This window comes from Streptomyces sp. NPDC101151 (assembly GCF_044768335.1).
Classification (GTDB): domain Bacteria; phylum Actinomycetota; class Actinomycetes; order Streptomycetales; family Streptomycetaceae; genus Streptomyces.
On record NZ_JBIWPP010000019.1, the window covers coordinates 55159 to 156234 of the forward strand.

Here is a 101076-nt window from a genome sequence, read left to right on the forward strand (position 1 = left end):
CCGCCGCCGAGGAGCATGGCAAGGACCTCTACTACGAGGCCGCCGTCGCCGGCGCCATCCCGCTGATCCGGCCGCTGCGCGAGTCCCTCGCCGGCGACAAGATCAACCGGGTGATGGGCATCGTCAACGGGACGACCAACTTCATTCTCGACAAGATGGACTCCACCGGGGCGGGCTATCAGGAGGCCCTCGACGAGGCCACCGCCCTCGGGTACGCGGAAGCCGACCCCACCGCCGACGTCGAGGGGTTCGACGCCGCCGCCAAGGCCGCCATCCTCGCCGGCATCGCCTTCCACACACGGGTGCGCCTGGACGACGTCTACCGCGAGGGCATGACCGAGGTCACCGCCGCCGACTTCCGCTCGGCCAAGGAGATGGGCTGCACCATCAAGCTGCTCGCCATCTGCGAGCGCTCGAAGGACGGGGCGTCCGTCACCGCGCGCGTGCATCCCGCGATGATTCCGCTGAGCCATCCGCTCGCCTCCGTGCGCGGCGCGTACAACGCCGTCTTCGTGGAGTCCGACGCGGCCGGACAGCTCATGTTCTACGGCCCCGGCGCCGGCGGTTCCCCGACCGCCTCCGCCGTGCTCGGCGACCTCGTCGCCGTCTGCCGCAACCGGCTCAACGGCGCAACGGGGCCCGGTGAGTCGGCGTATGCCGCCCTGCCCGTCTCATCCATGGGCGAGGTCGTCACCCGCTACCACATCAGTCTCGACGTCGCGGACAAACCGGGTGTACTCGCCCAGGTCGCCACCGTGTTCGCCGAGCACGGGGTGTCGATCGATACGGTTCGCCAGCAGGGCAAGGACGGCGAGGCCTCCCTCGTCGTCGTCACCCACCGCGCGTCCGACGCCTCCCTCACCGGGACCGTCGAGGCGCTGCGCAAGCTCGACACCGTGCGGGGTGTCGCCAGCATCATGCGGGTTGAAGGAGAGTAACCAGCAATGACCCACCAGTGGCGCGGAATCATCGAGGAGTACCGGGACAGGCTGCCGGTATCCGACACCACGCCGGTCGTGACGCTCCGCGAGGGCGGTACGCCCCTCGTGCCCGCGCAGGTGCTCTCCGAGCGCACGGGCTGTGAGGTTCACCTGAAGGTGGAGGGGGCCAACCCCACCGGCTCCTTCAAGGACCGCGGCATGACCATGGCCATCTCCAAGGCCAAGGAGGAGGGTGCGAAGGCGGTGATCTGCGCCTCCACCGGCAACACGTCCGCCTCCGCCGCCGCCTACGCCGTGCGTGCGGGCATGGTCTCCGCCGTCCTCGTGCCGCAGGGCAAGATCGCGCTCGGCAAGATGGGCCAGGCCCTCGTGCACGGCGCGAAGATCCTCCAGGTCGACGGCAACTTCGACGACTGCCTCACGCTCGCCCGCGCGCTGAGCGAGAACTACCCGGTGGCGCTGGTCAATTCGGTGAACCCGGTGCGCATCGAGGGCCAGAAGACCGCCGCCTTCGAGATCGTGGACATGCTCGGCGACGCGCCCGACATCCACGTCCTCCCGGTCGGCAACGCGGGCAACATCACCGCCTACTGGAGGGGCTACCGGGAGTACGCCGCCGACGGCATCTCCACGAAGACCCCCCGGATGTGGGGATTCCAGGCCTCCGGCAGCGCCCCGATCGTGCGCGGCGAGGTCGTCAAGGACCCCTCGACCATCGCCACCGCGATCCGCATCGGCAACCCCGCCTCCTGGCAGTACGCACTCGCCGCGCGGGACGAGTCCGGCGGTGCCATCGACGAGGTGACGGACCGTGAAATCCTGCGCGCCTACCGGCTGTTGGCCGCCCAGGAGGGCGTCTTCGTGGAGCCCGCCTCCGCCGCCTCCGTGGCGGGCCTGCTGAAGGCCGCCGAGCAGGGCAAGGTCGACCCGGGGCAGCGCATCGTGTGCACCGTCACCGGCAACGGTCTGAAGGACCCCGACTGGGCCGTCGCCGGCGCCCCGCAGCCGGTCACCGTCCCGGTCGACGCGACCACCGCCGCCCAGCGCCTCGGCCTGGCCTGACCAGGGGCGATCCGTGGCAGGGTGCACAGGGGGCTGCCGACACGCATCGTGCGCCTCCTGTGCGCCCTATGTCGCCACAGAACCTTCCTTCGATAGGCTGTACTGAACCCGCCTACCGCATATGCCCCCGCGTGTGGGCACGGGGCCGCGCCGTCTCCGCGACCCGACGGGTCTTCGTACGTCTTCGAGTGTCCATCGAACTCATCGCATGACATTCGATTCCATCGGATGTCATGCGACAGTCACGCAGCTCAAGGAGAGTCTTCGAGCGATGGCCGGTCCAGCGTTCCGCGCCGCCGCCGTACGGGTGCGCGTTCCCGCCACCAGCGCCAACCTCGGTCCGGGCTTCGACGCCCTGGGCCTCGCGCTGGGGCTGTACGACGACGTCGTCGTCCGGGTGGCCGACTCCGGGCTGCACATCGACATCGCGGGTGAGGGCAGTGAGACCCTGCCGCGGGACGAGAGTCACCTGCTCGTCCGCTCCCTGCGCACCGCCTTCGATCTGCTGGGCGGACAGCCCCGCGGCCTGGAAATCGTCTGTGCCAACCGCATTCCGCACGGCCGTGGCCTGGGCTCCTCGTCCGCCGCCATCTGCGCCGGCATCGTCGCCGCCCGCGCGGTGACCATAGGCGGCGAGGCCCGGCTCGACGACGCCGCGCTGCTGGAGCTGGCCACCGAGATCGAGGGCCACCCGGACAACGTGGCGGCCTGTCTCCTCGGCGGTTTCACCCTGTCCTGGATGGAGGCCGGCGCCGCCCGGGCGATCAGGATGGAGCCGAACGATTCCATCGTTCCGGTGGTTTTCGTGCCCGGAAAGCCGGTCCTGACCGAGACCGCGCGCGGTCTGCTCCCGCGCAGCGTGCCGCACGTCGACGCCGCCACCAACGCGGGCCGTGCGGCCCTGCTCGTCGAGGCCCTCACCCGGCGCCCCGAGCTGCTGCTGCCCGCCACCGAGGACCGTCTCCACCAGGAGTACCGCGCCCCCGCCATGCCGGAGAGCGCCGCGCTGGTGGAGCGGCTGCGGGCCGACGGGATCCCGGCCGTCATCTCGGGCGCCGGGCCCACCGTCATGGCCCTGGCCGACACCGACACCGCCGACAAGGTGGAGGCTCTGGCCGGCACCGAATGGGCCGCCAACCGGCTGAGCCTGGACGTACAGGGAGCGAGCGTGCTGCCGCTTGCGACCTGACACACGGTTGCCGGATTTGGAGAGGGGGAATGTTTGTTGGATCCGGTAGTGTTAACCTCAAGTCTGCACCCGACCCCACCATGGCGAGGTGCTTCGTGTCCCCGTCCGGGACAGACCTTCTTCCGGGAGCCTCCCAAGCCACTCCGTGTTCCGTGCGCCGTACCTGGGCAGTACGTCGCACGCGGGCACTGAGCAGGCCGCCGGGCACGCTTCGGAATCGGTGCTACCACGCCACGTGACACTGGATGCCACGGGTTCGCGGAAGCGCCATCACCAGCAAATCTCTCTTCCGCCGCTTTGGCGGACCACCGCCCCGGCACGGTTCTACAGAGACAGGACCGTCGCCGGACAGCACAACCGGTCGCCGAGCCAGACAGGCCGACGTCCGCTCCAGGGAAGGACCCTTCGTGAGCGACACCACCGATCTGATGGGCGCACGTGTCGAGGAGACCGCTGCCGCGCCCGCCACGGACGCCTCCGCGCCTGCCACCGGTGCCGGCTCCCGGCGGCGCCGCGGTACCGGCCTCGAGGGCATGGTGCTGGCCGAGCTGCAGCAGGTCGCCTCGGGCCTCGGAATCAGGGGCACGGCGCGTATGCGCAAGAGCCAGCTGATCGAGGTCATCAAGGAGGCCCAGGCCGGGGGAGGGGGCGCCGCCCCCAAGGCCGAGGCTGCCACCGAGACCAAGCCCAAGCGCCGGGCCACCTCGAAGGCCCGTACGACGGGCGAGGACGCCGCCGAGAAGAAGGCGGAGAAGGCCGTGGAGGCCCCCGCCGAGAAGGCCGTGGCCCAGCAGCAGATCGAGATCCCCGGCCAGCCCGCCAGCGACGACGCCCCGACCGAGCGCCGTCGTCGCCGCGCCACCGCCGAGGCGGGCAGCCCGTCCGCGAACGGCACCGAGACGGTTGCCGCCGAGGCGAAGAGCGAGCCCAAGGCCGAGACGCCCGCACAGCAGCAGGGCGAGGCCAAGGGCGACGCCGGTGACGGCGACGGCCGTGGCCGTCGCGACCGCCGTGAGCGCGGGCGTGACCGGGACCGCGACCGTGAGCGCGACCGTGACCGCCGTGGCAAGGGCGACGAGCAGCAGCAGGGCGGCCAGCAGCGCCAGCAGCCGGGCCAGCAGGGCGGCGGCCGTCAGGACCGCCAGGACCGTCAGGACCGCCAGGACGACGACGACTTCGAGGGCGGCCGCCGGGGCCGTCGCGGCCGCTACCGCGACCGCCGTGGCCGCCGTGGCCGCGACGAGATCGCCGAGCCGCAGCTGGCCGAGGACGACGTCCTGATCCCCGTCGCGGGCATCCTGGACATCCTCGACAACTACGCCTTCATCCGGACCTCCGGCTACCTGCCGGGCCCGAACGACGTGTACGTCTCCCTCGCCCAGGTCCGCAAGAACGGCCTGCGCAAGGGTGACCACGTCACCGGTGCGGTCCGCCAGCCGAAGGACGGCGAGCGCCGCGAGAAGTTCAACGCGCTGGTCCGCCTCGACTCCGTCAACGGCATGGCGCCCGAACACGGCCGCGGCCGCCCGGAGTTCAACAAGCTGACCCCGCTGTACCCGCAGGACCGGCTCCGTCTGGAGACGGACCCGGGCGTGCTGACCACCCGCATCATCGACCTCGTGTCGCCGATCGGTAAGGGCCAGCGCGGTCTGATCGTGGCCCCGCCGAAGACCGGCAAGACCATGATCATGCAGGCGATCGCCAACGCGATCACGCACAACAACCCCGAGTGCCACCTGATGGTCGTCCTGGTCGACGAGCGTCCGGAAGAGGTCACCGACATGCAGCGGTCGGTCAAGGGCGAGGTCATCTCCTCGACCTTCGACCGCCCGGCCGAGGACCACACCACGGTCGCCGAGCTCGCCATCGAGCGCGCGAAGCGTCTGGTGGAGCTGGGCCACGACGTCGTCGTGCTGCTCGACTCGATCACGCGTCTGGGCCGTGCGTACAACCTGGCCGCGCCGGCCTCCGGCCGCATCCTGTCCGGTGGTGTCGACTCCACCGCCCTGTACCCGCCGAAGCGCTTCTTCGGTGCGGCCCGCAACATCGAGGACGGCGGCTCGCTGACCATCCTCGCCACCGCCCTGGTGGACACCGGGTCCCGCATGGACGAGGTGATCTTCGAGGAGTTCAAGGGCACCGGCAACGCGGAGCTCAAGCTCGACCGGAAGCTCGCCGACAAGCGCATCTTCCCGGCGGTGGACGTCGACGCGTCCGGTACCCGTAAGGAAGAGATTCTGCTCGCCAGCGACGAGCTCGCCATCGTCTGGAAGCTGCGCCGGGTGCTGCACGCCCTCGACCAGCAGCAGGCGGTCGAGCTGCTCCTCGACAAGATGAAGCAGACGAAGTCGAACGCCGAGTTCCTGATGCAGATTCAGAAGACGACGCCGACTCCCGGTAACGGCGACTAGTCGCTCGGGACTGCGGTCCCGCGCCTCCAGGAACCAGGGCCGCCCCCCGTCAGCACGTGACGGGGGGCGGCCTTTTGGCGCTGCGAGGGAGAGAGCGCACAGGGAAGGCGGCCGGCGAGACCTTTGCCACAGGTGTCCAGGCCGGCAACGGTTTCCAGGGGTACGACCTGTTCGGCTGAAAACGCAGGTGAGCGGGGTTTCATCCGTTTCGACCGGCTACGCACTGTGCCCATCGCCGTACGCGATGGGCACAGTGCGTTGTGCAACCCTGTCCCGAGTTTCCCCGCCCGACCCGGCGGGGCGACGATGGTGCGGTGATGACCGCAGCCGACCCTGAACGCAGGGGGTAACCAACCGGACGAGATCTAGGAGTGACGTGTCCGCCGAGAGCACCCCGGACCCCGGCATACCGGACCCGGTCGAGATCGGCCCCGGCCGCCGATGCAAGGGCCGCCGCCGCAAGGCCCGCAGCACGCGCCACAAGGCCCTGCTCGCCACGGCCTGGACGGCCGCGGGCGTGGTCGTCCTCGGCGGTACCGGCGCCGGATGGGTCTACTTCAAGCTCAACGGCAACATCAAGAGCGTCGACATCAACCAGGCGCTCGGCGCCGACCGCCCGCACAAGGTCGACAACGGCTCCGAGAACATCCTGGTCCTCGGCTCGGACTCGCGTTCCGGCAGCAACAAGAAGATCGGCGGCGGCGCCGACGACGGCAGCGCCCGCTCCGACACGGCGATGATCGTCCACATCTACGAGGGCCACAAGAAGGCCAGCGTGGTCTCCGTGCCGCGCGACACCCTCATCGACCGCCCCGCGTGCACCGACACCAAGGGCGCCACGTATCCGGCCGCGTCCGACGTCATGTTCAACTCCGCCTACTCCACCGGCGGCGCGGCCTGCGCGGTGAAGACGGTCGAGTCCATCAGCGGTCTCCGCATGGACCACTATCTGGAGGTCGACTTCGCCGGCTTCCAGAAGCTCATCGACGACCTCGGCGGGGTCCCGGTCACCACGACCGAGAACATCGACGACCCGCAGAGCCATCTGAAGCTCAAGGCCGGCACCCACACCCTCGACGGCGAACAGTCCCTCGGACTGGTCCGCACCCGGCACGCCGTCGGCGACGGCTCCGACCTGGGCCGCATCCAGCTCCAGCAGGCCTTCGTGAAGGCGCTGATCGACCGGGTCGAGCACGTCGGCGTGCTCAGCAGCCCCAAGAAGCTGTACGACCTCGCGGTCACGGCCACCAAGACCGTCACCACCGACTCCGACCTCGGCTCGGTCAACGCCCTGGCGGACTTCGCGAACGGCCTCAAGGGCATCGGCTCGTCCCACATGAAGATGGTCACGATGCCGGTGCGGTACGACCCGTCCGACCTCAACCGCGTCCTGGTCGAGAAGCCGAAGGCCCAGCTGGTCTGGAAGGCCCTCAAGAACGACCGGCCGATCCCGTCCTCGGCCGTCAGCGGGACGGCGGCCGGCGGGGCCAAGGGTGTGGTGGCGCCCTGAGGGGCCCGGCCGCCACCCTCGGGGAATAGATGACCCCCGCCCCCGGTTTTGGGGGATGGCCCCAGTCCTGGCAGACTGGTACGTCGGCTCCGGTTCACGCATGCGCAGCCCGCGGGTGCGACCCGGCGCCCTCCCGAAATCTAGGAGACACCTTGAAGCGCGACATCCACCCCTCGTACGTCGAGACGCAGGTCAGCTGCACCTGTGGCGCGTCGTTCACCACCCGTAGCACCATCGAGTCCGGCACCATCCGGGCCGAGGTCTGCTCCGAGTGCCACCCGTTCTACACGGGCAAGCAGAAGATCCTCGACACCGGTGGCCGTGTGGCCCGCTTCGAGGCCCGCTTCGGCAAGGCTTCCGCCGGCTCCAAGAAGTAGCGAGCCCCATTTCGCCGGTCCACGGTCGCGCCCCCGCCGGGGTGTGCCCGGGACCGGCGTTTTTGGTCGCCCGCCAGCCCTCCCCCCGCAGTACAGGAGCCGAAAGATGTTCGAGGCCGTCGAGGAACTCGTCGCCGAGCACGCCGATCTGGAGAAGAAGCTCGCCGATCCGTCGGTCCACGCCGACCAGGCGAACGCGCGCAAGCTGAACAAGCGCTATGCCGAGCTGACCCCGATCGTCGCCACGTACCGCTCCTGGAAGCAGACCGGCGACGACATCGAGACCGCCCGCGAGTTCGCCGCGGACGACCCTGACTTCGCCGCAGAGGTCAAGGATCTCGAGAAGCAGCGCGAGGAGCTGACCGAGAAGCTGCGCCTCCTGCTGGTCCCGCGCGACCCGAGTGACGACAAGGACGTCATTCTGGAGATCAAGGCGGGTGCCGGCGGCGACGAGTCCGCGCTGTTCGCCGGTGACCTGCTGCGCATGTACCTGCGGTACGCCGAGCGGGTCGGCTGGAAGACCGAGATCATCGACGCCACCGAATCGGAGCTGGGCGGCTACAAGGACGTCCAGGTCGCGGTGAAGACCAAGGGCGGCCAGGGCGCCACCGAGCCCGGCCAGGGCGTGTGGGCCCGGATGAAGTACGAGGGCGGCGTGCACCGCGTGCAGCGGGTGCCGGCCACCGAGTCGCAGGGCCGTATCCACACCTCCGCGGCCGGTGTGCTGGTCACGCCGGAGGCCGAGGAGGTCGACGTCGAGATCAACCCGAACGACCTGAGGATCGACGTGTACCGGTCCTCCGGTCCCGGTGGCCAGTCCGTCAACACCACCGACTCCGCGGTGCGCATCACGCACATCCCGACCGGAGTCGTCGCCTCCTGCCAGAACGAGAAGAGCCAGCTGCAGAACAAGGAGCAGGCGCTGCGTATCCTGCGCTCCAGGCTGCTTGCGGCGGCGCAGGAGGAGGCCGAGCGGGAGGCCGCCGACGCCCGCCGCAGCCAGGTCCGCACCGTCGACCGCTCCGAGAAGATCCGCACCTACAACTTCCCGGAGAACCGAATTTCGGACCACCGGGTCGGCTTCAAGGCGTACAACCTGGACCAGGTCCTGGACGGCGAACTCGACGCGGTGATCCAGGCCTGCGTCGACGCGGACTCGGCGGCGAAGCTGGCGGCCGCGTAAAAGGCACGTACGAGTTACCACGGAGGACTTGCGTGAACCTGCTGCTCGCGGAGGTGGCCCAGGCCACCCAGCGGCTGGCCGACGCCGGCGTGCCCTCGCCGCGCAACGACGCGGAGGAGCTCGCCGCGTTCGTGCACGGCGTGAAGCGGGGCGCGCTGCACTCCGTGAAGGACTCCGACTTCGACGCCCGCTACTGGGAGGTCATCGCCCGGCGTGAACAGCGCGAGCCGCTGCAGCACATCACCGGGCGGGCCTACTTCCGGTACCTGGAACTCCAGGTCGGCCCGGGCGTCTTCGTGCCACGGCCGGAGACCGAGTCCGTGGTCGGCTGGGCCATAGACGCCGTGCGCGCCATGGACGTCGTCGAGCCCTGCATCGTCGATCTGTGCACCGGCTCCGGCGCCATCGCGCTCGCCCTCGCTCAGGAGGTCCCGCGCTCGCGCGTGCACGCCGTGGAGCTGTCCGACGACGCCCTGGTGTGGACCCGCAAGAACGTGGCGGGGTCCCGGGTCGACCTGCGTCAGGGCAACGCCCTGGAGGCCTTCCCCGACCTCGACGGCCAGGTCGACCTGGTCATCTCCAACCCGCCGTACATCCCGCTCACCGAATGGGAGTACGTCGCCCCGGAGGCCCGCGACTACGACCCGGAGATGGCGTTGTTCTCCGGTGAGGACGGCCTCGACCTGATCCGGGGCATCGAGCGCACCGCACACCGGCTGCTGCGCCCCGGCGGGGTCGTCGTCATCGAGCACGCCGACACCCAGGGCGGTCAGGTGCCGTGGATCTTCACCGAGGAGCGGGGCTGGGCCGACGCGGCCGACCATCCGGACCTCAACAACCGCCCCCGGTTCGCGACGGCCCGCAAGGCGCTGCCGTGAGCATCCCGACGACTTCCAGCCCGCAGTACGTGTACGAGGAGGCCCGCTAGACATGGCACGGCGATACGACACCAACGACGCGACCGACCGTGTGACGGGTCTGCGCGAGGCCTCCTCCGCCGTCCGCCGGGGCGAGCTGGTGGTGCTGCCGACCGACACGGTGTACGGCATCGGCGCCGACGCGTTCTCCTCGGAGGCCGTCGCCGACCTGCTCGCCGCCAAGGGCCGGGGCCGCAATATGCCCACCCCTGTGCTCATCGGCTCCCCGAACACCCTGCACGGCCTTGTCACGGACTTCTCGGAGCTGGCCTGGGAACTCGTCGACGCGTTCTGGCCCGGCGCCCTCACGCTGGTCGCCCGGCACCAGCCCTCCCTGCAGTGGGACCTCGGCGACACCCGCGGCACGGTCGCCGTCCGCATGCCGCTGCACCCGGTCGCCATCGAGCTGCTCACCGAGGTCGGCCCCATGGCCGTGTCCTCCGCGAACCTCACCGGCCACCCGGCGCCGGAGAACTGCGACGCCGCCCAGGAGATGCTCGGCGACTCCGTCTCCGTCTACCTCGACGGCGGCCCCACCCCCGGCAATGTGCCGTCGTCCATCGTGGACGTCTCCGGCGCGGTGCCGGTGCTGCTGCGCGAGGGCGCGATCTCCCCGGACGAGCTGCGGAAGGTCGTACCCGACCTCGAGGTGGCGAATTGACGGCCCCTGAGGCGGGGCGTGGCATAGGCAACGGGGACCGTGAGGCGGAACGGACGACGACGTTCGGGTTTCCGCGCGACAGCTTCCGCATCCTCCACGTCAGTACCGGCAACGTGTGCCGCTCACCCATCACCGAGCGGCTGACCCGCCATTTCGTGGCGGAGCGGCTCGGCGTGCTCGGCGGCGGGCTGATCGTGGAGAGCGCGGGCACCTGGGGCCACGAGGGTGCGCCCATGGAGGCCAACGCGGAGGCCGTGCTGGCCGAGTTCGGCGCGGACACCTCCGGCTTCGTCGGCCGGGAACTGCTGGACGAGCACGTCATCATGGCCGATCTCGTCCTGACGGCCACCCGCGACCACCGCGCCCAGGTCATCTCCATGGGCCACTCGGCAGGGCTGCGCACCTTCACCCTGAAGGAGTTCACCCGCCTGGTGCGCGCCATAGACCCGGCCACGCTGCCGCCCCTGGAGGACGGCGTGGTCGCGCGGGCGCGAGCCCTGGTGCGTGCGGCCGCCGCTCTACGCGGGTGGCTGCTCGCGCCCACGGCGGAGGCGGACGAGGTGTTCGACCCCTACGGGGCGCCCTTGCCGTTCTTCCGTTCCATCGGGGACGAGATACATGAGGCATTGGACCCGGTGGTGACTGCGCTGACCGGTGTACCGACCCGCATGTAAACGGACGTAAACGGACGCAACGGTCGCGCGGCCCCCCGACCCCGGGCCTACATTGGACCTACGTCACCGTCGACCGCCCGGAGCCCGTCATGTCGGTCACACCCGCTCTCGAGACCGATGTCCTGCGGCGGCAGGACCTGGAGCTGGCCGAGATCCTGCAGGGGGAGCTGGAGCGGCAGTCGACGACGCTCCAGCTGATCGCAGCCGAGAACTTCACCTCACCCGCCGTGCTGGCCGCCCTCGGCTCGGCCCTCGCCAACAAGTACGCCGAGGGATATCCCGGCGCCCGGCACCACGGCGGCTGCGAGCTGGTCGACGTCGCCGAACGCCTCGCGGTCGACCGGGCCAAGGCGCTCTTCGGCGCCGAACACGCCAACGTCCAGTCGCACTCGGGCTCCTCGGCCGTCCTGGCCGCCTACGCCGCGCTGCTGCGCCCCGGCGACACCGTCCTCGCCCTCGGGCTGCCCTACGGCGGCCATCTCACCCACGGCTCGCCCGCGAACTTCTCCGGCCGCTGGTTCGACTTCGTCGGGTACGGCGTCGACGCCGAGACCGGGCTCGTCGACCACGACCAGGTACGCCACCTGGCCCGCAACCACCGGCCCAAGGCCATCGTGTGCGGCTCGATCGCCTACCCCCGCCACCTCGACTACGGCTTCTTCCGCGAGGTCGCCGACGAGGTCGGGGCGTATCTGATCGCGGACGCCGCGCACCCGATCGGCCTGGTCGCCGGGGGAGCGGCGCCCAACCCGGTGCCGTACGCCGACATCGTGTGCGCCACCACCCACAAGGTGCTGCGCGGCCCGCGCGGCGGAATGATCCTGTGCGGCGGCGAGCTGGCCGAGCGCGTCGACCGGGCGGTGTTCCCCTTCACCCAGGGCGGCGCCCAGATGCACACGATCGCCGCCAAGGCCGTCGCGTTCGGCGAGGCGGCAACACCGGCGTTCGCCGTGTACGCCCATCAGGTGGTCGCCAACGCGCGGGTTCTCGCGGGTCACCTGGCCGCCGAGGGTCTCGCGGTCACCACCGGCGGCACGGACACCCATCTGATCACCGCCGACCCGGCCCCGCTCGGCGTGGACGGGCGCACCGCACGCGGCCGGCTGGCCGCCTCCGGGATCGTCCTCGACTGCTGTGCCCTGCCTCACGGCGACGGCCGCGGGCTGCGCCTGGGCACGGCCGCGGTGACCACACAGGGCATGGGGGAGCCGGAGATGGTCCGGATCGCCGCGCTGCTGGCGGCCGTCCTGCGGGGCGCGAAGGAACCGGCCGGGGTGCGGGAGGAGGTGCGCGAACTCACCGGCGGATTTCCGCCGTATCCCCGTTGAGCGGGGGTAGACGCAGATCGGTACACCCTGGTGCACACCGCCGTGCACAGCCACACGTGCAACCATCGTCGCTACCCGGCAGTCCTCATCCATATGCGTCCGTCGCTAGGGTGGGGGGCTGTGATGGCCAGCGAGACCTGTGGGGAAGCCTGTGCGTGAATACCTGCTGACGCTCTGCATCACGGCCGCGGTGACGTATCTGCTGACAGGGCCGGTACGGAAGTTCGCGATCGTGGCGGGAGCCATGCCGGAGATCCGGGCGCGCGACGTGCACCGGGAGCCCACTCCGCGCCTCGGCGGTATCGCCATGTTCTTCGGCCTGTGCGCGGGCCTGCTGGTCGCGGACCACCTCAACAACCTCAACGAGGTCTTCGCGAAGTCGAACGAGCCGAGAGCGCTGCTCTCCGGGGCCGCCCTGATCTGGCTGATCGGCGTCCTGGACGACAAGTTCGAGATCGACGCGCTGATCAAGCTGGGCGGCCAGATGATCGCCGCGGGCGTCATGGTCATGCAGGGTCTGACGATCCTGTGGCTGCCCATCCCGTTCGTCGGCAACGTGGCGCTGACCCAGTGGCAGGGCACCCTGCTGACGGTCGCGCTCGTGGTCATCACGATCAACGCGGTGAACTTCGTGGACGGCCTCGACGGCCTCGCGGCCGGCATGGTGTGCATCGCGGCGGCGGCGTTCTTCCTGTACGCGTACCGGATCTGGTACTCGTACGGCATCGAGGCGGCCGCTCCGGCGACGCTCTTCTCGGCGATCCTGATGGGCATGTGCCTGGGCTTCCTGCCGCACAACATGCACCCGGCGCGGATCTTCATGGGCGACTCGGGCTCGATGCTGATCGGCCTGGTGCTGGCGGCGGGTGCGATCTCCATCACGGGGCAGGTCGACCCGGACGCGCTGGCCCTCTTCACGGGTTCGGAGAAGGCCGCGGTCCACCAGACGGTCCCGGTCTACATCCCGCTCCTGCTGCCGCTGACGATCATCGCCGTACCGGCGGCGGACCTGGTCCTGGCGATCGTCCGCCGGACCTGGCGCGGCCAGTCCCCGTTCGCCGCGGACCGCGGCCATCTGCACCACCGTCTGCTGGAGATCGGCCACTCGCACAGCCGGGCCGTGCTGATCATGTACTTCTGGTCGGCCCTGATCGCCTTCGGGGCACTGGCGTACTCCGTCAACTCCGCCTCGATGTGGATCGTGCTCGGCGTGGTCTTCCTGAGCGCGGTGGGCCTGGTGCTCCTGCTGCTGCCGCGCTTCACGCCGCGCACCCCCGTCTGGGCGGAGCGGTTCGTACCGCCGCGCTACAGGCGCCGGTCCGCGCAGGCCGAAGCGGCGTCGACCCCGGCCGGTGCCGCCGCCGACGGGGCCGCTGCCCCTTCCGCTGCCGCGCGCGAGCTGACCGCGCACGGCAGCACAGCGCTGTCGGAGCTTTCGCCTGGCTCCTCGCGCTTCCGTACCCAGCAGAAGGAACGGGCGTAGCGGCTGGTCGGGCTCAACGGGCCCAGGCCGCGCTCAGCGTGCCGCGGACCTCGCCCGGGGTGGCTCTGGCCGCCGGCGCCTCGCGCAGCGGGAGCGGGACGTTTCCGGCGCCCTGCGCGGCCTTGCCCAGGCGGCGCGGGGGGTCGTCGAGGGCCGGTTGAGCCCGGCACCCGCGCAGTTCGGCCGGACGCTCGGTCCGGCGGGCCGGACAGGGGTGGGCCGCCTGCCGGAACCGCGGGTGCCGAACAGCTCGGGCCCGGGTGCCTCCTCCAGCACCGCGAGCGCTCCGCCGAGCCCGGCGACACGGTCCAGCACGGCGGCCGCCTCGGTCTCCGGGGTTGCGGCGTGCCCCCGGTGGCCCTCGCGGGGGCTGGGATTCGTGTGGCGAGGAACTTGGTGCCGGCGGCCATGGTGAAGGCGATCCCGCGGGCGGGGTCCGCCCCGGCGCGGGCGAGGTGGCGTCCGCCGACGCACAGAAACCGCCACCCGGGCGGCTCGGCCGGGCCGTACGCGAACACGTCCGCACGAAGAGCGGGACGACGACGGAGGGGCCGCCCTCGCCGAGCCGGACGGCCAGGGGCCCTCCGGGGTGACGACGCCCGACCGGCGACGAGCAGCCGGTCGTCGGGGGAGCCGGGGCGCAGTGCACGCACCACGTTCCGGTTCCGCTCCTGGCGTACGCGCAGGTCGCCGACCGTCGGCAGCCGCCCGGCAGGGGGCGGCGGGAGTGCCGGTGGAACCCCTCACTCGCCCCCCGGCAGCGCGTGGTCACCCACCCCGCACGGACGAGGCTCCCTCCCAACTGCCGGATCCCGGGCGGGTATTGTGCCGGGAGACGTGGCCCATCTGTGCATGTCGTGTGTGTGCAAGGACTGCTAGGGGGGTGGCGGGAATAGGGGGTTGTGGCGTGACAGGACCGCCCCGAAGCATGGTGATCAGTGACGGTGACCGACGGACCCTCGAGTCGGGTCACCTGTATTGCGAAAGGTTCTAGGGTGAGTGCCAACCGCGTTGACGGGAACCTGTGGATCCGCCGGTACCACCCGGCGCCGACCGCGGCCGTGAGGCTGGTCTGCCTGCCCCACGCCGGCGGCTCGGCCTCCTACTTCTTCTCCGTCTCCAAGGAGTTGTCGCCGGACTTCGACGTACTGGCCGTGCAGTACCCCGGCCGGCAGGACCGGCGGGGCGAGCGGTGCATCGACTCGATCGCCGAGCTGGCGGACGAGGTGACGGCCGAGCTGCTGCCGGAGACCGACCTGCCGCTGGTGCTGTTCGGCCACAGCATGGGCGCGACGCTCGCGTTCGAGGTGGCCCGGCGGCTGGAGCGGCGTGGCATCGTGCCGGTGGCGCTGTTCGCCTCGGGGCGGCGGGCGCCCTCGCACAACCGTGACGAAGGGGTGCACCGGGGCAGCGACGAAGAGATCATCGCCGAACTCAAGAAGCTGAGCGGCACACAGGCGGCGCTGCTCGGCGACGAGGAGATCCTGCGCATGGTGCTTCCGGCCATCCGCAGCGACTACAAGGCCGCCGAGACGTACCGCTATGTCGACGGTCCGCCGCTCAGCACGCCGATCCAGGCGCACTTCGGTGTGGACGATCCTCGGGTCAGCCGCGAGGAGGCGGCGGCCTGGGCCGATCACACGACCGGTCCCTTCCAGCTGCACAGCTACCCCGGCGGCCACTTCTACCTCAACGACGAGGCGCCGCGCCTCATCGAGGCCATCGCCAAGGTGGGCGCGTCGGTCGGCCCGTAACGGTCTCGGCCTCAACCTCCTCCGCGAGCCTCCGCCCCCTGCGCCGTAGCCCACGGCCCGCACGGGGTGGGGGCCCTGCCGAGCCACTCACATCACGCCCGGCCCGGGCACACACCTCGGCGGGGCCGGCGCCCGTCATCCCGCAGCCGACGCCTCCGATCCGGCCGATCGCCTGCGGCCGCAGCGGCGTACTCGGTTTCCGCGCCGTCGCCTCGGGCCCCGACGGCCTGCCCCGGGCCCATGGCCGGCTGGAGCGTTCCCTCATCGCCTTGTCGATGCCCTCGGCCGCAGCGAAGCCCGATTCGAACATCCTGACGGCCGACAGCGGCTACGGGATCGGGCGGGCGCCGCACCGGTTGCCGGCCGCCCGCCGGCCCGCACGGACCTCATAGGCCTGGACGCGGCCGTCGCCGACGCCCTCTGCAAGGAGTCCGGGGAGCCCGCCCACGCCGTCCTGCCGCTGCTCTCGCGCGGGGTCGACGGCGGTCCGCCGGCCGGAGAACGGGCCAGGACAGCCACCCGTGATGACGGTCTGTTGAGCGCGCCAAGGTAAGAGTCTGACTAGAGCATTGCCAAGTCGTGGGGGAACGAAGAGGTCCAATACCACACAAAAGGGCGCCCTTTCTGCACGAACGCGCGGCATCACTCTCATGTGTGACGGTCAGCACACCCTCCAGGTAAAGACCTCATCAAATAGTTTGTGATACGGTTCACGAGAACCCCCGGGATAGTCGGGCGGCCTCGATCAGTGGGCCGCTCGGATGAGGTGCGCCTCGCGATTCTCGGGCTAGGGTCGTCCCTCGACGACCGCACCATCCCCCACTCAGACTTCGCCGGAGGAGCTGCCGCCATGCAGTCCCACGACGTTCGAACGCTCCTGCACTGTTCACTGCCCACCGCCGCCGCCGGTGGCGTGGGAGTCGCAGTCAGTGCCGCCGTGGCCGGCGGCAAAGGTGCGCTTGGCGCCACCTTCGGCACTCTTCTTGTGGTGCTGTTCATGACCAGTGGTCTGGTGGTGCTGCAACGGACCGCTCGCGCGCTGCCCCATCTGTTCCAGATGATGGGCCTGCTGGTCTACACCACGCAGATCCTGCTGTTGATGGTCGTCCTGACCCTGCTGCGGAACACGTCCGCGTTCAACCCCAGGTGCTTCGCCCTCACCCTGCTCGCCGCCACCCTTGTCTGGATCGCGGCGCAGGTGCGTGCCCATATGAAGGCCAAAGTTCTGTACGTGGAGCCGGATTCCGCGCGGACGTCGTCGTGACCTGTAGGGCCGGTGTAAAGGGGCTCTCGCTCATTTGCTATGGTCTCGCCACAACTGCGGCAGAGCTGGCGTGGGCGGCAGCCGTGCCTGTGACGCCTCACGGCTCGGAGCCCAGACGCCGCCCCCAAATCCGTAAGTCCAGTCCAGTGCCGTTCCGCGGTCGCACACCGCGCCGACACATCGAGGTTGCCGTACCCATGCGCCACGCTGAAGGAGCTCGCGGTGAGTAACGCCAAGACGCTCGCCTTCGAGACAGATTGTCACATTTTCTCAGGGTGCGGTTTCCCGACCCCCGGACTGCACTCCTTCCTCTTCGAGCCGATGTTCACCGTCGGCGGCATCGAGTTCAACAAGCCGATGCTGCTGTCGCTGGTGAGCACGGTGGTCGTCATCGGTTTCTTCTGGGCCGCCTTCCGTAACCCGAAGCTGGTGCCGGGCAAGCTCCAGATGGTCGGTGAGGCCGGCTACGACTTCGTCCGGCGCGGCGTCGTCTACGAGACGATCGGCAAGCGCGAGGGCGAGAAGTACGTCCCGCTCATGGTCTCGCTGTTCTTCTTCATCTGGATCATGAACCTCTGGTCGATCATCCCGATCGCCCAGTTCCCGGCCACCGCGGTCATCGCCTTCCCGGCCGGGCTCGCGGCCCTGGTCTACATCCTCTGGATGAGCCTGACCTTCAAGCGCCACGGCTTCATCGGCGGCTTCAAGAACATCACGGGCTACGACAAGTCGCTCGGCCCGGTGTTCCCGATGGTCATGTTCTTCGAGTTCCTGTCGAACGTCTTCATCCGGCCGTTCACCCACGCGGTGCGACTCTTCGCCAACATGTTCGCCGGGCACGTGCTGCTGCTGATCTTCACCATCGGCACCTGGTACCTGCTCAACGGCATCGGCATCGCGTACTCGGCCGTCTCGTTCGTCATGGTTCTCGTGATGACGGTCTTCGAGCTGTTCATCCAGGCGCTCCAGGCTTACGTCTTCATCCTCCTGTCCTGCGCTTACATCCAGGGCGCGCTCGCCGAGCACCACTGAGCCACACCGAACCATCCCCCGTTACGTCCGGTGGCCAACCCCCACCGGCCCGTGAATATAGAAGGAAGAAACGGCATGTCCGCTCTCCAGACCCTCGCCGCGACCAACATCCAGGGCAACTTCGCCGCGATCGGCTACGGCCTGGCCGCCATCGGCCCGGGCATCGGCGTGGGTGTCATCTTCGGTAACGGTACGCAGGCCCTCGCCCGGCAGCCCGAGGCCGCCGGTCTGATCCGTCAGAACCAGATCCTGGGCTTCGTGCTCTGTGAGGCCCTGGCCCTGATCGGTCTGGTCATGGGCTTCGTCTACCCGGTTCCTTCCTGATCCGGTCCTGGCGGACGAGAAACTTCGACGGAAGGAACTGATGTGATCGCGCCCCTGGTACAGCTGGCGGCCGAGGAAGAGGCGCAGAACCCTCTCATCCCCGAGATCCCCGAGCTTGTCATCGGCCTGATCGCCTTCGCGATCGTCTTCTTCGTCCTGGGCAAGAAGCTCCTTCCGAACATCAACAAGGTTCTGGAGCAGCGTCGCGAGGCCATCGAGGGCGGTATCGAGCGGGCCGAGGCAGCGCAGACCGAGGCTCAGAGCGTTCTCGAGCAGTACAAGGCCCAGCTGGCCGAGGCCCGGCACGAGGCCGCGCGCCTGCGCCAGGAGGCTCAGGAGCAGGGCGCCACGCTCATCGCCGAGATGCGGGCCGAAGGCCAGCGGCAGCGCGAGGAGATCGTCGCCGCCGGTCACGCCCAGATCGACGCCGACCGCAAGACGGCCGCGTCCGCGCTGCGTCAGGACGTCGGCAAGCTGGCCACCGAACTGGCCGGCAAGCTCGTCGGTGAGTCCCTCGACGACCACGCCCGTCAGAGCCGTGTGATCGACCGCTTCCTCGACGAGCTCGAGGAGAAGGCCGAGGCCACGCGATGAACGGAGCGAGCCGCGAGGCCCTGGCGGCCGCACGTGAGCGTCTCGACGCGCTGACGGACTCCACGTCCGTGGATCCCGCGCAGCTCGCCGACGAGCTGGCGGCCGTCACCGCGCTGCTCGACCGCGAGGCCGGCCTGCGACGGGTCCTCACCGACCCGGCACAGCCCGGAGAGGCCAAGGCCGAACTGGTCCGACGCCTGATCGGCGCCCAGGTCAGCGGGGAGACCGCCGACCTGGTGTCCGGCACCGCCCGCGCCCGCTGGTCGCAGACCCGCGACCTGGTCGACGTGCTGGAGGAGCTGGCGAACGTCGCCGACCTCACCGCCGCGGAGAAGACGGGCACGCTGGACGACGTGGAGGACGAGCTGTTCCGGTTCGCCCGGATCGTCGCCTCCAACACCGAGCTGCGCGCGGCGCTGACCGACCGGGCCGCGAGCGCCTCGGCCAAGGTCGAGCTGCTGCACCGGCTCCTCGGCGGCCGGGCCAAGCCGGCCACCGAGCGTCTGGTGACGCGACTCGTCACCGCGCCGCGTGGACGTAGCCTGGAAGCGGGACTGGAGTCCCTGTCCAAGCTGGCCGCCGAGCGCAGGGACCGTCTGGTGGCGATCGTCACCTCGGCGGTGCCGCTGAGCGACGCGCAGAGGCAGCGCCTGGGCGACGCCCTGGCGAAGCTCTACGGCCGTCGGATGCACCTCAACCTGGACGTGGACCCCGACGTGATCGGCGGCATCCGGGTGCAGGTCGGTGACGAGGTCATCAACGGCTCCATCGCGGACCGGCTGGACGACGCCGCCCGCCGTATGGCGAGCTAGCAGCAACTCAAGAAGCAAGTAGTACCTAACGGCCCTGGTTGGGCCGTGCAGAGGATTCCTGGGGGTCGCCCCCAGACCCCCATAGAAACTTCGGGCCCAACAAGGAGAGCAGGGAACCCAGATGGCGGAGCTCACGATCCGGCCGGAGGAGATCCGGGACGCGCTGGAGAACTTTGTCCAGTCGTACAAGCCGGACGCGGCCTCGCGCGAGGAGGTCGGTACGGTCACCCTTGCCGGCGACGGCATCGCGAAGGTCGAGGGCCTGCCCTCGGCCATGGCCAACGAACTGCTGAAGTTCGAGGACGGCACCCTCGGCCTCGCCCTCAACCTCGAGGAGCGCGAGATCGGTGCCATCGTCCTCGGCGAGTTCAGCGGTATCGAGGAGGGTCAGCCGGTCACGCGCACCGGTGAGGTTCTCTCGGTCGCGGTCGGCGAGGGCTACCTCGGCCGTGTCGTCGACCCGCTCGGCAACCCGATCGACGGCCTCGGCGAGATCGAGACGTCCGGCCGCCGCGCCCTCGAGCTGCAGGCCCCCACGGTCATGCAGCGCAAGTCGGTGCACGAGCCGATGGAGACCGGCTACAAGGCCGTCGACGCGATGACCCCGATCGGCCGTGGTCAGCGTCAGCTGATCATCGGTGACCGCCAGACCGGCAAGACCGCCCTGGCCGTCGACACGATCATCAACCAGCGCGACAACTGGCGCTCGGGCGACCCGAAGAAGCAGGTCCGCTGCATCTACGTCGCCATCGGCCAGAAGGGCTCCACCATCGCCGGCGTGCGCCGCGCGCTGGAGGAGAACGGCGCTCTGGAGTACACGACCATCGTCGCCGCCCCGGCGTCCGACCCGGCCGGCTTCAAGTACCTGGCGCCGTACACCGGTTCGGCCATCGGCCAGCAGTGGATGTACGAGGGCAAGCATGTCCTCATCATCTTCGACGACCTCTCGAAGCAGGCCGACGCCTACCGCGCCGTGTCCCTGCTGCTGCGCCGCCCGCCGGGCCGTGAGGCCTACCCGGGTGACGTCTTCTACCTGCACTCCCGTCTGCTGGAGCGCTGCGCCAAGCTCTCCGACGACATGGGCGCCGGCTCGATGACCGGTCTGCCGATCGTCGAGACCAAGGCCAACGACGTCTCGGCGTTCATCCCGACCAACGTCATCTCCATCACCGACGGCCAGTGCTTCCTGGAGTCGGACCTGTTCAACGCCGGTCAGCGCCCCGCGCTGAACGTCGGTATCTCCGTCTCCCGAGTCGGTGGTTCCGCGCAGCACAAGGCGATGCGCCAGGTCTCCGGCCGTCTCCGTGTCGACCTCGCCCAGTTCCGTGAGCTGGAGGCGTTCGCCGCCTTCGGTTCCGACCTGGACGCGGCCTCGAAGGCCCAGCTGGAGCGCGGTTCGCGCATGGTCGAGCTGCTGAAGCAGAACCAGTACCAGCCGATGTCCACCGAGGACCAGGTCGTCTCCGTCTGGGCCGGTACCAACGGCCGTATGGACGAGGTCCCGGTCGTCGACATCCGCCGCTTCGAGAAGGAGCTGCTGGAGTACCTGCACCGCAAGGAGCAGGGCCTGCTCACCTCCATCCGCGAGGGCGCCAAGATGTCGAACGACACGATCCAGGCGATCGACGACGCCGTGGCGGAGTTCAAGAAGCAGTTCGAGACCTCGGACGGCAAGCTGCTCGGCGAGGACACTCCTGCCGCTGCCGCCAAGTGACGTAGGAAGGGACCTGACTCATGGGAGCCCAGCTCCGGGTCTACAAGCGTCGCATCCGATCCGTCAGCGCGACCAAGAAGATCACCAAGGCGATGGAGATGATCGCCGCCTCGCGCGTCGTCAAGGCGCAGCGCAAGGTGGCGGCCTCCACGCCGTACGCGACCGAGCTGACGCGCGCGGTCACGGCGGTCGGTACGGGTTCGAACACCAAGCACCCGCTCACCACGGAGACGGAGAACCCGACCCGTGCCGCGGTCCTGCTCCTCACGAGCGACCGCGGTCTGGCCGGCGCCTTCAACTCCAACGCCATCAAGGCGGCGGAGCAGCTGACCGAGCGCCTGGAGCGCGAGGGCAAGCAGGTCGACACGTTCATCGTCGGCCGGCGTGGTGTCGCCCACTACAACTTCCGTGAGCGCAAGATCTCGGAGTCGTGGACGGGCTTCACGGACGAGCCGTCGTACGCGGACGCCAAGAAGGTGGCCGAGCCCCTGATCGAGGCCATCGAGAAGGACACGGCGGACGGTGGTGTGGACGAGCTCCACATCGTCTACACCGAGTTCGTCTCGATGATGACGCAGACCGCGCTCGACGCCCGGCTGCTGCCGCTGCGCCTCGAAGAGGTCGTGGAAGAGTCCGCCCCCAAGGGCGAGATCCTTCCGCTGTACGACTTCGAGCCCTCGGCGGAGGACGTCCTCGACGCCCTGCTGCCGCGGTACGTCGAGAGCCGCATCTACAACGCGCTGCTCCAGTCGGCCGCTTCGAAGCACGCCGCCACGCGGCGCGCGATGAAGTCGGCCACCGACAACGCGGGCGAGCTGATCAACACGCTCTCCCGTCTTGCCAACGCGGCCCGCCAGGCCGAAATCACCCAGGAAATCAGCGAGATCGTCGGTGGCGCCAGCGCCTTGGCCGACGCGACCGCGGGGAGTGACCGATAAATGACCACCACTGTTGAGACCGCGACGGCTACGGGCCGCGTCGCCCGGGTCATCGGCCCGGTCGTCGACGTGGAGTTCCCCGTCGACGCGATGCCGGACATCTACAACGCTCTTCACGTCGAGGTGGCCGACCCGGCCAAGGCCGGCGAGAAGAAGATCCTGACCCTGGAAGTCGCCCAGCACCTGGGTGACGGCCTGGTTCGCACGATCTCCATGCAGCCCACCGACGGTCTGGTCCGCCAGGCCGCGGTCACCGACACCGGCGACGGCATCACCGTCCCGGTCGGTGACTTCACCAAGGGCAAGGTGTTCAACACCCTCGGTGAGGTGCTGAACGTCGACGAGCAGTACGAGGGCGAGCGCTGGTCCATCCACCGCAAGGCCCCGCGCTTCGACGAGCTCGAGTCGAAGACCGAGATGTTCGAGACCGGCGTCAAGGTCATCGACCTTCTCACCCCGTACGTCAAGGGTGGAAAGATCGGTCTGTTCGGTGGTGCCGGTGTCGGCAAGACGGTGCTCATCCAGGAGATGATCTACCGCGTCGCCAACAACCACGACGGTGTCTCCGTGTTCGCCGGTGTCGGCGAGCGCACCCGTGAGGGCAACGACCTCATCGAGGAGATGTCGGACTCGGGCGTCATCGACAAGACCGCGCTGGTCTTCGGTCAGATGGACGAGCCCCCGGGCACCCGTCTGCGCGTCGCGCTGGCCGGCCTCACCATGGCCGAGTACTTCCGTGACGTCCAGAAGCAGGACGTGCTGTTCTTCATCGACAACATCTTCCGCTTCACGCAGGCCGGTTCCGAGGTGTCGACCCTGCTCGGCCGTATGCCCTCCGCGGTGGGCTACCAGCCGAACCTGGCCGACGAGATGGGTCTCCTCCAGGAGCGCATCACCTCGACCCGTGGTCACTCGATCACCTCGATGCAGGCGATCTACGTCCCCGCGGACGACCTGACCGACCCGGCCCCGGCCACCACCTTCGCCCACCTCGACGCGACGACGGTTCTGTCCCGTCCGATCTCCGAGAAGGGCATCTACCCGGCCGTGGACCCGCTGGACTCCACGTCCCGGATCCTGGACCCGCGCTACATCGCGGCGGATCACTACAACGCGGCCATGCGCGTGAAGACGATCCTGCAGAAGTACAAGGACCTCCAGGACATCATCGCGATCCTCGGTATCGACGAGCTGGGCGAGGAGGACAAGCTGGTCGTCCACCGTGCCCGTCGTGTCGAGCGCTTCCTGTCCCAGAACACCCACGTCGCCAAGCAGTTCACCGGCGTGGACGGTTCGGACGTGCCGCTGGACGAGTCGATTGCCGCGTTCAACGCGATCTGCGACGGTGAGTACGACCACTTCCCGGAGCAGGCGTTCTTCATGTGCGGTGGCATCGAGGACCTCAAGGCCAACGCCAAGGAGCTGGGCGTCTCCTGAGCCCCGTGCTCATCTGAGAGGGGCGGGGACGCACCCCTTCCGGGGTGTGTCCAGCCCCTCTCTCCACGCCCATTAGAATTGACCCCAACACCCGGCACTACCGCCGGGTGGTGACCCGAGGAGCCAACCTTGGCTGCTGAGCTGCACGTCGAGCTGGTCGCCGCCGACCGCCAGGTCTGGTCCGGCGAGGCCACCCTGGTCGTCGCGCGCACCACGTCCGGCGACATCGGCGTCATGCCCGGTCACCAGCCGCTGCTCGGTGTGCTGGAGTCGGGCCCGGTGACCATCCGTACGAGTGATGGTGGAACGGTCGTCGCTGCGGTGCACGGCGGTTTCATCTCGTTCGCGGACAACAAGCTGTCGCTGCTGGCCGAGATCGCCGAGCTGTCGGACGAGATCGATGTCCACCGCGTGGAGCGCGAGCTCGAGCGCGCGAAGGCGGAGGACGACGCGGAGGCGGAGCGCCGCGCCGACGTCCGTCTGCGGGCGGCGACGGCGGCGCGTTGATCCACAGCGCCGTGTGATGACGTCACTCAGCCGCGGTCGGTCCGGAGTAATCCGGTGCCGACCGCGGCTGAGGCAGATGTGGGTGTTTTTTCCGTTCCATTACCTAGTTCGAGCCTAGTTCCAGTACCTGGGAGACGAGGAGGTCGGTGCCGATGGTCCTCGCTCTGACTGTGTGCGGGATCGTGATCGCGCTAGTGGTGGTGGGACTGTTCCTGTTCGGTCTGCGCCGCAGACTGATCCAGCGCTCCGGCGGCACCTTCGACTGTTCCCTGCGCTGGGACCTGCCCGAGAAGGCGGACATCAGCGGCAAGGGCTGGAGCTACGGCGTCGCCCGCTACAACGGCGACCGCATCGAGTGGTACCGCGTCTTCTCCTATGCCCCCCGCCCGCGCCGCACCCTGGAACGCGCGGCGATCGAGGTGGCCGGCCGCCGGCTGCCCGAGGGCGAGGAGGAGCTGGCGCTGCTCTCCGACGCGGTGATCCTGGCCTGTACCCACCGAGGTATCCGCCTCGAACTCGCGATGAGCGAAGACGCGCTGACCGGCTTCCTGGCGTGGCTGGAGGCAGCCCCGCCCGGTCAGCGAGTGAATGTGGCGTAGCCACATCCACTCGCCGGATGGGGCCCCCGGGACGAAATCCGGGGGAGCGTCAATCTCGCTCAGGGCCCTGTCAGGCCCCGAACCTTCTTACGACAGTCCGCTGTTGATGGCGCTCACCAGCTCACCGTTGCCGGTGTCGCCGCTGAACTCCCAGAAGAACGCGCCGCCGAGGCCCTGCGACTTGGCCCACGCCATCTTCGTACCGATGGTGGCGGGAGTGTCGTACGACCACCAGTTGCTGCCGCAGTGCGCGTACGCCGTACCCGCCACGGTGCCGGTCGCCGGGCAGGACGTCTTGAGCACCTTGTAGTCCTCGATGCCCTGCTCGTACGTACCCGCCGCCGGACCCGTGGCCGTGCCGCCCGGGGCGTCCTGCGTCACCCCGGTCCAGCCGCGGCCGTAGAAGCCGATGCCGATGAGCAGCTTGCTCGCGGGGACGCCGGCAGCCCGGTACTTGGCCATCGCGTCCGCCGTGGTGAACCCGGCCTTCGGGATGCCGCTGTACGAGGTGAGCGGAGAGTGCGGAGCCGTGGGGCCCTGGGCGTCCCAGGCACCGAAGAAGTCGTACGTCATCACGTTGTACCAGTCGACGTACTGGGCGGCGCCCGCGTAGTCAGCGGCCTCGATCTTGCCGCCGGAGGAACCGTCCGCCGTCACCGCCGCCGTGACCAGGGCGCTGGAGCCGAACTTGGCGCGCAGCGCGGCCATCACGTTCTTGAAGGCGGCCGCGCCACTGGTGTCACAGCTGAGACCGCAGGCGTTCGGGTATTCCCAGTCGATGTCGATGCCGTCGAAGACATCGGCCCAGCGCGGGTCCTTCACCAGGTTGTAGCAGGACTGCGCGAAGGCGGTCGGGTTGGCCGCCGCCTGCCCGAAGCCGCCGGACCAGGTCCAGCCGCCGAAGGACCAGATCACCTTGATGTTCGGGTACTTGGCCTTCAGCTCGCGCAGCTGGTTGAAGTTGCCCCGCAGTGGCTGGTCCCAGGTGTCGGCGACACCGCTGACCGACTGGTCGGCCGTGAACGCCTTGTCGTAGTCGGCGTAGGAGTCGCCGATGGCGCACTGGCCGCCCGTGACGTTGCCGAAGGCGTAGTTGATGTGGGTGATCTTGGCGGCCGAGCCGGACGTCACCAGGTTCTTGACGTTGTAGTTGCGGCCGTAGATGCCCCACTCGGTGAAGTAGCCGAGCTTGACCTTGTCGCCGGTGGTCGGGGGAGTGGTGCCGCCGCCGGTGGTGTGCACGGCGACCGCGCCGCTGGCCGGGCCGGTCTGGTCCGCGGTGTCGCGGGCCCGCACGGTGTAGGAGTAGTCGCTGCCTGCGGTCAGTCCGGTGTCGGTGTACGAGGTCGTCGTCACCGTGGCGACCTTGGCGCCGTCGCGCAGGACGTCGTAGTTCTTGATGCCCTTGTCGTCGGTGGCCGCGCTCCAGCCGAGCTTCACCGAGGTGTCCGTGATGCCCGACGCGGACGGGGTGCCGGGGGCGGAGGGTGCCGCGTCACCGGGGACCGTGGTGCCGTCGCAGCTGTCACCGTTGAGCTTGCAGTTGGACGGGGAGCCGGAGCCGGAGCCGTTGAAGCCGAAGGAGACGGAGGCACCGGGGGCGATCGAGCCGTTGTAGGACTTGTTCTTGGCGGTCCAGTGGGTGCCGGAGGACGTGACGTCGGCGTCCCAGGCCGAGGTGACCGACGTACCGGAGGGGAAGTCCCACTCGATCGTCCACGAACTGATGGCGGTGGTACCGGTGTTCTTGACGGTCCACTTGCCTTCGAAGCCGCTGCCCCAGTCCTGGGTCTTGGCGTAGGTGGCGGTGGCGTTGCTCGCGGCCTGGGCGGGGCTCGCGAGACCGACCAGGCCGGCCAGCGGGAGCAACAGTGTCACGAACCCTGCCGCGGCTCTGTGTCTGAAGCGCATGCTGCGCCTCCCTCTTATATGGGGGCTCTGTTAGGGGTGTCAGGGGCATGACTGAGCCTTCACGCCCACGGTGCCGCGAGAATAGAAAGGTCTGGACCACAGGTCAATAGGTCTGGACCACTTGTCCGTGCGACCGGCTAGATCCCCAACTCCTGCGCCAGCACGGCCGCTTGGACCCGGCTGCGCAGCTCCAGCTTCGCCAGCAGACGGCTGACATGGGTCTTCACGGTGCCCTCGGCCATTTCCAGCCGCCCGGCGATCTCGGCGTTGGACAGCCCCTCGCCGATGCACGACAACACCTCGCGCTCCCGCCGGGTGAGCGCGTCCAGCACGGCCGGGTCGGCCGTCGGCTCGCGCACCGGCTTCGCGGCGAACTCGGCGATCAGCCGCCGGGTCACCGCCGGCGCGACGATCCCCTCCCCGCGCGCCACCGTCCGCACCGCCTCCAGCAGATCCCTGGCCTCGGTGTTCTTCAGCAGGAACCCGGAGGCTCCCGCCCGCAGCGCCCCGAACACGTACTCGTCGAGGTCGAAGGTGGTCAGCACCAGGACGTCCGCCGTCCGCTCCGCCACGATCTTCCGGGTCGCCGAGACCCCGTCCAGCCGCGGCATCTGCACGTCCATCAGCACCACATCGGGCCGCAGCTCCCGGGCCAGTTCCACCGCCTGTTCCCCGTCCGCCGCCTCCCCGACCACCTCGATGTCGGGCGCGCTGCCCAGGATGAGGACCAGCCCCGCCCGGACGGCGGACTGGTCCTCGGCGACGAGGACCCGGATGGCGGGGTTCATGCGGAGTCACCTTCGGTGAGCGGAAGAGCGGCGCGTACGGCCCACCGGCCGCCCTCGGGCCCGGCCTCGAAGCTGCCGCCGAGCAGGGCGGCCCGCTCCCGCATCCCGGTGAGCCCGGAGCCGGAGCCGGGGGCGCGGGGGGTGTCGCCGGACCGGTAGGGGCTGGTCACCCGGATGTGCAGGGCGCCGTTCTCCTGCCGGAGGGCGATGTGGACCCGCCCCCGCGCCGCATGCTTCAGCGCGTTGGTCAGGGACTCCTGAACGATCCGGTAGGCGGCCAGCTCGACGGGCGCGGGCACCTTGTCCTGCGTGGCGTCGAGGGTGACGTCGAGGCCGTTGGCGCGGGCGCCCTCGACGAGGCCGGCGAGGCCGTCGAGAGTGGGCGTGGCGGAGGGTTCGAGGTCACCTGTGCTGTCCCGCAGGATGCCGATCAGCCGGCGCATCTCGGCCAGCCCCTCGACGCTGTTCTCCCGGATGACGCCCAGGGCGTCCCTGGACGTCCGCGGGTCGTCGAGGGAGAGCGCGGCCGTGGAATGGATGGCGATCGCCGACAGATGGTTGGCCACCATGTCGTGCAACTCCCGCGCGAACCGGGCCCGTTCGGACGTCACGGCCTGTCTGCGGTCCATCTCGGCCAGCAGTGCGGTCTGTTCGGCGCGCAGCCGGGCACCCTCGGCGGCATCCCGGTGGTCGCGCACCACCCAGCCGGTGGCGGCGGGCGCGAACGCGACCACCCCGACGCCGACCCCGATCAGCAGGCCCTGCGGATCGCGCCAGAGTGCCGCGGGTACGATCCCGCCGACGACCGTCAGCAGCCCGGTGACCCAGGGGATGCGCCGGGCGGCGGACGGGCTGCCGTACAGGACGGCCGCGTACATCAGGTCGGTGTACATCACGACGGTCACGACACTGCCCCGCGTCACCGTGTCCGCGATCACCGCGGCCGTGCCGATCAGCAGCGCGACGCGGGGGCGGGTGCGGCGCAGCAGCTCGCAGCAGGCCACCGCGGCGAGCGGCAGCAGCGTCGCCCAGCGCGGCTGCCACAGGACCAGCGAGTCGCCGGCGGTCCGGGGCTCGAGGCCGAGCGCCCACATCAGCAGCCCCCCGAGCAGGCCGCCGACGGCGATGCGCACGTCGTCGCGGTGCGGGCGGGGGAGTGCGAGGGCCATGACTCCATCCAACACGGCCCCCGGCCGGTCCGCCTGCTCCTCGGGAAGGGTGCCGAACTGCATCTTTCGCTTACGGCGAGTTCGCCCGCGACGACGATGATCCGCGCGCCGGCCGACGCGAGCCTGGAAGGGTGAGCGAAGGGAGCGAACTGTGATCGTCGGGTTGATCGTCGCCTGTGAGGTGGCCTTCTGGGTGCTGCTGGCCGCCGGGCTGGCCTTCCGCTACCTGTGGCGCATGCCCCGTACGGGCCTCGCCCTGCTGCTGTGCGAGCCGCTGCTCGAGGTGGTGCTGTTCACGGTCACCGCGATCGACCTCAAGAACGGCGCCGAACCCGACTGGCGGCACGGGCTGGCCGCCGTCTACATCGGCTTCACCGTCGGCCTCGGCCACTCCACGATCAAGTGGGCGGACGCCCGCGTCGCGCACCGCTTCGCGGGCGGCCCGCCCCCCGTGAAGCCCCCGAAGTACGGCACGGCCCGCGCCGTCCACGAGTGGAAGGTCGCGGCCCGCTGGGTGCTGGCCTCGGTCGTCGCCATGGCCCTGTTGCAGGGGGCGGTCTGGTACGTCGGCGGTGACGGCGACACCGGCTCGCTGCGCGCGTGGCAGCTGCGGATGGTGTGGCTCATCGGCATCAACCTGGTCATCGCCACCAGCTACAGCCTCTTCCCGAAGCGGGAGTCCTAGGGGGCAGGGGTCAACGCTCCCCGCCGGGCACCCACAGCACGTCCCCGGTCTCCTTGTTCGCGATCCTGGCCAGGATGAACAGCAGGTCGGAGAGCCGGTTGAGGTAGGTCGCGGTCAGCGGGTTCATGTGCTCGCCGTGCACCTCCAGGGCGGCCCAGGTGGAGCGCTCGGCCCGGCGGACGACCGTGCACGCCTGGTGCAGCAGGGCCGCGCCGGGCGTGCCGCCGGGCAGGATGAAGGAGCGCAGCTTCTCCAGCCGCTCGTTGAAGCGGTCGCAGTCCGTCTCCAGCCTGTCGATGTAGAACTGCTCGACCCTGAGGGGCGGGAACTCCGGGTTCTCCACCACCGGCGTCGACAGGTCCGCGCCCACGTCGAACAGGTCGTTCTGGACGCGGGTGAGGACCTGGACGACCTGCTCGTCCAGGCCGCCCAGCGCGATCGCGGTGCCGAGCACCGCGTTGGCCTCGTTGGCATCGGCGTACGCCGAGATCCTGAGGTCGGTCTTGGCGACCCGGCTCATGTCGCCGAGGGCGGTGCTGCCCTTGTCGCCGGTCCTGGTGTAGATGCGCGTCAGATTGACCATACGGCCAGCGTAGTTATGCGCCCGCCGTCCGGAACACACGTGTGCCCACTGTCACGGCGCCGGCCGCGAAGCCGACCGCGACGAGGACCCCGTACAGCATGGGCGCGCCGGTGTACTGGCCGACGTACGCGTCGCGCACCGCGTCCACCAGATAGCGGAACGGGACGAAGTGCGAGAGCACGTCCAGCCAGGCGGGCGCGAGGGTCATCGGGAGCATCAGGCCGGACAGCAGCATCGACGGCATCGAGACCGCGTTGATCATCGGGCCGAACTCCTGCGGAGTGCGGACCTTCATCGCCAGGGCGTACGACAGCGAGCCGAGCGCGACGGTGAGCAGCGCGACGAACGCGAAGCCGATGAGGATGCCCGGCAGGGGCGCCCGCAGGCCCATCGCCGTCGCCGCGAGCACCAGCAGCACCGCCTGGAAGACGAAGACCGTGGCGTCCCGCAGCACCCGGCCGAGGAGCAGGGCGAGCCGGCTGACGGGGGTCACCCGCATCCGCTCCACCACCCCCTGGGCGTTCTCCATGATGATCGTGAAGCCCGCGAACAGCGCTCCGAACAAGCCGAGTTGGAGCAGCAGCCCGGGGACCAGGACCTGCCATGAGCTGCCGCGCGCGCCCAGCGGAAGGTGGGTCAGGAGCGGTCCGAAGAAGAGGAGATACAGGAGCGGCATCAGCACGCCGAACAGCAGCGCGAAGCGGGAGCGCAGCGACTGCCGGAGGTAGCGGCCGTAGATGAGCGAGGTGTCGTGAAGGAGCATGGGGCGGGTCCTATACGGCTACGGGGGCGGTGTCGGCCGATGGGTCCCCCGGCCGCCGAGTCTGTTCGAGACCGGGGCAGGGACCACGGCCGGTGATGGCGAGGAAGGTGTCCTGGAGGGTGGCGTCGATCGAGCCGCCGTGCTGCAGCTTCAGCGCGCTCGGCGTGCCCTCGGCCACGACCACGCCCCGGTCGACGACGACCAGCCGGTCGGCGAGGGCGTCGGCCTCGTCCAGGTAGTGGGTGGTCAGGAAGACCGTGGTGCCGTGCTCGTCGCGCAGCCGGCGGACCAGGTGCCACAGGTCCGTGCGGCTGCCCGGGTCGAGGCCGGTCGTCGGCTCGTCCAGGAACAGCACCTTCGGGCGGTGGGTGAGCGCCATCGCGATGTCCAGGCGGCGCCGCTGGCCGCCGGAGAGTGTGGCCGTCTTCCGGTCGAGCAGCCCGGTGAGGTCCAGGTCCCGGGCGAGCTCCGCGGTGCGTGCGACCGCCTCGGCCTTCGGCAGGCGGTACATCCGGCCCTGGGTGACCAGCTCCTCCCGGACGGTGATCTGCGGGTCCACCCCGCCGGACTGGGCGACATAGCCGGAGACCCGGCGCACCCCGGCGGGGTCGGTCGCCAGGTCGTGGCCGGCGACGGTGGCCGCGCCTCCGGTGGGCTTCAGCAAGGTGGTGAGCATCCGCAGGGTGGTCGTCTTGCCGGCTCCGTTCGGGCCGAGGAAGCCGAGGATCTCGCCCTCGCGGGCGGTGAGATCGACGCTGCGCACGGCCTCGACGGGGCCCTGTCTGGTCTGGAAGGTGCGGGCCAGGCCGGCCGCGCTGATGACTGCTGCCATGCACACAGAAAAACAGAGTCTCTGAAATTTTGCAATGACTCCAAGTTTTCAGTGGGCCCAGCGAAGTTAGGATGTGAACATGGCTGAGGGGCTCAGGGAGCGGAAGAAGCGGCAGACCAGGCAGTACATCTCGGATGTCGCCACGGGGCTGTTCATCGAGCGCGGATTCGACGCGGTCACGGTCGCCGAGATCGCCGACGCCGCCAACGTCTCCGTCAACACCGTCTACAACTACTTCCCGGCCAAGGAGGACCTCTTCTTCGACCGGTCCGCCGGCGTGGTCGACCGGCTCGCCCGCTGGGTCCGCGGCCGGGACGTGGGGGAGTCCGCCGTGGGCGCCGTCCTGCGCGAGCTGCGCGGCGAGGTCGAGGCCGTCTCGCCCCGGATGGGCCTGATGCCCGGGTATGCGAGCTTCATGCGAGTCATCGAGGAGGCGCCGGCCCTGCGCTCCCGGCTGTGGGCCCTCGGCCAGGAGGTGCAGGCCAACCTGGAGCAGGCGCTGCGCGAGGAGACCGGAGCGGCCGACGACGACGAGCTGCCCAATCTGATGGCCGGTCAGATCGGTTGGGTGCACAGTACGGTCATCGCGGTCATCTCGCGCGAGATGGTCAAGGGGTGCGAACCGCGCGAAGTGTCACGAGAGGTGCTCGTCCTCCTCGACGACATCGAGGACCTGTTGAGCGAAAAGGTCCTCAACTACGCCGTCCGGGGCCCGGCCTGACCCCTCCCGGTGTGATGTCCGTCAATTGAGACGTGACGCGCGTTACTTACCGGTCACACAGCGGCTCCGGAGCGCTATGGTCCGCCGAAGAGGCAACCATAAGCAGCGTGTAAGGGGAGTCGGAGTGGCACGGAAGCTCGCCGTCATCGGGGCCGGTCTCATGGGTTCCGGCATCGCTCAGGTCGCCGCGCAGGCGGGCTGGGACGTCGTCCTGCGCGACGTCACCGACGAGGCACTCAAGCGTGGCACCGACGGCATCAAGGCCTCGTACGACAAGTTCGTCGGCAAGGGCAAGATGGAGGCGCACGACGCCGACACCGCCCTCGGCCGTATCACCGCGACCACCGACCTGGACGCCGCCGCCGACGCCGACATCGTCGTGGAGGCCGTCTTCGAGAAGCTGGAGGTCAAGCACGAGATCTTCCGCGCGCTCGACAAGATCGTGCGTGCGGACACCGTGCTCGCCTCCAACACCTCCGCCATCCCGATCACCAAGATCGCGGCGGCCACCGCGCACCCCGAGCGCGTGGTGGGCGTGCACTTCTTCTCCCCGGTGCCGATGATGCAGCTCGTCGAGCTCGTCCGCGGGTACAAGACCAGCGACGAAACCCTCGCCACCGCACGGGAGTTCGCCGAGTCCGTCGGCAAGACCTGCATCGTCGTCAACCGGGACGTGGCGGGCTTCGTCACGACGCGTCTCATCTCGGCCCTGGTGGTCGAGGCGACCAAGCTGTACGAGTCCGGCGTCGCCACGGCCGAGGACATCGACCTCGCCTGCAAGCTGGGCTTCGGCCACGCGATGGGCCCGCTGGCCACCGCGGACCTGACCGGCGTGGACATCCTGCTGCACGCCACCGGAAACATCTACACCGAGTGCCAGGACGAGAAGTTCGCCCCGCCGGAGCTGATGCGCCGGATGGTGGATGCCGGTGACATCGGACGCAAGAGCGGGCAGGGCTTCTACAAGTACTGACCCGTGCACGACCGGACGCACTCCCCGAGAGCATCACTCTCACGGGTGAATTCGGTATCGGTTCGCTTACAAGCAGCAACCGCTCTGCCGTTCAGGCAGTCAGACGTTGCACAGCACCAGACACCGTCACGGAGTACGCCACACCGCACTCAACGGGGAGCGCATATGTACATCAGGGGCGACCACGCCGAGCTGGTCGTCGGGGGCCGCCTCGACGTCCGCAGCGCGGCGGACGCCCGTACGGCCCTGCACTCGGCCGTCGACGACGGAGTCGGCGACCTGGTGCTCGACCTGTCCGAACTGGACTCCTGGGACGCCACCGGACTCGGGGTGATCATGGGTGCCCACCGGCGGGCCGGCCGCTGCGGTCGCCGCCTGGTGCTGCGCGGTGTCCCGCCGCAGATGCAGCGCCTGCTGGTGGCCACCCGGCTGCACCGCATCCTCGCCATCGAGGGCGGTATCGGAGTGGAGTCGCTGCCCCGGGTGTGACACCCGGGGCCGGTCTCCTCGACCGGGTGGGAACAGGGCGACCGGACGACCCGGACGCAGCCGCCGAACCGCACGTCGAGGGCAATCCTCACCGGACTGTGACGTCTCGGACCGCACGGCACCCCGCTCTGTCGTAGATACTGTGCGAAGGTTTAGGGTTCGGTCGCCCGCTGCCTCGCAACCCTACGAGCGGGCCCGGACCAGAAGCGACAGCGCGGTGTGCAGCGGCCGGAAGGGGCCGGTATGTCAGGGCACACGACGCTTTTGGGGGGCTTGAACCAATGGACCCGATCACTCCGGGACCCGAGGAGCACGGCCAGGCTCCGAGCCGCCGCCCGCCCCGGGAATCCCTCACCTCCGACTTCGGCCAGAGCGCACCCGCGCTCGCCCGGACGGCGCAGCTCGTCTCCGGCGACTTCCTGCTGACCGTCAACCCCGTGGACGGCAGCGAGATAGAACACTGCCCGCCGCTCGAACGGCCCGACCGGCCGCGCAAGCGCACCGTTGCCGAGCGCTCCGAGACCGAGCGCGCCGCCCGGCCGCCCGTACCCCCTGGCCCGGCGCAGCCGACGCTCGCCCTCCTCGAACGCCAGGACGAGCGCGAACGCCTGGTCCGCCTCCTCGCCCGCGGCCGCTCGGTGCGCCTCACCGGCCCCGGCGGCTCCGGCCGCACCGCCCTGCTCGACCTGGTCGCCGAGGACTGCCTGGACCTCGCCCCCGACGGCGTGGTCCGGCTCACCGGCTTCCACCGCACGGCCACCGACCTCCTGTACGACCTCTTCCACGCCGTCTACGACGCCCCCCTGTACCGGCCCGACCGGGAGCAAGCGCTCGAACTGGTCGGGGCGATCGGCGCGGTCGTCGTCGTGGACGACCTGGAGTTCGGCGGCGCCGCCCTCGACGAACTGCTCGACGCCACCCCCGAGTGCGCCTTCCTGCTCGGCACCACCCCGGACGTCCCCGCGCCCACCGCCGAGTCCGAGGTCGAGGAGGTCTTCCTCACCGGCCTGGACCGCGCGGCAGGCGTGGAGATCCTGGAGCGCGCCGTCGGCCGTGTGCTCACCGAGGAGGAGGCCAACTGGGCCGGCGACCTGTGGTTCGAGTCCGAGGGCCTGCCCCTGCGGTTCGTCCAGGCCGGCGCCCTGCTCCGGCAGCGCGACCAGCTGCGCGCCAGCAGCGGGGCGGTGGACGAGTACGGCGTCTTCGAGGACGTACGCATTCCCGTCGAGGCGCCCCTGGACGTGGCGGGGCCGGAGGTCGTTCCGCTGCCGTCGCTCGGCGAGGCGGCCGCGCCCGCCCCGCTGCTCGCCTCCCGGCTCAGCACCTCCGCCCGCGCCACCCTCCGCTTCGCCGTCGCCCTCGGCGGCGAGGTGCCGCACCAGGCGCATCTGCCCGCACTGGTCGGCGACACCCATGCGGACGCAGCGCTCGGCGAACTCACGAGCTGCGGCCTCGTCTCCCCGGTCGGCTCCCGCTACCGCCTCGCGGCCGGTGTACAGACCCAGCTGGAGGCCGCCGGTTACGCCGCCGACGCCCCCGGCCAGGCCTTCGCCGCCGCCGAGCACTACGCCTGGTGGGCCGGGCACCCCTCGGTCACCCCCGAGCGGGTGTGCGCCGAGGCCGACGCGGTCCTCGCCGCGCTCGCGGTCGTGGTGCCCGCCACGCTGCCTCCCGTCGAGGGTGAGGAGACCGTCGCGGTACGGCTCGCCCGCACGGCCGCGCCCGCCTTCGCCACCGGCCTGCACTGGAGCGCCTGGCAGCGCGCCCTGCGCTCCGGCGCGGAGGCCTCCCGGCTGTCCGGCGAGGTCACCGAACAGGCCTACTTCCACCACGAGTTGGGCGTCCTCGCGCTCTGTGGCGGACAGCTCGACCGGGCCCGCACCGAGCTGGAGACCTCCAACGGGCTGCGCGGGGCGCTCGCGGACAAGCGGGGCGCGGTGGCCGGACGCCGCGCGCTGGCGCTGGTCGCCGACCGATCGGGTGAGGTGCCCGGGCCTGCCGCGATGGCGGGCGAGGAGGTGCCGGACGCCCGTCACGAGGAGTCCGCCTCGCCGCCGGGCGGGGTAACGGCGGCCTATCCGCCCTACGGGCCCGCCGACGACGTCCTGGTCACCCATCGGCCCCCGGCCGCCAAGCCCCTGGGCGGCATCCGCCGTCTGGCCCGGCGCAACATGGTCGCGGCCGGCTCCGGGGCGTTGCTCGCCGCCGTCCTCGGCACGGTCGTCACCCTCGGCATGACGTCCCAGGAGAACGCCGACCGGAACCCGGCCGGCAAGGTCGACGTCAACCCGTCCGCGAGCCAGGGCCTGGACGACGGCAGCCTGGGCGCGGACCCGAAGAAGGACGAGGGCCCGGGCGGCAGCACCGGCCGCCCCACCGCCACCCCGACGGACCCGGGCCCCGACGGCACCTACGGCACGTCGGACGACCCGACCCCGCCCCCGACCACACCGTCGACCCGTCCGACCGGCACCCAGGGTTCCGGCGGCGGGCACACGACTCCCACACCGTCCAGGTCGCACACGACGAAGCCGGGCACCCCGACACCGACGAAGAGCACCCCGTCGAGTCCGTCGAGCAGCCCGTCGACGAGCCCGTCGGTCACACCCACGCCGACCCCTACCCCGACGGCATCCACCCCCTCGACCAGCGACTCGGCCAGCGGTCCGGCGGCATCGAGCAGCTCGGCGAGCGCCCCGGAGAGCGGCGGCCCGGATTCCCTGATCTGACGTTCCCCGTACACAGCGGGAGGGCCGGACCATGAGCGGTCCGGCCCTCCCGCTGTGTACGGGGAACGCTGTTCAGAACAGCCGCAGCTTGTCGTCCTCGATGCCGCGCATGGCGTCGTAGTCCAGGATCTGGCAGTTGATGTCGCGGTCGGTGGCCAGGACGCGCGCCTGGGGCTTGATCTCCTGGGCGGCGAAGATGCCGCGGACCGGGGCGAGATGCGGGTCGCGGTTCAACAGATCCAGGTAGCGCGTGAGTTGCTCCACGCCGTCGATCTCGCCGCGGCGCTTGATCTCGACCGCGACCGTCTGCCCGTCCGCGTCCCGGCACAGGATGTCCACCGGGCCGATCGCGGTCATGTACTCGCGGCGGATGAGGGTGTAGCCCTCGCCCAGCGTCTCGATGCGGTCGGCGAGCAGCTCCTGCAGGTGCGCCTCCACGCCGTCCTTGATCAGGCCGGGGTCCACACCGAGTTCGTGCGAGGAGTCATGGAGGATTTCCTCCATTGTGATGATCAGTTTCTCGCCCGCTTTGTTGACGACGGTCCACACGCCCTCGTCCTCGCCCGCGCCCTCCTTCAGGGTGCAGGGCGGCGACATCCAGTTGAGGGGTTTGTAGGCCCGGTCGTCCGCGTGGATGGAGACGCTGCCGTCCGCCTTGACCAGGATCAGGCGGGGCGCCGAGGGCAGGTGGGCGGTGAGCCGGCCGGCGTAGTCGACCGAGCATCGGGCAATGACGAGACGCATGGTCGGCAACGCTACTCGACACACACGGGTGCACGCGATTCGCCCTCCGCCCCGTCCGTCTCCACCGTCAACCGGGACCCAGTGGCCACCCCATTCATCCTGGAAACTCTTGTTCATCCCTGGCCGATTGTGCGCCTAAAGGGACTGTCCCATATACGCATTCTGCTGGTGTCGTCACCTACCGTTGCCTACCGTAGAGAACGGGAGGTCGCCATGTGTGTACTGAGCGTGTTCGATATCGCGAACTCCCCTATCTGTCCGGCAACCCCTGCTCTTCGGGGGTGCGAGAGGAGAACCCATGTCGCTCGACGTCTCACCGGCCCTACTCGAACAGGCCGAGCGAGGCGAGGTCGACGAAGCAGCATTCGTCGACTGCGTCCGGACCTCCCTGCCCTATGCGTGGGAGATGATCAGCTCCCTGGTGGCCCAGCTGAAGGTGGACGGCGGACCCTTCGCCGACAACCAGACGCCTCCGCCGGACGAGCAGGCACGCGGTCAGCTGCTGCGTGCGCTCGCGAGTGACGCCATACGCGGCGCTCTGCAGCGGCACTTCGGTGTGCGGCTGGCCTTCCAGAACTGCCATCGGGTGGCGGTGTTCCCGCCGGACGCCTCGGTGGACGAGACGTTGGCCCGCTTCACCTCGGTGCGCAGCCAGTTGCTCAACCAGTCGCCGGAGTTTCGGGACTGCTGACGCGTGGCTCCCGGGCTGCCGCTCCCGGGCTGCTGACACAGCGAGCCGCTTGCTTGCCGCTCCACCCGCGGGAGGTGCATTCGTACTGGGGCGGCAAGCCCCCTTGGAACAAGGGAGTCGGCGGCGGTCAGCGCAGCTGGGGCAGTACCTCGGCGCCCAGCCGCCGTAGGTTCTCCTCCGTCGCGGCGAGGTCGCCCGAGCCCTCGACGAGCAGGGCGAAGCGGGAGATGCCGGTGCGCTCCGAGGTGGCCGCGAGCCGGTCGGCGGCCAGCCGGGGGGTGCCCACCGGGTGCAGGCCGCAGAGCAGTTCGGTGTAGGCGAGCGGGTCGCGCATCGTGCGCGCCCGGCCGTCGACCGTCACATGGGCCTCCAGGCCCTGCTTGAGCCACCCGGGCAACGCCTTCAGCAGCGTCTCCGCCGCGTCCGTGCGCCGGTCCGCGATCTGGCAGACGCCGGCGGAGACATGGGCCGCACCCACGATCTCCTCGGCCGGCCGGCCCGCGGCCCGCGCGAACTGCCGCCACAGGGCTACCATCTCGGCCTTTTCCTCGTCCCCGACGTGCATCCCGAGCAGCATCGGCAGCCCGCGCTCGGCGGCCAGCCGTACGCTCGCCGGCGAGGTGCAGGCGACGACGACCTCGGGGCCGGGCGTCTCCGTCAGCGCCTCCGACGGGCGGGGCACGACGGGCACCTCACGGAAGGAGAACCGTTCACCCGAAGCCGAGACCGACGGCTCGCGCAGCCAGCGCACCAGCAGATCGAGTGATTCGGGGAACCCGTGCTCGTACGCGTCCAGGCCCGCCCCGAACACCTCCAGATCCACCCACGGTCCGCCGCGCCCCACGCCCAGCGTGAACCGTCCGCCGCTCGTCAGATGCAGCAGCGCGGCCTGTTCGCCGAGCGCGACCGGGTGCGCCGTGGGCAGTACGCTGACCGCCGTGCCGACACGGATGCGCCGGGTGCGGCCGAGCAGTAAGGCGGCCAGGGTGACCGCGGACGGGCATGTGCCGTACGGCACGAAGTGGTGCTCGGCCAGCCATACCGCGTCCAGCCCGGCCTCCTCGGCCACCTCCGCCGAGCGGACCGCCCGGTGCAGGGCCTCCCCGGGGCCCTGGCCCGGGAACTGGGCCGCCAGCACAAAACTTCCTACGTACATCGCAATTCCTGCTTCCTTGGCTCCGACTGGAGCTCCCCCGACCGGCATAACCGTCTGACACGTGCCGAGGACACGGCCTGGCGGGGAGATTTGCGGATTGTCTGCAGAATGGGCCGTCTCGGAGGGGGACTTGTACGGGTTGGAGCGCTACGCGTACCCCGGCAGGGGCCGCGTAGTCTGGATGCAGCCCGTGCTTCCTGTATAGCTCCGAGAGGTGTCCCGTGTCCCCGCGTCGCAACCGACCGAAGGTGGCCGGCCCGTCCGGCCGGAGCGCCGAGGACGACCGGACAGGCCGATACGGCGGCTGGGAGTCCACGGAGAGCTGGCAGGGCGAGGAGTGGACCGTGCGCCATGTCGCCGGGGCGAGCACGCAGGGCAAGACCTACCGCTGCCCGGGCTGCGACCAGCTGATCCCCTCCGGTGTCCCGCACGTGGTGGCCTGGCCGGAGCACGCGGGCGTCGACGACCGCCGTCACTGGCACAAGGCGTGCTGGAACGCGAAGGACCGCCGCACCACGAGGGTGCAGCGGTCCCGTAACGCGCCGAGGTTCTGAGCTACACGTCCCGGCTCTGCAGCAGCGCGTAGGCGCCGGCGAACGCGGCAGCCGTCACGCCCAGCATGATCCACAGCGGGTCCCAGCCCGACGGGCCGGACTGGCTCAGGGTGTTGTCGTAGAAGACGCCCATCTGGCTCGGGATCGAGTACTCGAGCAGCGCCTTCTGTACCTTCTCCAGCGACGACGCGTTCATGAACAGCGCGATCACCAGCGGGGCGAGCACCGCGCCGATCATGATGGTGATGGCGCCGGCCGAGTGCCTGATGATCGAGCCGACCAGGAGCGAGAGCAGGCCGAGCAGCGCGATGTACAGGCTGATGCCCAACGTCGCCTTCAGCCATTCCCCGCCGGTCGGGCTGCCCGCGCCCTGGCCCTCCAGCATGGCCGTCTGCACCATCGCCACGAAGGACACGGTGGCCAGCGTCACCACGAAGGCGATGACGAAGAACACGATCGACTTGGCGGCCAGCACCCGGCCCCGGCTGGGGCACGCGGTCATCGTCGTACGGATCATGCCCGTGCCGTACTCGGACGCCGTGGTCAGCACGCCGAGCGTCATGATGCACATCATGCCGATCAGCAGACCGAAGAAGCCGAGGGTCAGCGGGCTCTCGCCGGACAGATCACCCGAGCCCTGGACCGCGAGGCCGGCCATGAGGCCGATGCCGACCACGAGCAGGATGAACACGCCGAGCGTCCACATCGTGGAACGCACCGACCTGATCTTCGTCCACTCGGAGGCCAGTGCGTGGCCGAGGTTGGTGCGCACGATCGGGATGGGCGAGCTGTAGCCGGGGTACGGCCCGCCGGGCGCCGCCTGCCATTCGGGCGCGGACGGAGGGGAGGGTGCCGGCGGCATCGGGGGCTGGTGGGTGCTCATCGGGCGTCCTCGGGCTGGGTCGGGTCGGCGGCCGGAGCCGCGGGAGCGGGCTGGGACGGAGCGACGGCCGGAGCCGCGGGAGCGGCCACCGCAGGCTGCGCCACGGGGGCCTGCGGGGCCGGTGCGGCGTACGGGTTGGGCGCTCCCGCGCCGGGAGCGCCGTACGCACCCGCGGGCGGCGTCGGCATCGCGAACGGCTGGCCGCCCTGCTGGGGCGGCGGCGGGGCGTACCAGCCCGGCTGGCCCTGGCCGGGCACCGGCATGGGCGGCTGGGCACCGGGCGGCAGCGGCTGCTGCAGGCCCGCCCTCTGGTCGATGGTCGAGCGGTAGTCGACAGCGCCCTGCGTCATCCGCATGTACGCCTCCTCCAGCGAGGCCTGGTGCGGCGACAGCTCCCACAGCCGTACGTCGGCCTCGTGCGCGAGGTCGCTGATCCGGGGCAGCGGCAGCCCGGTCACGCGCAGCGCGCCGTCCTGCTCCGGCAGCACATGGCCGCCCGCCTCGGTGAGCGCGGAGGACAGCTTCTCGCGCAGCTGGGGCTCGGTGTCCGGGGTGCGGACGCGGGCGAAGTCGGCGGAGTTGGCCGAGATGAAGTCCTTCACGCTCATGTCGGCGAGCAGCTGGCCGCGCCCGATCACGATGAGGTGGTCGGCGGTCAGCGCCATCTCGCTCATCAGGTGAGAGGAGACGAAGACCGTGCGGCCCTCGGCGGCGAGTGCCTTCATCAGGTTGCGCACCCAGAGGATGCCCTCGGGGTCGAGGCCGTTGACGGGCTCGTCGAAGAGCAGCACCTGGGGGTCGCCGAGCAGCGCGGCGGCGATGCCGAGGCGCTGGCCCATGCCGAGCGAGAAGCCCTTGGAGCGCTTCCTCGCCACCTCCTGGAGGCCGACGACCCCGAGCACCTCGTCCACCCGCCGGGCCGGGATGCCCGACAGCTGGGCGAGGCTCAGCAGGTGGTTGCGTGCGGCCCGGCCGCCGTGCACCGCCTTGGCGTCGAGCAGCGCGCCCACCTGGCGGGGGGCGTTGGGCAGCTTGCGGTACGGGTAACCGCCGATGGTCACCGTGCCGGACGTCGGGTTGTCCAGCCCGAGGATCATCCGCATGGTCGTCGACTTGCCCGAGCCGTTCGGCCCGAGGAAGCCGGTCACGGCTCCCGGCCGTACCTGGAAGGAAAGGTTGTACACGGCGGTCTTGTCGCCGTAGCGCTTGGTAAGGCCTACAGCCTCGATCATGCTCCGCACCCATCGAAAGGTTCAGGACAGCGGGGCACACGCCCCCGTAAGGGTTAGGAGGATATCCGGGCGCTGACGGTTCCGCTCAAGAGAATGTAAAGCCTGAGCATCACAGAACGTCAACGATGGGCCTCACTGGGCGTCGCGCCGCTTCAGCAGAACGTAACCGCCCGCGATCGCCGCGATCACCCACAGCGCCATGATCCCGAGCCCGCCCCAGGGCCCGTAGGGGGTGTCGTCGTCGAGCCCCGGCACCACCTGCATGATCCGGCTGCCGGCCTGGTCGGGCAGGAAGCGGCCGACCTTCTTCGTGGCGTCGACGTTGCCGAGGATGTTGGAGATCAGGAAGAAGAACGGCATCAGGATGCCGAGCGAGAGCATCGGCGAGCGCAGCATCGCGGCGACGCCCATGGAGAACATCGCGATGAGGGCCATGTAGAGCCCGCCGCCGAGCACCGCGCGCAGCACACCGGGGGCGTCGATCGTGGTCCCGAGGGAGCCGAGCATCGCCTGTCCGAGGAAGAAGGCGGCGAAGCTGGTGACCAGGCCGACGGCCAGGGCGAGTGCGGCGGCCACGGCGATCTTGCTGAACAGGAAGGTGGCGCGCTGCGGCACCGCGGCCAGCGAGACTCGGATCATGCCCGTGCTGTACTCGTTGGAGACGACGAGCACCCCGAAGACGATCATGGCGAGCTGGCCGAGGGTCATGCCCGCGAAGCTCACCACCGTGGCGTCGAAGGAGAGCCGCTCACGCAGCGGCAGGTCGTCGTACTGGCTCTTCGACAGTGCGGAAATGAGCATCCCCAGAGCGAGAGTGACCACCACGGCCAGCGACAGTGTCCACACGGTGGACGCGACTGACCGGATCTTTGTCCACTCGGACCGGATCACCTGGACGGCCGCCATCCCTCACGCTCCCTTCCAGCCGGTGCCCCAGTCCCGCGGCACCGGAGCGGGCCCGGCGTGTGCGTGGTACTCCACCGAATCCGCCGTCAGCTGCATGAACGCCTCCTCCAGCGAGGCCTGCTGCGGGCTCAGCTCGTGCAGCACGATCCCGTTCCGTGCGGCCAGTTCCCCGATCCGCTCGGCCTTGCCGCCCTCCACCTCCAGCACGCCGCCTCCCGCTTGCACGACGGTGATGCCGTCCTCGTGCAGGACGTCCAGGAGCCGCTCGCGTTGCGGAGACCGGATCCGGACGAAACTGCGCGAGTTCTGCCGGATGAAGTCCGCCATCGAGGTGTCGGCGAGCAGCCGCCCCTGCCCGATGACCACGAGATGATCGGCGGTCAGCGCCATCTCGCTCATGAGATGACTGGACACGAACACCGTCCGGCCCTGCGCGGCCAGCGATTTCATCAGGTTCCGGATCCAGTGGATCCCCTCGGGATCGAGCCCGTTGACCGGCTCGTCGAACATCAGGATCCGCGGATCACCGAGCAGCGCGGCCGCGATCCCGAGCCGCTGGCCCATGCCGTACGAGAATCCCTTGGCCTTCTTCCTCGCCACGGCGGTGAGCCCCACGGTGTCGAGCACCTCGTCCACCCGTTGCCGGGGGATCCCGTTGCTCTGCGCGAGACAGAGCAGATGGTTGAAGGCGGTGCGCCCACCGTGCACGGCCTTCGCGTCCAGCAGGGCACCGATGTACGTGAGCGGGTCCTTCAACTGGGCGTAGTGCCTGCCGTCGATCCGGACGTCCCCGGCGGTGGGCCGGTCCAGGCCGAGGATCATCCGCATGGTCGTGGACTTCCCGGCGCCGTTGGGCCCGAGAAACCCGGTCACGATGCCGGGCCTGACCATGAAGGTGAGGCCGTCGACCGCCACCTTGTCGCCGTACCGCTTGGTCAGCCCAGCCAACTCGATCATGCGGCCACGCTAAGACGGGTGTTGGACGGCTGCCACTTGAGCGGCGCCCCGCGCGACCTTGGCCCGCAGCCGTGAACCCGGCCCCGCCAAGGAGCCGCCCGGGCACACGAAAGGGGCGGTGGGAGCGAGTCCCACCGCCCCTCACGGCGTCGGTCGACTACCGGGACTGCTGCGCCGGAACGCCCCGGGAGATCGGCTCGTCCTCGGCAGGGGTGCCGGCGGCGGCGACCGCGGCGCCGGTCAGCGTGGCGAGCATCTCGCGGACGTTCGTCAGCTGGGCGTTGATGCTGTCGCGGCGGTTGGTGAGAGCGGCCAGCTCGCGCTCGGATTCCGAACGGATCCGGTCGGCCTTGGCGTTGGCGTCGGCCACGATGTCCTCGGCCTGGCGCTGGGCCGTCTCCACCGTCTGGCGGGCGCGGCGCTCGGCGTCCGTGCGCAGCTTCTCCGCCTCCAGACGGAGCTGCTCGGCGCGGTGCTCGATCTCGGCGAGGCGCTTCTCGGCCTTCTGCTGGCGGGAGGCCAGGTCGCGCTCGGACTGCTCGCGGCGCTTGGCCAGGTTCGTCTCGAAGTCGGCGGCGGCCTGCGCGGCCTTGGCGCGGGTCTCCTCGAAGAGGGCGTCCGCCTCCTCGCGCTTGGACTGCGCGTCCTTCTGCGCCTCGGAGCGCAGCTGGGAGGCGTCGCTCTTGGCCTTCTCGACGATCCGGACGCCCTCGTCCTCGGCCTTGGTCTTGCGCTCCGCGGCGAACGACTCGGCGTCGTTGCGGACCTGCTGGGCCGCCGACTCGGCGAGCTCGCGGTGCTGCTCGGCCGCGCGCCGGGCCTCATCACGCAGATCCTTCGCCTCTTCCTCGGCGAGGCGCAGGATCTTCTCGACCCGTGCACCGAGACCCGCGTACGACGGCTCGGCGTCGGTGATCTGCGCCTGGGCGTTCTGCGTCTCGAGGTGGAGCTCCTCGATGCGCTTCTCCAGAGCGGTGATGCGGGCGAGAGCGCTGTCACGGTCGGAGACGAGCTTGGAGATACGTTCGTCCACCTGAGCGCGGTCGTACCCACGCCGCACAAGCTCGAAGCCGTAGGGGGAAGTGTCGCTCATGGGATTCCTGTCGAATGAGACCGGTGAGGTGATAGGTGGAATCCTAGGGGCCGAAGCGGTGTGTCATCGAGCGGATACGTGTTTGATCTGGAGAATGACACCTCTTTTGGGTGGCTGACCGCGGGACGGCTTGCCAAAGACCAGGGCAAAGCCCCCAGAAGACCCCGGAATCCGTCCCGCCCGCTAGCCGTCCGACTGCTTGCCACCCGATCGGGGGGCGCCCACGCTGGCGCCCGCCTTGACTCCGCCGTCCTTGCCGGACGCCGGGGTCTCGAAGGACTCCAGCGCCTCCAGGACGTCCTGGACCCGCGAGATCTCGGCGTTGATGTCCTCGCGCCGGCGCACCAGGATCTCCAGCTCGCGCTTTCCTTCCTCGACCGTGCGCCGGGCCTCGCGGATCGCCTCGGCCTTCAGCTCCTCGGCCTCCCTGACCAGGGTGGCCTTCTTCTGCTCGGCCTCCTTGAGCAGGCCCTCCGCCTTCTTGACGGCGGCGATCCTGACCTTGCCCGCCTCGGAGCTGGCCTCCGACACCAGCTCCTTGGCCTTCGCCTGCGCCTTGGCCAGCTGCTCCTCGGCCGCTTTGATCAGCGCGTCGCAGCGGTCGCCGGTGGACTTCATCGTCTCGGCGGCCTCGCGGCGGGCCCGCTCGTGCAGCTCCTCGATCTCGGTGGTGATGCGGTCGCGCAGCTCCTCCGCGCGCTCCCTGATGGCGGTCGCGTCCCGGCGGGCGCCGACCAGCAGCTCGTCCGCGTCCGTGCGAGCCTTCTCGACCCGCGAGTTGCCCTCGACGGTCGCCTCGGACACGAGCCGCTCGGCCTCGTTGCGGGCCGCGCCCACCATCGTGTCCGCCTGCGACTCCGCGTCCGTGGTGGCCTGCAGTGCCTGCTGCTGGGCCTCGGTGAGCAGCTTGTCGGCCTCGGCCGTGGTCTCCGTGATCAGCGTGTCGACCTGCTCGGCCGCCTCCGAACGCCGCTTGTTGGCGTCCTTGCGGGCCTCGTCGAGGGTCCGCTCGGCCTGCTCGCGCGCGGAGTTGACGAGCCGCTCGGACTCGACCTCCGCGTCCGCCCGGAGCCGCTCGGACTCACTGCGCAGCCGCTCCGCGTGCTGCTGGGCCGAGCCGACCGTCTCGGCGGCCTCGGCGCGCAGCCGCTCGGAGTCGCCGGTGGCGTCCGAGATGAGCTGCTCGGCACCCGCGACGGCCTCGGCACGGACCCGGTCCGCCTCGGCGACCGTCTCCGACTGCAGCCGCTCCGCCTCGTTGCGGGCCTCGGTGATGAGCGTGTCCGCCTGGGTCGCCGCGTCCGAGCGCATGCGGTTGGCGTCCTCGCGGGCGTCCGCCCGGGTGCGTGAGGCGGCCTGGTCGGCCTCGGCGAGCGCGTCCGACGCTTCCGTGCGCACCCGCTGGGCGTGCCCGGACGCGTCCGAGCGCAGCTGCTCCGACTCCGCGATCGCCTCCGCGACCGTACGCTCGGCGAGCGCCTTGGCGGCCTCGGTCTCCTCGTTCGCCTCGCGCCGCACCCGCGATGCGTCCTCGCTCGCCCGCTCCCGCTCGGCGTAGGCGTCTGCGCGGACCCGGTCCGCCTCCTCCTCGGCCTCCCTGCGGGTACGGTCCGCCGCGTGCTCGGCGGCCGAGCGCAGCCCGGTGATCTCCTCCTGCGCCTGCTCGTGCAGCCCGGTGACGGAGTCCCGCACCTGCTGGGCGTGCTGCTCGGCGGCGGACACCATCTCGGTGGCACGCCGGTCGGCCTCCTCGACCAGCCGGGTCGCCTCGGTCTGCGCGTCCTCCACGCGCCTGCGCGCCGAGGCCAGCAGCTCCTCGCTCTGCTCGCGGGCCCGCTCGCGCTCCTGGTCGGCCTCGCCCCGCGCGGCACCCAGCAGCTCCTCGGCCTCGCGGCGGCGCCGCGCTGCCTCCTCCTGCGCGGCGGCCAGCGTCTCGGACGCCTCGGTGCCGAGCCGCTCGGCGGCGGCCTGCGCCTCCGCGCGGACCCGGTCGGCCGTGTCCTGGGCCTCGGCCTTCAGCCGTTCGGCCTCGGCCGCGGCCTCCGCACGCAGTCGTACGGCGACGGCCTCGCCCTCGGCACGCGAGGCGGACGCGTCGGACGCGGCCTCCGTGCGCAGCCGTTCGGCCTCGGCCTCGGCCTGCTGCTGGAGCGTACGGATCCGCTCGGCGGCCTCGGCGCGCAGCCGCTCGCTCTCCTCGGCGGCCTCCCGGCGGATCCGGGCCGCCTCCTCGCGGGCGTCGACGAGCGCCTGCTCGGCCGCCGTCAGCCGCTCCTGGGTCTCCGTCTGCAGCCGGGTCAGGTCCTCGGCGGCCTCGGCACGACGGGCCTCGACCGCGCGCTCGGTCTCCTCGCGCAGCTCACGGGCGGCCTTCTCGGCGTCCGCCTTGACCGTCTCCGCCTGCTCGTCGGTCTCCGCACGGAGCCGCTCGGCCTCCTTGCGGGTGCGCTCCAGGGTCTCCTCGGCCTGCCGGCGCAGCGTGGTGGCCCGCTCGATGGCCTCGGTACGGACCTTCTCGCTGTCCGTGGTCGCCTTCTGCCGCAGCTCGTCGGCGTCCGCCTTGGCCTTGGACAGCAGCTCCTCGGCGGACTTGGCCGCCTCCTCGATCTGCGCCACGGCCTCCCGGCGGGCCTCGGCGCGGATCGACTCGCCCTCGGCGACCGCGTCGGCGCGCAGCTGCTCGGCCTCGCCGCGCAGCCGGCGGGCCTCCTCCTGCAGCTCGACCGTCTTGGCGCGGTACTCCTTGGTGTCGTCCTTCGCCGCGCCCTTGAGCTGCTCGGCGATGTCGTGTGCCTCGGCGCGCAGCCGGTCGGCCTCGGACTCGGCCTCCGTGCGGATCCGCTCGGCCTCCTCGGCCGCGGACTTGGTGGTGTTCCTGGCTTCCTCCGCCGCCTTGTTGAGGACGTCCTCGGCGGTCTTGGCGGCCTTGGACAGCTGGGTCGCGCTCTCCTCGGCGGTGATCGTACGGGCCTTCTCGGAGGCCTCCGCGACGATCTTCTCGGCCTCGGCACGCGCGTCGGCCACCTGCTGCTCGGCCTCGGCCCTGGTGGTCTCGGCCTCCTTGGTGGCCTCGCTGACCAGCCGGGCGACCTGCTCCTTCGCCGTACGCGTACGGGTCTCGTTGGCGGCCTCGGCGCTGGACAGGGTCTTGGCGGCGGCCTCCTTGGCCTCCGCGACCAGCTTCTCGGCCTCGGACGACGCCTTGCGCAGGGACTCCTCGGCCTGCGCCATGCGCTCCTCGGCGGCCCGGCTCAGCTCGGCGGACTGCCGGCGGGCGGTGTCCGACTCGCTGACGGTGGAGCTGCGCAGCTGCTCGGCGTGGTCGGTGGCCTCCTGGGCCTGCGTGGAGGCGGCGTTCAGCAGCCGCTCGGCGTCCGTGCGGGCGCGGCGCAGGATCTGCTCGGCCTCCGCGCGGGCCGTCTCGGCGTCGGTCTGCAGCCGCTCCCGGGCCTCCCGGGTCAGCCGCTCGGTCTCCGTGCGGGCGGCGGCCATCGCCTGCTCGGCCTCGCCGCGGGACTCGTCGAGGAGCCGACGGGCCTGCGACTCGGTCCGGGCGCGCAGCTGCTCGGCCCACGCCACGTTCTCGTTGACGTGCGATTCGACCGTCTGCCGGCGCTCGGCCAGCTCCTGGTCCAGCTGCTGCCGGCGGGTGACCGCCTCCTGGTGCAGCTCGGCCTGCAGCCGGGCAGCCTGCTCGGCGTGCTCCTGCAGGATGCGCTGGGTCTGCGCACGGGCCTGGCTCAGCTCCCGCTCGGCGTCCTGGCGCAGCTGGTCCGCCTGGATCTGGGCATTGCGGAGCAACTGCTCGGCCTGATAGCCGATGTCACCGCCGTCATAGGCGGGCCGGGTCATCAGGGTGCGTCGCGCCTCGTGCAGCTTGGCGCGCAGCACCTCGACCTGGTAGCCGAGGTCCTCGGCGTGCTGGATCGCCTTTTCCCGCTCGGTCTTCAGCCGCTTCATCTCGGCCTCGAACCGAGAGAGGTGGTCGACGTCAGCCGCCGGCTCTCGCTCCTGGCTCTCGTAGCCCCGCACTGCGCGGTCCCATCCGTCCCCTGGTCAGCTTCTCCAACGAGCTCCGTCCAACCGCCGAACGGGGCCCCCGGGGAATGGTGTCAGATCAACGGCGGAGCACGGGCTGCTGCCCCGACGCTCGTCCCCCGAAACCCGGACCCCGGCGTGCGGTCGCCCCGGTTGTGGCGACGACCGCCCCCAACCCTACCGGCCCATATGTACGGGGGTCAGTGCTCGGGCGACTCAACAGGGGCCGAAGTGACCAGTTCCGTCAGGACACCATGGCAATCCTTGGGGTGCAGGAAGGTGATCCGCGACCCCATGGAGCCGCGTCGTGGCTCGTCGTACAGAACGCGTACGCCCTTGCCGCGGATCTCCTCGGAGTCCCCGTCCACATCCGCCGTACCGAAGGCGATGTGGTGCACGCCCTCCCCGTTCTTGGCCAGCCACTTGCCCACCGCCGAGTCCTCCCGGGTCGGCTCCAGCAGCTGGAGGTAGGAGGCGCCGCCGTCGGACGTCTCGTTGATCTTGAGCATGGCCTCCCGCACGCCCTGTTCCTCGTTGACCTCGGTGTGGAACACCTCGAAGCCGTACGTGGCCCGGTAGAACTCGACGGTCGCGTCGAGGTCGTGGCAGGCGATCCCGATGTGGTCGATTCGCGTCAGCATGGAATCAGTGCAGCGCTACGGAGGTGGTTACGCAACGTGCGCGCGATCACACCGGCGGCCCGATGACGGCGTGGACTACCCCTCAGTACATTCGAAGTAAACCCTCGTTCACTCCTCGGCTGTGCAGGCCGGTAAGGGGATCGCAGCTCATGTCTTCTGGTACTTCTGGGACGAACAGCTCGGTGATCGTCGCGGGCGCGCGCACGCCCATGGGACGACTGCTGGGCTCGCTGAAGTCCTTCTCCGGAGCCGATCTCGGCGGCTTCGCGATCAAGGCCGCCCTCGACCGTGCGGGGATCGGCGGCGACCAGGTGCAGTACGTGATCATGGGGCAGGTGCTCCAGGCCGGTGCGGGACAGATCCCGGCCCGCCAGGCCGCGGTCAAGGCCGGCATCCCGATGAGCGTCCCGGCGCTCACCATCAACAAGGTGTGTCTGTCCGGCCTGGACGCCATCGCCCTCGCCGACCAGCTGATCCGCGCCGGCGAGTTCGACATCGTGGTCGCCGGCGGCCAGGAGTCCATGACCAACGCCCCCCACCTGCTGCCGAAGTCCCGCGAGGGCTTCAAGTACGGGGCGATCGAGATGCTCGACGCCATGGCCTACGACGGCCTGACCGACTCCTTCGAGGGCATCGCCATGGGCGAGTCGACGGAGAAGCACAACACGCGCCTGGGCATCGCGCGCCCCGAGCAGGACGAGATCGCCGCGCTGTCCCACCAGCGCGCCGCGGCCGCCCAGAAGAACGGCATCTTCGAGGCCGAGATCACCCCGGTCGAGATCCCGCAGCGCAAGGGCGAGCCGGTCGTCTTCAGCAAGGACGAGGGCATCCGCGGCGACACCACCGCGGAGTCCCTGGGCAAGCTGCGCCCGGCCTTCACCAGGGACGGCACGATCACCGCCGGCACCTCCTCGCAGATCTCGGACGGCGCGGCGGCCGTGGTCGTGATGAGCAAGGCCAAGGCCGAGGAGCTGGGCCTGGAGTGGCTCGCGGAGATCGGCGCGCACGGCAACGTGGCCGGCCCGGACAACTCACTGCAGTCCCAGCCGTCCAACGCCATCCAGCACGCCCTGAAGAAGGAGGGCCTGGAGGTCTCCGACCTCGACCTCATCGAGATCAACGAGGCCTTCGCCGCGGTCGCCGTGCAGTCAATGAAGGACCTCGGCGTGTCCACGGAAAAGGTTAACGTCAACGGTGGTGCGATCGCCCTGGGTCACCCGATCGGCATGTCCGGCGCCCGCCTCGTGCTCCACTTGGCGCTGGAGCTCAAGCGCCGGGGCGGTGGCGTCGGCGCGGCCGCGCTGTGCGGTGGCGGCGGTCAGGGCGACGCACTGGTCGTGCGGGTCCCGAAGGCCTGAGTTCTCTGTACGTCTGTGAAGTGAACGGAGCTGTTTGATGCAGGACGTCTCCTCTCTGGTGGCCCAGGCCAGGGAAGGCCGACCGCGGGCCGTGGCCCGGCTCATCTCCCTGGTGGAGGGGGCGTCCCCGCAGCTCAGGGAGGTCATGGCGGCGCTCGCCCCGCTGACCGGCAACGCGTATGTGGTGGGTCTGACCGGCTCACCCGGCGTCGGCAAGTCGACCTCCACCTCCGCCCTCGTCACTGCGTATCGCAAACAGGGCAAACGGGTCGGCGTCCTGGCCGTCGACCCGTCGTCCCCGTTCTCCGGCGGTGCCCTGCTCGGTGACCGGGTGCGTATGTCGGACCATGCCTCCGACCCCGGTGTCTACATCCGCTCGATGGCGACCCGCGGCCACCTGGGCGGCCTCGCCTGGGCGGCCCCGCAGGCGATCCGCGTCCTGGACGCGGCGGGCTGCGATGTGGTCCTGGTGGAGACGGTCGGTGTCGGCCAGTCCGAGGTGGAGATCGCCTCCCAGGCCGACACGTCCGTGGTGCTGCTGGCCCCGGGCATGGGCGACGGCATCCAGGCGGCGAAGGCCGGCATCCTGGAGATCGGTGACGTCTACGTCGTCAACAAGGCCGACCGGGACGGCGCCGACGCCACGGCCCGCGAACTGAACCACATGCTGGGCCTGGGCGAGTCGCGAGGTCCCGGCGACTGGCGCCCGCCGATCGTCAAGACGGTCGCGGCCCGCGCGCAGGGTGTGGACGAGGTGGTCGAGGCCCTGGAGAAGCACCGGGCCTGGATGGAGGAGCGCGGCGTCCTCAGCGAGCGCCGCAGGGCCCGCGCGGCCCGTGAGGTGGAGACGATCGCGGTCACGGCCCTGCGCGAACGCATCGACGACCTCCACGGCGACCGCCGCCTCAGCTCCCTGGCGGAGCGCATCGTCGCAGGCGAACTGGACCCGTACCGCGCGGCGGACGAACTGGTGACGGGCCTGACGGAGGGCTGAGCCGCCCGACTCCGGGACGGGATCGGGAGCGGCCCGGCCCGGGACGTTCGGCTGGAGGCCTCGTGGCGGGGCTGCTGATCGGCCGGCTGCCGTTGCCCGTCTGCTCCGCCCCGGCGGGCGGGGCCGCCCTCGTGACGGCTGCGGCTGCGGCCGTCGTGCCGCCGGGGCGGCACGGGTGGGTGATGGGGGTCCCCCGCTCGAGCGAAGTCGAGAGTGGGGGAGGAACCCCCGGTGAGGCGCCCCGGTGCCGCCGGGTCCTGCGACCCACCCCCCGCCCGGCCCGAGGCCTCCGCCCGGCTCAGGGGCGCCCCCGCTGCCCCCTCAGGTGCTCGGCGATCGGCTTGAGTGCCTTGTCCAGCTCTATCAACGCATCCGACGACAGCAGATCGATGAAATGCCGCCGCACCGACGCCACGTGGTGCGGCGCGACCTTCTTCATCGTCTCCATGCCGTGCTCCGTCAGCACGGCATACAGGCCCCGCCGGTCGGACTCGCAGTTCTCGCGCCGCACCAGGTTCGCGTTCTCCATCCGCGTGATCTGGTGCGAGAGCCGGCTCTTGGACTGCAAGGTGGCGGAGGCCAGGTCGCTCATCCGCATCCGCACGTCTTCCGACTCGGACAGATTTACGAGGATCTCGTAGTCGTTCATAGTCAGGCCGAACGGCTGCAGATCCTTTTCGAGCTGGTACGTCAACAGCCTGTTGACCTCCAGGTGGGTGCGCCAGGCGCACTGCTCCGCATCGGTCAGCCAGCGCGTGGCCGTCTCGGTCTCCATGAATGAAGTCTACCTAAGAAGTTGAATGACGAACTACTTTGGATGATGTGACAGTGCGCACGCGTTCGACGTCACACTCCGCAGACTACCGCTCACAGCCCGAAGCGACGCTGGAGGTCCCCCAGCTGTCCGGGAAGGCGCGGTACGCCCGCTGATTGCGGACCGTGTCCACCCGGTGTCACTCCGCCACCACCCGGGACCCCGGGCTGGGGCGGAATCGCCCCCGTCGCCTGCTCGGCCATGAGGGTCTCACTCGACTGCAGCAGGACCGTCCCGGCCCCCACGAACTCGAACTGGTGCTCCTCGCCGGAGGCCCCGCCCAGGCCCGTCATTGCACGTAGACCGCCCATGACGCCGGTCAGATACCCGTGGTCGTAGTGATGGCACGGTGACGGGCAGTCGGCCCACCCGACCAGCGCCTGCGGGTCCACCCGGATCGGAGGTTCCATGAACACCACCGGACCGTTAGATGCGGCCACAAACTTGCCGGTTCCGATAAGGGTCAGAAAACCCGGCACGATCGACTGTTTGAGCGCGAGACTTGGCTGAAAAGCGAGCAGATTGCCCGCGCGAATGGTCAAGTTCCCGTCTTCGAGGTCGTAGGAGTTGACGTCGAAGGCCCGGTCGGCCAGCAGCATCTTGCCCGAGCCCGCCGCCACGACCCAGTCGCTGGCGTGCAGAGGCGAATGGAACGACGTGCGGACAAGTCGGTCGAGTCGGCCGTGCCCGATGCCGTTGAACTCGATCGCCCCGTAGTAGGCGATCATCTTCCCCTTCTGCAGGAACCACTGCCCGCTCTTGAGCTCGACGCAGAACGTGTACTTGTTCACGTTGTCGTCGACGGGGAGGGTCATGGGGTCGTGCACCACCGGGCCGCCGGGAGTTCCGTACGCGCTCACAGCTTCTCCTCCGAGGCCTGGACGTACACCGTGCCGCTGCCGCTCAGCTCCAACTGGAACGCCTCACCGGAGCCCCGGCCCACCATGTCGCGCCAGCCGAGCGCGGTGGAGAGCTTGTTGCGGACGTCGCCGTGGTGGGCGACGTAGGCCTGCGGGTCCACATGGACCGGGCGCTGGGGAGTGATCGGGATCTCGAAGACGCCGCCGTGCGCCATCACGGCCACCGAGCCCTGGCCCTGGAGGGTGGTGGTGAACAGACCCTGCCCGGTGACCTGCCCCCGGACCAGGCCCATGACCCCGCCCTGCGATCCCATGAACATCGTGCCCTGCTGCAGCGTGCCCTCGAAGGCGAGCAGCCGGTCGGCCTCGACGTAGAGGGTGTCGCCGGAGAGGCCGATGACGTGCACATGGTGGCCGCCGTGGCCGAAGAAGACGGTGCCGCTGCCCTCGACGGTCATCAACGGTGTCGCCTCGCCGGCCACCCGCCGCCCGAGCATGGACATCAGCCCGCCCTGCCCGCCCTGGACGTTGGGCGTGAAGGACACGTCCCCCTTGTAGGCGAGCATCGCCCCGCGCTGGCTGAACAGCCGCTGCCCGGGCAGCACGGTCGCCTCGACCATCTTGGAGTTGATCTCCCGGAAGCTCATCTCACAGGTCCCCCGCGATCGTGTTCCGCTCGCTCGGCTGCACATAGACCAGCCCGTCGCCCTCGAAGCGGATCTGGAAGGCCTCGCCGCCGCCCTCCCCGAGGAGCGTGCGGAACGTCACACCGGACTGGAAGGACTGCCGGACGTTCCCCTGGTGGGCGATGTAGGCGCCCGGGTCGACCGTCAGCGGGTACTGCGGGCTGACCCGGAGCACCACGGCCGGGCCGTCGGAGACGATCGCCGCCTGACCGTGCCCCTCGACGGTCGTCGTGAACAGCCCGTTGCCCTGCGAGGCGCCGCGCAGCCCGGTGAACGTCGTGCCCGTCCGGAGCCCCGCGTCGGTCGCGAGCAGATTGCTCGACTCGACGTAGAGCTTGTCCCCCTGGAGGCCGACCAGGTTGATCTCCGAGGCCCGGTCCGCGAACCAGCACGTCCCGTGGCCCCTCACCTCCATCACCGTCATCTGCTCGCCGGTGAGCCGCCGGGTCACCATCCCGCGCAGCCCCTCGCCGCCACCACTCAGCTTCTTGAAGGCCATCTGCCCGTCGTACGCGACCATCGAGCCGTTCTTCGCCTTCACGGCGTCCCCGGTCACGTCGACGGCGAGTACCTTGCTCCCTTGGAGTCGGAACATCGCCACGCTGCGAAAGTAGCGGTGGCGCGGGCCGGCGGACCAGGGCCCGTGGGTGGAGAGCGACCCTGAGCGCACCCCTAGGTGCGCCGTTTGCCACAATGGGCGAACGCTTGTGCTTCTGTTCACAAAGCGGATCGCACAGCCGATCACGACGCGACCGCGCCCTCAGCGACTCCCACCGAAGGTGACCCGTGGATCTCAAGACCGCCACCGCCCTCCGCCGCCTCCGCCTGGTCTCGGCGCCGGAGGCCGTGTCCTTCCTCGTCCTGCTCCTCTGCTCGGTCCTGAAGCGGACCACGGAATTCAACGCGGTGCCCGTGATGGGCGCGGTCCACGGCGTCCTGTTCCTCCTGTACGTGATCTTCTGGGCGGACGCCTGGAACCGCACCAGGTGGGGCTTCGGGACCGCGGCCCTCTACTTCGTCCTCTCCGTGCTGCCCACCGGCGGCTTCTTCGCGGAGCGCAAGCTGCGCCGCGAGGCCGAGAGCGCCGTCATCGCCGCCCGCGCCCGCAAGGAAGGAGTCGTGAACGCATGATCGTCGCCTTCTCCGTGACACCCCTGGGCGTCGGCGAGGACGTGGGGGAGTACGTCGCCGACGCCGTCCGTGTGGTGCGCGAGTCGGGCCTGCCCAACCGCACCGACGCCATGTTCACGTCGATCGAGGGGGAGTGGGAGGAGGTCATGGGCGTCGTCAGGCGCGCCGTGGCCGCCGTCGAGGAGCGGGCCCCGAGGGTGTCCCTCGTCCTCAAGGCCGACATCCGACCCGGCGTGACCGACGGGCTCACCTCCAAGGTCGAGACCGTCGAGCGGCACCTGGCGGGGTAGCGCCGGCCGATCCCCTTGAACCCCGGCCCTTTGGGGGCCGGGGTTTTCTTGTCCCCGGTCTTTGAGCGATCGCTCAAAGAGGTGTACTTTCCCTCCCAGACAGTTTGAGCAGACGCTCAAACGCCACTCCGACGTGGGGGAACACCATGGGTCTCTACATAGAGACGCATATCCGCGCCGACCTGGACGATCTCTGGGCGCGTACCCAGGACCCCGCCCTGCACCAGCGCTGGGACCTGCGGTTCACGGAGATCGACCACCTCCCGCGCGCGGACGGCGAGCCGCAGCGCTTCCGGTACGCCGTGCGCGTCCTGCCGTTCCTCACGGTGTCCGGCACCGGAGTCGCCGCGGGCGAGAAGGAGCGGCCCGACGGCACCCGCACCTCCGCCCTGCGCTTCGTCTCCCCGCACCCCCTGTCGCTGCTCGCCGAGGGCAGCGGGTACTGGCGGTACGTGCCCGAGGGGCAGGGCGTCCGCTTCCTCACCGGCTACGACTACCGCCCCCGCTGGGGCGCCTTCGGCGCGCTCGCCGACCGGCTGGTGTTCCGGCCGCTGATGGGCTGGGCGACCGCCTGGTCCTTCGACCGGCTGCGGCTGTGGCTGGAGCGGGGCATCACCCCCGAGCGCGCCCTGGTCAACTGGCTGGCCGAGCTGGCGGTCCGCGCGCTCGTGCTGACCGTGTGCCTGACCGGCCTGGGGCTGGAGTCCCTCGTCCACGTCTTCGGTGCCCTCGGGGCCACCGTGGCGTACCTGTGCCCGCTGCTGCTGGTGGTCGCGACGTCCCTCGCCCTCCTCAAGGCACCGCTCGCCTGCACCCCGGCAGCGCGCCGCTGCCTGCGCGCCCCTCTCACCCAGGTGTGCGCACCCCGCCTTCTGCACACCCTGGAGAAGCACGGATGACCCCGACGACCTCGATGTTCCGCACGGTGATGGGCGACGACTTCGACCGTCTCCACCCCCAGCTGCAGCGCCGCTTCTCGGTCGGCCTGGCGAGCGGGGAGGCCTGCACCGGCCGCGGTGTCATGGACCGGATCTGGCACGGACCGGCGTTCGTGAGGCCGTTCCTGGCCCTCGGTGCCACACGCAACATCCTCGTCCCGAAGGCCGGCCGTGACATCCCCTTCGTGATCGAGAACGTGCCGTACACCGACACCTACGGCCGTGAGACGGTGACCTTCGTGCGCACCTTCGACCTGCCCGGCCGCCCCCGCCGCTTCGACGCCCAGATGGTGCTCAGCCCCAAGGGAGACCGCGTCCTCGACTACCTCGGCACCCACCAGCACCTCGCCGGCGAACTCCATCTCGGCGCCGAGCCCGACGGCTCGCTGCTCATCCGCTCCGGCGAGCACCGCTTCCGGGAGGGCCCGGTGGACGTGCGCGTACCGGAGCTCCTCGGTGCCACGGCCGAGGTGCGCGAGTCCTACGACGACGCGGCCGGCCGCTTCCGGATCCGGGTGAAAGTGGTGAACCGCCGCTTCGGTCCGCTCTTCGGCTACGAGGGCTCCTTCACGGCCTCGTACCGGAACGTCCGCGCCCGCGGGGTGCGGCCCGGACTGCGCCCGGTGCGGGAGGAGGCGCGCGCATGAGCCCGGAGACGGCGAAGTCCCAGGAGACGAAGACCAAGCTTCTGGAGGGCGCGCTGCGCACGCTCACCGAGCAGGGCATCGCCAAGACCTCGGCCCGTACGGTGGCCTCGACGGCCGGAGTCAACCAGGCGCTGGTCTTCTACCATTTCGGATCGGTGGACGAGCTGCTCGCCGCCGCCTGCCGCTACGGTGCCGAGAAGTCCGTGGCGCAGCACCGCCCCCGGCTCGCCTCGGTCGCCTCCCTCTCCGAGCTGCTCGCCGTCGGCCGCGACATCCACGAGCAGGAACGGGGCGGCGGTCATGTGGCCCTCCTCGGCCAGCTCCTGGCCGGTGCCCAGACCCATGCCGCCCTCGGCCCGGCCACGGCCGCCGGTCTCGATCTGTGGATCGCCGAGATCGAGCAGGTGCTCCGCCGGGTGCTCGCTTCGACGCCCTTAGCGGAGTTCGCCGACCCGGCCGGCCTGGCCCGAGCCGTCGCCGCCTCCTTCGTCGGCGTCGAGCTGTACGAGGGCGTGGACGAGGCGGGTGCGCACGCGGCCCTGGACGCCCTGGAACAGCTGGGCGCGCTGGTCGCGGCCCTGGACGCGCTGGGCCCGGTCGCCCAGCGTGCGGTCCGTCACCATCTGCGGCGCACGAGCCGCGGCTGACCGGGGGAGGGCTTCCGTCAACCTCGTATCGAGGTGTCACCCTTCGCAAAAAGAGGTGTCACCCTTCGCGGGAAGGTGACGGACATCACTCGGATGTCTGCCGGGCGACCGAAGGCCGAGACGGGGCTGACCGCCATATGACCGGCCGGTAGGGTCTGATGACGTGCCGAAGCCTCTCAGCCTTCCCTTCGACCCCATCGCCCGCGCCGACGAGCTCTGGAAGCAGCGCTGGGGAAACGTGCCCGCCATGTCCGCGATCACCTCGATCATGCGGGCGCAGCAGATCCTGCTGGCCGAGGTCGACGCGGTGGTCAAGCCGTACGGACTGACCTTCGCGCGCTACGAGGCGCTGGTGCTGCTCACCTTCTCCAAGGCCGGTGAGCTGCCGATGTCCAAGATCGGCGAGCGGCTGATGGTGCACCCCACGTCCGTGACGAACACCGTGGACCGGCTGGTGAAGTCCGGTCTGGTGGCCAAGCGCCCCAACCCCAACGACGGCCGCGGCACCCTTGCCGTCATCACGGAGAAGGGCCGCGAGGCGGTCGACGCGGCCACCCGTGACCTGATGGCGATGGACTTCGGCCTCGGGGTGTACGACGCCGAGGAGTGCGCGGAGATCTTCGCGATGCTGCGCCCGTTGCGGATCGCCGCACACGACTTCGACGACGAGTGACCCGGGGCAAGATCTCCCGGAACGGACGGTTACGCTCGACCGCATGAAGAAGAGCGTGCTGACCCGCTACCGCGTTTTGGCCTATGTCACCGGTGTCCTGCTGGTGCTCCTGTGTCTGAGCATGATCGCGAAGTACGGGCTGGACGTCGACGGTGCCGCCGACCTCACCCGGGTCGTCGCCATCGCGCACGGCTGGCTGTACGTCGTCTACCTGGTCTTCGCCTTCGACCTGGGTTCCAAGGCGAAGTGGCCGGTCGGCAAGCAGCTGTGGGTGCTGCTGGCGGGCACGATCCCGACCGCCGCCTTCTTCGTCGAGCGCAAGGTCAGCCGGGAGCTGGAGGCCAGGGTCGCCGACCCGGCCCCGGCCGTCGCCAAGGCGTAGTTCCACCGGGGTTCCAGCGCGATTCCACCGCCGTACGGCACTCGTACGGCGGTTGCCCATCGACATTTACTAGGACGTCCAAGTAAATTCGACGGTATGGACGCTCACGCCATCGAGGAAGGCCGCCGACGCTGGCAGGCCCGATACGACGCCGCGCGCAAGCGCGACGCAGACTTCACCACGCTCTCCGGCGATCCCGTGGAGCCGGTGTACGGACCCCGGTCCGGGGACACGTACGGGGGATTCGAACGGATCGGCTGGCCCGGGGAGTACCCCTTCACGCGCGGGCTCCATCCGACCGGCTACCGCGGGCGTACCTGGACGATCCGCCAGTTCGCCGGGTTCGGCAACGCCGAGCAGACCAACGAGCGGTACAAGATGATCCTCGCCGCGGGCGGCGGAGGACTGTCCGTCGCCTTCGACATGCCGACGCTCATGGGGCGCGACTCCGACGAACCCCGCTCGCTCGGCGAGGTCGGGCACTGCGGGGTGGCGATCGACTCGGCCGCCGACATGGAGGTCCTGTTCAAGGACATCCCGCTCGGTGACGTCACGACGTCGATGACGATCAGCGGACCCGCCGTACCCGTCTTCTGCATGTACCTGGTCGCCGCCGAGAGGCAGGGCGTGGACCCGTCGGTCCTGAACGGCACGCTGCAGACCGACATCTTCAAGGAGTACATCGCCCAGAAGGAGTGGCTCTTCCAGCCGGAGCCCCATCTGCGCCTCATCGGCGACCTCATGGAGTACTGCGCGGCCGGCATCCCCGCCTACAAGCCGCTGTCCGTCTCCGGCTACCACATCCGTGAGGCCGGGGCCACGGCCGCGCAGGAGCTGGCGTACACGCTCGCGGACGGCTTCGGCTACGTCGAGCTGGGGCTCTCCCGCGGGCTCGACGTGGACGTCTTCGCACCGGGGCTCAGCTTCTTCTTCGACGCGCACGTCGACTTCTTCGAGGAGATCGCCAAGTTCCGGGCGGCCCGGCGCATCTGGGCACGCTGGATGCGGGACGTGTACGGCGCGCAGAGCGACAAGGCGCAGTGGCTGCGGTTCCACACGCAGACCGCCGGTGTCTCGCTGACCGCGCAGCAGCCGTACAACAACGTGGTGCGGACGGCCGTGGAGGCGCTGGCCGCCGTGCTCGGCGGGACCAACTCGCTGCACACCAACGCCCTGGACGAGACGCTCGCGCTGCCGAGCGAGCAGGCGGCCGAGATCGCGCTGCGTACCCAGCAGGTGCTGATGGAGGAGACCGGGGTCGCCAACGTGGCGGATCCGCTGGGCGGCTCGTGGTACGTCGAGCAGCTGACGGACCGGATCGAGGCGGAAGCGGAGAAGATCTTCGAGCAGATCAAGGAACGGGGCCTGAGGGCGCACCCCGACGGCCGGCACCCGATCGGACCGGTCACCTCCGGCATCCTGCGCGGGATCGAGGACGGCTGGTTCACCGGCGAGATCGCCGAGTCGGCCTTCCAGTACCAGCAGGCGCTGGAGAAGGGCGACAAGAGGGTCGTGGGCGTCAACGTCCACCACGGCTCCGTCACCGGCGATCTGGAGATCCTGCGGGTCAGCCACGAGGTGGAGCGCGAGCAGGTGCGGGTGCTCGCCGAGCGGAAGGCGGCACGCGACGAGGGGGCCGTGCGGGCGGCGCTGGACGCCATGCTCGGCGCGGCCCGGTCCGGCGGCAACATGATCGAGCCGATGCTCGAGGCCGTGCGGGCCGAGGCGACGCTGGGCGAGATCTGCGGGGTGCTGCGCGACGAGTGGGGCGTGTACACCGAGCCCGCCGGCTTCTGACGGCGGACGCGAACGGGCCGGCGGTCTGTGCCGCCGGCCCGTTCGCATGCTGTCGCTCCGGATTCAGAACTGCTGCACGAAGTACGGCTCCACGGTCATCCAGCCGTTGCCCCGGGCGCCGTTGCGGGTGCCGTTGTCGCTCTGGGCGAGGGTGTACCAGGAGTCGACGTAGTCCGGGTCGTCCGTCCACCAGTCGTCCGGGATCGCGTCCAGGACGGCGTTCACCAGCGGGATGTAGGTGCCCTGGTCGGCGACGGTGAGCAGCACGGTGGCGATGGCCTTGGCGAGGTCGCGGTAGTTGGTGCTGCCGTCCTCCTCCATCATCACGGCGTCGGCCAGGTCGTACTTGTAGTTCGACCAGTTGACCAGGATCTGGTTCGGCCGGTACACCGTGCCGTCGTTGTCGAGGTAGGGCATGTCGACCGGGTCGACGCGGACCTTGCCGTCCTGGCCGAAGCCGGTGACCAGGGTGTAGATCTCGGCGTCGCCCTTGACCCAGGGCTCCTCGTCGTCCGAGAGCTCCACCGAGGTGATCCTGGTGGTCCAGAAGCCCGCGGTGGCCGAGGCGGCCTGTCCGGCGGCCTTCCGGGTGTCCGGCGCGGCGGTGGGCGCGGCAGCCGCGGAGGCGACACCGCGCCGCTGCAGCTCCGCCCCGAGGACCTCGAGGCCCGCGGCCAGCGCCTTGGACCCGTCGAGGTCGACGACGTACACCGGGTGTGCGGGCGCGGTGCGGGCGTCGAGTGTGTGCGCCCGGCCGTGGCTGTCGTAGGCGGTGACGGCGGTGGTGTCGTCGTCGGAGGCGGCCACGGCGACCCAGGGGGTGGTGCCGGCGGTCAGCGCGGCGCGCATGGAGTCGTCCCCGAGGCGCAGCCGGAGCAGCGAGCCGACCTTGCCGTCCAGGCCCTTGGCCGTGGCGATGCGGCGGTCGGCCGCGGCCAGCGCGGACTTCAGGGAGCCGTGGGCCAGGGGGGTGACGGCCACCTCGTGGGAGGCGAGGGCGGCCTTGCGGACGCGGGTGCGCCAGGCGGTATCGGTCAGCGACGCGGCGATGGCGCGCGCGGCCTGGTCCTCGGCCGAGGACACCGCGGACGAGGGAGCGGGGGAGCGGGGGGCCGCCGAGGCGGGCGGGGCGCCGAGGGTCTGCCCGGCGGTCAGGGCCACCAGGGATGCCGCGAGGGCGGCGAGGGTGCCGTACCGGCGGGGGTGACGGGGTCTCACGTGGATCGGTCCTCCTGGGCCAGTCGGGTCGCGCTGTCAGGTGGAGCGGGTGCTGCGAGGCACATCCATGCGGATCTATGCGAGTAGATGCCGTCCGAATAATGGCGGTGACATGACAGAACGGCAAGGGTTGCCGTCAAGGGGCCCGGTGAACATCGGGGAACGGGAAGCGGAGGCGATCCCACCGAACACCCCTGGGCGCCCTGGGTGGTTCGCCTCGCGGCGCCGCGCGCGTCCTGCGTGGCCTCGGCCGAGTCCCCGTCGTGTCGGTCGGGACCCGTGGGTGTCAGGGCCCCGCCGCGCCGAGCCCGTCCAGCAGGATCGTCGTGAAGCGTGCCGCCCAGTCGCAGTCGACCTGCTCGCAGGAGACGAGGGTGCGGTGCACGACCGCGCCGGCGATCACATCGAAGATCAGGTCGATCTGCGGGCCCGGGTCCGCCTCGTCCGGGGGAATTTCGCCGCGGTGCTGGGCGCGGCGACGCCCCTCGACCACCAGGCGCTTCTGCCGGTCCACGATCCTCTCCCGGATCCGTCCCCGCAGGGCCTCGTCGTGCGTGGCCTCGGCGACCACGGCCATCAGGGCGGTCTTGGTCGCGGGCTGCTCCAGCAGCTCGGCGAACTGCAGCACCACGCCCTCGACATCGGCCCGCAGGCTGCCCAGGTCCGGGAGGGACAGCTGGTCGAAGAGGGTGGCGAGGGCGTCCACCACCAGTTCGTTCTTGCCCGCCCAGCGGCGGTACACCGTGGTCTTCGCAACCCCGGCCCGGGTTGCCACGTCTCCCAACGTGAGTCCGGACCAGCCCAGTTCGTCCAGTGCCGCGCGGGTCGCGGCCAGGATCGCGGTGTCCGCTGCGGCATTGCGCGGGCGGCCCGTGCGGGGGGCTGGGGTGCTGCTCTGCATCCCCCGACCATAACCGGGGACGCCTGTGAAGCCGTGAGGGAGATCACCGGGGTGTGGTGTCGCGCGGGGCCCGGATGGCATTACGCTACGACTCGTAGCGAAAGCTTGCGCGGGACGTGCGTGAGTGACGCTACGAGCGACGACCGACCGACGACGCGACGCGGGGTGGGGACCCGGCGCATTTCGCATCGTTTTTCACACACGCGCGGGAACGGGGGAGGATAGACGCATGCAGCCACGGAACATGTCCATGAGCGGCGTCGTCGACCTCGCCGCGGTGAAGGCGGCCCAGGAGGCCAAGACCAAGGCCGAGCAGGCGCGCGCCGAAGCCGCCCGACAGGGTGGGGCGGGGGCCGTCTCTCCGGCCGAACTCGTCATTGATGTCGATGAAGCCGGTTTCGAGCGCGATGTCCTGCAGCGCTCCGCCGAAGTCCCCGTCGTCATCGACTTCTGGGCCGAGTGGTGTCAGCCCTGCAAGCAGCTGAGCCCGGTCCTGGAGCGACTGGCCGTCGAGTACGACGGGCGCTTCCTCCTCGCCAAGATCGACGTCGACGCCAACCAGATGCTGATGCAGCAGTTCGGGATCCAGGGGATCCCCGCTGTGTTCGCCGTCGTCGCGGGGCAGGCCCTGCCCCTCTTCCAGGGTGCGGCCGGCGAGCAGCAGATCCGGGAGACCCTGGACCAGCTGGTGGAGGTCGCCGAGCAGCGCTTCGGTCTGACCGGCCTGACCGTCGACCCCGACGCTCAGCCGGGCGAAGCCCCGGTGCGCGAGGTGCCGGCGGGGCCGTACGACGCCCTGCTGGAGGCCGCCGTGCAGGCGCTGGACGCCGGTGATCTGGGCGGCGCCATCCAGGCCTACGAGAACGTACTGAGCGACGACCCGGGCAACACGGAGGCCAAACTCGGTCTCGCCCAGGCCGAACTGCTCAAGCGGGTACAGGACATGGACCCGCAGCAGGTGCGCAAGGACGCGGCCGACAAGCCCGCCGACGCCGCGGCGCAGATCGCGGCCGCCGACCTCGACCTGGTGGGCGGTCATGTCGAGGACGCCTTCGGGCGGCTCATCGAGACCGTGACGCGCACGGCGGGTGACGACCGGGATGCGGTGCGCCGCCGCCTGCTGGAGCTGTTCGAGGTGGTGGGGCCCGAGGACCCGCGCGTGATCGGAGCGCGCCGAGCTCTGGCCCGAGCCCTGTTCTGACCAGTTACTAAACGCCACGGCTTGTGATGCCGGGGTGAAAGATTTGCCGACGAGACGTCAGAGCGGCCGCGTTTTACCAAATCTTGGTAATCGCGGCCGCTGTTACTCGCAGTAAATCGGGCCTGTTGATCTGTCTGGTTTCATCCAAGGATCAACCGTTTTGCTCTGCCCCTGAACGCCACCGAGCGTTGCCTTCCGAGACCGGCGGGTCGTTGTTCGGTTATACGGCCGTTACTAGCGAGTAACGAACCCCCTTGTGTCAGGCGCGAGAATGCACCACGATCGGCGACGCTCGGTCCATTCCCGTACCCCGGCAACCGGTTGGGTCGCGGGAGACTCTGGGTCCCCACCGAGCAGAGCCGGCGGCAGTGGCGCCGGGTCTAGGGCAGGGGGGTCTTCGCCAAGCCGGCGGAGCCTGTCCAGAGGTTGTGCGTGATGCGTGTCAGGCGCGACCAGTGGTTGTCGCTCGGGGGTGATCGCCGGTGATTCGGGCGCTGTATGCGCCTCCGAGTACGGGCGCTCTCCTTCCCGAGGACGTAGCACTTCTCCCATCCCTGCCCGACTGAGCCGCCGACTGGGGCGAGTCCGGGCCAGGAGATGTACGTCCGAGAAGGAGGAAATATGGAGTCCCAGGTGCGTGGCGGGACCAGATGGAAGCGGTTCGCTGTGGTGATGGTGCCCAGCGTCGCCGCTACGGCCGCGATAGGTGTCGCCCTCGCGCAGGGCGCTCTCGCCGCTTCGTTCAGCGTTTCGGGTCAGTCGTTCAAGGTGCGCGCCGACAAGCTCGTCGGTGACGGCTTCTCGCAGTACGGCGCCATTGACAACGGCTACACCCTGGACGGCAAGAAGACGGCCCACCCGGTGGCCGTCTCGGCGTTCAAGCACGCCGAGATCACCAACCTGTGCCAGTCCGTGGTCACCCCGAACGTGCCGTTCTTCGGTTCCGTCAGCCTCATCCTGAAGGCCGGCGGAGCGGGTCACGACGCGGTCCAGGCCGACCGGATCTACATCGACGTCGCCGACCTGCAGGCCGACGCGGTCTTCGACAACATCGACATCGGTGTGGCTGCCAAGGATGCCGACAAGGGTCCGGGTATGAAGGGTGGGGGCGAGCAGGCCAACCCCTACGGCTTCGCGCAGCAGGCCGACAAGGCCACGCTGACCGACGTGAAGCAGACGGCGTGGGCGACCACTGCCGGTACCTTCAAGCTGAGCGGTCTGCACATGTCGCTGTCGACCGATGGCGCGGAGTGCTTCTAAGCACTCGTTGACGGGCGGGGGAGCCAGTGGCGCCCCCGCCCGTCCACACTCCGGCCGCGCCTTCACGCGCGGTACACATCACCACCACAGCAACGCCGCACCAGGGAGCTGTTTTCCATGAGCGCCGAGACTCCTGCCGCCGACCCCGGCCAGTTCACCCGCCGGAGGCTGCAGTTCCGCGCCTGGCGGGGCACCCGTCCTTTCTGGGCGGGTCTGTACGTCCTGCTCAGCGGTCTTCCGATCATGTACTTCCCGTACTTCCACCTCCAGCTCGGTCATCTGACGCTGGCGATGGCGACCACGGCGGGGGCCGGCTCCCTGATCATCGGCGCGCTGCTCGTCGTTCTGGGCGTCAGCCTCTGGTTCCAGAAGCACGTGCGGACGTTCGCGGGTGTCGCCGCGATCCTGCTGGCGCTGGTGTCCCTCCCCGTGTCCAACTTCGGTGGCTTCATCATGGGCTTCCTGCTCGCCCTCGTCGGCGGAGCGATGGCCGTGTCGTGGTCGCCGGGAGCGTCGCCGCAGCCGGAGCCGCCGGCCGGGGCCGCACCGGGCGAGGGCGTTTCCCCCGAGGCCGCACCGCTGCCCGCTCAGGGCGTGGACGGGGGGATCGAGTCGAACGACCTGTCAGGAACGAGCCCGGGCAACGGGGCGAACGGGAGGCACAGTGCCGGCTGACGAGGTGATCCACGGGACCGATGTGGACAGGTCCCGTGAGAGAACCGGGCCCCGCCACGCGGCACCCAAGAAGCCGCTGTTCACCAGGTTCCACATGCCGGCCGGCAAGGCGATCGCCTCCGTGGCGATGCCCACCGCCGTCCTTGTGGGGATGGGCTTCACATCGAGCCTCGCGCTCGCCGACAACGGCAGTACGCCGTCGACGTCCAACAGCCAGAAGGCCGCGGACTACAAGGACTGCGTCAAGGCGCTGGACGACGACTCGAAGGACGCTTCGGCCTCGCCCTCGCCGTCCGCGAGCGAGCCCACCGACAAGGCCACGCCGTCCCCCACGGCGTCCGCCGACGCGCAGGACTCCAAGGACACGGGCAAGACCCCTTCGTCGGATTCGGGCTCCGGCGACACGGCCACGCCCAAGCCGACGGCGACCTCCGGTTCGTCCGGCTCGGGTTCCGACTCCGGCTCGTCGGGCTCCGGTGGCGGCGACACGGCCACGCCGACCCCCTCGGCGTCCCAGAGCGGTGGTCTGCTGGACACCATCGGCGACACGGTCGGTGACATCCTCACCGGCGGCAAGAAGGACTCCGGCACGTCCGCGAGCCCGACGCCGTCGGCGTCCCAGTCGTCCTCGCCGGCCGCGTCGGCCTCCACGGACAAGGGCAGCGCCACCGACACCGTCAAGGACACCGCGACCAAGGCCGCCAAGACGGTCACGGACACGGTGAAGGACACGACCGACACGGTCTCCAAGACGGCCGAGGACACCACCAAGGCGGTCAAGGACGCGGCCGAGTCGGCCACGCCCAGCCCCTCGGCGAGCTCCTCGACGTCCGCGGACGACTGCCCGGCGGCCACGGACGACGAGAGCGGCGTCGACAACAAGGTGCCGGTGGCGGACGACCCCTGGTACCTGAACGCCAGCTCGCTGCTGCTGAAGGGCGCCGACTACCAGGGCATCGTCGAGGTGAAGACGGCCGACGGCACCAAGAAGAAGGTGCTGAAGTACGTCATCTCCGGCGGGACCGACATCGGTGACCTGCACCAGACGGTCAACGACAAGCAGGCGAACAAGACGTACCACGTGCAGGCGTCCCAGGGCTCGACGTCCACCATCCGCGGTGGTGACACCGTGATGTACACGGAGAGCATCTCGGGCAACCTGTTCGGCCTGATTCCGGTGACGTTCAGCCCGGACAGCCCGCCCCCGCTCAACATCCCGTTGATCTACTTCACCAACGTGAAGGTGGTCCAGGCGGCCCAGTTCGGCGGCAACCTGCACGTGCCGGGCATGCACGTGTACACCACCGACTGAGCAGTCGTACAGACCCGTTCGGGAGCCGCACGCCGTGGCCCGGTCCTCCACCTGTGAGGACCGGGCCACGGCACTGAGGGCGCCCCCTGTCACAGGGGGCGCCCTCAGTGCCGTGCAAGGCCCTTGCGGGGAGGTCAGTTGCTCTGGCCGCCCACGTGGTGGACCCGGACCATGTTGGTGGTGCCGGGGACGCCGGGGGGCGAGCCGGCGGTGATGATGACCGTGTCACCGGGGTTGAAGCGGCCCAGCTGGGCCAGTTCCTGGTCGACCATGTCGACCATTTCGTCGGTGCTGTTGACGAACGGGACGACGTGCGGCTCCACGCCCCAGCTGAGGGTCAGCTGGTTGCGCGTGCCCTCGTCGGTGGTGAAGGCGAGGATCGGCTGGGACGCGCGGTAGCGGGACAGCCGGCGGGCGGTGTCGCCGGACTGGGTGAAGGCGATCAGGCCCCTGCCGCCGAGGAAGTCGGCGATCTCGCAGGCCGCGCGGGCGACCGAGCCGCCCTGCGTGCGCGGCTTCTTGCCGGGGACGAGGGGCTGCAGACCCTTGGAGAGCAGCTCCTCCTCGGCGGCCTTCACGATCTTCGACATCGTCTTGACGGTCTCGACCGGGTAGGCGCCCACCGAGGACTCCGCCGACAGCATGACCGCGTCCGCGCCGTCCAGGATCGCGTTGGCCACGTCGGAGGCCTCGGCGCGGGTCGGCCGGGAGTTGGTGATCATCGACTCCATCATCTGGGTCGCCACGATCACCGGCTTGGCGTTGCGCCGGCACATCTCCACCAGGCGCTTCTGCACCATCGGGACCTTCTCCAGCGGGTACTCGACGGCGAGGTCACCCCGGGCGACCATCACGCTGTCGAACGCCATCACGACGTCCTCCATGTTCTCGACCGCCTGCGGCTTCTCGACCTTGGCGATCACCGGGACCCGGCGGCCCTCCTCGTCCATCACGCGGTGGACGTCCTGCACGTCCTTGGCGTCCCGGACGAAGGACAGCGCGACCATGTCGCAGCCCATGCGCAGCGCGAACCGCAGGTCGTCGATGTCCTTCTCGGACAGCGCGGGCACGTTCACGGCGGCGCCGGGCAGGTTGATGCCCTTGTGGTCGGAGACCACACCGCCCTCGATGACGATCGTCCGCACGCGCGGACCCTCGACGTCCAGGACCTTCAGCTCGACGTTGCCGTCGTTGATCAGGACCTGGTCGCCGCGCGAGACGTCGCCCGGCAGTCCCTTGTACGTCGTACCGCAGATCTGCTTGTCGCCCGGCACGTCCTCGGTGGTGATGACGAACTCGTCACCTCGTTCGAGTTCGACCGGGCCCTCGGCGAAGGTCTCCAGACGGATCTTCGGGCCCTGCAGGTCGGCGAGGACACCGATGGCCCGCCCGGTCTCCTTGGCCGCGGCACGGACGCGGTCGTACCGCGACTGGTGCTCGGCGTGGGTGCCGTGGCTGAAGTTGAAACGGGCCACATTCATGCCCGCCTCGATCATGGCGACGAGCATCTCGTGGGAGTCGACCGCGGGGCCGAGAGTACAGACGATTTTCGAACGGCGCATGGGGGCGATCCTATCGGTTTGTTTCGCTGCGGAATATTCCGTCTGGCGGAAGATACAAATGGGCGGACATGCGCTCAGGCGTGTTACTGCGGTGTATTGGTCAGCTGCCACGCGGCGGAGCCGCATATTGTTACTGCCCGACCAGCGCGTACGTCTGTGTGGCGATCTCCAGTTCCTCGTCGGTCGGCACCACGGCGACCGCGACCCGCGCGGACTCGGGCGAGATCAGCCGCGGCTCATCCCGGCGTACGGCGTTCAGCCCACCGTCGACCGCCAGGCCCAGCCCCTCCAGGCCCGCGATCGCCGCCTCCCGCACCGGTGCCGCGTTCTCGCCGACCCCGGCCGTGAACGCGACCGCGTCCACCCGGCCGAGCACCGCGTAATAGGCGCCGATGTACTTCTTGAGCCGGTGAATGTAAATGTCGAAGGCCAGCGCGGCCTCTTCGTCGCCCTCGTCGATCCGGCGGCGGATCTCCCGCATGTCATTGTCCCCGCAGAGGCCGAACAGACCGCTCCTCTTGTTGAGAAGAGTGTCGATCTCATCCATGGACATTCCGCCAACACGTGCCAAATGGAAGATGACCGCCGGATCCAGATCACCGGATCGCGTGCCCATCACCAGTCCCTCCAGAGGCGTCAGCCCCATGGAGGTGTCCACGCACCGGCCCGCCTCGACCGCCGACGCCGAAGCGCCGTTGCCGAGGTGCAGCACGATCACATTCACCTCCGACGGGTCCTTGCCCAGCAGTCGCGCGGTCTCCCGGGAGACGTACGCGTGCGAGGTGCCGTGGAAACCGTAGCGGCGGATGCGGTGGCGGTCCGCGATCTTCGGGTCGATCGCGTAGCGCGCCGCGGACTCCGGCATGCTCGTGTGGAACGCCGTGTCGAAGACGGCCACCTGCGGCAGATCGGGACGCAGCGCCTGCGCGGTGCGGATGCCGGTGAGGTTGGCCGGGTTGTGCAGCGGCGCCACGGGGATCAGCCGTTCGATCTCGGCGAGCACCTCGTCGTCGATGACGGTGGGCTCGGTGAAGAACAGGCCGCCGTGCACCACCCGGTGCCCGATCGCGGCCAGCTCCGGCGAATCCAGGCCGAGGCCGTCCCTGGTCAGCTCCTCGGCGACCGCCTTGAGAGCCGCGTCGTGATCGGCGATCGGACCGCTGTGCTCGCGGGTCTGCCCGCCGGTGACACAGGTGTGCTTGAGCCGCGAGGTCTGCTCGCCGATGCGCTCCACCAGACCCACCGCCAGCCGGCTGCTGTCCCGCATGTCCAGCAGCTGGTACTTCACCGACGAGGAGCCGGAGTTGAGGACGAGGACACGGGTGGGGGAGGTCACTGCTCGGACGCCTTCTCGCTCGGGTTCTGGGCCTGGATCGCCGTGATGGCGACGGTGTTGACGATGTCCTGGACGAGCGCGCCGCGGGACAGGTCGTTGACCGGCTTGCGCAGTCCCTGCAGGACCGGGCCGACGGCGATCGCGCCGGCCGAGCGCTGCACGGCCTTGTAGGTGTTGTTGCCGGTGTTGAGGTCGGGGAAGATCAGCACGCTGGCCTGCCCGGCGACCTCGGACTCGGGAAGCTTGGTCGCGGCGACGGACGGCTCCACGGCCGCGTCGTACTGGATGGGCCCCTCGATCTTCAGGTCCGGCCGCCGTGAGCGGGCCAGCTCGGTCGCCTCGCGCACCTTGTCGACGTCGGCGCCCGAGCCCGAGGTGCCGGTGGAGTACGACAGCATCGCGATCCGCGGCTCCACGCCGAACTGCGCGGCGGTGGCCGCCGACTGGACGGCGATGTCCGCCAGCTGCTGGGCGTTCGGGTCCGGGTTGACCGCGCAGTCGCCGTAGACGAGCACCTTGTCGGCCAGGCACATGAAGAAGACGGACGACACGATCGAGGAGTCCGCCTTGGCCCGCCCGTCCCCCGCCGCCGCCCTGTCCGACGCGCTTCGCGCGGCCCCCTTTGCTCCTATGATCTCGAACGCGGGCCGGATGGTGGCCGCCGTCGAGTGCACCGAGCCCGACACCATGCCGTCGGCCAAGCCCTCCTGGACCATCAGGGTGCCGAAGTAGTTCACGTCCGACACCACGTCGTAGGCCAGTTCCACCGTCACACCCTTGTGGGCGCGCAGCCGGGCGTACTGCTCGGCGAAGGAGTCGCGCAGCTCGCTGGTGGCCGGGTCGATCAGCCGGCTGTCGCCGAGGTCGATGCCCAGGTCGGCGGCCTTCTTGCGGATCTGGTCGACCGGGCCGAGCAGCGTCAGGTCGCACACCCCGCGGCGCAGCAGCACCTCGGCCGCGTGCAGCACCCGCTCCTCGGTGCCCTCCGGCAGCACGACCCGCCGCTTGTCGGAGCGGGCCTGCTCCAGCAGCTTGTGCTCGAACATCATCGGGGTGACACGGTCGCCGCTCGGCGCCGAGACCCGGCGGGCCAGGTCGGAGGTGTCGGCGTACCGCTCGAACAGGCCGAGCGCGGTCTCCGCCTTGCGCGGGGTGGCCGCGTTCAGCTTCCCCTCCAGGGCGAAGAGCTGCTCGGCGGTGGGGAAGCTGGTGCCGGAGACCGAGATCACCGGGGTGCCCGGGGCGAGTCGGGCGGCCAGTGTGAGGACCTCCTCGCGCGGCACCTCGTCCAGGGTCAGCAGCACGCCGGCTATCGGCGGAGTGCCGGCGCTGTGCGCGGCCAGCGAGCCGATGACCAGATCGGCGCGGTCTCCCGGCGTCACGACCAGACAGCCCGGGGTCAGGGCGCCCAGGAAGTTGGGCAGCATCGCACCCCCGATGACGAAGCCCAGCGCGTCGCGGGCGAGCCCGGCGTCGTCGCCGAGGAGCACCTTGGCGTCGAGGGTCTGGGCGATCTGGGCGACCGTCGGCGCGGACAGCGCGGGCTCGTCGGGCAGTACGTACGTGGGCACCGGCAGACGGTTCGCCAGCCGTTCGGCTATCTCGTCGCGGTCCTCGCGGGACACCCGGTTGGCGACCATGGCCAGCACGTCGCAGCCCAGCCCGTCGTACGCCCGGTAGGCGTTGCGCGTCTCGGCGAGCACGGACTCGGCCGTCTGCTTGCGGCCGCCGACCACCGGGATCACGGACGCGCCGAACTCGTTGGCGAGGCGGGCGTTCAGGGACAGCTCGTCGGGCAGCTGGGTGTCGGCGAAGTCGGTGCCGAGGACCAGGACGACGTCGTAGTCGCGGGCCACCAGGTGGAAGCGGTCCACCAGCGTGGAGACCAGCTCGTCCGTGCCCTGCTCGGCCTGGAGCGCGGACGCCTCGTGATAGTCCATGCCGTAGACGGTCGTCGGATCCTGGGAGAGGCGGTACCGCGCCCGCAGCAGTTCGAACAGCCGATCGGGTACATGGTGCACGAGCGGACGGAAGACCCCCACCCGGTCGACCTGCCGGGTCAGGAGTTCCATGACTCCCAGCTCGACGACCTGGCGGCCGTCGCCGCGGTCGATCCCGGTCACGTACACGCTGCGCGTCACGTGTGCACTCCGTTCCCTGTGTCTCGTCAGTGATGTCTCGCCTGCGGCATAAAAATCGCCCACCGAGGTGAGCAGAACCCTCTTGACAATACCCCCGCTGCCGGATAAGGCGCCCGTCAGGACTTCACCGGTCCGGCGGACGTGAAACAATCGGCACTGGCTCACCGGTACCGACAGCGAGCAGGAGACACAGCACGATGCGCATCGGAGTTCTCACCGCAGGCGGCGACTGCCCCGGCCTGAACGCCGTGATCCGGTCGGTCGTGCACCGGGCGGTGGCGCAGTACGGCGACGAGGTCATCGGCTTCGAGGACGGCTACCGGGGTCTGCTGGACCGTCACTACCGCGCCCTCGACCTGGACGCGGTCAGCGGCATCCTGGCCCGCGGCGGCACCATCCTCGGCTCCTCCCGCCTGGAGCGCGACCGGCTGCGCGAGGCCTGCGAGCGGGCCACCGACATGGCCGAGGAGTTCGGCATCGACGCGCTGATCCCGATCGGCGGCGAGGGCACCCTGACCGCGGCCCGCATGCTCGCCGACGCGGGCCTGCCCGTCGTCGGCGTCCCGAAGACCATCGACAACGACATCTCCTCCACCGACCGCACCTTCGGCTTCGACACCGCGGTCGGCGTCGCCACCGAGGCCATGGACCGCCTGAAGACCACGGCCGAGTCCCACCAGCGGGTGATGGTCGTCGAGGTCATGGGCCGGCACGCCGGCTGGATCGCCCTGGAGTCCGGCATGGCCGCCGGCGCCCACGGCATCTGCCTGCCCGAGCGTCCCTTCGACCCCGCCCACCTGGTCAAGATGGTCGAGGAGCGCTTCTCCCGCGGCAAGAAGTTCGCGGTCGTCTGCGTCGCCGAGGGAGCCCACCCCGCCGAGGGCACCATGGACTACGGCAAGGGCGAGATCGACCAGTACGGCCACGAGCGCTTCCAGGGCATCGGCACCGCGCTCGCCTACGAGCTGGAGCGGCGCCTCGGCACGGAGTCCAAGCCGGTCATCCTCGGTCACGTCCAGCGCGGCGGCGTCCCCACCGCGTACGACCGCGTCCTCGCCACCCGCTTCGGCTGGCACGCCGTCGAGGCGGCGCACCGCGGCGACTTCGGCAAGATGACCGCGCTGCGCGGCACCGACGTCGTGATGGTGCCGCTCGCCGAGGCGGTCACCGAGCTGAAGACGGTGCCGAAGCACCGGATGGACGAGGCGGAGTCGGTCTTCTAGCCGTTCCTGTTCTCGACCGCGGCCCAGAAGTTGTCCACGATCCGGTCGAGGAAGTCCCGGCCGGACTCACTGGCGTCGCTGCTGCCGCCGCCCCAGCTGAGGGTGGCGGCCATGTGCCCCTGGTAGTCCTCGTGCAGCTCCTGCAGCACGCCCTCCAGGACCCCCCGGTCCAGGGGCGCGACCTTCGCCACCGGGCGCACATAGGCCTGCCAGCGGGTGGTCACCGCGCTGTGCAGCAGCTCGGCGAGCTTCGTCTCGCGGCCCGTGACGCTCACGAAGTCGGGCAGGGCCAGCTGCAGCACCTCCGCGAGCGCGGCCGACTGGCGCTCGTTGCCGTGCCAGGACCCGGTCTCCTCCATCCGCAGATACCCGGACAGGTCCAGGCCGACGGCACGGGCGACGTCCTCCGGTGCGGTCCCCCGGGCGACGCGGTGCTCACGCAGGGTCCGTGGCCTGCCGATGAGTTCGCCCGGAGAGCACCACAACACCCCGGCGAGGGCGGTGAGTTCGGGATTGCCGGGGGAGGCCATCCCGCGCTCCCAGGCGATCACCAGGTCGGGCGTGACGTAGGGCAGCCCGTACGAAGCCCGCATGCCGTAGGCGACGTGCTCGGGCCCCATGCCGAGCGCGGCCCGGAGCCTGCGGGCGGCCGGGGCGTTGAACGGGGGAGCCGAGGGGCTGGGTGGTGGTGAGGGTTGGCGCACCCCGCACAAGCTAGGGGTGCCGGAGCCGGATGACTACGGTCTGTTCGGCCAGGATCACCGGTTGTAGGAACGTACAGTTCCGGCCGTTCGGTACGTTCCGGCCGTTCGGTAGGTAACGGACGCACCGTCTTTCCCCCTCACCCCTTGACCGCCCCGCCCAGGGCGAAGCCGCCCCCCAGCTTCCGCGCGACCAGCACGTACAAGAGGATCACCGGCGTCGAGTAGATCACGGAGAACGCGGCGAGCTGCCCGTACGCCACCATTCCCCGGTTGCCGAAGAAGTCGTTGATGCTGACCGAGGCGGGCATCCGGTCCGGGCTGAGCAGGAGCATGAACGGGACGAAGAAGTTCCCCCACATCATCACGAACGAGAAGACGGTCACGACGGCGAGCCCCGGCCCCATCAGTGGCAGCACGATCCGTACCAGGGACTGCGCGGCCGACGCCCCGTCCGTCCAGGCCGCCTCCTCCAGCTCCTTGGGCACCCCGTCCATGAAGTTCTTCATCAGCCAGATGGCGAAGGGGAGTTGGGAGGCGGCGAAGAAGAAGATCGTCCCCTGCAGTGTGTCGATCAGGTTCACCCGCACGAACAGGGCGTACACCGGCACCATGATCGCGGTGATCGGCAGGCTCGTCGCGAAGAGGATGGTCAGCAGGAACGGCCGGTTCAGCCGGGACCGGAACCGGGAGAGGGGATAGGCGGCGAGAGCCGCGCAGACGACGGTCAGCGCCGTGGCTCCCCCGCACAGGATCAGGCTGTTGAGCAGCGGGGTGTATGTGATGTCCGGGGTCAGGATCGCATCGAAGTTGCCCAGGGTGAGCCCACCGGGCACCTTCACTCTCAGGTCCGCGTGCGGGTCCACCGAGGACATCAGCACCCAGACGAGGGGCAGCGCGAAGGCGGCGGCCACGGCGATCAGCCCGGCATCGGCGGCCAGGCGGCGGGAGGGGCGGCTACGGGGCATGGCTGGTCCTACACCTCCGTGCGCAGCAGACGCAGATAGACGACCGAGAACAGGGAGCCCACCAGCAGCAGGAGCAGGGCGACGGCGGTGCCGTAGCCGATCATGCTGTTCTGGAAGGCCTGCTCGTACATGAACAGGGGCAGGGTCTGGCTCCTGTCGCCGGGCCCGCCCCGGGTCATCACCCAGATCAGCCCGAACACGGAGAGTGTCTGCAGGGTGTTGAGCATGAGGTTGGTGCCGATGGACCGCCGGATCATCGGTAGCGTGATGTGCCACATCCGCCGCCACCCGCCGGCTCCGTCCACCTCGGCGGCCTCCGTGATCTCGCTCGGTATCTCGTCCAGCGCGGCCGAGTAGACGAGCATCGAGAAGGCCGTACCGCGCCAGACGTTGGCGAAGGAGACGGCCAGGATCGGAAGCGTGAACAGCCAGTTCTGGCCCGGGAGATGGAGCCGTTCCAGGATGGCGTTCAAGGTTCCCTCGCGCCGGAAGAAGGCGTACAGCAGGAAGCCCGCGACGACTTCGGGCAGCACCCACGCGGTGATCACGACTCCGCCGGTGAGCGTACGGACAGGCCTGGACGCACGCTTCATGAGCGCCGCGAGCGCCAGCCCCAGGGTGTTCTGCCCGATGAGCGAGGACAGCACGGTGAACACCAGGGTCAGCCATACGGCGTTGAGGAACGCGTCGTCGTGGAAGGCCCTGCGGAAGTTGTCGAAGCCGACGAAGGACGAGTGGGCCTGGCCGGTCAGCTGGAGGTCGGTGAAGGCGATGTAGACGCAGTAGGCGATGGGGCCGGCGAGGAAGAGGAGCAGGAGGACCAGGGCGGGGGCGAGGGTGAGCGCCCTGGTCGTCCGGTGCCGGCGCCTCACTTCTCGATCACTCGGTTGCCGGTGACGTCCTTGAGGGTGGAGTCGTAGCCGCTCGCCGCCTTCTCGACGGACCGGTCACCGGTCGTCACACCCTCCATCGCCTCCTGGACGGCGGTCGACACCTTCGGATACGCCGGATACGCGGGCCGGTAGTGCGTGCTCGCGACCAGATCGGTGAAGAACCTGATGCCGGGCTGAGCGGTGGCGTACGCGGGATCGTCCGCCACGTCCTTGCGCACCGCGATGCCGGAGTTGGCGATGTACCACTTCCGGGCGTTGTCCTTCGTCTGCATCGCCCTGACGAAGTCGAAGGCGAGGTCCGGGTGGGCGGCCTTGGCCGGGACGGCCCAGGTCCAGCCGCCGGACATGCTCACCCTGCCGGGGGCCTGGCCGTGCTGGGTGGGCATGTACGCGAGACCGAGCTGCTTCGACCAGTCCGTCCAGGCGTGCCCGCTGCCCGGCAGCCAGTCCTGCGGCAGCCAGGAGCCGTCGAGGTTGATGCCGAGCTTGCCCTGGGGGAGGAGTTCGCCGCGGACGGCGGTGCTGAAGTTGGGGTCGAGGGCGTCGGAGACGTCCGGGCCGAGCTTCTCCTTGAAGACGGTCTCCACGAAGGAGAGGGAGTCCTTGAAGGCCTGACTCCCGGAGACCCACTTCTTGCTGGAGCCGTCGTAGAGCGGTTCCGTCGTCCCGTCGCCGGTGCCGTACAGCAGCATCTCGAAGGTCTGCATGGTGGCGGCTTCGCCGGCGGGTTTGCCGGTGTAGATGTTGAGGGGGGTGACGCCGGTGACCTTCTTCTTGATGGTCCGGGCGGCGGAGAGGATGTCGTCCCAGTTCTTCGGCTGCCAGTCGGCCGGGAGACCGGCCTTGCGGAAGACACGCTTGTCGAACCAGAGGCCCCGGGTGTCGGTGCCGTCCGGGATGCCATACGTCTTTCCGTCCTCGCCCTTCGCCGCGTTCTTGGCGCTGTCGATGAACTGCTGCCAGTCCGGCCACGTGGCGAGGTAGGGGTCGAGGGGCTTCAGATATCCGCTGGTGATGTCCGAGTTGATGAGGAAGGTGTCCTCGTAGACCAGGTCGGGGGCGGTTCTCGGGGAGCGGAGCATCTGCTGCAGCTTGGTGTAGTACTCCGAGTCCGGTGCCTTGATGGGGACGAGTTCCACCTTCTTGCCGGGGTACTTCTTCTCGAACTGCTTCTTGATGTCGGCGAGATAGGTGTCCATCACCTTGATGGAGTTGTCGGTGGACTGCTTGTAGGAGACCTTCAGCGTGTTGGGGCTGCTGCCCGAGCCGCCGCTGCACGCGGTGAGGGCGGTGGCGGCGAGGGCGGCGGAGAGGAGGGTGGTGAGGGCGGCGGTGGGGCGCACGGGCATGACCTCCTGCGGGCACACATCGATGTGGCGTGGCGTGGAGATGACTGCCGTGCGAACGTAAGAGGAGTGGTCTAGTCAGGTCAATGTGTCTGCGTGGGATTGGGCTTCGGCGGCTTCGGCGGGTGCGTCGGCTCGGGTGAACGCTCCGGCCGCCTCGAGGTAGGTGGCGCGGGCCTCGTCCCACTGGAGGGCGTCCTGCTGGGCCAGGGCGAGGTTTCGGAGCGTCTGCCCGGTCCTGTACCAGTCCTCGGTGTTCCTGAGCATGGTGGACGCGTTGCCGTAGAGGTCCATGGCGTCCGTCGCCCGGCCCGTTCTCTCCAGCGCCAGTCCCAGGTTGTTCAGGGCGATGCCCTCGCCGTTGTGGTCGTGCGCGTCCTGGAACAGGCGGCGGGCGCGGGTATGGGCGGCGACGGCGTCGTCCAACCGCCGTGCCGTCTGCAGGGCGACGCCCAGGTTGTTCCAGGAGGTGGCCTCGTGACGGCGGTCCTCGACGTCCTGGTGCAGCTGACGGGCACGGGTCAGCGCCTCGATCGCCTGCGCCGTCCGGCCGTCCGCCTGCAGGGCGCTGCCGAGGTTGTTCCACGAGGCGGCCTCGCGGCGGCGGTCTCCGGTCTTCGCGAAGAGATCCCGGGCGCGGGCGTGCGCCTCGATCGCTTCGGACATCAGCCCGGTCTCCCGGAAGGAGGTGCCGAGACCGTCCCATGCGGCCGCCTCGCTGAGCAGATCCCCGGCCTGTCGGGCGGCCTTCACAGCAGTGCGTGAGACGGTGATCCAGTCGTCGAAACACCGCCGCCATGCCAGATAGGCCGCCAGGGACTCGGCCAGTTCCACGGCCCGGCGCGCGTGGCGTTTCTCGGGCGCCCACTGAACGGCCTCGACCAGCCCGGTCCGCTCGGCGTCCAGCCAGGCCAGAGCCGTGGCCCGATCAGTGAACCGCTTCGGTTCCGGCCGCCCCGGAAGCCACCGCAAGCGGTCGTCGGCCGCTGCCACGCACTCGTGGTAGAACGCCAGCAGCCGCGCTCGGGCCGCCTCGCCCTCCTCTCGCGAGCCGGGGTCCGCTGCCACCAGACCCGCCCCGAACGCGCGCACCAGGTCGTGCACCCGCCATCGCACGTCCCCCCGCACCGTGACCGCCGTGACCAGACCGGCGGCATTCAAGGCCTCCAGAAGGTCCAGGGCGGTTTCCCCGTCCAAGCCCGTGAGCGCACCCACCGCCTCCGCGTCCGCGTCCGCACCGGGGGCGAGGGCGAGCAGGCGCAGCATCCGGGCCTGTGCGGGCTGCAGACGGCGGTACGACGTCTCCAGGACGGGACGCACAGCCAGTGAACGACCGTACTGATCCGGGCCCCGGCTGCCGGCGTCCAGGACGCGGGTCGGATCCCCGGCGCGCTTGATCTCCGTCACCAGGGAGGCGATGTCACGGTGCCGGCGGCGGCGGAGCATCGCGGCGGCGATATGCAGCGTGAGCGGCAGGTGCCCGCAGAGAGAGGTGAGTTGACGCAGGGTTCCGGGCTCCTGCGCGGGGCGGTCGTCGTTCGGATCGGCGATGTGCAGGGCGCTGGTCACCAGAGCTGTCGACTCGTCCTCGGACAGGGGCTCCAGTCCCACCAGCGGGAAGGGAACGGAGTCCGGGCGGTCCCGGGACGTGACCAGTACCCCGTGTTCGCCGGACGCCGGGACGAGGGGGAGGAACTGGCGCGGAGACGACGCGTTGTCGAGGACGAGCAGCGTCCGGGGCCGATGCCGGGACAGGTGCATCTGATAGCGGGTCATGGGAACCGAGGACTCCTCCCACTCCGCCGTCACCGTCATCGGCAGATCCGGGCCCTGCACGCCGAGCCCGTCGAGGAGCGCGAGGACCGCCTGTTCCGACCTGATGGGTATGTCGTCGTAGCCGCGCAGATCGACGAACAGCGCCCCGCCCGGAAACCAGCCCCGTGCGCAGGCCTGATGAGCGGCTTCCAGCACCAGGGCGGTCTTGCCGACGCCGCCCATGCCGGTGACGGCGGCGAGGGCGGGAAGGCGTCGGCCCGTGTTGTCGGGCCCGGGTGCGAGGTGGCCGAGCAGCTGGTCGAGGTCCGCCGCCCGGCCGGTGAACCCGATGGGCGGAGGCGGAAGGGCAGCGCCGGACCGCTGGGTCCCTCCGTGGTCCCCCCGACGTCTATCGCGTCCCGGTCTGCTTTCCGATGACGGGCCCGTGGAACGTCCCGCCCCGGAAGTCGATGTGGTCGCCCCCGCCCCGTCCTTGGGGTCCCTCCTCGGAGTCGGCCGAACCCCTGCCCCGGGGCCGGTACTTGTGCAGCACCGCCACCGCGACCGCCGCCGCCTGTGCGGCGGCCCGCTGCTGGGAACCGCCCGCGTCGGCCGCCGCCTTCCCGGCGTTCGCGTGGTCGCTGATGCCCCGGACGACGAGGGCGTCCCGGCCCTCCAGGTGGGCCGCGTGAGCCGCTCCCGAGCCCTCCATCTCGAACGCGGCGGCGTCGTTGTAGCGCTCGCGGACGCGCCGGGCGATCTCGGACTCGGCGTCGGCCAGGACCACGTCTCCGGTGGCGATCGGCTTGAAGTGCGTCCGTACGCCGGGCATGTCCCGTACGGCGGCACGCGCGGCGGACAGCAGTGCGTTGGAGCCGTGCCAGGCCTCGGGCCGGTCCAGCAGGCCCTCGGGCGTGACCTTGCCCCCATGGATGCCGTACACCTTCGTGCCCACCACGACGTCACCGAGGCCGATGTCCTCCTTGAGGCCGCCGGCCACCCCGACGAACAGGACGGCCTGAGGGTGCAGCCAGCCGATGAGGGAGGAGGTGAGTGCGGCCGCGCTCCTGGCGCCCTCACCCAGCTCGGCGGCGGCGATCTGCCAGGGGGTGCCGGGCAGGCGGCCCACCTCCACGAAGGTTCCGTTGTCGGGGTGGGATCGTTCCTCCCGCTCCTCGATGTACGCCCGCACCTCCGTGTACTCCAGCGCGAGTGCGGTCAGGATCAGAACAGTCGGCTTCGTCTGCGGCACACTCTTAAAGGTACTGCCGGGGAAAGGGGTCCGAGTGGCGGAACGCGACGTGACCGTGGGGCAGTTGTTGCTCACCGAGTACCAGACGATCAAGGACGAGCAGAAGACGCGGATCGGGTTCCGGGACAATCTGCTGTACGTCACCCTCACGGTCGTGGCCGCGGTGATCGCCGCCGCGGCGCAGGCGAGACAGCCTGCGATGCTGCTCGCGCTGCCGCCCGTGTGCGTGGTGCTCGGGTGGACGTACCTCGTCAATGACCACAAGATCTCGGCCATCGGCACCTACATACGCGACGACCTGGGCCCGAAGCTCGGCCGGATCGCCGGCGCCGAGGAGGCGTTCGTCTGGGAGAGCGTCCATCGGACCGATGGCCGCCGCCGTTCCCGTAAGGCCGTGCAGTGCTTCATCGATCTGCTCGCCTTCTGTCTGGTGCCGCTCGCCGGGCTCACCGTCTACTGGACCGCAGGCCTGCACGGTGGCGGGCTGCTCGCGGTGTCCGTCTTCGAGGCCCTGGCCGTGATCGGGCTCGGTGTGCAGGTCCTGGTGTACGCGGGGTACCTCGGATCGGAGTGACGCCCGGCGTACGGTGTGGTGCGGTGAGCGGTGAGGGAGGAACCGGGCGGCGCGATGCGCGGTGAGTACGGGGACCATGTCGACTTCGGGGGCTCGGTGTTCCGCGGGCCGGTCATCGGCAAGGCGGAACAGCATCAGCACCATCACCACTACGGGTCTGCCCCGACCGCCCTCCTGGGCCTCCCCGCCGGGCTGCCCGGTTTCACCGGCCGTGAGCCCGAACTGCGCACCCTCCTCGCGGCCCTCGACCCCACCGCCCCCGGCGCCGGCGCTCCCGTCACCGCCCTGTCCGGCCTCGGTGGCATCGGCAAGACCGCGCTGGCCCTGGAGGCAGCCCACCAGGCGTGCGCGCGGGGCTGGTTCCCGGGCGGGACGCTCTTCGTCGATCTGCACGGCTACGACGACACGCCGACCACGGCGGACCTGGCCCTCCAAGCGCTCCTCCGTGCCGTCGGTGTGCCGCCCGCACTTCTTCCCGGCACCGGCGACGAGCGCGGTGCGCTGTATCGCAGCGTGCTCGCCGACCTCGCACGTGACCGGGGCCCCGTCCTCCTCGTGGCCGACAACGCCTGCTCCGCCGAGCAGGTCCGGCCGCTCCTGCCGGGCGGCCCCGGACACCGGGTGCTGACCACCTCGCGGCACCGGCTCCCGGCCCTGGGCGCCCGGCTCCTGCCCGTCGCGGAACTGCCGCCGGACGCCTCTCGCGCTCTTCTCGACCAGGCCCTGCGGGCGGCCGACCCCGATGACGGCCGCGTCGCCGACGACCCGGCGGCGGCCGTCCGGCTCGCCGAGCTGTGCGCCCGTCTGCCGCTCGCCCTGCAGATCGCCTCGGCGCAGCTGGCAGCTGCTCCGCTGCGTCCCGTCCACGAACTCGTTTCCGAACTGGAGGACCGCCGCGGCCGGTTGGACCGCCTGACCGACGGGGAGCGCAGTGTGCGCGCCGCGTTCGAGCTGTCGTACCGGCGGCTGCCCGACGCCCAGGCGCGGCTGCTGCGCCTTCTCGCGCTCATGCCGGGCACGGAGTCGGGCCTCGGTGCTCTCACCGCTCTCCTGGGCGACGAGCCCGGCACACCGGCGTACCTCAGCGCACTGGAACGCGCCCACCTGGTCGAACCGGGAGGCCGGCGGGGGCGCTGGCGGTTGCACGACCTCGTCCGGGAGTACGCGGCCGGGGAAGCGACCGCGGTGGAGCGCGCGGAGGGCAGGAGGCGGGTGCTGGCCTTCTACCTGCGGCGGGCCGAGGCCGCCGACGCGTCGGTGCGGCCCGGCGCCCGGGACCGTGCGTCCGGACCGTTCCGCGACCGTGAGGAGGCGCTCTCCTGGCTGGACGAGGAGCGGACGAACCTGGTGGCCGCGACGCGCTGGGCCGCGGAGGATCACCTGGCACGCGATGCGACCGCTCTTGCCGCCGCTCTGGCCGAGTACCTCCAGTGGCGGCGCTACTTCGACGACGGGGTCGGCGTGTCCCGGGCCGCCCAGGCCGCCGCGCACCGCGCGGGGGACACGGGCCGCGAGGCGGACGCCTGGAACAGGATGGGGGTCGCTCTGCGCGGGAGCGGCCGGCTGCGGGAGGCCTTCACGGCGGGCCGGCGGGCCCTCGTGCTGTACGACGACCTGGGGAACGAAGGCGGCAGGGCCATGGCCGTGTCCAACCTGGCCGCGGTACTCGGGGACGTGGGCGACGGGGACGCGGCCGTCGCCGCCCTGCGGCACGCGCTCGCCCTGTTCCGGCGCACCGGAGACCGGCACGGTGAGGCCGGGGCCTGGAACAACCTGGCGCTGATGCACCGCAAGGCCGTCCGCGTGCCGGAGGCGCTCGACGCGCTGCGCCGGGCGCTGGACCTCTACCGGGAGACGGGCGACCGGCCGCGCGAGGGCCGCGCCTGGCACAATTACGGACTCGCGCTCAACGCGGCAGGGAAGCCGGCGGAGGCCGTCGCCGCGTGCCTCGACGGGCTGGAGATCTGCGAGGAGTTCGAGGACTGGCACGGGGCGGGGCAGACCCTGTCCGCCCTCGCCCTCGTCCACGACACCACGGGCGACCCGGCGCGGGCCCGCACCCACCGGCTGCGAGCCGCCGAGGCCTACGAACGCGCGGGCTCCGCCCGGGACGCCGCCCAGGCCCGGCGCGCCGCCCGGATCACTGCCCCTTCACCCAGCGGTACTGCAACTCCGGCCGCCCCACCGTCCCGTACTGCGGGCTCCGGGCCGCCCGCCCGGCATCCACCAGGTGCTCCAGATACCGGCGTGCCGTGATGCGCGAGATGCCGACCGCCTCGGCGACGCCGGTCGCCGTGAGGCCGCCCGCGACGTCGCGCAGGGCCACGGTGACCCGCTCCAGCGTCGGCGCGCTCAGCCCCTTGGGCAGCGCCGCCGGGGAGGGGGCCCGGAGCACCGCAAGCGCCCGGTCCACCTCGTCCTGTCCGCTCGCCTCGCCGGCCGCCGCGTGGAACTCGGCGTAGCGGATCAGCCGGTCGCGCAGGGTCGCGAAGGTGAACGGCTTCAGCACGTACTGGACGACTCCCAGCGAGACGCCCTCCCGGACCACGGCCAGGTCCCGCGCCGAGGTCACCGCGATCACGTCCGCGTGATGCCCGGCCGCCCGCAGCGACCGCGCCAACTGCAGCCCGTGCACATCCGGCAGGTGCAGGTCCAGAAGCAGCAGATCCACCGGTGTCCGGTCCAGGATCCGGCGTGCTTCCGCGCCCGTGTGCGCCTTGCCGACCGCCACGAACCCCGGCACCCGTCCGACGTACATCACATGCGCGTCGGCGGCCACCGGGTCGTCCTCCACCACGAGGACCCGGATGGGCTGCGTCTGGGTCATGTGTCGCCTCCCGGCACCGGGGAGGGCCCGACCGCCGTGCGCAACGGCAACCGCACCTCGAACACCGCTCCGCCGGCCCCCTCCTCTTCGGACTCCGCCACCGTCAGCCTCCCGTCGAGCCGGGTGACGGCCTGCCGGACCAGGGCCAGGCCCAGTCCGCGTCCGTCGGGTCCCGCCGGCTTCGTGCTGAACCCCCGTTGGAACACCAGGTCGGCATGGGCGGGGTCGACACCCGGTCCGGTGTCCGACACACGCAGCACCAGTTCGGCGTCCGAGGCGTACGCGGTCACCGTCACCCGCGCTCCCGTGCTGCCCTGCGCCGCGTCCACCGCGTTGTCGATGAGGTTGCCGAGGATCGTGACCAGGTCGCGCGCCGACAGCTCGGGCGGGAGCAGGCCGTCGTCCAGCCGGCTGTCCTGGGACACCACCAGCTCCACGCCCCGCTCGTTCGCCTGTGCCGTCTTGCCCAGCAGCAGGGCCGCAAGCACCGGCTCGCCGACCGCCGTCACCACCTGGTCCGTGAGGGTCTGGGCCAGCTCCAGTTCCGCCGTCGCGAAGTCCACCGCCTCCTGCGCCCGGCCCAGCTCGATCAGCGAGACGACCGTGTGGAGGCGGTTCGCGGCCTCGTGCGCCTGGGAGCGAAGGGCCTGCGTGAAGCCCCGCTCCGAGTCCAACTCGCCCATCAGGGACTGGAGTTCGGTCACGTCACGCAGGGTCGCCACCGTGCCCCGGCGCTCGCCGCCCGACACCGGTGAGGTGTTCACCACCAGCACCCGGGACGCCGTCAGGTGCACCTCGTCCACGCGCGGCTCCGACGCGAGCAGTGCCCCGGTCAGCGGTGCCGGCAGGCCGAGGTCCGCCACCGACCGGCCGACCACGTCCTCCTCCTCGCCGACTCCCAGCAGTTCCCGGCCGCCGTCGTTGATCAGCGCCACCCTGTACTGCCCGTCCAGCATCAGCAGCCCTTCGCGGACCGCGTGCAGCGCCGCCTGGTGGTAGTCGTGCATCCGGCTCAGCTCGGTGGCGTTCATGCCGTGGGTGTGGCGGCGGAGGCGGGCGTTGATCACGTAGGTGCCGACCGCGCCCAGCAGCAGCGCGCTGCCGGCCACCCCGAGCAGGGCCGTGACCTGGTCCTGGACCCGTTCGCTGATCGCCTCGACCTTGATGCCGGCGCTGACCAGGCCGATGACCCGGCCGTTCTCCGCCACCGGGGTGACCGCACGGACGGATGCGCCGAGGGTGCCGGTGTACGTCTCGGTGAAGGTGCGGCCGTGCCGGGCGGGGTCGATGCGGCCGAGGAAGTGCCTGCCGATCTGCTGCTCGTCGGGGTGGGTCCAGCGGATGCCGGACGGGTTCATGATCGTCACGAAGTCGACGTTCGCGTCCCGCATCACCTGCATCGCGTAGGGCTGCAGGTCCTTGGTCGGATCGGGGGTGTGGATCGCCGCGCGGACGGAGGGGGAGTCCGCGATCGAGCGGGCCACCGCCGTGGCGTGGCGGGCCGCGGCGTCCTCGGCCTGGTGCGTGTCGCTGACGTAGGTGAACAGCGCGTACCCGGCCACGACCACCGTTATCAGCACCGCCTGCATGGCGAACAGCTGGGCCGCCAGGCTGCGGGGTCGGGGCAGGGAGGGGAAGCGCATGTCAGCAGTGTGCCTCTCCGGTTGAGCGTGAACTAAATGAACGGAAGGGTGACCGCTCTCACAGTCCGGGAGATAGTCACGGCATCCCCCACAACCCCCGGACGTGAGCCGCACGCCGGTGATGCCGACGAAGACGTCAAGGAGGGCAGCCGTGGCCGCCAGTTCCCCCGATACGGCACCTGCCGCACCCCGCGTGAAGCGGGACCGGACCCATTACCTGTACATCGCCGTCATCGTGGCGGTGGCGCTCGGTATCGCGGTGGGGCTCATCTGGCCCGACGCGGGAGTCGAGCTGAAGCCGCTGGGCACCGGTTTTGTGAACCTGATCAAGATGATGATCTCGCCGATCATCTTCTGCACGATCGTGCTCGGGATCGGATCCGTCCGGAAGGCCGCGAAGGTCGGTGCCGTCGGCGGTATCGCGCTCGGCTACTTCCTCGTGATGTCGCTCGTCGCCCTCGCCATCGGCCTTGTCGTCGGCAATGTGCTGCACCCCGGTGACGGCCTGCACCTCACCGACGCCCTCAAGGCGACCGGGCACGACCAGGTGTCTCCCGACGCGCTGCCGCCGGTCGACTTCGTCCTGTCGATCATTCCGACGACCTTCGTGTCCGCGTTCACCGAGGGCCAGGTGCTGCAGACCCTGCTGGTCGCGCTGCTCGCCGGGTTCGCGCTCCAGGCCATGGGGTCGGTCGGGCAGCCGGTGCTGCGCGGCATCGAGCACATCCAGCGTCTCGTCTTCCGCATCCTGTCGATGGTGATGTGGGCCGCGCCGATCGGTGCCTTCGGCGCCATCGCCGCCGTCGTGGGCTCCGCCGGTCTGGACGCGCTGAAGAGCCTCGCCGTGCTGATGCTCGGCTTCTACGTCACCTGCTTCCTGTTCGTCTTCATCGTGCTCGGTGCGCTGCTGCGGCTCGTCGCGGGGCTGAACGTCTTCTCGCTGTTCAAGTACCTCGCCCGCGAGTTCCTGCTGATCCTGTCGACCTCCTCCTCCGAGTCCGCGCTGCCGCGGCTGATCGCGAAGATGGAGCACCTGGGCGTCAGCAAGCCGGTCGTCGGCATCACCGTGCCGACCGGTTACTCCTTCAACCTCGACGGCACGATGATCTACATGACCATGGCGTCGCTGTACATCGCGGACGCCCTGGGTACGCCGATGTCGGTCGCCGAGCAGATCCCGCTGCTGCTCTTCCTGCTGCTGGCCTCCAAGGGCGCGGCGGGCGTCAGCGGTGCGGGTCTCGCCACCCTGGCCGGCGGTCTCCAGTCGCACAAGCCCGCGCTGGTCGACGGCGTCGGCCTGATCGTCGGCATCGACCGCTTCATGAGCGAGGCGCGTGCGCTGACGAACTTCGCGGGCAACGCGGTGGCGACCGTTCTGGTCGGCACGTGGACGAAGGAGATCGACAAGGGGCGGGTCAGGCAGGTCCTTGCCGGGGAGCTGCCGTTCGACGAGACGACCCTGCTGGACGAGGGTGGGAACGGCCCTGCCGAGGTGCCCGGGCAGGGCGGCGAGAAGGAACTCGCCAAGGCCTGACCCCTGGAAGGCTCCGGACGCCCGGCCCTGCCTGAACCCGGGCCGGGCGTCCGGTCACCACCGCCGGGCGGCCGAGTCTCCCCCGTTCACTCGGCCGCCCGGCTTTCCGCTCCCCCCTACGACTTTCCACTCACCCCGGCCACCAGCGCGGTGGCCGTGGAGGCGGGCACGCCCGCCGCGGTCAGTACGGTGACCGTGGCCGAGCGGCCCGCCTCCTGCGCTGTCACCAGCCCGTCGTTCACCGCCTCCATCACCGCGAACAGCATCTGCTCGTGCACGTACGCGAGGGCCTGCGCGGGCAGCGGGGAGTCGAAGACGCCCTCGTCCAGGCCGCGTTGGAGCAGCCGCACCTTGTTCTCGCGCAGGGGCGCGAGGCGTTCGCGGATGCCCTGCACGGTGACCGTGCGCTGGGCCAGGGCGACCAGCAGCCGGTAGCGGTCGGCGATCTGCCAGATGGCGAGCACCGAGCGGGCCACGGCCTCCGCCGGGTCCGCCACCCCGTCACGGGCCCCCACGTCCGCGTCCGCCAGCGCTTCCACCGCCCCGTCGACGAGCGTGCTGATCAGCGCCTCGCGGCTGGGGAAGTGCCCGTACACCGTCCGCCGTACGACCCCCGCGGCGCGCGCGATCTGGTCCATGGAGACGTCGGGATCGCGCAGCAGCTCGGCGAGGGCGACGTCGAGGATGCGGCGCCGGTTGGCGTCGGCGCGGCTGGTGTTACCCGTGGTCATGGCAGTCATTCTGCACGCTCCTCCGCGACTTGCACAGGGCTGTGCAACGACGTACATTGCACATGGCTGTGCAATTGCACGGTGCTGTGCAACTTCTCGTCGCGCTGTGAGGAAGGCGATCCCTGCCATGCGACTCGTCATGAACGAACCGGTCGAGAGGACGGACCGCCCCTATGCCCGGCGCTGGTGGGCGCTCCTGGTGCTCTGCCTGAGCCTGCTGATCATCGTGATGGCCAATACCGCCCTCACGGTCGCGGCGCCCGACATGACCCGGGACCTCGGTCTGTCCAGCGCCGACCTGCAGTGGGTGATCGACGGCTACACCGTCCCGTACGCGGCGCTGATGCTGCTGCTCGGCGCGATCGGCGACAAGTACAGCCGGCGCGGCGCGCTGGTGCTCGGACTGGTCGTCTTCGCCGGCGGCGCGATCGCCGGCTACTTCGCAGGCAGTTCGACGGCCGTCATCGCGGCCCGTGCCGTGATGGGCGTCGGCGCGGCGCTCATCATGCCCGCCACGCTCTCCCTGCTCGCCGCGACCTTCCCGCGGGCCGAGCGCGCCAAGGCCATCACGCTGTGGACCGCCACCGCGGGGCTCGCCATCGCCGCCGGACCGGTGGTCGCGGGCGCCCTGCTGCGCGACCACGGCTGGTCCTCGACCTTCCTGATCAACGTCCCCGTCGCCGCCGTGGCGATCGTCGGCGCCCTCGTCCTCGTACCGCCCTCCAAGGCCGGACACCACGACCGCATCGACTACATCGGCGGACTGCTGTCGGTCGTGTGGACCGGCTCGCTCGTCTACATGATCATCGAGGGGCCGCACTTCGGCTGGGGCGTCAAGGCCGTCACCGCCGCCGTCGTGGCGGGCGTGGGCCTGATCGCCTTCGTCGGCTGGGAACTGCGCCACCCCCGCCCGATCCTGGACGTCCGCCGCTTCACCGACCGCCGCTTCGCGGGCTCCAACCTCGCCGTCGCCCTGTTCTTCCTCGCGGTCTTCGGCGCCTTCTACTACCTCACGCAGCACCTGCAGTTCGTCCTCGGCTACGACGCCCTGGAGACCGGCGTCCGCATGCTGCCGCTGGCCGGCGCGGTCTTCGTCGGCTCGGCCCTCACCGGCTGGCTCACCCCGCGCGTCGGCATGAAGCTCACCGTCACCGCGGGCATGGTCGGCGGTACGACGGCACTCGCGCTGCTGACGCGGGTGGACGCGGGCTCGACGTACGGCGACTTCGTGGCGCCCCTCGTCATCCTCGGCCTCGCCATCGGACTCGCCCTCTCGCCCTGCACCGACGCCATCATGGGCGCCTTCCCGGAGTCCGAGCTGGGGGTCGGCGGCGCGGTCAACGACACCTCGCTGGAACTGGGCGGCTCCCTCGGCATCGCGATCCTCGGCTCGCTGCTCGCCACCTCCTACGGCGACCACCTCACCGACGCCACTGCCGGCAGCAAGCTCCCGGCGAGCGCCCTGGAGAGGGCGCAGGACTCGGTCGGCGCCGGGTACGCGGTCGCGCAGGGCATCGGCGACCAGGCGCACCGGCTGGCCGCACAGGCCGCGCAGGCGAGCGACCCGCAGCAGGCCGCGCAGCTCAAGGAGCAGGCAGCCCGGCTCGCCTCCGGCGCCCGCCAGATGGCGGACGCGGTCGGTTCGTCCTTCGCCGACGCCGTCGCCCGCACCAGCCTGGTCGGCGCGGTGGTCCTGGGCATCGGCACGATCCTGGTGGCGGTCCTGCTGCCACGCCGCGAGGCCGCCGCCACGACCGCACCGGAGGAGAAGGCCGAGCAGAAGGAATCCGTGGACAGCGCCGCCGGCTGACCCCTCGCGCCCCCTTCTCACCCGCATCCACTAACGTGCCGCTCCGGATCAACCGGAACGGCACGTTCGTGCTCGTTCCCGAACGCCGTACGGAGGCACGGGGGATGAAGATCGACTGGGACCGGCGGACCTGCGCACGCAAGGGCCATGTGACCTACGCGCCCGACGACCCACGGCTGCGGGCACGGCTGCACGCCGAGACCGCGCTCGGTGCCGTGTGGCGCTGTCTGCGCTGCGGCGACTTCGTGCTCGGCGAGCCGCACGGCTCGGGACCGGCCGACGAGGCGCCGCTGGTGCCGCGCGGGAAGGTGCTGCGGGACCTGTTCATCCTGCGCTTCCTGGCGATCGAGCGGGCCGTGCGCGGGGTGTTCATCGTGCTGGTCGCGGTCGCGGTGTGGAAGTTCAGCAACAGCCAGGACGCGGTGCGCCGGCTCTTCAACGAGTACCTGGACGTCCTGCGGCCGGTGTTCCGGCACTTCCACTACGACCTCGACCACTCACCGGTCGTCGGCTCCATCCAGAAGGCCTTCGGCTACCGGCACTCCACCCTGCTGCTGGTCGCCGCCCTGCTGCTGGCCTACGCGCTGATCGAGCTGATCGAGGCCGTCGGGCTCTGGTACGCCAAGCGCTGGGCGGAGTACCTGACCGTGGTCGCCACCGCCGCCTTCCTGCCGCTGGAGATCTACGAACTCACCGAGCACATCAGCTGGCTGAAGATCGCCACGCTTGTCCTCAACATCCTCGCGGTCCTCTACATCGCCCTGACCAAGCGGCTGTTCGGGCTGCGCGGCGGGCGCCGGAAGTTCGAGGAGGAGCGGCACAGCGCCTCCCTGATGGAGATCGAGGAGTCGGCGGGGGTCACCGCCGGCTGAATCCGCCCCCGCCGTCCCGGCCCCTTCCCTCCGTGGCCTCAAGGAGTCCGTGCGGCCTCCGTCAGACGCGCCAGTTCGGCTTCGTCCAGCAGCAGCTCCGCCGACCCCGCCGAGTCCCGGATCGTCTCCGGACGGCTCGCGCCCGGGATCGGGATCAGGGTCGGCGAGAGCGACGAAAGCCAGGCGAGGCAGACCTGCTGGGGGCTCACCCCACGCTCCTCGGCCACCTCGTGGAACGCGGCGAACCGCGCCCTGCCGTCCAGTCCCGACGGCCCGTCCAGCGAACTGCGCGAGATCCCGCCCAGCGGGCTCCAGGGCAGGAACGCAAGACCCAGCTCCGCGCACAGCCGCAGCTCCGGCTCGCTGTCGCGGACCTCGGGCGAGTAACGGTTCTGGACCGACACCAGCCGGTCGCCGAGGATCGCGCGGGCCCGCAGGATCTGGTCCGTGTCCACATTGGAGAGGCCGGCCAGCCGGACGGTGCCCTCGTCCAGCAGCTCGCGCAGTGCGCCGACGGACTCCTCGAAGGGCACGTCCGGGTCCGGCCGGTGCAGCTGGTACAGGCCGATCGCCTCCACGCCGAGCCGTTTGCGGGAGGCCTCGGCGGCCGCCTTGAGGTGCCGGGGCGAGCCCGTCACCGTCCAGCTGCCGTCGCCCGGACGGCCCCGGCCGCCCTTGGTGGCCACCAGCACACCGTCGGTGTCACCGCCGTAGGTCGCGAGCGCGCGGGCGAGGAGGAGCTCGTTGTGACCGGGCTCCCGGCCCGGCAGATGGTAGGAGTCGGCCGTGTCCAGCAGGGTCACGCCGGCGTCCAGGGCCGCGTGCACCGTGGCCAGGGCGCGCGCCTCGTCCGGCCGGCCCTCGATCGACAGCGGCATGGCCCCGAGCCCGACCGCGCTCACCCGAAGTCCGCCCAGCATGCGGTGGCGCATCTCAGTGGTCCTTTCCAAGAGTCTCGGCGACGGCCTTCGGCAGCCAGCGCCGTACGTCACCGAAGGGGAAACCGAGCCGCGCGGACCGGGAGTTGTCCATCGCGTAGCGGCGGCGGAAGGCGAAGGGGGAGACCCCGGCGGACCCGGTCACCTCGAACACCGTCTTCCCGCGCGGCAGTTGCGCCGCCACCGCCGCGCACAGCTCGTCCAGGGCCAGCGTGCCGTGGGAGGCGGCGTTCACCGGGTCCGTGAAGTCCTCGCCCGCAGCCCAGAACAGGAAGTCCGCGATCTCCTCGACGTGGATGTACGTCGCCGGGTGCACGACCGGCGGCACGGCGATGGGGTCGCCGGTGCGGATCCGGTCGGCGTAGTGCTCCAGACGGCCGGTGAAGTCGTCGTCGCCGCCCAGCACATGGGCCACCCGCACGGACGCGAACGGCAGGTCCGGGCCGGCCGCGGTGAACACCGCCTCCGCCTGCCGCTTGCCCTCGCCGTAGTGCGCCTCGACGAACTCCGGCTCGTCCCAGGGGAGGTCCAGGTCGACGGCGACCGCGGCCGGGTCCACCGCGCGCTCCGGCACCGGCAGCTCGGAGTCCTCGTGCTCGTACACCTCCACCGTCGACGTCATCACATAACGTCCGGTGCGCCCCGTGAAGACGCGGCGGGCGATCGCCGCCTGGCGGGGCGTGTAGCAGACCTGGTCGAGGACGACGTCGAAGGTGCGGGTGCCGACGGCCCCGGCCAGGGCCTTCTCGTCGTCGCGGTCGGCCACCAGCTGCACCACGCCCGGCGGGGGCGCCGACGAACCACGGTTCAGGACCGTGACCCGGTCGCCGGCCGCCACCAGCCGTCCGATCAGCCGCTTGCCGAAATAGCGGTTGCCGCCGATGACCAGTACCTCTCGTGCCTTTGTCATGCCCATAATTCTCCGGGCGTCACAGCGGTTGCTGAAGGGGGAGACATGGGAGATACAGGCACCGCACCGAAAGAACAACGGCATCTGCGGGCCGTCACCAACGAAACACCAGTGGCCTTCGACGCGGTCGACCGGCAGCTGCTGGAGCTGCTGCAGACCGACGGCCGGATCAAGCTCAGCGAGCTGGGACGGCGGGTCAGCCTGAGCCCGGCGGCCGTGGCCGAGCGGGTGCGCCGGCTGGAGGCGGCGGGCGCGGTCGAGGGCTACGGCGCCCAGGTCGCGCCCGCCCGCCTCGGCTACGGCATCCAGGCCTTCGTCCGGGTGAACCCGCACGGCGGCTACACCCTCAAGCACCCGAAGACCCTGGAGCTGATCGACCGCCCGGAGATCACCGAGGTGCACCACGTCGTCGGCGAGGACTGCTGGATCCTCAAGGTCGCCGTCACCGACACCGTGCACCTGGAGGAGATCCTGGCGCAGACCTCGGCGCTGGGCCGTACGACGACCTCGATCGTGCTGTCCTCGCCGGTGCGCCGGAAGCCTCTCCTGCCGCCCGTCTTGCCTTGACGCCGACGTCAAGACCTACGGTCGTGGGTATGCGAATCGGCGAGCTGGCCGCACGGGCCGGGACCACCACCCGCACCCTGCGCTACTACGAGGCACGGGGGCTGCTGTCCGCCCGGCGCGACGACAAGGGACACCGCACCTACGACGAGGACGACCTCAGGATGCTCCGGCAGATCCGGACGCTGCAGGACTTCGGGTTCGGCCTGGAGGAGACGCGGCCGTTCGTGGAGTGCCTGCGGGCCGGGCACCCGGAGGGCGACTCCTGCCCGGCCTCCCTCGCCGTCTACCGGCGCAAGCTGGACGAGCTGGACGCGCTCGTCGGGCAGCTCCAGGCGGTGCGGGAGACCGTCGCGGGGCAGCTGGAGCGGGCCGAGCGGGCCAGGGACGAGCTGGCCGCCGAGGCGCTGGTTCCGGGGGGTCCGGAACCCGTGTGCGAGCTTGGAGGGCTGACACGGTGAGCTTGGTGAGCGGACTGGCCGAGGTGACGGACGCGGACTTCGAGGCGGAGGTGATCGGCGCGGACCTTCCGGTGCTCGTGCAGTTCACGGCCGACTGGTGCGGGCCGTGCCGGCAGCTGGCGCCGGTGCTGAAGGACATCGCCTTCGAGGAGGGCGACCGGCTGAAGATCGTCCAGCTGGACGTGGACCGCAATCCGCAGACGACGGTCGCCTACGGTGTGCTGGCCACGCCGACCCTGATGGTCTTCCAGGGCGGTGAGCCGGTGCGGTCGATGGTGGGCGCCAGGCCCAAGCGGCGGCTGCTGGAGGAGCTGGCCGGCGTGCTGTAAAGCCGGGCCGCCCGCAAAAAATCCCCCGAGCAATTGCGCTCGGGGGATTTCTGTGCGTATATTCAGGGATTCGCGACTTCCATAGGAATAGTCGCGGAGAAGTTCAGTGGGCACAGTATATCCGGGCGGGAGCGGAATTGTCAAACACCGAATTTCCAGACGATGAATTGCGGCACGAACAGGAATTCATCGACGGACTGTACGCACGCGTGGACGTGCTGCGCGGCACGGCCGAGACCTCGGTCGCGGACGCGCTCGCCCAGGGAGACAAGCCCATGCAGGCCCGGCTGGAGCGGGACATCCTGGTCGCCGAGCGCTCGGGGCTGCTCGCCGCGCTGAACGCCGTCGACGGCTCGCTCTGCTTCGGCCGGATCGACCTCGCCGACGGCACGGTCCACCACATCGGCCGGATCGGGCTGCGCGAGGACGACACCGAGCACACACCGGTTCTCATCGACTGGCGCGCCGATGTCGCCCGCCCCTTCTACCTGGCCACCGGTCACACCCCGATGGGCCTGCGCCGCCGTCGGCACATCGCCACCCAGGGCCGGACCGTGACCTCCCTGCACGACGAGATCCTGGACCTCGGCGACGCCACCCGCACCGGCCACGAGGACCCCAGCGGGGACGCCGTGCTGCTGGCCGCGCTCGACTCGGCGCGCACCGGCCGCATGAGCGACATCGTGCAGACCATCCAGGCCGACCAGGACCGCATCATCCGGGCACCGCACCGCGGGGTGCTGGTCGTCGAGGGCGGCCCCGGCACCGGCAAGACGGCGGTGGCGCTGCACCGGGCGGCCTATCTCCTCTACGAACACCGGGAGCTGCTGGCCCGCCGGGCCGTCCTCATCGTCGGACCCAATCCGGCCTTCCTCGGCTACATCGGCGAGGTGCTGCCCTCGCTCGGCGAGACCGGGGTGCTGCTGGCCACGGTCGGCGAGCTGTTCCCGGGCGTGAAGGCCACCGCCGCCGACACCCCCGAGGCGGCCGCCGTGAAGGGCCGGGCCGACATGGCCGATGTGCTCGCCGCCGTCGTACGTGACCGGCAGGCGCTGCCCGACCCGGTCATCGCGATCGAGCACGACCGCGAGGTGCTGATGCTGGACGACGGCCTCGTCGGGGTCGCCCGCGAGCGCACGCGTGCCGCCGAGCTGCCGCACAACGCGTCCCGTGAGTACTTCGAGGGCCACATCCTCAACGTGCTCACGGAGCTGTACGCCGAGCGGGTGGGCACCGACCCGTACGACGGCAGCAGCCTGCTGGACGCCTCCGACGTCACCCAGATCCGCGACGATCTCGCCGAGAACCCCGAAGTATGGTCCGCCATCGACCAGTTGTGGCCCCGGGTCACACCGCGGCGGCTGATCGCGGACTTCCTCGCCGAACCGGACGGCTACCTCCCCGAGGCGGACGCCGACGCGATCCGCCGCCCGGTGACCCGGGCCTGGACCGTCGCCGACGTGCCGCTGCTGGACGAGGCGGCCGAACTCCTCGGTGAGGACGGCCGGCTGGCGAGGGCCCGCGCCGATCGCGAGCGGGAGACACAGGTCGCCTACGCACAGGGCGTGCTGGACGTGTCGTACGCCTCCCGCACCTACGAGTTCGACGACAAGGAGGACAGCGACCCGGACGGCTCCGAGGTGCTGTCCGCCCACGACATCATCGATGCCGAGAGATTCGCCGAGCGGCACGAGGAGGCGGACCACCGCAGCGCCGCCGAGCGCGCCGCGGCCGACCGGACCTGGGCCTTCGGCCACATCATCGTGGACGAGGCACAGGAGCTGTCGCCGATGGCCTGGCGGCTGCTGATGCGGCGCAGCCCGACCCGTTCGATCACCCTGGTCGGCGACCCGGCACAGACCGCGGAGGCGGCGGGCGTCGGCTCCTGGCACAAGATCCTCCAGCCGTACGTCGAGGACCGCTGGGAGCACACGCGCCTCGGCGTCAACTACCGCACGCCGGCGGAGATCATGGATCTCGCGGCAGCCGTCGTCCGCGCCCACGACCCCGGCTTCGAACCGCCGAGTTCGGTCCGTTCGACCGGTGTACGGCCCTGGGTGCGCGCCACCGGCGACCTGCCCGGCGCCGTCGCCGAGGCGGTCGAGGAGCTGACGCCCGCCGAGGGCAGGCTCGCGGTCATCGCCCCGCGCGACCTGCACCGCAAGCTGGCCACCCGGCTGGACGGCGTCACGGCCGGCGCGGAGCCCGACCTGACCCGGACGGTCGTCCTGCTCGACCCCCGCCAGGCCAAGGGCCTGGAGTTCGACTCGGTACTGGTCGTGGAACCGGCCCGGTACGGCACGAGCGACCTGTACGTGGCGCTGACCCGGGCGACGCAGCGGCTCGGGGTGCTGCACACCGGGACGCTGCCGCCGGGGCTGGCCGCGACGGAGTGACCGCAGAGGGCCTGGAGCAGCTGCTCCAGGCCCTCTGGTCTCACTTGTTCTGCAGGGACATCCCCTTCGGCGAGGTGAGTCCCTTGCCGGGATCGGCGCGGTACGTCGCCGTCCGGACGGCCGGCGGGCAGGACGTGCCGTTGGGGTGCTGCTCGGTCAGCTCGGCCCGGGTGCTGTCCCGGACGACCGGGTCACCGGTCTTCGCGGAGGTCACGGTGAGTCTCACCGGCACGGTGGACGCGCCGGTGCCGTCGGGCAGCCGGACCGTCACCGAGCGGAACGGGTCGTCGGGATCGCCCGACGCCCGCTCCTTGCAGGTGCCGTCCACGCAGAGCCGGATCCTGGCCGCGTCGGGACCGCCGAAGTCGGACGGCCGCCACACGACCGAGACGCGCGAGTCCGCGTCGGCCTGGGTGCACGGCGTGTCCTCGCCGAACAGCGAGCAACCGGTCAGGGCTACCACGAGAAGCGGTGTCAGAAGGGCGCGGCGCATGCCAGTACCTCGCAACCGTTCCGGGGAAGGCGCTGTCGGCCGGCCCGATGCCGGTGAAGTACGGCCGGCACGGGTCGAACAGGCCGCCGCTCCGCGCCCAGCGCCGCCGGCAGTCGTGGACCACACGCGACGAACCGGCGGCAGCGAGGTGGAGGCCGTCGCGGCCGGCAGGACGGCTGCCCACCCCGGGCGCCTGCGGGGTCTTCGCCGGACCCGGACGGTGCCGGTGGCCAGGGGGTGTCGCACTCGGGTTCCCTTCGCTCATCCGGGGTGATGAGCGGCCGAGCGTAAGTTCTTCATGGCATGTACGCAAAAGGAATACAAAGCTCCGACCGGTTTGGGCTCAAGTGCCGGTCACCAGGCCGGTCGCAGCCACACCGTCGCCAGCGGCGGCAGGGTCAGGCGGATGCTCGCCGGGCGGCCGTGCCGGGGGTGGGCCTCGGGCTTGACGACGTCCGGGTGGATGACGTCGCCGCCGCCGTAGCGGGCCGCGTCGGTGTTCAGCACCTCCAGCCAGGCCGGGACGTCCTCGGGCACGCCGATGCGGTAGTCGTGCCGGACCGCCGGGGACAGGTGGGAGACGGCCAGCAGCGGGTTGCCGTCGGCATCCAGGCGCAGGAACGCGAAGACGTTGTCGTCCGCCGCGTCCCCGGTGATCCACTGGAAGCCCGCCGGGTCGGTGTCGCGCTGCCACAGGGCCGGGGTCGCGCGGTACAGCCCGTTCAGGTCCCGCACGAGATCCCGCACACCCCGGTGATCGGCCTCCGCGCCGTAGGACGGGTCGAGCAGCCACCAGTCGGGGCCGTGCGCCTCGGACCACTCGGCACCCTGTGCGAACTCCTGGCCCATGAAGAGGAGTTGCTTGCCCGGATGGGCCCACATGAAGCCGAGGTAGGCCCGGTGGTCGGCCCGCTGCTGCCACCAGTCGCCCGGCATCTTCGAGACGAGGGACCGCTTGCCGTGCACGACCTCGTCGTGGGAGATCGGCAGCACGTAGTTCTCGCTGTACGCGTACACCATCGAGAAGGTCATCTCGTGGTGGTGGTACCTGCGGTGGACGGTGTCGTGGCCCATGTACTGGAGCGAGTCGTGCATCCAGCCCATGTTCCACTTCAGCCCGAAGCCGAGCCCGCCGAAACCGCTCGGGCCCTTGTGGTGGGTGGGCCGGGTGACGCCGTCCCAGGCGGTGGACTCCTCGGCGATGGTCACCACGCCCGGGCAGCGCCGGTAGACGGTGGCGTTCATCTCCTGCAGGAAGGCGACCGCGTCCAGGTTCTCCCGGCCGCCGAACTCGTTCGGCGCCCACTGGCCCGGCTCGCGCGAGTAGTCGAGGTAGAGCATGGAGGCCACGGCGTCCACCCGCAGCCCGTCGATGTGGAACTCCTCGCACCAGTACACGGCGTTCGCCACCAGGAAGTTGCGCACCTCGCGGCGGCCGAAGTCGAACTCCAGGGTGCCCCAGTCGGGGTGGGCGGCCCGCAGCGGGTCGTGGTGCTCGTACAGCGGGCGCCCGTCGAACTCGGCCAGCGCCCACTCGTCGCGCGGGAAGTGGGCCGGCACCCAGTCCATCAGGACGCCGACGCCCGCCTGATGCAGCCGGTCCACCAGGTACTTGAAGTCGTCCGGGGTCCCCAGGCGTGCCGTCGGGGCGTAGAAGCCGGTGACCTGGTAGCCCCAGGAGCCGCCGAAGGGATGCTCGGCGACCGGCATCAGCTCCACATGCGTGAAGCCCATCTCGGTCACGTACGCCGGGAGTTGTTCGGCGAGCCGGCGGTACGTCAGGCCGGGGCGCCAGGACGCCAGGTGGACCTCGTAGACCGAGACGGGCGCCTCGTGCACAGGGGTGTCGGCGCGGTGGGCCATCCACTCCGCGTCGCCCCACTCGTGGTGCGAGGCGTGCACGATCGAGGACGTGGCCGGCGGGACCTCGGTGCGGCGGGCCAGCGGGTCGGCGCGCAGGGTGCGTGAGCCGTCCGGGCGGGTGATCTCGAACTTGTACAGCTCGCCCTCGCCGATGCCCGGCACGAACAGCTCCCACACCCCGCTGGAGCCGAGCGAGCGCATCGGATACCCGGTGGGGTCCCAGAAGCAGAAGCTCCCCGCGACCCGTACGCCCCGCGCGTTCGGCGCCCACACCGTGAACCGGGTGCCGGTCAGCCCTTGGTGCGTGATGACGTGCGCGCCGAGCACCTGCCACAGCTGCTCGTGCCGGCCCTCGCCGATCAGATGCAGGTCCAGCTCGCCGAGCGTGGGCAGGAAACGGTAGGCGTCCTCGGTCTCGTGGACGGTGCCGTCGTACGTCACGAGCAGCCGGTGCGCGGGGACGTCGGTGAGCGGGAGCAGCCCCGAGAAGAAGCCGTCGCCGTCGTCGTGCAGGTCGGCCCGCAGGTCGCCGGAGACCACGGTGACCGCCTGCGCGTAGGGGCGGAAGGCGCGGAAGGCGACCCCGCCGGGAACCTGGTGGGCGCCGAGGACGGAGTGCGGGTCGTGGTGGGTGCCGTGCAGCAGCCGCTCGCGGTCGCCGGCGTCGACCGCGGGGGAGACGGCGATCTCCAAGGGGCGCTGCCGGGCGGGCGGTTCGGGCTTGCGGGCACTCGGGATCCCGGCGGAACCGGTCTCGCGGGCGGCCTTCTTCCCGGCCTTGCCCTGCTCGGCCCCGGTCGTGCCGGACCCGCTCCGGTCGGCCTTGTTCTGTTCGGGCCTGTGCTGGTCCGTCCTGCTCTTGCCGGACTTGTTCTTCGAGGTGGCTGGCTTCTTGGACGTCACGGACGGGTCTCCCGGGCGAGGGTCGGGTCGGACGTGGCGAGGCGGCGGACCGCCGCGAGGGGTACGGGCAGCCAGTCGGGACGGTGACGGGCCTCGTAGACGACTTCGTAGACGGCCTTGTCGGTTTCGTAGGCCCGCAGCAGCACGGGATCGGTGCGCGGATCGCGGCCGGCCACCTCCGCGTACCCGGAGCAGTACGCGGCCCGGCAGCCGTGCGCCCAGTCCGGTGCGGGCGGGCTCGCCGAGCGGGCGGCGTAGTCGAAGGAGCGCAGCATCCCCGCGATGTCCCGCACCGGCGGCTGCGGCAGGCGCCGTTCGGCCAGTGGCCGGGCCGGCTCGCCCTCGAAGTCGATCAGCGACCAGGTGCCGGACGGCGAGCGCAGACACTGGCCGAGGTGCAGGTCGCCGTGGATGCGCTGGGCGGTCCAGGTACGCCCCTCGGCGGCCAGTTCGGCCAGTGCCCCGAAGGCGGAGCGCAGCCCGCGCTCGTACGGCCGCAGCGTCGGCACCGCCTGGACGGCCGCCGCCAGCCGCTCGGTCATGCCGTGCACCAGCAGTTCCAGCTGGGCATGGCCCAGGGTGACCGTCGGCAGGGCGCGGGCGAGGGCCGTGTGCACCTCGGCGGTGGCCCGGCCCAGCGCCCGGGCCTCGGCGACGAAGTCCTCGCCCTTGGCCAGCTCGCTCAGCGCCAGCTCCCAGCCGTCGGCCGCGCCGGTCACGAACGGCTGGAGCACGGCCAGCACGTACGACTCGGCGTCCAGCTCGGCACGGAGCCACGCCGTCGGCGCGGGCACCCGCGCACAGCTCTCGCGGGACAGGGCCAGCGGTAGTTCCAGATCGGGGTTGTCGCCGGGGACCACGCGGCGCAACAGCTTCAGGATGAACGTATCGCCGTAGACGATCGAGGAGTTGGACTGCTCGGCGGTCATCAGGCGGGCCACGAGTCCTTCCCGGATCTCCTGGCTCTCGTTCCGTTCGAAACGGAGCCCGCCGACGCGGGCCCGGGTGCGCAGGGCCTCCAGCAGCAGGTCGGCGGGCCGGGGGTCGTACAGGGCCTCGTACACCGTCCGGCCGGCGAGCGGGCCCTGATCCACATGTCCGATGAGCGCGGGCGCCAGCCGGGGCGGCAGGGCCTCGCGCACACCTATCAGCAGCTGGTAGCAGTCACCGGGGTGCGGCGGGGCGCCGGGTATCGGCGGTTGGTGCACGCGCAGGAGCAGGTGGTACAGGCCCAGCCGGCCGTCGGGGGGCAGCAGTTCGGTGGTGGCCACCGGGGTGAACCCGGTGACCTGGCGTCCCTTGCCCGCGAACCAGCGCTGCCTGGGCAGCCACTCACGCAACAGGGGTGCCAGCGAGGCGAGGAGGTGACCGGAACTGGGAGTGGTGCCGAAGGGGGTGACCGATTCCGCCATGGGCGTCTCGTCCTTTCCCCGGATAGTCGGGGTGTTACTGATGCGTGCCCCGGGTGGGACGGCGGAAACCGCCGGCCGTCCCACCCGGCCGCACTACGCGGCGTCCCGGCGGAGCCGGAACCAGTAGAAGCCGTGGCCCGCGAGGGTCAGCAGGTACGGCAGCTCGCCGATCGCCGGGAACCGCACCCCGCCGAACAGCTCGACGGGATGCCGCCCGGTGAACCGCCTCAGGTCCAGCTCCGTGGGCTGCGCGAACCGTGAGAAGTTGTGCACGCACAGCACCAGGTCGTCCTCGTACTCGCGCAGGAAGGCGATCACCGCGGGGTTCGAGGACTGCAGCTCGGTGTAGGACCCGAGCCCGAAGGCGGGGTTCTGTTTGCGGATCTCGATCATGCGGCGGGTCCAGTGGAGCAGGCTGGACGGGGAGGACATGGAGGCTTCGACGTTGGTGACCTGGTAGCCGTAGACCGGGTCCATGATCGTGGGCAGGAAGAGGCGTCCGGGGTCGCTAGAGGAGAATCCGGCGTTGCGGTCGGGGGTCCACTGCATGGGGGTGCGTACGGCGTCGCGGTCGCCGAGCCAGATGTTGTCGCCCATGCCGATCTC

At 70.6% G+C, this 101076-nt stretch carries 93 protein-coding genes and 1 pseudogene (1 of these 94 only partly in view); 54 read left to right on the forward strand and 40 right to left on the reverse strand.

Going from position 1 to position 101076, the window contains the following annotated elements:
- The 12 genes from ACIRU3_RS29650 to ACIRU3_RS29705 all read left to right on the forward strand — a co-directional run.
- On the forward strand, nucleotides 1–938 hold the 3' portion of the coding sequence (locus ACIRU3_RS29650) for a homoserine dehydrogenase (protein ID WP_404062431.1). 355 nt of this gene lie to the left of the window's left edge; only the last 938 of its 1293 coding nucleotides appear in the window; the start codon falls outside the window, past its left edge; it ends in the stop codon at nucleotides 936–938.
- A gap of 6 nt (nucleotides 939–944) precedes the next feature.
- Nucleotides 945–2003, forward strand: a complete 1059-nt coding sequence (gene thrC, locus ACIRU3_RS29655; RefSeq protein WP_404062434.1) for a threonine synthase — start codon at nucleotides 945–947, stop codon at nucleotides 2001–2003.
- Nucleotides 2004–2274: 271 nt separating this feature from the next.
- Nucleotides 2275–3192 (forward strand): homoserine kinase, encoded by a 918-nt coding sequence (thrB, locus tag ACIRU3_RS29660; protein WP_404062436.1) that lies wholly within the window; start codon nucleotides 2275–2277, stop codon nucleotides 3190–3192.
- A 407-nt stretch (nucleotides 3193–3599) separates the two neighbouring features.
- Entirely contained in the window at nucleotides 3600–5603 is a 2004-nt protein-coding gene (gene rho, locus ACIRU3_RS29665) for a transcription termination factor Rho (protein WP_404062439.1), read from the forward strand.
- A gap of 376 nt (nucleotides 5604–5979) precedes the next feature.
- Nucleotides 5980–7113, forward strand: a complete 1134-nt coding sequence (locus ACIRU3_RS29670) for an LCP family protein (RefSeq protein ID WP_404062442.1) — start codon at nucleotides 5980–5982, stop codon at nucleotides 7111–7113.
- Nucleotides 7114–7265: 152 nt separating this feature from the next.
- The gene (gene rpmE, locus ACIRU3_RS29675) at nucleotides 7266–7490 is read left to right on the forward strand and encodes a 50S ribosomal protein L31 (protein WP_404062445.1); all 225 of its coding nucleotides are present in this window, start codon (nucleotides 7266–7268) and stop codon (nucleotides 7488–7490) included.
- A gap of 106 nt (nucleotides 7491–7596) precedes the next feature.
- Nucleotides 7597–8673 carry a peptide chain release factor 1 gene (gene prfA, locus ACIRU3_RS29680; RefSeq protein ID WP_404062448.1) on the forward strand — a complete coding sequence of 359 codons (1077 nt, stop codon included), beginning with the start codon at nucleotides 7597–7599 and terminating at the stop codon, nucleotides 8671–8673.
- A 32-nt stretch (nucleotides 8674–8705) separates the two neighbouring features.
- Nucleotides 8706–9551, forward strand: a complete 846-nt coding sequence (prmC, locus tag ACIRU3_RS29685) for a peptide chain release factor N(5)-glutamine methyltransferase (protein ID WP_404062450.1) — start codon at nucleotides 8706–8708, stop codon at nucleotides 9549–9551.
- Between the two features lie 52 nt (nucleotides 9552–9603).
- Nucleotides 9604–10251, forward strand: a complete 648-nt coding sequence (locus ACIRU3_RS29690) for an L-threonylcarbamoyladenylate synthase (RefSeq protein WP_404062452.1) — start codon at nucleotides 9604–9606, stop codon at nucleotides 10249–10251.
- Nucleotides 10248–10925 carry a protein-tyrosine-phosphatase gene (locus tag ACIRU3_RS29695; RefSeq protein ID WP_404062455.1) on the forward strand — a complete coding sequence of 226 codons (678 nt, stop codon included), beginning with the start codon at nucleotides 10248–10250 and terminating at the stop codon, nucleotides 10923–10925. The genes ACIRU3_RS29690 and ACIRU3_RS29695 overlap by 4 nt, the downstream gene beginning before the upstream one ends.
- Nucleotides 10926–11014: 89 nt before the next feature.
- Complete coding sequence (gene glyA, locus ACIRU3_RS29700) at nucleotides 11015–12253, forward strand: serine hydroxymethyltransferase (protein WP_404062458.1); 1239 nt, start codon at nucleotides 11015–11017, stop codon at nucleotides 12251–12253.
- A 151-nt stretch (nucleotides 12254–12404) separates the two neighbouring features.
- Nucleotides 12405–13736 (forward strand): MraY family glycosyltransferase, encoded by a 1332-nt coding sequence (locus ACIRU3_RS29705; RefSeq protein ID WP_404062460.1) that lies wholly within the window; start codon nucleotides 12405–12407, stop codon nucleotides 13734–13736.
- Between the two features lie 392 nt (nucleotides 13737–14128).
- Here the strand turns inward: ACIRU3_RS29705 and ACIRU3_RS29710 are convergent.
- Nucleotides 14129–14392, reverse strand: a pseudogene (locus ACIRU3_RS29710) (methylmalonyl-CoA mutase family protein); the annotation flags it as partial.
- A gap of 339 nt (nucleotides 14393–14731) precedes the next feature.
- Between ACIRU3_RS29710 and ACIRU3_RS29715 the strand changes: the two are divergent.
- The 11 genes from ACIRU3_RS29715 to ACIRU3_RS29765 all read left to right on the forward strand — a co-directional run bounded on the left by ACIRU3_RS29715 (nucleotide 14732) and on the right by ACIRU3_RS29765 (nucleotide 24711).
- Nucleotides 14732–15490 (forward strand): thioesterase II family protein, encoded by a 759-nt coding sequence (locus ACIRU3_RS29715; RefSeq protein WP_404062463.1) that lies wholly within the window; start codon nucleotides 14732–14734, stop codon nucleotides 15488–15490.
- An 850-nt stretch (nucleotides 15491–16340) separates the two neighbouring features.
- A complete protein-coding gene (locus ACIRU3_RS29720) occupies nucleotides 16341–16754 on the forward strand; it encodes a hypothetical protein (RefSeq protein WP_404062466.1) in 414 nt (137 codons plus the stop codon).
- Between the two features lie 222 nt (nucleotides 16755–16976).
- Nucleotides 16977–17786, forward strand: coding sequence for a F0F1 ATP synthase subunit A (gene atpB, locus ACIRU3_RS29725; RefSeq protein ID WP_404062468.1), 810 nt, complete (start codon nucleotides 16977–16979; stop codon nucleotides 17784–17786).
- Between the two features lie 75 nt (nucleotides 17787–17861).
- Nucleotides 17862–18110 (forward strand): ATP synthase subunit C, encoded by a 249-nt coding sequence (locus tag ACIRU3_RS29730; RefSeq protein ID WP_029382919.1) that lies wholly within the window; start codon nucleotides 17862–17864, stop codon nucleotides 18108–18110.
- A gap of 42 nt (nucleotides 18111–18152) precedes the next feature.
- Nucleotides 18153–18704, forward strand: a complete 552-nt coding sequence (locus ACIRU3_RS29735; RefSeq protein ID WP_404062471.1) for a F0F1 ATP synthase subunit B — start codon at nucleotides 18153–18155, stop codon at nucleotides 18702–18704.
- Nucleotides 18701–19516: a F0F1 ATP synthase subunit delta gene (locus tag ACIRU3_RS29740; protein ID WP_404062473.1), complete on the forward strand. Its 816-nt coding sequence runs from the start codon at nucleotides 18701–18703 to the stop codon at nucleotides 19514–19516. Before ACIRU3_RS29735 ends, ACIRU3_RS29740 begins: the two co-directional genes overlap by 4 nt.
- Before the next feature lie 121 nt (nucleotides 19517–19637).
- Entirely contained in the window at nucleotides 19638–21230 is a 1593-nt protein-coding gene (gene atpA / locus ACIRU3_RS29745; RefSeq protein WP_404062476.1) for a F0F1 ATP synthase subunit alpha, read from the forward strand.
- Between the two features lie 20 nt (nucleotides 21231–21250).
- Nucleotides 21251–22168, forward strand: coding sequence for a F0F1 ATP synthase subunit gamma (locus ACIRU3_RS29750; RefSeq protein ID WP_404062479.1), 918 nt, complete (start codon nucleotides 21251–21253; stop codon nucleotides 22166–22168).
- The gene (gene atpD, locus ACIRU3_RS29755) at nucleotides 22169–23605 is read left to right on the forward strand and encodes a F0F1 ATP synthase subunit beta (RefSeq protein WP_404062482.1); all 1437 of its coding nucleotides are present in this window, start codon (nucleotides 22169–22171) and stop codon (nucleotides 23603–23605) included. It begins immediately after the preceding gene.
- Nucleotides 23606–23734: 129 nt separating this feature from the next.
- Entirely contained in the window at nucleotides 23735–24112 is a 378-nt protein-coding gene (locus ACIRU3_RS29760; RefSeq protein ID WP_404062485.1) for a F0F1 ATP synthase subunit epsilon, read from the forward strand.
- A 152-nt stretch (nucleotides 24113–24264) separates the two neighbouring features.
- A complete protein-coding gene (locus ACIRU3_RS29765; protein ID WP_404062487.1) occupies nucleotides 24265–24711 on the forward strand; it encodes a DUF2550 domain-containing protein in 447 nt (148 codons plus the stop codon).
- Between the two features lie 87 nt (nucleotides 24712–24798).
- Here ACIRU3_RS29765 and ACIRU3_RS29770 read toward each other — a convergent pair whose 3' ends face one another.
- The 3 genes from ACIRU3_RS29770 to ACIRU3_RS29780 form a co-directional block, all read right to left on the reverse strand.
- A complete protein-coding gene (locus tag ACIRU3_RS29770) occupies nucleotides 24799–26622 on the reverse strand; it encodes a glycosyl hydrolase family 18 protein (RefSeq protein ID WP_404062490.1) in 1824 nt (607 codons plus the stop codon).
- 137 nt (nucleotides 26623–26759) lie between these two features.
- Entirely contained in the window at nucleotides 26760–27410 is a 651-nt protein-coding gene (locus tag ACIRU3_RS29775) for a response regulator (RefSeq protein WP_404062492.1), read from the reverse strand.
- A complete protein-coding gene (locus ACIRU3_RS29780) occupies nucleotides 27407–28579 on the reverse strand; it encodes a sensor histidine kinase (RefSeq protein ID WP_404062495.1) in 1173 nt (390 codons plus the stop codon). The genes ACIRU3_RS29775 and ACIRU3_RS29780 overlap by 4 nt, the downstream gene beginning before the upstream one ends.
- 151 nt (nucleotides 28580–28730) lie before the next feature.
- On the opposite strand from ACIRU3_RS29780, the gene ACIRU3_RS29785 reads away from it, so the two are divergent.
- Nucleotides 28731–29264, forward strand: a complete 534-nt coding sequence (locus ACIRU3_RS29785; RefSeq protein WP_404062498.1) for a hypothetical protein — start codon at nucleotides 28731–28733, stop codon at nucleotides 29262–29264.
- 10 nt (nucleotides 29265–29274) lie between these two features.
- Here the strand turns inward: ACIRU3_RS29785 and ACIRU3_RS29790 are convergent, their stop codons facing one another.
- From ACIRU3_RS29790 to ACIRU3_RS29800, 3 genes are read right to left on the reverse strand one after another with little or no spacing between them, the layout of a single operon-like run.
- A complete protein-coding gene (locus tag ACIRU3_RS29790; RefSeq protein ID WP_404062501.1) occupies nucleotides 29275–29847 on the reverse strand; it encodes a cob(I)yrinic acid a,c-diamide adenosyltransferase in 573 nt (190 codons plus the stop codon).
- Nucleotides 29848–29860: 13 nt separating this feature from the next.
- Nucleotides 29861–30610, reverse strand: a complete 750-nt coding sequence (locus ACIRU3_RS29795; protein ID WP_404062504.1) for an ABC transporter permease — start codon at nucleotides 30608–30610, stop codon at nucleotides 29861–29863.
- A gap of 10 nt (nucleotides 30611–30620) precedes the next feature.
- Nucleotides 30621–31442: an ABC transporter ATP-binding protein gene (locus ACIRU3_RS29800; protein WP_404062507.1), complete on the reverse strand. Its 822-nt coding sequence runs from the start codon at nucleotides 31440–31442 to the stop codon at nucleotides 30621–30623.
- 79 nt (nucleotides 31443–31521) lie between these two features.
- On the opposite strand from ACIRU3_RS29800, the gene ACIRU3_RS29805 reads away from it, so the two are divergent.
- The 4 genes from ACIRU3_RS29805 (at nucleotide 31522) to ACIRU3_RS29820 (ending at nucleotide 36354) form a co-directional block, all read left to right on the forward strand.
- Nucleotides 31522–32163, forward strand: a complete 642-nt coding sequence (locus ACIRU3_RS29805; protein ID WP_404062510.1) for a TetR/AcrR family transcriptional regulator — start codon at nucleotides 31522–31524, stop codon at nucleotides 32161–32163.
- Between the two features lie 124 nt (nucleotides 32164–32287).
- Complete coding sequence (locus ACIRU3_RS29810) at nucleotides 32288–33136, forward strand: 3-hydroxyacyl-CoA dehydrogenase family protein (RefSeq protein WP_404062512.1); 849 nt, start codon at nucleotides 32288–32290, stop codon at nucleotides 33134–33136.
- Nucleotides 33137–33301: 165 nt separating this feature from the next.
- Nucleotides 33302–33625 (forward strand): STAS domain-containing protein, encoded by a 324-nt coding sequence (locus ACIRU3_RS29815; protein WP_031171888.1) that lies wholly within the window; start codon nucleotides 33302–33304, stop codon nucleotides 33623–33625.
- Between the two features lie 281 nt (nucleotides 33626–33906).
- Entirely contained in the window at nucleotides 33907–36354 is a 2448-nt protein-coding gene (locus ACIRU3_RS29820) for an ATP-binding protein (RefSeq protein WP_404062515.1), read from the forward strand.
- Nucleotides 36355–36426: 72 nt separating this feature from the next.
- Here the strand turns inward: ACIRU3_RS29820 and nucS are convergent, their stop codons facing one another.
- Entirely contained in the window at nucleotides 36427–37098 is a 672-nt protein-coding gene (nucS, locus tag ACIRU3_RS29825) for an endonuclease NucS (RefSeq protein ID WP_404062517.1), read from the reverse strand.
- Nucleotides 37099–37396: 298 nt separating this feature from the next.
- Here nucS and ACIRU3_RS29830 point away from each other — a divergent pair, with 298 nt between their 5' ends.
- On the forward strand, nucleotides 37397–37789 hold the full coding sequence (locus ACIRU3_RS29830) for an SCO5389 family protein (RefSeq protein WP_344348597.1): 393 nt from the start codon (nucleotides 37397–37399) through the stop codon (nucleotides 37787–37789).
- Between the two features lie 127 nt (nucleotides 37790–37916).
- On the opposite strand, the gene ACIRU3_RS29835 is transcribed toward ACIRU3_RS29830, so the two are convergent.
- Complete coding sequence (locus tag ACIRU3_RS29835) at nucleotides 37917–38945, reverse strand: LLM class flavin-dependent oxidoreductase (RefSeq protein WP_404062519.1); 1029 nt, start codon at nucleotides 38943–38945, stop codon at nucleotides 37917–37919.
- A 221-nt stretch (nucleotides 38946–39166) separates the two neighbouring features.
- On the opposite strand from ACIRU3_RS29835, the gene ACIRU3_RS29840 reads away from it, so the two are divergent.
- Nucleotides 39167–39499 carry an ATP/GTP-binding protein gene (locus ACIRU3_RS29840; RefSeq protein ID WP_404062521.1) on the forward strand — a complete coding sequence of 111 codons (333 nt, stop codon included), beginning with the start codon at nucleotides 39167–39169 and terminating at the stop codon, nucleotides 39497–39499.
- Between the two features lies 1 nt (nucleotide 39500).
- On the opposite strand, the gene ACIRU3_RS29845 is transcribed toward ACIRU3_RS29840, so the two are convergent.
- From ACIRU3_RS29845 to mce, 7 genes are all read right to left on the reverse strand, one after another.
- Nucleotides 39501–40382: an ABC transporter permease subunit gene (locus ACIRU3_RS29845; protein WP_404062523.1), complete on the reverse strand. Its 882-nt coding sequence runs from the start codon at nucleotides 40380–40382 to the stop codon at nucleotides 39501–39503.
- Complete coding sequence (locus ACIRU3_RS29850) at nucleotides 40379–41614, reverse strand: ABC transporter ATP-binding protein (protein ID WP_404062525.1); 1236 nt, start codon at nucleotides 41612–41614, stop codon at nucleotides 40379–40381. Before ACIRU3_RS29850 ends, ACIRU3_RS29845 begins: the two co-directional genes overlap by 4 nt.
- 132 nt (nucleotides 41615–41746) lie before the next feature.
- The gene (locus ACIRU3_RS29855) at nucleotides 41747–42520 is read right to left on the reverse strand and encodes an ABC transporter permease (RefSeq protein WP_404062528.1); all 774 of its coding nucleotides are present in this window, start codon (nucleotides 42518–42520) and stop codon (nucleotides 41747–41749) included.
- A gap of 3 nt (nucleotides 42521–42523) precedes the next feature.
- A complete protein-coding gene (locus tag ACIRU3_RS29860; RefSeq protein ID WP_404062530.1) occupies nucleotides 42524–43477 on the reverse strand; it encodes an ABC transporter ATP-binding protein in 954 nt (317 codons plus the stop codon).
- 157 nt (nucleotides 43478–43634) lie between these two features.
- Nucleotides 43635–44570 (reverse strand): cellulose-binding protein, encoded by a 936-nt coding sequence (locus tag ACIRU3_RS29865; RefSeq protein ID WP_404062532.1) that lies wholly within the window; start codon nucleotides 44568–44570, stop codon nucleotides 43635–43637.
- Between the two features lie 183 nt (nucleotides 44571–44753).
- Nucleotides 44754–48602 (reverse strand): polarized growth protein Scy, encoded by a 3849-nt coding sequence (scy, locus tag ACIRU3_RS29870; RefSeq protein ID WP_404062535.1) that lies wholly within the window; start codon nucleotides 48600–48602, stop codon nucleotides 44754–44756.
- Between the two features lie 206 nt (nucleotides 48603–48808).
- Nucleotides 48809–49249, reverse strand: a complete 441-nt coding sequence (gene mce, locus ACIRU3_RS29875) for a methylmalonyl-CoA epimerase (RefSeq protein ID WP_222996837.1) — start codon at nucleotides 49247–49249, stop codon at nucleotides 48809–48811.
- 149 nt (nucleotides 49250–49398) lie between these two features.
- Here mce and ACIRU3_RS29880 point away from each other — a divergent pair, with 149 nt between their 5' ends.
- Nucleotides 49399–50607, forward strand: coding sequence for an acetyl-CoA C-acetyltransferase (locus tag ACIRU3_RS29880; RefSeq protein ID WP_404062537.1), 1209 nt, complete (start codon nucleotides 49399–49401; stop codon nucleotides 50605–50607).
- A 37-nt stretch (nucleotides 50608–50644) separates the two neighbouring features.
- Nucleotides 50645–51601: a methylmalonyl Co-A mutase-associated GTPase MeaB gene (gene meaB, locus ACIRU3_RS29885; protein ID WP_404062540.1), complete on the forward strand. Its 957-nt coding sequence runs from the start codon at nucleotides 50645–50647 to the stop codon at nucleotides 51599–51601.
- A 298-nt stretch (nucleotides 51602–51899) separates the two neighbouring features.
- On the opposite strand, the gene ACIRU3_RS29890 is transcribed toward meaB, so the two are convergent.
- The 4 genes from ACIRU3_RS29890 to ACIRU3_RS29905 all read right to left on the reverse strand — a co-directional run bounded on the left by ACIRU3_RS29890 (nucleotide 51900) and on the right by ACIRU3_RS29905 (nucleotide 54556).
- Nucleotides 51900–52376: a MarR family winged helix-turn-helix transcriptional regulator gene (locus ACIRU3_RS29890; RefSeq protein WP_404062542.1), complete on the reverse strand. Its 477-nt coding sequence runs from the start codon at nucleotides 52374–52376 to the stop codon at nucleotides 51900–51902.
- Between the two features lie 92 nt (nucleotides 52377–52468).
- Nucleotides 52469–53275: an AIM24 family protein gene (locus tag ACIRU3_RS29895; RefSeq protein WP_404062545.1), complete on the reverse strand. Its 807-nt coding sequence runs from the start codon at nucleotides 53273–53275 to the stop codon at nucleotides 52469–52471.
- The gene (locus ACIRU3_RS29900; RefSeq protein WP_404062547.1) at nucleotides 53272–53922 is read right to left on the reverse strand and encodes an AIM24 family protein; all 651 of its coding nucleotides are present in this window, start codon (nucleotides 53920–53922) and stop codon (nucleotides 53272–53274) included. Before ACIRU3_RS29900 ends, ACIRU3_RS29895 begins: the two co-directional genes overlap by 4 nt.
- 1 nt (nucleotide 53923) lies before the next feature.
- The gene (locus ACIRU3_RS29905) at nucleotides 53924–54556 is read right to left on the reverse strand and encodes an AIM24 family protein (protein ID WP_404062649.1); all 633 of its coding nucleotides are present in this window, start codon (nucleotides 54554–54556) and stop codon (nucleotides 53924–53926) included.
- A 191-nt stretch (nucleotides 54557–54747) separates the two neighbouring features.
- Between ACIRU3_RS29905 and ACIRU3_RS29910 the strand changes: the two genes are divergently transcribed.
- The 8 genes from ACIRU3_RS29910 (at nucleotide 54748) to ACIRU3_RS29945 (ending at nucleotide 60466) form a co-directional block, all read left to right on the forward strand.
- Entirely contained in the window at nucleotides 54748–55092 is a 345-nt protein-coding gene (locus ACIRU3_RS29910; protein ID WP_404062550.1) for a DUF3817 domain-containing protein, read from the forward strand.
- Nucleotides 55089–55382 carry an MTH1187 family thiamine-binding protein gene (locus tag ACIRU3_RS29915; RefSeq protein ID WP_404062553.1) on the forward strand — a complete coding sequence of 98 codons (294 nt, stop codon included), beginning with the start codon at nucleotides 55089–55091 and terminating at the stop codon, nucleotides 55380–55382. The genes ACIRU3_RS29910 and ACIRU3_RS29915 overlap by 4 nt, the downstream gene beginning before the upstream one ends.
- A gap of 146 nt (nucleotides 55383–55528) precedes the next feature.
- Nucleotides 55529–56281: a hypothetical protein gene (locus ACIRU3_RS29920; protein WP_404062556.1), complete on the forward strand. Its 753-nt coding sequence runs from the start codon at nucleotides 55529–55531 to the stop codon at nucleotides 56279–56281.
- Nucleotides 56278–56967, forward strand: coding sequence for a DUF4166 domain-containing protein (locus ACIRU3_RS29925; protein ID WP_404062559.1), 690 nt, complete (start codon nucleotides 56278–56280; stop codon nucleotides 56965–56967). Before ACIRU3_RS29920 ends, ACIRU3_RS29925 begins: the two co-directional genes overlap by 4 nt.
- Nucleotides 56964–57614 carry a TetR/AcrR family transcriptional regulator gene (locus tag ACIRU3_RS29930; RefSeq protein ID WP_404062561.1) on the forward strand — a complete coding sequence of 217 codons (651 nt, stop codon included), beginning with the start codon at nucleotides 56964–56966 and terminating at the stop codon, nucleotides 57612–57614. The genes ACIRU3_RS29925 and ACIRU3_RS29930 overlap by 4 nt, the downstream gene beginning before the upstream one ends.
- Nucleotides 57615–57777: 163 nt before the next feature.
- Nucleotides 57778–58287: a MarR family winged helix-turn-helix transcriptional regulator gene (locus ACIRU3_RS29935; RefSeq protein ID WP_404062564.1), complete on the forward strand. Its 510-nt coding sequence runs from the start codon at nucleotides 57778–57780 to the stop codon at nucleotides 58285–58287.
- Between the two features lie 43 nt (nucleotides 58288–58330).
- Nucleotides 58331–58669, forward strand: coding sequence for a DUF3817 domain-containing protein (locus tag ACIRU3_RS29940; RefSeq protein WP_404062567.1), 339 nt, complete (start codon nucleotides 58331–58333; stop codon nucleotides 58667–58669).
- Nucleotides 58670–58765: 96 nt separating this feature from the next.
- Nucleotides 58766–60466 (forward strand): methylmalonyl-CoA mutase, encoded by a 1701-nt coding sequence (locus ACIRU3_RS29945; protein ID WP_404062570.1) that lies wholly within the window; start codon nucleotides 58766–58768, stop codon nucleotides 60464–60466.
- Between the two features lie 63 nt (nucleotides 60467–60529).
- On the opposite strand, the gene ACIRU3_RS29950 is transcribed toward ACIRU3_RS29945, so the two are convergent.
- Together ACIRU3_RS29950 and ACIRU3_RS29955 are read right to left on the reverse strand one after the other, a co-directional pair.
- Complete coding sequence (locus ACIRU3_RS29950) at nucleotides 60530–61684, reverse strand: DUF3103 family protein (RefSeq protein ID WP_404062573.1); 1155 nt, start codon at nucleotides 61682–61684, stop codon at nucleotides 60530–60532.
- Nucleotides 61685–61970: 286 nt separating this feature from the next.
- The gene (locus ACIRU3_RS29955; RefSeq protein WP_404062576.1) at nucleotides 61971–62585 is read right to left on the reverse strand and encodes a TetR/AcrR family transcriptional regulator; all 615 of its coding nucleotides are present in this window, start codon (nucleotides 62583–62585) and stop codon (nucleotides 61971–61973) included.
- A 229-nt stretch (nucleotides 62586–62814) separates the two neighbouring features.
- Between ACIRU3_RS29955 and ACIRU3_RS29960 the strand changes: the two genes are divergently transcribed.
- The 4 genes from ACIRU3_RS29960 to ACIRU3_RS29975 all read left to right on the forward strand — a co-directional run bounded on the left by ACIRU3_RS29960 (nucleotide 62815) and on the right by ACIRU3_RS29975 (nucleotide 67033).
- Nucleotides 62815–63786 (forward strand): tetratricopeptide repeat protein, encoded by a 972-nt coding sequence (locus tag ACIRU3_RS29960; protein WP_404062578.1) that lies wholly within the window; start codon nucleotides 62815–62817, stop codon nucleotides 63784–63786.
- Nucleotides 63787–64407: 621 nt separating this feature from the next.
- Nucleotides 64408–65046, forward strand: coding sequence for a DUF6230 family protein (locus ACIRU3_RS29965; RefSeq protein WP_404062581.1), 639 nt, complete (start codon nucleotides 64408–64410; stop codon nucleotides 65044–65046).
- A gap of 117 nt (nucleotides 65047–65163) precedes the next feature.
- Nucleotides 65164–65721 carry a DUF6114 domain-containing protein gene (locus tag ACIRU3_RS29970; RefSeq protein WP_404062584.1) on the forward strand — a complete coding sequence of 186 codons (558 nt, stop codon included), beginning with the start codon at nucleotides 65164–65166 and terminating at the stop codon, nucleotides 65719–65721.
- Nucleotides 65711–67033 carry a hypothetical protein gene (locus ACIRU3_RS29975; protein ID WP_404062587.1) on the forward strand — a complete coding sequence of 441 codons (1323 nt, stop codon included), beginning with the start codon at nucleotides 65711–65713 and terminating at the stop codon, nucleotides 67031–67033. The genes ACIRU3_RS29970 and ACIRU3_RS29975 overlap by 11 nt, the downstream gene beginning before the upstream one ends.
- Nucleotides 67034–67167: 134 nt before the next feature.
- On the opposite strand, the gene pyk is transcribed toward ACIRU3_RS29975, so the two are convergent.
- The 3 genes from pyk to pta form a co-directional block, all read right to left on the reverse strand.
- The gene (gene pyk, locus ACIRU3_RS29980) at nucleotides 67168–68595 is read right to left on the reverse strand and encodes a pyruvate kinase (protein WP_404062589.1); all 1428 of its coding nucleotides are present in this window, start codon (nucleotides 68593–68595) and stop codon (nucleotides 67168–67170) included.
- A gap of 130 nt (nucleotides 68596–68725) precedes the next feature.
- Nucleotides 68726–69931, reverse strand: a complete 1206-nt coding sequence (locus tag ACIRU3_RS29985) for an acetate kinase (RefSeq protein ID WP_404062591.1) — start codon at nucleotides 69929–69931, stop codon at nucleotides 68726–68728.
- Entirely contained in the window at nucleotides 69928–72072 is a 2145-nt protein-coding gene (gene pta / locus ACIRU3_RS29990; protein ID WP_404062593.1) for a phosphate acetyltransferase, read from the reverse strand. The genes ACIRU3_RS29985 and pta overlap by 4 nt, the downstream gene beginning before the upstream one ends.
- 197 nt (nucleotides 72073–72269) lie before the next feature.
- On the opposite strand from pta, the gene ACIRU3_RS29995 reads away from it, so the two are divergent.
- Nucleotides 72270–73295, forward strand: coding sequence for an ATP-dependent 6-phosphofructokinase (locus tag ACIRU3_RS29995; protein ID WP_404062596.1), 1026 nt, complete (start codon nucleotides 72270–72272; stop codon nucleotides 73293–73295).
- Here the strand turns inward: ACIRU3_RS29995 and ACIRU3_RS30000 are convergent.
- The 6 genes from ACIRU3_RS30000 to ACIRU3_RS30025 all read right to left on the reverse strand — a co-directional run bounded on the left by ACIRU3_RS30000 (nucleotide 73292) and on the right by ACIRU3_RS30025 (nucleotide 80210).
- Nucleotides 73292–73999 carry a helix-turn-helix domain-containing protein gene (locus ACIRU3_RS30000; protein ID WP_404062598.1) on the reverse strand — a complete coding sequence of 236 codons (708 nt, stop codon included), beginning with the start codon at nucleotides 73997–73999 and terminating at the stop codon, nucleotides 73292–73294. The genes ACIRU3_RS29995 and ACIRU3_RS30000 overlap by 4 nt on opposite strands.
- A 137-nt stretch (nucleotides 74000–74136) precedes the next feature.
- Entirely contained in the window at nucleotides 74137–74964 is an 828-nt protein-coding gene (locus ACIRU3_RS30005) for a carbohydrate ABC transporter permease (protein ID WP_404062601.1), read from the reverse strand.
- A gap of 8 nt (nucleotides 74965–74972) precedes the next feature.
- Nucleotides 74973–75836: a carbohydrate ABC transporter permease gene (locus tag ACIRU3_RS30010; RefSeq protein ID WP_404062603.1), complete on the reverse strand. Its 864-nt coding sequence runs from the start codon at nucleotides 75834–75836 to the stop codon at nucleotides 74973–74975.
- Nucleotides 75833–77206: an extracellular solute-binding protein gene (locus ACIRU3_RS30015; protein WP_404062605.1), complete on the reverse strand. Its 1374-nt coding sequence runs from the start codon at nucleotides 77204–77206 to the stop codon at nucleotides 75833–75835. Before ACIRU3_RS30015 ends, ACIRU3_RS30010 begins: the two co-directional genes overlap by 4 nt.
- A gap of 75 nt (nucleotides 77207–77281) precedes the next feature.
- Nucleotides 77282–79201, reverse strand: coding sequence for a tetratricopeptide repeat protein (locus ACIRU3_RS30020; protein WP_404062608.1), 1920 nt, complete (start codon nucleotides 79199–79201; stop codon nucleotides 77282–77284).
- A 166-nt stretch (nucleotides 79202–79367) separates the two neighbouring features.
- Nucleotides 79368–80210 carry a 5'-methylthioadenosine/S-adenosylhomocysteine nucleosidase gene (locus ACIRU3_RS30025; protein ID WP_404062610.1) on the reverse strand — a complete coding sequence of 281 codons (843 nt, stop codon included), beginning with the start codon at nucleotides 80208–80210 and terminating at the stop codon, nucleotides 79368–79370.
- A 34-nt stretch (nucleotides 80211–80244) separates the two neighbouring features.
- On the opposite strand from ACIRU3_RS30025, the gene ACIRU3_RS30030 reads away from it, so the two are divergent.
- Nucleotides 80245–80784 carry a hypothetical protein gene (locus ACIRU3_RS30030; RefSeq protein WP_404062613.1) on the forward strand — a complete coding sequence of 180 codons (540 nt, stop codon included), beginning with the start codon at nucleotides 80245–80247 and terminating at the stop codon, nucleotides 80782–80784.
- A 30-nt stretch (nucleotides 80785–80814) separates the two neighbouring features.
- Complete coding sequence (locus tag ACIRU3_RS30035; protein WP_404062615.1) at nucleotides 80815–83040, forward strand: ATP-binding protein; 2226 nt, start codon at nucleotides 80815–80817, stop codon at nucleotides 83038–83040.
- Here ACIRU3_RS30035 and ACIRU3_RS30040 read toward each other — a convergent pair.
- Nucleotides 82925–83611 (reverse strand): response regulator, encoded by a 687-nt coding sequence (locus ACIRU3_RS30040; RefSeq protein WP_404062617.1) that lies wholly within the window; start codon nucleotides 83609–83611, stop codon nucleotides 82925–82927. The two genes, ACIRU3_RS30035 and ACIRU3_RS30040, sit on opposite strands and share 116 nt — an antisense overlap.
- Nucleotides 83608–85254 (reverse strand): ATP-binding protein, encoded by a 1647-nt coding sequence (locus tag ACIRU3_RS30045; RefSeq protein ID WP_404062619.1) that lies wholly within the window; start codon nucleotides 85252–85254, stop codon nucleotides 83608–83610. The genes ACIRU3_RS30040 and ACIRU3_RS30045 overlap by 4 nt, the downstream gene beginning before the upstream one ends.
- A gap of 121 nt (nucleotides 85255–85375) precedes the next feature.
- On the opposite strand from ACIRU3_RS30045, the gene ACIRU3_RS30050 reads away from it, so the two are divergent.
- Nucleotides 85376–86788: a cation:dicarboxylate symporter family transporter gene (locus tag ACIRU3_RS30050; RefSeq protein ID WP_404062652.1), complete on the forward strand. Its 1413-nt coding sequence runs from the start codon at nucleotides 85376–85378 to the stop codon at nucleotides 86786–86788.
- A gap of 116 nt (nucleotides 86789–86904) precedes the next feature.
- Here the strand turns inward: ACIRU3_RS30050 and ACIRU3_RS30055 are convergent, their stop codons facing one another.
- Complete coding sequence (locus ACIRU3_RS30055) at nucleotides 86905–87528, reverse strand: TetR/AcrR family transcriptional regulator (protein WP_404062620.1); 624 nt, start codon at nucleotides 87526–87528, stop codon at nucleotides 86905–86907.
- 118 nt (nucleotides 87529–87646) lie between these two features.
- On the opposite strand from ACIRU3_RS30055, the gene ACIRU3_RS30060 reads away from it, so the two are divergent.
- Together ACIRU3_RS30060 and ACIRU3_RS30065 are read left to right on the forward strand one after the other, a co-directional pair.
- Nucleotides 87647–89329: an MFS transporter gene (locus tag ACIRU3_RS30060; protein WP_404062622.1), complete on the forward strand. Its 1683-nt coding sequence runs from the start codon at nucleotides 87647–87649 to the stop codon at nucleotides 89327–89329.
- A gap of 104 nt (nucleotides 89330–89433) precedes the next feature.
- Entirely contained in the window at nucleotides 89434–90201 is a 768-nt protein-coding gene (locus ACIRU3_RS30065; RefSeq protein ID WP_404062625.1) for a DUF2127 domain-containing protein, read from the forward strand.
- Between the two features lie 38 nt (nucleotides 90202–90239).
- Here ACIRU3_RS30065 and ACIRU3_RS30070 read toward each other — a convergent pair whose 3' ends face one another.
- Both ACIRU3_RS30070 and ACIRU3_RS30075 read right to left on the reverse strand, forming a co-directional pair.
- A complete protein-coding gene (locus ACIRU3_RS30070) occupies nucleotides 90240–91133 on the reverse strand; it encodes an aldo/keto reductase (RefSeq protein ID WP_404062627.1) in 894 nt (297 codons plus the stop codon).
- 1 nt (nucleotide 91134) lies between these two features.
- Complete coding sequence (locus ACIRU3_RS30075) at nucleotides 91135–92049, reverse strand: NAD-dependent epimerase/dehydratase family protein (RefSeq protein ID WP_404062629.1); 915 nt, start codon at nucleotides 92047–92049, stop codon at nucleotides 91135–91137.
- A gap of 45 nt (nucleotides 92050–92094) precedes the next feature.
- Here ACIRU3_RS30075 and ACIRU3_RS30080 point away from each other — a divergent pair, with 45 nt between their 5' ends.
- The 4 genes from ACIRU3_RS30080 to ACIRU3_RS30095 all read left to right on the forward strand — a co-directional run bounded on the left by ACIRU3_RS30080 (nucleotide 92095) and on the right by ACIRU3_RS30095 (nucleotide 95799).
- Nucleotides 92095–92616 carry an Lrp/AsnC family transcriptional regulator gene (locus ACIRU3_RS30080; RefSeq protein WP_404062632.1) on the forward strand — a complete coding sequence of 174 codons (522 nt, stop codon included), beginning with the start codon at nucleotides 92095–92097 and terminating at the stop codon, nucleotides 92614–92616.
- 29 nt (nucleotides 92617–92645) lie between these two features.
- A complete protein-coding gene (locus ACIRU3_RS30085) occupies nucleotides 92646–93074 on the forward strand; it encodes a MerR family transcriptional regulator (protein WP_404062635.1) in 429 nt (142 codons plus the stop codon).
- A gap of 14 nt (nucleotides 93075–93088) precedes the next feature.
- Entirely contained in the window at nucleotides 93089–93403 is a 315-nt protein-coding gene (locus ACIRU3_RS30090) for a thioredoxin family protein (RefSeq protein ID WP_404062655.1), read from the forward strand.
- A 167-nt stretch (nucleotides 93404–93570) separates the two neighbouring features.
- Entirely contained in the window at nucleotides 93571–95799 is a 2229-nt protein-coding gene (locus ACIRU3_RS30095; RefSeq protein WP_404062637.1) for a HelD family protein, read from the forward strand.
- A gap of 40 nt (nucleotides 95800–95839) precedes the next feature.
- Here ACIRU3_RS30095 and ACIRU3_RS30100 read toward each other — a convergent pair whose 3' ends face one another.
- The 4 genes from ACIRU3_RS30100 to ACIRU3_RS30115 all read right to left on the reverse strand — a co-directional run.
- Nucleotides 95840–96292 carry a hypothetical protein gene (locus ACIRU3_RS30100; protein ID WP_404062639.1) on the reverse strand — a complete coding sequence of 151 codons (453 nt, stop codon included), beginning with the start codon at nucleotides 96290–96292 and terminating at the stop codon, nucleotides 95840–95842.
- Between the two features lie 354 nt (nucleotides 96293–96646).
- Nucleotides 96647–98893: a 1,4-alpha-glucan branching enzyme gene (glgB, locus tag ACIRU3_RS30105; RefSeq protein WP_404062658.1), complete on the reverse strand. Its 2247-nt coding sequence runs from the start codon at nucleotides 98891–98893 to the stop codon at nucleotides 96647–96649.
- Between the two features lie 161 nt (nucleotides 98894–99054).
- The gene (locus ACIRU3_RS30110) at nucleotides 99055–100470 is read right to left on the reverse strand and encodes a maltokinase (RefSeq protein WP_404062642.1); all 1416 of its coding nucleotides are present in this window, start codon (nucleotides 100468–100470) and stop codon (nucleotides 99055–99057) included.
- Nucleotides 100471–100563: 93 nt separating this feature from the next.
- The coding region (locus tag ACIRU3_RS30115; protein ID WP_404062644.1) for an alpha-glucosidase C-terminal domain-containing protein at nucleotides 100564–101076 on the reverse strand (513 nt) is incomplete at its 5' end.

Bases quoted from the DNA above. Each gene is read 5' to 3' on its own strand.
- thrC (WP_404062434.1), top strand. From the start codon at position 945: ATGACCCACCAGTGGCGCGGAATCATCGAGGAGTACCGGGACAGGCTG.
- thrB (WP_404062436.1), top strand. From the start codon at position 2,275: ATGGCCGGTCCAGCGTTCCGCGCCGCCGCCGTACGGGTGCGCGTTCCC.
- prfA (WP_404062448.1), top strand. From the start codon at position 7,597: ATGTTCGAGGCCGTCGAGGAACTCGTCGCCGAGCACGCCGATCTGGAG.
- ACIRU3_RS29690 (WP_404062452.1), top strand. From the start codon at position 9,604: ATGGCACGGCGATACGACACCAACGACGCGACCGACCGTGTGACGGGT.
- glyA (WP_404062458.1), top strand. From the start codon at position 11,015: ATGTCGGTCACACCCGCTCTCGAGACCGATGTCCTGCGGCGGCAGGAC.
- ACIRU3_RS29720 (WP_404062466.1), top strand. From the start codon at position 16,341: ATGCAGTCCCACGACGTTCGAACGCTCCTGCACTGTTCACTGCCCACC.
- ACIRU3_RS29730 (WP_029382919.1), top strand. From the start codon at position 17,862: ATGTCCGCTCTCCAGACCCTCGCCGCGACCAACATCCAGGGCAACTTC.
- ACIRU3_RS29740 (WP_404062473.1), top strand. From the start codon at position 18,701: ATGAACGGAGCGAGCCGCGAGGCCCTGGCGGCCGCACGTGAGCGTCTC.
- atpA (WP_404062476.1), top strand. From the start codon at position 19,638: ATGGCGGAGCTCACGATCCGGCCGGAGGAGATCCGGGACGCGCTGGAG.
- ACIRU3_RS29750 (WP_404062479.1), top strand. From the start codon at position 21,251: ATGGGAGCCCAGCTCCGGGTCTACAAGCGTCGCATCCGATCCGTCAGC.
- atpD (WP_404062482.1), top strand. From the start codon at position 22,169: ATGACCACCACTGTTGAGACCGCGACGGCTACGGGCCGCGTCGCCCGG.
- ACIRU3_RS29765 (WP_404062487.1), top strand. From the start codon at position 24,265: ATGGTCCTCGCTCTGACTGTGTGCGGGATCGTGATCGCGCTAGTGGTG.
- ACIRU3_RS29770 (WP_404062490.1), bottom strand. From the start codon at position 26,622: ATGCGCTTCAGACACAGAGCCGCGGCAGGGTTCGTGACACTGTTGCTC.
- ACIRU3_RS29775 (WP_404062492.1), bottom strand. From the start codon at position 27,410: ATGAACCCCGCCATCCGGGTCCTCGTCGCCGAGGACCAGTCCGCCGTC.
- ACIRU3_RS29780 (WP_404062495.1), bottom strand. From the start codon at position 28,579: ATGGCCCTCGCACTCCCCCGCCCGCACCGCGACGACGTGCGCATCGCC.
- ACIRU3_RS29790 (WP_404062501.1), bottom strand. From the start codon at position 29,847: ATGGTCAATCTGACGCGCATCTACACCAGGACCGGCGACAAGGGCAGC.
- ACIRU3_RS29795 (WP_404062504.1), bottom strand. From the start codon at position 30,610: ATGCTCCTTCACGACACCTCGCTCATCTACGGCCGCTACCTCCGGCAG.
- ACIRU3_RS29800 (WP_404062507.1), bottom strand. From the start codon at position 31,442: ATGGCAGCAGTCATCAGCGCGGCCGGCCTGGCCCGCACCTTCCAGACC.
- ACIRU3_RS29805 (WP_404062510.1), top strand. From the start codon at position 31,522: ATGGCTGAGGGGCTCAGGGAGCGGAAGAAGCGGCAGACCAGGCAGTAC.
- ACIRU3_RS29815 (WP_031171888.1), top strand. From the start codon at position 33,302: ATGTACATCAGGGGCGACCACGCCGAGCTGGTCGTCGGGGGCCGCCTC.
- ACIRU3_RS29820 (WP_404062515.1), top strand. From the start codon at position 33,907: ATGGACCCGATCACTCCGGGACCCGAGGAGCACGGCCAGGCTCCGAGC.
- nucS (WP_404062517.1), bottom strand. From the start codon at position 37,098: ATGCGTCTCGTCATTGCCCGATGCTCGGTCGACTACGCCGGCCGGCTC.
- ACIRU3_RS29830 (WP_344348597.1), top strand. From the start codon at position 37,397: ATGTCGCTCGACGTCTCACCGGCCCTACTCGAACAGGCCGAGCGAGGC.
- ACIRU3_RS29835 (WP_404062519.1), bottom strand. From the start codon at position 38,945: ATGTACGTAGGAAGTTTTGTGCTGGCGGCCCAGTTCCCGGGCCAGGGC.
- ACIRU3_RS29845 (WP_404062523.1), bottom strand. From the start codon at position 40,382: ATGAGCACCCACCAGCCCCCGATGCCGCCGGCACCCTCCCCTCCGTCC.
- ACIRU3_RS29850 (WP_404062525.1), bottom strand. From the start codon at position 41,614: ATGATCGAGGCTGTAGGCCTTACCAAGCGCTACGGCGACAAGACCGCC.
- ACIRU3_RS29855 (WP_404062528.1), bottom strand. From the start codon at position 42,520: ATGGCGGCCGTCCAGGTGATCCGGTCCGAGTGGACAAAGATCCGGTCA.
- ACIRU3_RS29860 (WP_404062530.1), bottom strand. From the start codon at position 43,477: ATGATCGAGTTGGCTGGGCTGACCAAGCGGTACGGCGACAAGGTGGCG.
- ACIRU3_RS29865 (WP_404062532.1), bottom strand. From the start codon at position 44,570: ATGAGCGACACTTCCCCCTACGGCTTCGAGCTTGTGCGGCGTGGGTAC.
- mce (WP_222996837.1), bottom strand. From the start codon at position 49,249: ATGCTGACGCGAATCGACCACATCGGGATCGCCTGCCACGACCTCGAC.
- ACIRU3_RS29880 (WP_404062537.1), top strand. From the start codon at position 49,399: ATGTCTTCTGGTACTTCTGGGACGAACAGCTCGGTGATCGTCGCGGGC.
- meaB (WP_404062540.1), top strand. From the start codon at position 50,645: ATGCAGGACGTCTCCTCTCTGGTGGCCCAGGCCAGGGAAGGCCGACCG.
- ACIRU3_RS29890 (WP_404062542.1), bottom strand. From the start codon at position 52,376: ATGGAGACCGAGACGGCCACGCGCTGGCTGACCGATGCGGAGCAGTGC.
- ACIRU3_RS29900 (WP_404062547.1), bottom strand. From the start codon at position 53,922: ATGAGCTTCCGGGAGATCAACTCCAAGATGGTCGAGGCGACCGTGCTG.
- ACIRU3_RS29905 (WP_404062649.1), bottom strand. From the start codon at position 54,556: ATGTTCCGACTCCAAGGGAGCAAGGTACTCGCCGTCGACGTGACCGGG.
- ACIRU3_RS29915 (WP_404062553.1), top strand. From the start codon at position 55,089: ATGATCGTCGCCTTCTCCGTGACACCCCTGGGCGTCGGCGAGGACGTG.
- ACIRU3_RS29920 (WP_404062556.1), top strand. From the start codon at position 55,529: ATGGGTCTCTACATAGAGACGCATATCCGCGCCGACCTGGACGATCTC.
- ACIRU3_RS29925 (WP_404062559.1), top strand. From the start codon at position 56,278: ATGACCCCGACGACCTCGATGTTCCGCACGGTGATGGGCGACGACTTC.
- ACIRU3_RS29930 (WP_404062561.1), top strand. From the start codon at position 56,964: ATGAGCCCGGAGACGGCGAAGTCCCAGGAGACGAAGACCAAGCTTCTG.
- ACIRU3_RS29940 (WP_404062567.1), top strand. From the start codon at position 58,331: ATGAAGAAGAGCGTGCTGACCCGCTACCGCGTTTTGGCCTATGTCACC.
- ACIRU3_RS29945 (WP_404062570.1), top strand. From the start codon at position 58,766: ATGGACGCTCACGCCATCGAGGAAGGCCGCCGACGCTGGCAGGCCCGA.
- ACIRU3_RS29955 (WP_404062576.1), bottom strand. From the start codon at position 62,585: ATGCAGAGCAGCACCCCAGCCCCCCGCACGGGCCGCCCGCGCAATGCC.
- ACIRU3_RS29960 (WP_404062578.1), top strand. From the start codon at position 62,815: ATGCAGCCACGGAACATGTCCATGAGCGGCGTCGTCGACCTCGCCGCG.
- ACIRU3_RS29965 (WP_404062581.1), top strand. From the start codon at position 64,408: ATGGAGTCCCAGGTGCGTGGCGGGACCAGATGGAAGCGGTTCGCTGTG.
- ACIRU3_RS29970 (WP_404062584.1), top strand. From the start codon at position 65,164: ATGAGCGCCGAGACTCCTGCCGCCGACCCCGGCCAGTTCACCCGCCGG.
- pyk (WP_404062589.1), bottom strand. From the start codon at position 68,595: ATGCGCCGTTCGAAAATCGTCTGTACTCTCGGCCCCGCGGTCGACTCC.
- ACIRU3_RS29995 (WP_404062596.1), top strand. From the start codon at position 72,270: ATGCGCATCGGAGTTCTCACCGCAGGCGGCGACTGCCCCGGCCTGAAC.
- ACIRU3_RS30005 (WP_404062601.1), bottom strand. From the start codon at position 74,964: ATGCCCCGTAGCCGCCCCTCCCGCCGCCTGGCCGCCGATGCCGGGCTG.
- ACIRU3_RS30015 (WP_404062605.1), bottom strand. From the start codon at position 77,206: ATGCCCGTGCGCCCCACCGCCGCCCTCACCACCCTCCTCTCCGCCGCC.
- ACIRU3_RS30020 (WP_404062608.1), bottom strand. From the start codon at position 79,201: ATGGGCGGCGTCGGCAAGACCGCCCTGGTGCTGGAAGCCGCTCATCAG.
- ACIRU3_RS30040 (WP_404062617.1), bottom strand. From the start codon at position 83,611: ATGACCCAGACGCAGCCCATCCGGGTCCTCGTGGTGGAGGACGACCCG.
- ACIRU3_RS30045 (WP_404062619.1), bottom strand. From the start codon at position 85,254: ATGCGCTTCCCCTCCCTGCCCCGACCCCGCAGCCTGGCGGCCCAGCTG.
- ACIRU3_RS30050 (WP_404062652.1), top strand. From the start codon at position 85,376: ATGCCGACGAAGACGTCAAGGAGGGCAGCCGTGGCCGCCAGTTCCCCC.
- ACIRU3_RS30055 (WP_404062620.1), bottom strand. From the start codon at position 87,528: ATGACTGCCATGACCACGGGTAACACCAGCCGCGCCGACGCCAACCGG.
- ACIRU3_RS30060 (WP_404062622.1), top strand. From the start codon at position 87,647: ATGCGACTCGTCATGAACGAACCGGTCGAGAGGACGGACCGCCCCTAT.
- ACIRU3_RS30065 (WP_404062625.1), top strand. From the start codon at position 89,434: ATGAAGATCGACTGGGACCGGCGGACCTGCGCACGCAAGGGCCATGTG.
- ACIRU3_RS30070 (WP_404062627.1), bottom strand. From the start codon at position 91,133: ATGCGCCACCGCATGCTGGGCGGACTTCGGGTGAGCGCGGTCGGGCTC.
- ACIRU3_RS30075 (WP_404062629.1), bottom strand. From the start codon at position 92,049: ATGACAAAGGCACGAGAGGTACTGGTCATCGGCGGCAACCGCTATTTC.
- ACIRU3_RS30080 (WP_404062632.1), top strand. From the start codon at position 92,095: ATGGGAGATACAGGCACCGCACCGAAAGAACAACGGCATCTGCGGGCC.
- ACIRU3_RS30085 (WP_404062635.1), top strand. From the start codon at position 92,646: ATGCGAATCGGCGAGCTGGCCGCACGGGCCGGGACCACCACCCGCACC.
- ACIRU3_RS30100 (WP_404062639.1), bottom strand. From the start codon at position 96,292: ATGCGCCGCGCCCTTCTGACACCGCTTCTCGTGGTAGCCCTGACCGGT.
- ACIRU3_RS30110 (WP_404062642.1), bottom strand. From the start codon at position 100,470: ATGGCGGAATCGGTCACCCCCTTCGGCACCACTCCCAGTTCCGGTCAC.